Raw genomic sequence first — 115,343 nt, forward strand, 5'->3', positions numbered from 1 at the left:
CTATGCCTATCACCTGGGCAGCTTCGAGCCCTTGGCGATGCAGACGCACGATGGCCAATCAAAGCAAATTTACTTCTATCAAACCGACCCGAACGGCGCTCCAATACGCTTGCGCGATGCGAACGGCGAGATCGTATGGGAAGTACACTACGGTGTGACCGGCGGCGTCGACCAAGTCGAGACGCAACGCATCGAGCAACCGATTCGCTTGCAAGGTCAATACGAGGACGAAGAGAGCGGGCTGAGATACAACCGGTACAGATACTTTGATCCGGATACCGGCAATTTCGCAAGTCAAGACCCGATTGGCCTGATCGGAGGTGTTAATCCGTATCGATTTGCGCCTAATATGTTCGGGTGGGCTGATCCGCTGGGTCTCAGATCTTGTAATGAGCATTTTGACACGCGGCAAGAAGCTTTGGATGCCGCATACAAAAAAGCCAGAATTTCAAAGAGTATGCAGCCCGATGCAGTGTGGGAAGTAGGAGATGACGTGATGAGACGAGGTACGTCAGGCTATCTTTATACGCAAGACAAAGGAACGCATGGACGATATATGCAGTTCGAAACGGATCGTGGATCTATTGTAATTTCGGAGCATCTCAATGACGGCGATCCGCATTTTCATGCGGGTCAGCCCAAGGGCGACTCAACACGGAATTACGTTGATTTCGGTTGGGGAGGAAGTGTTAATTCAGCGGAACGGTATTCGCAAATTGGCGGTGGGCATCATCTGTACTATCCGGGGGAAGAGTGAGAGTCGAGATCGTTTCGCGTTTGCAGGCGTACTTCCGAGAGCGCCCCATGGTTTCTTTCTCGGGGACTTTCAGTGACGTACCTAACCTGACGCCTGGCCAGGCGTGGGCATATGTGGCGCGCGTCGCAGCGCAACCATCAATCGTATTTTCTGGTGATCGTATCGAAGATGCGTCGACTTGCTGGTGGACAATCGTCGAGTCTTTCCTATCAACTTCAGATGCAGAGTCCTCCATTCGCTGCCTGATTTCAATCGGCGAGTTGGGGGCGTTGCCGTGGGCGCTCATTGACATTCCATTAGGAACTTCCGTTCTTGAAACCTTGGCGATCAACGAAGGGTGCCCGGAATTCATCATCACCAATACTTCCGGTAATGTATTTCTGGCTGTTAGCAGTGAAGAAGATGAAATCTGGATTTATCTTGTTGAGAATAACGATTCCAGCCTGACGACCAGGGTATTGAATTCTACGTAACAATGCCTAAAAGATGAGTGCTCGTCTCGGTGGTGGCTCTTGTGTCCAGAATTTTGCCTCTGTATCAGAGCGTCGTAGAAGCTACTCCGGCATGTAGCCCGAAGCGGGGGCGCAACGGCGAAGCGCGCTTCTTTAAGAGTCATCAGCGGCAATTTGATCGCGGCAGGCCGGTTGGCTATCCGGCAAAGTGGCGCCCATGACGTTCTGCGTCTCGAATGGGATGCATTAGCGCGCGCCTGAGTTTCGCAAGCTGTGGTTCAAGAGGGCGCAGCGTACTCGCGGCCTGCGCTGCGACGATGGAAGGGGAAGGCAAATGTGTCAGGGTAAGTGAGATCGCGTACCTGAACACAACGTCCTTGTGCGAGTCCATGCCCCGATTCTCCGTTTCCACATGGAGGTGGTCTGAAGCCTCGGTAAGGGCATAACCAGCCCGCAATCCAAGCGGCCAGCCCGATGGCAGTTCACCGAGTTCCGACCATTGAAGCTCCGCCTCCAACACCCCGACCCGTCCCCCCTTAAGTCCCACTTAAGACTCGCCCCTTACGGTAGCGGGCTCCTTCGCCCGCCTCCGTCGCTACCTCCATGCCGCCGCACTCGCCATCGCATCCCCGTCTGACGCGCAGCTGAACGCGTCATGACCCGATTCCATCTGCTCTTCCTCATCTTTCTGTTCGCGAGTCTCGTGCCGCTCATCGCGCACGCGAAGCGCGCCATGTCGAAACCGCTCGTGCAGGCACGCGCCGCGATCGCCGTCGATCTCGCGACCGGGCGCACGCTCTACGCGCGCCACGCCGACCAGCGCCTGCCCATCGCCTCGCTGACCAAGCTGCTCACGGCCATGGTCGTGCTCGACTCGAAGCGTTCCCTGATCAAGCCCGCGCGCATCACCGACGCCGATGTCGACCGCCTCAAGTGGTCGCGCTCGCGCCTGCCCGTGGGCTCGCTGCTGCTGCGCCGGACGATGCTGCATATCGCGTTGATGTCGTCGGAGAACCGGGCGGCGTTCGCGCTGAGCCGCGACTATGCCGGAGGGCGCCCCGGCTTCGTACGCGCGATGAACCGCACCGCGAAGCGCCTGCACATGCAGCGCAGCCATTTCGTCGATCCGACCGGCCTCTCGCCGCACAACGTCTCGACGGCGCGCGACCTCACGAAGCTGGCCCGCGCGGCGTATCGCTATTCAACGATCCGCGACTATGCGACCTCGCATCACAAGCTCGTGCTCGGCGGCGCGGGTCCGCTGATGTATCGCAACACGGATCCGCTGGTGTACAACGCGGCATGGCGCGTCGGCTTGCAGAAGACCGGCTTCACGAACGAGGCCGGGCATTGCCTCATCGTGATTGCGCCGGTGCACGGGCGGCAGGTCGTCTTCGTGATTCTCGGCGCACCCGACGCGCACGCGCACGTCCAGGATGCCGTGAACCTGCGCAGCTGGCTCATGAAGCGCTAGGGCATTCAAGTTGCACCACCCGGAGAGCAGGCGATGACAACGCGGCATCTCGTATCGATGATCGGCTTGTGCATGGTGATCGCGGCGTGCTCGCGGCACGACAGCGTGTTCGCGCGCTCGCCGGTGTTCAGGGAACGCACGGCGGCGAACGTGTCGGAAGTGGCCGAGTGCATCGCCGGGCGCTGGAAGAACGGCACGCGCGAATTCAGCCGCGTGAAGCACGACGGCGCGGTCCGGCTGCGCGGCGAGACCTACTTCAAGGGCGTGACCATCGGCGTGAGTGTGAGGAAAGAGGCGGGCTCGACGCTCGTCGAATACTTCGAGCGGCGCGTCGCCGATCCGCTCTACGCGACGATGGTGCGCGGTTGCCTGAATCCTTCCTGACTCAATACGCTCACGCCGTGACGAGCGAGTCTCCGGTGAGCGGATGGTCGTCGATCGGAAAGTGCAGCAGCGCCGCAACCAGGCCTGCGACAGCGGTGGCGCCCCAGATCAGCGAGTAGGAACCGGTGGTATCGAACACATAGCCGCCGAGCCATGCGCCGAGGAACGAGCCCAATTGATGGCTCAGGAACACCACGCCGAACAGCGTGCCGAGATGGCGCGTGCCGAACACCTTCGCGATCAGGCCATTGGTGAGCGGCACGGTGCCGAGCCAGGTCAGGCCCATGACGGCGGCGAACAGCACCACGGACACACTCGTGGTCGGCAACAGCACGAACAGTGCAATGGTGCCGCCGCGGATCAGGTAGAGCCAGGCCAGTATGTGATGTTGGCGCCAGCGTCCGCCGAGCCAGCCGCATCCCCAGCTGCCGATCATGTTGAAGAAGCCGATGAGCGCAAGCGCCGTCGCGCCGAGTCCCACCGGCATGTGACAGAGCAGCAGATAGCCGGGCAGGTGCGTCGCGATGAACGCGAGCTGGAAGCCGCAAGTAAAGAACCCGAGCGTCAGCAGCCGGTAGCCGCGATGGCGCGCCGCATATGCGAGCGTCTCGCGCAGCGGCAACGACGCGGGCTGAGCCTGAGCCTTTTCTTGAGCCTGCACCTTGCGCCTTCGACTGGCACGATCCAGCACGATGCCCAGCGGCGCGATCAGCAGCAGCACGAAGGCGAGTGCATACAGCGATGCCGGCACACCCGCGTGCACGCGCACGGCCTGGGCGAACGGCACCATCAGCACTTGCCCGAGCGAGCCGCCCGCGCTGGCGAGACCCATCGCGAGGCTGCGGGTTTCCGGCGACGCGACGCGTCCCACCGTCGCGAGCACGACGCCGAAGCTCGTGCAACTGATCCCGATGCCGACCAGCAGGCCGAGCCCGAGCATCAGCATCCATCCCGACGTGGCCGCGCCCGCGATGGCGAGTCCGCAGGCGAAGGTCGCGGCGCCGAAAGCGACCACGGGTGCGGCGCCGTAGCGGTCGGCGGCGGCGCCCGCGAACGGCTGCGCAAAGCCCCAGACGAGATTGTGCAGCGCAATGGCAAAGGCGATCAGCGTGACCGGCAGGCCGCGATCGAAGGAAAACGGGCCGATGAACAGCCCGAAAGTCTGCCGCACGCCCATGGCGGCGCTCAGGATCAGCCCGGCCGCGCCGATCAGCGCCCAGGCCGCGACGCGCGAGCGGTTTCCATCGAACGAAAGTGACGACATGGACGGTGTTCCTCCTTGCCGCGCATCGTCGCAGGCGACCAGGCGTGCTGACAAACGAAAAGTTTTCGCGGGCGGATGAACGCAGTTCAACCGCAGTTCAACCACGCGGCTCGCTCACGTCGAACCCGGCCGCCTGCTCGATCAGCCACGCCTTGAACGCGGCGAGATCGGCGCGTTCACGGGCCTGCGGCGTGTCGCACAACCAGTAGGCGGTTTGCGTTTCGACCACCGTCGCCGATGCCTGCACCAGCGTGCCCTGCGCCAGTTCGCGCTCGGCCAGCGGCAGCCGGCCGATCACCACGCCGAGTCCGGCCGCGGCCGCCTCGAAGCCCAGTTGCACGGTGTCGAAGCGCAGGCCGCCGCGCAGATCGAGTCCCGCCATGCCCGCGCCGTCCAGCCATGCCTGCCAGTCCTGGCTGGCGGTATCGACGTGGATCAGCGTCGCGCGCGTGAGATCCGGTGCCTCGCCGCCCATGGCGAGCGTCGCGCGGCAGGCAGGGCTGCACAGCGGCACAAGCCGCTCACCGAACAGCCGCAGCCACGCGGCGCCGTCCACCGGGCCGCGGCTCAGGCGCAGGCCGAAATCGAAGCCATCGACGGGAAAGCCCGCCTGCCGCCGCGACGTATCGATGCTCACGTCGATATCCGGCCAGCGCGCGCGGAAGTCCGCGAGACGCGGCACCAGCCAGCGGGCCGCGAGCGTCGGCGCGCAGGTGACGGAGATGGAGCGGCGGTTGCGCCGGTCGGGCAGCGAACGGGTGCCGATGGCGATCAGCGAAAACGCCTCGGCGATGTAGGGCAGATAAAGCTCGCCGGCCGCGCTGAGCGACAGGCCGCGCGGCTCGCGCACGAACAACTCGACGCCGAGCATGTCCTCCAGGGCGCCGATGCCGTGACTCACGGCGCCCGGCGTGACGTTCAGTTCAGCCGCGGCGAGTTTGAAGCTGCGATGGCGCGCGGCGCATTCGAACAGGCGCAGCGCATTGAGCGGAGGAAGGCGAACGGGCATGGAGGACCGGGAGCGACGGCGTTGCTGCCTAGTGTGCCATCGCTCCGTCAGCGCCGCCCGACGATGCCGTGCTTACGCCGCCAGCGCTTCGTCGTCGGTTTCGAGGTTGGCGAGCGAGTCCGCGTGCTCGCGGATCAGCCGGTACACGGTTTCGCCTGGCACGGTCTCCTCGTCGAGCAATTGCTCGGCGATCGACCGCAGGACCGGCGCGTTCGCCTGCAACAGCGCGAAGCAGGCTGCGCTGAGGTCGTGCAGCAGCGCGTTCGCGTGCTCGATGGAGTCCTTCAGTTGCAGCCCCGCGTACTGCTGCGGCAGCGCCGCGAGACTGAAGAGGTTGCCGTCGGCGTTGAAGCCGTGCTTCGACACCATGTCGAGCCCGATGCGCGACGCTTCCTGCAAGTCGTGCGCGGCGCCGCTCGATGCTTCGTTGAACATCAGCAGTTCGGCATTGCGTCCGCCGAGCAGCACCTGGATCTCGTTGCGCAGTTCGGTCTCGCGATACAGATGCTTGTCCTGCATCTTCGTGATCAGCGCGACGCCGAGCGCGCCGCCGCGCGGCAGGATCGTGACTTCCTCCAGAACGCCGGTGCCGAGCAGCGCCGCCACGAGTCCATGACCCGCCTCGTGTACCGCGATGCGCGTACGTTCGTCGTCGGAGAGCGCGCGTTCCGCGCCGTTGATGTCGCCGATCCGCGCGATCTTGATCGCTTCCAGGAAGTGCGCGGCCGCGACTTCCCGCGTGCCGGCCTTGCGCGCGACAAGGCCCGCCTGGTTGACGATCATCGAGAGCGACGCCGGCGAAAGGCCCGTGGTGAGCCGCGCGAGCTGTTCGAAGTCGATGTCGTCGCTCTTGTGCTTCAGGTTATCCGCGTAGAAGCGCAGGATCTCGGAACGGTCTTCGAGGCTCGGCAGGCGCACCTGCACCGTGCGGTCGAAGCGGCCGGGACGGCGCAGCGCTTCGTCGAGATTGTCCGGATGATTGGTCGCCGCGACGATGATCACGCCTTCATTCGACGCGAAACCGTCCATCTCCGCGAGCAGCTGGTTGATGATGCGGTTGCTTTCGGCTTCGACCGGGCCGCCGCCCGTGTCGGTGCGCTTGCCGAGGCCGTCGGCTTCGTCGATGAAGATGACGGTCGGCGCATTCTTGCGCGCCAGTTCGAACAGATGCTTGACCTTCTGGATGCCGACGCCGTAGTACTTCGCGCTGAAGTAGCTACCCGTGATGGCGATGAAGTTCGCGCCGCATTCGCCCGCCAGCGCCTGCGCAAGGCGCGTCTTGCCGACGCCCGGACCGCCCGTCATCAGGATGCCGCACGGCGCGCGCACGCCCATGCCGCTGAACTGCGCAGGCTCGGAAAGAAAGGCGCGGACGTCGGTGAGCGCGGCTTTCGCTTCGCCGGCGCCGATCACGTCGTCGAAACGCAGCGTCGGCGACTTGCCGAGCAACTGCGCGCCACCGCGCATCTCGCGGCGCATGAACCACAGCAGGCCGCCGATCATCAGCAGCGGCAGCAGCAGGCTGAGTGCATCGCGCGAACGGTCGAACAGTTCGCCCCAGCGCGCCGTGCCGGTGCGCACGTCGGCGTCCGGCAGCCAGACCAGTTGATACGGCGTGGCGCTGCCGGGCTTCAGCTCGCCGAGCAGCAGGGAATTCGAGAAGGCGCCGTTGTGATCGGCGACATAGTATTTGGCGCCGTTCAGTGTCGAGACGAGGATCGCCTCGCGGCTTACGCCAATGGCCTTGACCTGGCCGGCGCGGATATCGGCCAGCATGGCGGACGCATCCTTCTCCTGATGCGACCACGCCGACGCGTCATGCCGCATCTGATGCGCGACGCCGGTCAGGGCAGCGCCCGAGGGCGCTGCGAGGCGCTGTTCGTGCCGCCAGTGGACAAAGCCGACGGCGGCCACGAGCGCGACGACGAGCACGCCGCACGCGACAAGGCGGCCGACGCGCGACCGCAGCGAATTCCTTACCGATTTCATCAATTCGTTCCTAATGGGGCCGCGATGGCGCCGCACTCAAAGCTTTCGTCGGGGACTCAGACATCCGGGCGTGCCGGACTCGTGCTCACGGTGGCGGGATGCCTGCCGTGCGCGCCGCGAATCGTGTGGCGCTTAGATGGCAAGGCGATCGACCTTGAACCGCAGATCGTCAACCATGCGGGCATGGCCCTGTTCGGGAGGCTCCGCTGGAATGGTGCCCGTATTGCATGACCATTCAATAACGCGGAACGGCACGAGGGACGGGAGCGGGCCCGCGCCTTGTCGATTTAACGTCCTGTTTTTATTTAACGGCAGACGGTCCGCGTAATTTAACGGCCGTTCGCAGGCGGGCGCTCCACGCTCGCAAATCGATGCAGGTTCGATGGCGTACGCAAGGGCGGAGGCAAGGATAGCACGGCAAAACTGTCCGCTCCATCCGGTAAGGAATACTGCTTGCTTGTCCACGTTTTGCTGACAGGCACGTTCCGTGCGACAGGCGAAGCGCGGAACATTCGATAACCCCCGGGAGATACCGTCATGCTCTACTACGCGCTGGTCTTCTTCATCATCGCGATCATCGCCGCCGCGCTCGGCTTCGGTGGCATTGCCGCGGGAGCGGCAAGCATCGCGAAGATCCTGTTCTTCATCTTCCTCGTGATCTTCCTCGTCACGCTGGTGATGGGCCTGATGAGGCGATGACGCTTCTGTTGGCCAGCGTCGTGTCCGCACCACGCGGCACGACGCGTTGTGTTGTCTGAGTTCCCCTGTCTTTCATTTCACCCACCGTTCGCTTCGACGGGCCTTCCAATAGCGACGCGCGCGTCTCGCATAGTCCGCAAACGGCGGATTGATGAACAGCACCCATGCGCCCAGCGTCAATGCGCCGCACACGAGAAACGTGCCGCGATAGCCCAGCGCCGCGACCAGCACACCCGACAGCACACCCGACAGGATCGAGCCGACGCGCGATGCATTGAAGAACAATGCCGTCGCGGCGCCCGGGCTGCGCGGCATCAGGTCCTGCATGTAGGTCATGCCGAGGCACGACGTCACTGAAACCACGAAGGCGCTGAAGGCTTGCATCGGAATCAGGATGTGAATGCCGGGCGACGCCGCGACCGCGACGAAGTACACCATGTGCACGGCGGCGCTGGCGGCGAGCCAGCGCTGTTTGTCGAGGCGCGAGCCGCGTGCGCCGAGCGCCAGCATCATCGGGATTTCAAGGAAGGCGCCGAGACCCAGCATGATGGACACGTCGATGCGCGTACCGTGCATGCCATGTACGACATAGAGCGGCAGCACGATCATGGTCGCGCTGGCGGCGAGACCGATGAGCGTCAGCGCCACCGTGGCGCGCCAGATGTCCGCGCGCGGATGCGAGAGGCCGGCGTGCGGCGGCGCGAGCGTGTCGGTGTCGGGCGCGGTGACTTCCAGCAGCGACGCAGGGTCGCCGGCGTAATGGGCGGGCGCGCTATGCGGGTCGCCCTTCGGTGAGTCGTGCATGCGCCAGACGATCACGCCGCATGCCGCGAAGCAGGCCGCCGCGAACAGGAAGAGGCCGTAGAAGCCCGCTCCGGCCAGCACGAGGGCGCCCACCGACGGACCGAACACCCATGCCATGGAAAGCATCGTGCGCAACGTGGCGAGCGCGAATGCGCGCTGGGCTGCGTCTTCGATGGGCAGCGCGGCGCGTGCGAAGGAGAACACCAGCGACATGGCCGCGCCGCCCGCGCCGAGGAATGCGATGCCGATGCTCATCAGCCCCGCGTAGTTGCGCACCAGGCACAGCAGCAGGAAGCCGAGCGCCGAGGCAATCAAGGCCGCCAGCAACAACTCGCGATGATGCCCGCGACGATCCGTCCATTTGCCCGCGAAGGCGCTCGCCACGACGCCGCTCGCTGCGATCATCGTCATGAAAAGGCCGAGTTGCAGCGGTGTCATGCCGGCTTGCTCGACGCTGAACAACGACAGGTACGGCGCGGTGAACGACATGGCGATGCCCAGCATCAGTGTCGCGGCGGACAGCGGCAGGAAGAACGGAATGCGGGCGAGGCTGAGCAGGCGGGCGTTCATCGGGCGGGGAAGGGTGGGCCGTGGCGTTCGAAACGTGCAAGGCCCGCAAGCGGTGTTCCGCGCACTTCACAAGACAAAGCACAAGGCAAGGACACACGGGCCAGTGCGCAGTGTGCCTATCGTTGGATGGTTTTGCTGTAACAAAAGTATTCGCACGCTTCGCCGCTGCGGTCACTGCTTCGTGTGATCCACGGATGAAAGCCCGCTCCGCAGACTCCATCGGGCGATTTGCGGCTTCATTGGACAGCGCCTATAGTGAATAACGCTTGAATCAACGCGGCCATGCCGCATCGTCGTTGCTCTGTTGCATGGCCCACTCCCCGGAACCGCAAGCAGACTGATGGAGGTGCTTCCATGGAACGCGAGACCCGGCTTCAATCGTCGTTGCATGCGCGGCTGCAGACCCGGACGTCCTATTTCGTCACGCTGGGCGGCGTTGGCCATGCCACGCTCGCCTTCGATCTCGCCACGGTCGACATGACGCCCGAACAGGACGCCATCGTGCGCAAGCTGTTCAGCCAGAACCCTGTCGCGGTCGCCGCCGATGGCGAACACGTGGCCGCACGCGAAGCAGGCCAGGAAGGCCCTGCGAGCAAGCATTTGACGCCCGCCGAGTTCGAGAGCATCCGCAAGCTCGGCGTGCGCCTCGGTACGCAAGGCGTGCTGTCCGCCACCGCGTGCGATTTCTGTCTGCATTGCGTGAAGCTGGAGGCCTTGCCGAATGCGGGCGCCGGGCTCAACACGTGACGCCTGCGATACCTGCGGCGACGGTGTCCGCACCGGACGTCGATGAGATCGCGCAACGCAGCGCCGACCGTCTCATCCTGAGCGGAGCCGGCATCGATGAACGGCTGGCGTTCCTGACGACACTGCCGTCCGCGTCTTCTGCGCGCCTCTATGGCGCCATGCTGTACGAGGACGTGGACCGGTCCCGGCCACCGGCCATCGCCCTGCCGCTCACACCGCTCGCACCGCTCGCACCGCATGCGTACATGGCCGCGCGATTGACCGCGCGCGGGTGGGTTCTGGCGCACCCGGTCCACGAATGCATGTATGCACTCGCTCGTGCTGTCGCGACGGCGTCGGCGCTCGACGTGATGCGCTGGCGTATCGTACTCGGAGCGATGTCGGCCGAGCGTGACTGGACAAGCGCCAGCGCGCGACTATTGCAGCAGAGCAGACGCGCGTGGCTCATGCTCATGCGGCTGTCCGATGACGAACGTCTTCTCCATGAGAGGCGGGTGCTCAGCGCGCTTCGGGCCGGTGCATGACATCGTGCCTGCCCGCTGACGCGATCGCGCAACGCCTGTTGCTGGGCCTCGGATGGATCAGCCAGAACCTCGATCAATTCGCGGTCACGAACCCGCAGGAGGGCGAGCGCGCGTTTTCGAAAAGCAGTGTCGCGCGTCTGAAGCCGATCTCGGAGCTCGCACTGACGCTTGCCATGCTCAAGCGATGCAGCCTGCGCGTGCCGTTTCTCGACAGCGCCGCGGACTGGGTATGGCGCGAATGCCGTCAGGGCCGCGAACTGACCCGCTTGCTGCTTGCCCGGAACGACTTCCTGCCCGCCTGCGCGCTCTACGTGCCGCTCCATCAACTCGGCTACCGGTGCGCGGCGCTCGATGCGGTGCTGCGGATGCTCGCCCGGTCGGACATGGCGCGCGCGCTGCCCCTGGCGCCGTGGTCGATGCTGGCGATGCGCTACAACCTGTGGCAGCTCGGACTGGCGACGTGGCCGTGCGGGCGCGCGCTGGATCTGTACATCGAAGCGCGGCCGGAGCCGTGGGTCGTGTCGGGCGAAGTAGCCTACGCGATCACCCATGAAGTGTTCTATCTGACCGACTTCGGATTCCGTCCGCTGGAGAACCCGGAGGTCGATGACTATCTGCGGGTATGGACGCCGTATTGGGCAGAGCGATTCTTCGCAGACGGCGACGACGACCTGACCGCCGAGTTCGCGATGGTGTCCGCCTGTCTGCACCGCAACGACGCAGCGGACGCTGCGACGCGTCTGCTGTCTGCGGTGCTGGCGCATCAGATGCCGGACGGCTCGGTGGCGGGGCCGGAGGGCGCGGGAAGCTTCCTGCACGCCGCGGACGATACGCCCGCCCGGCGTCGTTTCCTGAGCCGCTATCACACGACGCTCGTCGTGCTGATGGCGGCCGCGCTGACGTTGAGGCCTCGCATCGAGTCAGGCGCGCCGGGAGCGGGTCTTGCGCAGGGCGGCGAGCGAAGCGGGACGCCATGACGATGCACCGCCCTCCACGGCATCGGGCCTGGCCAGCTGCCGATGATGCGCGTCATCCTCGCGGTCACCGTAGAGCATCGTGACGTTGATGCGGTGATGCTCGTAGCCGGGGCGGAAATTCACCTGCGCGGTGGCGTGAAACAGATCGGAGTTGAAAATGACTGCGCGGTTCTGTCGATACGGAATGGTGACCGCGGCCGACTGCTGTCGCCGCAGGAATGGCGTGATCCGGTCCGAGCCGTTGTAGGTATCGAAATCCCAGTGCATGGGCGCATCCACGTCGTACACGACCAGGCCGCCCGAAGCAGGGTCCAGGTTGGACTCGTCCGGCGTGATCCAGAAGTTCACGTTGACGGCGGCGAAGTCCGCGTGCGTCGTGACGCCGGCAGGAAGCGGCTGCGTATTCTTGAAGCCCCAGATCTGGCGAAGCGGATAGCGGCTGCCGATCACGTGCGGCAACGCATCGCGAAGCTCTTCCGCGATCTGCAGCAGAAGCGGGCAGTTGAAGCCGTCCTGGAAGAACGCGCCCAGCCGGCCATGCGCATAGCGGTTGTGAAACCAGATCGTGGATTCGAGGCAGAACCTGCGCAATCCGTCGAGTGCCTCGGGGGACAGAAAGTCGTCCACGACCGCCATGCCCGGCCGCTGATCGAGATACTGGCGTTCAGCGGTCCGGCTGTCCCAGCTGCCGGACAGCGCCCGCGTCACGCGGCCGGCCGGACACAGGTGAACCAGGCGATTGTACGAGTCGCGCAGGGCGTCATGCTCCTCGCCGTCGATGGGCACGCGCAGGTCTTCGCCGCGTGTCGCCATGCCTTCGACGACGCGACGATAGGCGTCGATCGTCTGAATGAAGTCGTCTTTCAGCCAACCCTGGTTGCGCAAGTACTCGAATTGCTCGATGTCGTGACGCAGTTTCGGAATGGAGAGGGGAATAGGCGGTAAAGTCGGGACCGGTACGCCATCCTGCATTGCGGTCCCCGAGCGGCCCCAGCGCAGTTCGGCCGCGATCGCCGCATAGCGGCCCGCCAGCGTGAGGTCGCGCGAGCACAGCGCCTCCTTGACCCGTTGCGCAAGCGAGGCCAGGCCTTCCTTGCTGTGGGCTTCGGCCCGCCAGAGCGGCAGGCTCTCTTCTTCACGGCCCAACTGGACGAGCAGCACGGCAAGTTGCTGTCTTGTTCTGGCGAGTGAAGGGTCCACGGCAAGCGCCGCCTGAAAGTGCCGCACGGCGTCCTCGTGCCTGCCTTGCATCTCGCGCAGCCTGCCCAGGTAATGCAGGAGCAGCGGATGACAGGCATCGAGCGCCAGCGCCATGGTCAGATGTGCTTCGGCATCGGCATGACGCTGACGCTCGAACGATCTGCGAGCCAGTTGCAGCAGCCGCGCGACTTCCGCCGAGGTTGCCGGCCCCTGCCCCGACACTTCTTGCAATGCATCCATGCCACCCTCCCGTGAACGGGCGTCTTCGACCGTGCCGCGCTGACTGGTGCAATCAGGGGCGTTGCCGTTGCGCAGGCTCCGCAAACGACACATCGAGCGCGCCGCTGTTGCGGAGTCCGGCTGCATACTGCGCGAGTTCATCGAGCGTCACCATCACGTAACGCGGTGCGAACTCTCTGGCTTGTTCCGCCGAGAAACGGTCATCCACCTGCATCTGAGGATGCGTGATGAGGTAGGTCTTCCAGGTGATCGCCGTCAAGGTGCTGCCGGTCCCGCCGTCCCCGGTGCCGCCGTCACCTCCGTCACCGCCATCGCCGCCGTCACCGCCGGCGACTTCAGCCAGTGCACGGAGATTGATGAAGAAATGCAGCAGATCTTCGTCGAAGCGAACCAGGGCATTGCCTTCCAGCGAACTCCGCAGCAGCGCGAAGATGGCATGACGACTGCCGTTTTCCGCTATGGCCTCGGCAAGATCGCGCATGAATTGCGGCCCGGATGGAACCTCGTCACGATGCTCGTCGGCATAGCCGTGCAACCAGGCGAGCAACTGACGATCGGACAGAACCGCGTAGATCAGCTGGTTGCTGGCCGAGCTGCTGTCGGCGGGCGGCTCGCTGCCAAAGACATATTCATGCAGCACCTGCGAGGGATTGGTGATGAACTGCTGCCGCAGCAGGAAATCATTCGACATCGCCTGAAACAGGGCATCAGTCCGTCGCACCGTCGCGACACGTCTGAGAACTGGCGATTCATGTTGGCTGTTCATCGAATTCTCCATGGAAGAAAGCGTGCAATGGTTAAGCGCAACGAAGATCTGATCGCGGATGAAAACGTCGAGCGCAAGCGTCAGCGATCAGGGCCAGCGCCACCGCCACCGCTCGAATCAGCCGGGCCTGACAGGCTGAATGCATACAGCGCGCCGTCATAGCCGGGCAACGCGCAGCGCGTGCCCGACATGGCCGGCGTGACGCGAAACGCGCCTTGCGCGTGATATTCCCAGCGGCGGCGGCCGGATGAAACGTCCAGGCAATAGATGCTGCCGCGGTCGCTCGCGCACACGCAGCTGCGGCCTTCGGGGTCGATGCCGACGCCGGTGACACGGCCGTCGGCGGGCGCCATCCAGGTGATCGAGCCGTCTGCCTGGGACAGCGAACACACGTGCTGCGTGCTGGACACGAAGACTTGACCGCGGACCGTTGCAGGATGCACGAGCAGCCAGTTCGCCAGTTTCCTGCGCCACAGCGTCTTGCCGGTCATTGCGTCCAGCGCATGCAGGCACCCGTCGAAACAACCGGCAAAACACGTCGGACCGTCGACGTTGATCCAGCCCTTGACCTGCGCGGGCAATTTGACCTCCCAGCGAACCGAGCCGTCCGCGCGCGACAGGCTCCGCACTACGCCATCGTTGGCCGCGACGATGACATGATCGGGCTCGCACAGGGCGGGGCGAGCATAGCTTTCCGCGGCCGCTGGTGTTGTCCAGATCACGGCACCGTGCGCGAGATCGATTGCCGCCACGTCGCTGCGGCGATTGCCGTGATTCACGGCCACGAAAGCGACGCCGCGTGTCATGTCGATGACCGGCGATGCACCGATGAAAGCGCCGAGGCAGGTGGCCCAGCGTAGTGCGCCGGTGTGCCGGTCGACGCAATAGAAGAAGCCGTCATAGCCGCAGAACAGAATGCTGTCTTCACAATGCAGCAGCGCGGTGCGCACGCCCTTCACGTGCTCGCGGATACGAATGCGCCAGCGCTCGTTCCCCAAGCTGTCCAGTGCGACCACATAACCGGTATCGCTGGCCGCGACGATGCCTGCCTCGTCCATGAATGGCGTGGAATGCGGAGCCGTGTAGTCCCCTTGATTCAATGGACCGAACACGAAAAGCGGCTGAGCCGGCGGCGCCGGCGCTGCCTGCAAGCCGAGATCGGCCAGCGTGAAGAGGCTGCTTCGCGCGACCGTGTGATGCACCCGGCTGCCGAACGCGGGATTGCAGAAGTCCACCACGGCGGCGGCTCCGATCACGGCGGCGTTGAACGGTTGCAGTGCCGACATGACATCAGCGACGGTCTGGCCGCCGTCGAACAGGTCATCCACGATGACGACGCGTGAGTGGCGCGCAGGTTGCATGCCTTCGACCTGACGCCGCCGGCCGTAAGCCTTCGGTTTTCTGCGCACTGAAAAGCCGTTGACGTCGCGTCCTTCCGCGAGCGCTGCATGCAGGATCCCAAGTGTCACCGGTTCGGCGGACAGCGTCATGCCCCCGATGAAGTCGGGATCCAGTTGACGGATCCGATCCCAGAGAAGACGGCCAATCAGAGCGCTGAAAACGGGCCGGTACAGCAGCTCTCTCAGATCGATGCACCAGTCGAGCAGCCTTCCATCACGGGTGAAACTCTCGCTGAACTTGATGCAGTGTCGAAGGATCGCAGCACGCACTTGCTCCAGCGCCAGCTCCAGCGTGCTGTCACCGAGCGAAGGGGGAGCGTGCGAGGAAGTTGCGCATTCGACATCGTCCATGAGGACCCCTCGCACTCATCCAGTACGAATTGATGCCGGCGTGAAGATTCGGGTCGGGATACCCTTTACGCCTGGGTTACGGCTTCTGAAGTATTGGTACACAACCCGTCATTAGTCAACCCGATACGAAGCGTGCATCGGGGGCGCTATCGTCACGGCTTACTCCTCGATCGCATGCACCTTGCCGATGAAATCCAGCTTGCGGACATCGACCCCATTGGCCCGCAAGATGGCATAAGCCATCGCGACGTGGAAGTACACGTTCGGAATCACGATCTGCAACAGGTAGGTCTCGCCCGACAGTTGACCCGGCACCCACGATACCTTCACGATCCGGCTCGCCGCGTCATCGTATTGACTTGCCGTCACGCTCTCGACGAACGCGAGTGTCTTGCGGATGCGTTCGCGTGCTTCGGCAAGCGTCTGTTCGTTGTCTTCATGCCGTGGAGGCTGCTGTCCCGACAGATAAGCGGCGCCGCCCTTGAGATAATCGCAGGCGCTCTGGATCTGATACAGCAATCCCGCCATGTCGGGCGCGAGCCGTGTCGAGAGCAACACGGCGACATCGAACTTCTTCTCGCTTGCGAAGCGTTCGGCTCGGTCGAGATAACTTTCCATCGTCCTGACTGCTTCCGCGCACTGCGCGATAGCCTGTGCATACATTGCGGTTCTCCCGTAACAGAGGGTCGCGACGAGCCTGACCCGCCCACTTCCCCTACAATACCGCGACCCCATTCCTGTGAGCCGATGCGGTGGACCGACTCGAAGCCATGCAGATGCTGGTGACCGCCGTGGACGGAGGCAGTCTCTCGGCGGCGGCACGTGAACTGAAAATTCCCGTCAGCACGCTGACACGCAAGGTCGCCGATCTCGAAGAACTGCTCGGCACCCGGCTGCTGATCCGCACCACGCGCAAGCTCACGCTGACCGACGCCGGCACGGACTATGTCGCCGCCGCCCGCCGCATCCTCGAACTGGTGCGGGAACAGGAGCACGAAGCCACCGGCGAGTTCGCGACCGCACGCGGTGAACTCGTCGTCACGGCGCCCGTGCAACTGGGCCGCCTGCACGTCTTGCCGGTCATCAACCGGTTTCTCGCGCAGTATCCGGATATCACGGTGCGGCTGCTGCTCTCCGACCGCAACGTCGATCTCATCGACGCCCACGCCGACCTCGCGGTGCGCATCGGCGAATTGCCGGACAGCAACATGATCGCGACGCGCATTGGTTCATTGCGGCCGGTGGTGTGCGCGAGTCCGCGTTTTCTGGCCCGCATTGCGCCGCCCGCCGAACCCGACGAACTCGTGAAGCATGCGTGCATCGTCTTCAACAGCCCTTATCTGTCGCCATGGCGCTTTCGGCTGCCGTCGACGGACAAGGTCTACATGCTGGACGTCAAGGCGCGGCTCGAAGTGACGTCGCCGGATGCGGCCGTCAGCGCCGCCGCCGATGACGCGGGCATCACTTTCGTCTTCGAGCACGACGCTGACGAAGCGCTGCGCAGCGGACAACTCGAAGTCCTCCTGCCGCAGTTCGAGATAGAACCCGTGCCGGTGCATCTGGTGCATGTGTCGAGAAACCTGATGGCAATCAAGCTGCGGCATTTCATCGACTTCGCCGCGCCGAAGCTGCGGGAGTCGCTGTCGCGCTTCGGCAAGCAGCAGCGGGGCTGAGCGTCAGCCTTCTTCTTCAGGATCGCCGAGCACGCGCTCATTGCGGTTGTCGATGACTGCCCGCGTCTTTTTCGTCGCGCCGGGACCGGCCGCGAAGCGCACGTCCCGATAACCCAGCGAACATCCGTCCGGCCCGCGCACTTCCAGCGGCTCGACCGGCTTGCCGCTCGCATGTTCGACCAGTGCGATAGGCGGCTTGCCGTTCGGCCGCAGCCATTTGTCGCCCCATTGCATCAGCGCGACGAGCACCGGATACAAGTCCTCGCCCTTTGAAGTCAGGCGGTAGCCGAAGGTATTCGCGCGTTCCGCAACCGGGAAGCGTTCGAGAATCTCCAGTTCGGTCAGGCGTTCGAGCCGGGCCGTCAATACATTCCGGGCGATGCCCAGCCCGCTCTGGAACTCGTCGAAGCGCCGGCTGCCCTGCGTGCACTCGCGCACGATCAGCAGCGTCCACCACTCGCCGACCTCATCGAGGGCGCGCGCGATCGAGCAATCCATTCCGTCGAAGCGTTTTCTATACATGATGCGCACATCCTATCTCAAGTTTCATCACGCAACTTAACCATTCTACGGGGAACAGCTTCCCGGTTTCAGCCCGTACCGTGGGCCGGTTGCCTTGCCTATAGTTGCGTCACGAAACTTTGTGGACAACCAGCCAAGGATAGCCATGGAAAACCAGATTGATCCGGTCGAAGCGGGCGTTGCCGCTCCAGACGTCACAGCGAACCCGAAGCCGCCTTCGGTCAGATGGATCGGCAAGGGCGTGGCGGGCCTGGTGGTCGTCGCGGTGGCTGCGACGGCGTTTCAGCTGCACCGCTCCGGCGCGGCGCCGGTCACGGTGGCGCCGCCGCCCTCGGTGACGATCAGCACGCCGTTGCAGCGCGACATAGAAGGCCGGCTCGGCTTTCTCGGGCAGTTCTCGGCGGTGAATCGGGTCGAACTGCGCGCGCAGGTGGGCGGCACGCTGACGCGCATCCTCTTCAAGGACGGCGAGGTCGTGCATCAGGGCGACCTGCTGTTCGAGATCGATCCTGAACCGTATCAGATCAAGCTCGCGGAGGCGTCCGCCGAACTCGGCGCCGCGAATGCGCGGCTGGCGCTGGCGACCCGCGAACTGGCCCGCGCGCAGGAACTGCAACGCGCGGAAGCGGGCACCGCACAGAACGTCGATCAGAAAGTGGCCGAGCAACGCGCCGCGCAGGCCGCCGTGGACGGCGCGAACGCGCGGGTCCGCGATGCCCGCTTCGATCTGGACCGCTGCCGGATCGTGGCGCCGTTCACGGGGCGCATGGGCACGCATCTCGTCTCGACGGGCAATCTGGTGTCCGGCAGCCGCGCCGGCAGCGGCCCGACGACGCTGCTCGCGACGCTCGTATCACTCGACCCGGTCTATCTGGACTTCGATATCAGCGAGAACGACTACGCGGCGTTCCAGCGGGCGCGCGGCAACCTGCAAGGGCCGCTGTCGGACACCGTGAGCCTCTCGCCCACCGGCGACAGCGGCTTCACGCGCACCGGCAAGCTCGACTTCATCGACAACGCGCTCGACCGTTCGAGCGGCACCATCCATGCACGCGCGACGATCCCGAATCGCGATCTCGCGCTGACGCCCGGTGGTTTCGCGCGGGTCCGGCTGGCGACGACCGCGCCGCAGCCGGCCTTGCTCGTGCCTGATGCCGCCGTGCTCGACGACCAGACCGATCACATGGTGTACGTGGTTGGCGCGGACGACGTGGCGACGCCCAGAAAAGTGCAGGTCGGCGACCTGCGCGGCGGCTTGCGCGTGATCCGTTCCGGGCTGGCGCCGACCGACCGTGTCGTGATCGACGGCATTCCGTCCGTTCACCCCGGTTCGAAGATCAACCCGCGCGCGGGAAGTATCCAGTTCTCGGCCGAGCCGCATGCCGATGGAGCGAAATCATGAAACTGACGCACTTTTTCATCGAGCATCCGCGCTTTGCAGCGGTACTCAATATTTTCGTCGTGCTCGTCGGCCTCGCGACGATGTTCAAGCTGCCGGTCGCGCAGTATCCGAACATCGTGCCCACGACGATTCAGATCACGACCTCGTATCCCGGCGCATCGGCGGATACGATTGCGCGCACGGTCGCCACGCCGCTCGAACAGTCGATCAACGGCGTCGAGAACATGGACTACATCGCGAGCCAGTCGACCAGCAACGGGCAACTGACGATCACGGTGATCTTCAAGGTGGGCACGAACCCGGACACGGCGCTGCTGCTCACGCGCAGCCGCGTGGAGGACACGCTGTCGCGCCTGCCCGCCGACGTGCAATTGCAAGGCGTCCAGGTCAAGAAGACGATCCAGGCGCTGCTGCTCGGGGTCCATGTCTATTCGCCCGATGGTTCGCGCAGCCCGGAGTATCTGTCGAACTACATGCTCAAGGTGCGCGATCAGATTGCGAGACTGCCGGGCGTGTCGGACTTTCAGTTGTTCGGCGAGCGGCAGTACGCGATGCGCATCTGGATCGATCCGGACAAGGCCGCTTCATACCGGATCAGCGCGGGTGAGATTCTTGCCGCGCTGCGTGCGCAGAATGCCGCGGTGTCCGCGGGCGTGCTGAACCAGCCGCCCGTGTCGAACCAGGGCACAGGTGCGTATCAGATCAACGTTGAAGCGCTGGGCCGCCTGAGCACGGCCGAGCAGTTCGGCGATGTGGTGGTGAAGTCGGATGCGCAGGGACGTGTCACGCGGATTCGCGACATCGGCCGGGTCGAGTTGGGTTCGGTGGACTACGGTTCGAAAGCCTATGCCGACCGCTATGCGTCCACGCCGTGGTTCGTGATCGCAACGCCCGATGCGAATGTCGTGCAAGTGGAACACGATGTCTGGGCGAAGATGGCCGAGCTGAAGAAGAGCTTTCCTCCTGGCGTCGACTACATCCGGATCTATGACCCGACGACCTTCGTGTCCCAGTCCATTCACGAAGTGGCGGTGACGATCGGCATAGCCATTTTGCTCGTCGTGGGCGTCGTCTATCTGTTCCTGCAGAACTGGCGCGCCACGCTGATCCCGGTGGTCGCCATTCCGGTGTCGCTCGTGGGCACCTTCACCGTGCTGTCCCTGTTCGGAGCGTCGATCAATAACCTGTCGCTGTTCGGACTGGTGCTGGCGGTGGGCATCGTCGTGGATGATGCCATCGTGGTGGTCGAGAACGTCGAGCGCAACATGGCGCTCGGCATGAACCCGCGCGAAGCCGCGCATCAGACGATGAAGGAAGTATCGACGGCGATCATCGCCATCGCGCTGACGTTGTGCGCGGTGTTCGGACCGACCGCGCTGATGTCGGGCATCTCGGGCCTGTTCTTCAAACAGTTCGCGATCACCATCGCGGCCTCCACGGTCATCTCGTGCTTCGTCTCGCTGACGCTGAGCCCGGCGCTCTGTGCCGTGCTGCTCAAGCCGCACGAGATGGAGAAGACACACGGCGGCGCCACGGCGCTGGGCCGTCTGCATCATGCCGTGTTCGGCCGTTTCAACGCATCGTTCGAATGGCTTTCCTCGAAGTACGGAAAGATGACCAGCCGCGCCGTGCGCGCGACTACCGTGATGCTGGTGGTTTATGCCGGCCTGATCGCGGCAACCGGCCTGCAGATGTCGAGAATGCCGACAGGCTTCATCCCGGAGCAGGACATCGGCTATCAGGCGGTCATTGCCTTCCTGCCGCCGGGCGCGAGTCTCGAACGCACCGACAAGGTGATTCGCGAGATCAACGACATCGTGCTTGATACGCCCGGACTCAAGGGTGTCACGCACACCTCACCGGTATCCGGTTTCGATGTGACGACCGGCACCATCGCGCCGAACGTAGGGACGCTGTTCTACGGTCTGCCTTCGCTGTATGGCAAGCATGTGCCGGGCGTCAATGCCGCCTCGATGCTGGTCGAGTTGCGCAAGCGCGTGGCTGGTGTGAAGGACGCAGTGGTCGTGGTCGTGAACCCGCCGCCGGTGCAGGGCCTGGGCGCGGCGGGCGGCTTCAAGCTGATGCTGGAAGACCGTGGCGGCCTCGGTCCGCAAGCGCTCGCGGAAGCGGCGCATGCACTGGTGGCGGCGGCGAACAAGGACAAGACCTTCGGCGGCGTGTTCACGCTGTTCGATGCAGGCGCGCCTTCGGTCTATGCCGATGTCGACCGTCTCAAGGCACAGAAGATCGGACTGACGCCGACCGACGTGTTCTCGACGATGGAGCTCTATCTCGGCTCGCAGTACGTGAACGACTTCAACTTCATGGGCCGCACGTATCAGGTGCGCGTGCAGGGCGACGAGGCTTTCCGCCGGACGCCGGAAGACATCGGCAGGCTCAAGGTGCGCAACGCCAGTGGCGACATGGTTCCGATCAGCAGCGTGGCCACCTTCCAGCGCGACACGCAGCCGTATCGCGTGCCGCGCTACAACATGTATCCCGCAGCGGAAATCATGGGTGCGGCGGGTCCGGGGCTGTCATCGGGCGATGCCATCGAACGCATGGAACAACTCGCCCAGCAGGTGCTGCCGAACGGCATCACGTATGAATGGACCGACCTCGCTCACCAGCAGAAAGAGCAGACCATGTCGCCGCTGGTGATCTTCGCCGCGTCCGCGCTGTTCGTGTTCCTCGTGCTGGCCGCGCAATACGAAAGCTGGAAGACGCCGCTTGCGATCGTGCTGATCGTGCCGATGTGTCTGCTCGCGGCGGCGATCGGTCTGAACATGCGCGGCATGCCGATCGACATCCTCGCGCAGATCGGCTTCGTCGTGCTCGTGGGGCTCGCGGCGAAGAACGCAATTCTCATCGTCGAGTTCGCGCGGCAACGCCAGGAAGAAGACGGTCTCAATGCGGAAGACGCCGCCACGCAGGCCGCCCGCGTGCGCCTGAGGCCGATCCTGATGACGTCGTTTGCGTTCATCGCCGGAGTGGCGCCGCTCGCCATCGCTCACGGTGCGGGCGCGGAGATGCGCCAGTCGCTCGGGACGACGGTGTTCTTCGGCATGCTCGGCGTCACGCTCTTCGGTCTTGCCTTCACGCCCGCGTTCTATGCCTTCGTGCGCAAGGTGGGCGTACACGACGTGCATGCGCTGTCGCGCAAACTCAGCAGTGGAGAAACGAAATGAACAGCTTCTGGTTGAGAACGTCAAAGGCGATTGCGAGCAGCCTGTTCGTCAGCGCGTTTCTGGCGGCTTGCGCGGTGGGTCCGGATTATGTCGCGCCGGACACGCACATGGAGCCGTTTCATAACGCACAGCGTGTCGCTGAACGGCAGACCACGCTGCCCGCGCCGAGCCTCGACAGCTGGTGGACCGGCTTCAACGATCCGGAGCTCGTCACGGTGGTGCAGCGCGCGCTGGCCCAGAACCTCAGTATCCAGGCCGCGATGGCGCGCGTCGCGCAGTCGCGGGCGGCGGCGCAGGCGGCAGGGGCGCAGTTGCTGCCGACCGTCGATCTGAACGCGTCGTACACGGCGGAGCATCAAAGCGTACAGAGTCCGCTTGGCACGCTTGCCAGCGCATTTCCGAACTACAGCCGCGATCAGAAGCAATATGTCGCGGGCGCTACCGCGAGTTGGGAAATCGATCTCGCGGGCGGTCTGCGACGTGCTCATACGGCCGCCACGGACGAAGAGCAGGCCGCCGAAGCGGCGCAGCTCGGCACCCGCGTCACGGTCGCCGCCGACGCGGCCGACGCCTATCTGCAGATTCGCGGTTTGCAGGCGCAACTGACGGTCACGCAGGATCAGGTGGACACGGATGCACGCTTGCTCGATTTGGTGAAGGCGCGCAGGCAGGCCGGCGCATCCGACGAACGCGAAGTGGCGCAGGCGGAAGCGCTGCTGCGGCAGGCGCGTGCGAGCGTGCCGAGCCTGCGGATTGCGCTCGAAGCGCAATTGAACCGGCTCGATGTGCTGCTGGGCGCGCAGCCCGGCACCTACGCGGCGGAACTCGGCGCGCATGCCGGCGCGATTCCTGATGTCCCGGCCGTCGGCAGCAACGATGCCCCGCTCGACGTGCTGCGGCGCCGTCCCGACATCATCGCGGCCGAGCGGCACCTGGCGGCGTCGAACGAAGGCATTGGCGTCGCGCTCGCCGAGTATTACCCGAAGGTCTCGCTGGCCGGCGCGCTGGGTTTCGACAGCATCTCGGCCGGTCACTTCCTCAGCGCGAAGGCGTTCCAGCCGGTGGGCACGGGCGCGCTGCGCTGGCGTCTGTTCGACTTCGGCAAGGTGGACGCCGAAGTGAAGGGCGCGCGCGGTGCGTATGCGGAAGCGCTGGCGCAGTACCGGGAAGCGGCGCTGAAGGCGACCGAAGACGTCGAGGACGCGTTCATGACGCTCTCGCAAACCGGCCTTCGCGCGCAGGAGGTGCAACAGGAAGTCGATGCCCTGACACGGGCTCGCGATCTCTCGGAGAAGGCGTATCGCGCGGGTTCGATCACGCTCACCGACGTGCTCGACGCCGACCGGCAACTGCTCGTCGCGCGCGACGATCTCGATGCGACACGGGCCGACGTGGCACGCGCCGCCGTGAGGACGTTCCGTGCGCTGGGCGGCGGCTGGGACGCGTCGGGAGAGAAGGTGGCCGCACAGGACTGATTGCCCGCACTTCACCGCTTCATGGGGAACAGCTTCCCACTTCAGGGCGGTAGTGCGGGTCAGTCGACTCTCCTATAGTTTCGTCACGCAACGCAATGCATTCAAAAGCCGCTTCTCCAGGGCTTCACTTCCTTCGGGAGACATCGAAATGGATCGTCGTCTACTTACGCTCGCGCTCGGCATGTTCGCGCTCGGCACGGACAGCTTCGTCTTCGCGGGCATCCTGCCTGAGATTGCCCGTTCGTTTGACGTGAGCATCGGCGGGGCGGGGCAGCTCATCAGCGTCTACGCCCTCAGCTATGCACTGCTGGGACCGACCATCGCCGCACTGGCTGCGAACGTCAGCCGCAAGCGTCTGCTTCTGGGCGGCATTGGCCTCTTCGTCGTGGCCAACCTTGGCACCATCGTCGCGCCGAACCTGGGGCTGGCACTGGCCACGCGGGCGCTGGCGGGGCTCGGCGCGGCGATGTTCTCGCCGACTGCCAGCGGCACCGCCGCAGCACTGGTGCCGCCGGAGCGGCGCGGCCATGCACTGTCGATCATCGTGGCGGGCCTGACCACGGCGACCGCACTCGGCTCGCCCATCGGCGCTGTCATCGGCGGTCTGGCGGGCTGGCACTGGACGATGGTGCTGGTCGCGGCACTCGGTGCAGGCGCATTCGTGGGCATTCTCGCGTTCATGCCCGACGTGCCGCTGCCGCCGGCGATCTCGCTGCGTCAACGACTGTCGCCGCTGACCGATGCGCGCGTCGGACTGACGCTCGCCACCACGGTACTGGCGCAGATCGGCACCTTCATCATCTTCAGCTACTTCGCGGTGGTGTTCGACCGTGCGACCGGCCATAGCCCGCTGGTGCTGGGCGGGCTGCTGGTGTTGTGGGGCCTGGCCGGAACGGTGTCGAACCTGCTGACCGGGCGCGTGCTGGACCGGATCGGCTCGCACAAGGTGGTGGTGATCAAGCTGACGATCGTCGCGCTGGTCATCTTCACGCTGCCGTTCACCAGCGCGCATCTGTGGAGCTCGGCGCTCGCGGTGGTGGTGTGGGGCGCCTGTGCGTGGGGCGTGCTGGTACCGCAGCAATTCCGCCTCGCGAGCCTCAATCCGCCGATGACTGCCGTGCTGGTCGGCCTCAACACGTCGGCGACGTATGTGGGCGTGTCGATTGCCGGCACGCTGGGCGCCGCCGTGATCCCGCTGACGGGAAGCCACAGCCTGGGTTATCTCGCGGCGGTTCCGGTGGTGATCGCGATCCTGGTTTCCGGGCTGGCGACGCGCCGCATCGCATCGTTCGCAGGATCGAAGTGCACGGCGGCGGCCTGAATCCGGCCACCGCTTTCATGCAGGTTCTTTGCATTCAAGATTCAATCAGGTTCTTTGCATTCAACATTCAAAATTCACTTCTGAGGAAACAGTCATGTCCAAGGTAGAGACGTTTCGCAGCCTGCACGGTCAATCGACGCCGCTTCTGTTGCCGAACGCATGGGACGCGGGCAGTGCGCGGCTTATCGAGGCTCAAGGGGCATCGGCGATTGCGACGACCAGCGCGGGATTTGCATGGGCGCTCGGTTATCCCGATGGCCGCATGCTGCCGTTCGATGAAGTCCTCGCGTCCGTTCGACGGATCATGCGCGTGCTTGCCGTGCCGTTGTCGGTGGATGTCGAACACGGCTATTCCGACGATCCGAAGACCGTCGCGGAGCAGGTGCTAAGGCTGGCCGATCTGGGGATCGCCGGCATCAACATCGAAGACGGACCGGACCCGGCGTCGCTGCTGGCCGCGAAGATCGAGGCGATCAAGGCGGCCGTGACGAACGCCGGTCTGGACCTCTTCGTCAACGCACGCAGCGACGTGTTTCTTGCGAGCCTCGTCGAACCGCCGAAGCAGCCGCAGGAGGCGATTGCGCGCGGCGGGCTGTATGCATCGGCGGGTGCGGACGGCCTGTTTGTTCCGGCGCTGACGCGGCCGTCCGACATCGAGACGATTGTCCGGGACATCCGGCTGCCGTTGAACGTGATGGCGCTGCCGGGCCTGCCCGACGCCGCGACGCTCGGAACACTCGGCGTGCGACGGCTCAGCGCGGGCAGCGGTATCGCGCAGGTGGTGCTCGGCAGGACCAAGGCGCTGGCCGTGGACTTCCTTGCACATGGCCGTTCCGAAGCACTCGACGATGCACCGCTGCCGTACGGCGAGATTCAAGGATTGTTCAACTGATGGATCGGTATGGGCGGAACCACGCCCTTCGCGATGTTGTATTCAATAAACCACTCTGGAGAAGGACATGATGATGCTCGAAGGAAAACGCGCTCTGGTGACCGGCGCAAGTCGCGGTATCGGCGCTTCGATTGCCAAGGCATTGGCGGCTGCCGGCGCGGACGTTGCGATCACGTATGAGAAGTCGGCGGAACAGGCCGCACAGGTCGTGCAGGCGATCGAGGCGGAAGGCCGCCGTGGCGTCGCGATCCAGGCGAACAGCGCGGATGCGGCGGCGATCCACGCATCCGTGCAGAAGACGGTCGAGGCGCTGGGTGGGCTCGATATCCTGGTCAATAACGCCGGCATTTTGCGCATGGGCGATGTGAAGGACATTTCGCTCGAGGATATCGACGCCACGCTGAACGTGAACGTGCGCGCGCCGATTCTCGCTGCGAAGGCGGCGATTCCGCACCTGAAGGCGGGTGGCCGCGTGATTTCGATTGGCAGTTACTTCGCGGACCGGGTGCCCGCTTCGTTGCTTGGCGTCTATTCCGCATCCAAGTCCGCGCTCGTGGCATTTACGCAGGGCTTGGCAAGAGAACTCGGCCCGCAGCGGATCACCGCGAATCTCGTGCAGCCCGGCTCCATCAATACGGACATGAACCCGGTGGAAGGTCCGTTCGGACCCACGCTGAAAGCGCTGACGGCCACCGGCGACTACGGCACGGGCGAGGATATCGCGCAGGCCGTGGTGTTTCTGGCAAGCGCGAACGCCGGCTATATCACCGGCGCGACGCTCACGGTGGATGGCGGCGCGAACGCCTGAATACGAGAGGTGTGTTTTGTACGCCGGCCCGCTGTGATGCTGCACGACGGCGGCGCCGGCTTGGACATCGAGACAACTAGGCGACAGCGCTTTCGTCCTCCCGCGCCGGTTTCATGTATGAACTCGCGCAGGCTTTCAACCTGTCGGAAAGTTCGAAAATGGCATCCAGATTCTCCAGATGCACACGGTCCTCTTCCTTCTTGTCGTCGAACACGCCGATAACAAGCCTGCTTTCATTCTTGAACCGCAATCTGCAGATGGGTTTGCGATTGTTATCGTCGAAAAGAATCGCGCAATAGCTTGCCGCGCCGCGTATCGCCACCATCCCTGGCGATATGACAGGCCGCAGGATTGCCCGGATAATCTGGAATGCCTCGACCTCGATGGCAGTCGGCTCGGATGCATCGCCGGGCGCCGTGTCGCTCCCTGTCTGTGGCGCCGATGGAAGCAACGCCGGTTCCGGCGTCATTGCTCCCTTAAGACGACCATTGATCTTGTCAGCCACCAGCTGCTGAAAAGCGTGTTTCGTGATCTGCGTGAACTGATCCTTCACTGTGGTCCTGAAATGCTTGCCTGCCAGGAATTCCGCCGACACGAGCCGGACGAATTCCTCGGGAGGCTCAGCCATCCATTCGCTAAGGGTATTCTTGATTGCACGCGTATATTTGAGGTGGTTTGCCGTGGTCAGGATGTTTTCGAGGTCAAACGCAGCCTTGGCGAACTTCTTCAGTTCATCGACATCCTGATCGCGGAAGTCAACGATATTGAATTCGAAGAACGGCTTCTCGTCCATCTTGTTCGGCTGTTCAAGGTCAGTAAAGAACCGATAGACGAGACCATTCGTCAACACCCCGAATCGCGCTTCCGTGACGTGGAAATAGCGGAAAAGCTGGCTTGCATGATTGATGTTCAGATCGCCGCCGGATTTCTTGCACTCGAACAGCATGATGGGTTTGCCGTCTTTCAGGATCGCATAGTCCACCTTCTCGCCTTTCTTCGTGCCAACATCGGCGATCAGTTCGGGTGTCACCTCGAGAGGATCAAAGACGTTATATCCCAGCAGATGGATGAACGGCATCACCATGGCATTCTTGGTTGCCTCTTCGGTTTGCACCCTATCTTTCGCTGTTGCGATGCGTGCTGCCAAAGTCTTCACTTCATCAATGAAATCCATTTTCTTTTCTTCTCCGTTTTTGTAGGAATCGCTCCCGCGCGAGAGTCCCACGATCCGGCCTTTGTGAACGTCAAAGAATGTCAAGCTTGGTAAGGGCGCAACGAAGCTTCAGAAATCGAATTTTTCTGATTGCGTCACAGCTTGATTGCGGCAGTAGGGCTGTGCGCGGCACGTACCCGTTCAAGCGGCCGGCTAACAGCGCGAGGATTATCCGAAGACGGCACGCCCTGCCAACCTTAGTGAACCCAGGGACAGCGGGATTAACCCAAGGCCCTGGGTTTGTCGATGAATCTTGCTCCAGTGCACCGGCAGAACCTGGTGCACTGCCTTGCTGAGCGACCTACCAGCCGATCGCCACGCCGTCGCTGCGCGGATCGTGGCCGCCTTCGAAGCAGCCGTTCGGGTAGCGGATGATGGCCCCGGCGTGGCCCATGGTTTCATCGTAGGGCAGCAGGACATCGACTTCATGGCCGAGTTGGCGCAGCGGGGCGACGGTTGCATCGCCGAAGCGCGCTTCCAGCTTGAGCGAGTCACTTGCCTGTCCCCATGTGCGCCCGAGCAGCCAGCGCGGCGCGTCGATAGCCGATTGCGGATTCCAGCCATACCGCGCAATACGCGTGAACACCGCGCTCTGCGATTGCGGCTGGCCGTCGCCGCCCATGTTGCCGTAGACCATGACGCGTCCATCGGCGAAGCGCGCGAGTGCGGGATTCAGCGTGTGGAACGGACGCCGGCCCGGCGTCAGCGGATTGAGCGAGGCAGCGTCGAGCGAGAAGCTGCAGCCGCGGTTCTGCCAGTTCACGCCCGTACCCGGCAGGACGATGCCGCTGCCGAACTCGTGATAAATGCTCTGGATGAAGCTCACGGCGACGCCGTCGCCATCGACGACGCCGAGCCATACGGTATCGGCGGGACCGCGTCCGTTGCCCCACGGCGCGGCCTGCGTGAAGGAGATCTGCGCGGCGAGTGCGTCGAGGCGGGCGGGATCGAGCAGGGTCTGCGGATCGACGTCCATGTGATCGGGATCGGTGATGTGCGCATCGCGAATCCGGAAGGCGAGCTTGGTCGCTTCGACGCACGCATGCACGTACTCGGGACCGAGCGGGTCCATGTCATCGCGCAACCCGCGGTCCAGCAGGCAGACGATAAGCAGTGACACGAGGCCTTGTGTCGGCGGCGGCATGTTGTAGACCGTGCCGAGCGAATGCGTGAGCGCGAGCGGAGTCACGAGGCGCGCGCGATGCCGCTCGAAGTCTTCCAGCGCAAGCGGGCTGCCGAGTGCGCCGAGTTCCTGCGCGAGCGTGCGCGCGAGATCGCCGCGATAGAAGTCGTCGAGACCGTTGTGGACGAGCTGCGCGAGCGTCGCGGCCATGCGCGGCTGCGTGAAGCGAGCGCCGGCGCGTGGCGGGGCGCCATCGAGTGCGTCGGGCATGAAGGTTTCGGCGAAGCCGGGCACCTCTTCCAGTTCGCTGCGCTTGGCGGCGACGCAGCGCGCCTGGCTGTCGGTGACGGGCACGCCGTGGGTGGCGTAGGCAATGGCGTCGTCGAGCAGGCGCGAGACCGGCAGGCGGCCGCCGAGCGTGTTCGCGGACCAGTCGAACGCGGCCTGCCAGCCCGATACGGTGCCGGCCATCGTGTTCGCTGCAAGCGCGCCGCGATGCGGAATGCGATCGAACCCGAGCGCGCGATACCGTTCGATGCTGGCGGCCGAGGCGGCGGACCCGCATGCCTCGATGCCGACGGGCGGCTCGCCGGGACGCGAGATCAGCCAGAAGCCGTCCCCGCCGATACCGTTCATGTGCGGATACACCACCGCGATGGTGGCGGCGGCGGAGATCATCGCTTCGACCGCATTGCCGCCTTCGCGCAACACGGCGAGGGCGCTTTGCGTTGCGAGCGAATGCGGCGCGACGACCATGCCGCGTGTGCCGCGCGAGGGGTTGGAGTGCTGGAAGGTCATGAAGGCGCGTTCGGAATGAGCGGAAGGCAGATGCGCGAGCTTATGGCGCGGGTTCGCTCATTGTCGGTGGCCGAAATGATCGCGTCCAATGAATCCGCGGCATGGAGGGATTTCAGCCGCTGTTGCTCGGACACGGTGACGGGCCCTGTCTCCCAGGCACGGCGAATTGAAAGATTCGCTCGGGCGACTGCACTGTCACGCTCAGCGCCTGCTTTCCTGTTTCTTTGAGGTGCCGCTGGTACTCGACTGTCTCGAAGCCATGTGACGGCGCACTTTTGAGCGCGCGCTTACGAGACTGATCCGCTCGTCGCGTGTTTTTTGCGAAACGCGTTCAGCTTTTTATCGGAATTGGTTGCTCAGGTTTTTGTCGTGAAGGAAGCGCGCCTCGTGAGAGCCGTTGGAGGCGTGCCGGTAAATGCAGGAGAAGAACGGCGTCGGCATGCGTGCGTGTGCCCGACTACGACGGCTCACTTATAAGCCATGCGTTGTTCCGGAAAAATGCGGAACCGTTCGTTTTGAAAAAAAGCGGCCTTGTGCGGTGAAAGAACCACTACAGAAGCCGCTATCCGGTTCCAAAAAAAGCGCAGAAGGGAAGACGACCGGCGCGCCGCCGGCCATCGCCGAACGTCCTTACTTCTCGATCTGCTGATTCCAGCGCTGATCCCACTGCGCGCGGTTCGCATTGATGGTGTCCCAGTCCACCACCGTCACCTTCTTCACGAGCGAATTCAGGTCGCCGAGATTCTTCTCCATGTCCGGCGTCATCTTTGCGTGCGAGTTCGTGGGAATCTGCTTGCCGGCTTCGGCCGCCTTCGTCTGCGCGGGCGCCGACAGCAGATACTGCGCAAGCTTCTGCGCAAGCGCCGGATCGGGATTGTTCTTCACGACGCACAGATCGACCAGCAACAGCACCGCGCCTTCCTTGGGCGCGACGTAGGCAACCGGCAGGCCCTTGTCCTTCAGGTCGCCGATGGCGGTCGGCGTGAGCGGAAACAGTCCGGCTTCGCCCGTGGTAATCATCTCGGAGAGCTTCGCGGAATTCGGAATGTATTCGACGACGTTCGGGCCCACCGTCGTCGCCCATTTGCTGAAACCCGGCTCGACGTTCTTCTCGCTTCCGCCGAGCAGACGGTTGATCGCGAGGAAGCCGTGCAGGCCGAAGGTACTGCTGGACGCCGACTGGAACACGACCTTGCCCTTGTACTTCGGATCGGCGAAGTCCATCCACGAAGTCGGCGGCGCCCAGCCCTTTTCCTTGAACAGCTTGGTGTTGTAGCCGATGCCCGTCATGCCGAGCTGCACGCCCGCGCCCATGTCGTCCTTCAGGCGCGCGAACGGATAAAGCTCCTTGAGCACGGGCGCGTCATCGAGCTTCTGGCAGACGCCCATGCTGACCGCGCGCGCCATTACGCCGTCGTCGAGGAACGCAGCGTGGATCTGCGGACTGTTGCGGTTCGCGAGCAGCTTCGCGAGCACGTCCGACGACGTGCCGGGCACCACCACAACCTTGACGTTGTTGGCTTTCTCGAAGTCGGGCAGCACCTGGCTGGTGTAGGCCTTCTCCATCGGTCCGCCGTTCATGCCGATGTAGATCGTCTTGCTTTGCGACCAGGCTGGCGACGTGACGCCGAACGCGACGAGCGCGGCAACGGAGGCGAGTGTGCGGGGCAGGTTCATCGTGATTGTCCTTGTTATGGCGATTGCGTTTGAGGTTAGTGAGCAGCGGAGAGCGGCATCCGGCTGAAGCGTTGTATCGAGAACGCGTCGATCGGCGTGCGGGTCTCGCCTTGCGTGACGAGTTCGGCGAGCACTTCGCCGACGCCGGGCGCAAGCAAGAAGCCTCCGCCCGAAAAACCGAATGCATGCAGCAGACGCGGCGTGGTGCGGCTCAGGCCGATGACCGGATTGCTGTCCGGCGTTTCGCCTTCCACGCCGCTCCAGGTGCGGATCAACAGCGCATCGCGCAGCGCGGGCAGAAGGGCGCAGGCATCGCGCATCACGGCGCGAGTGGTGGCGGTGGAGGGCTGGGCATACTCGCCGTCGCCATGACCGCGGCCGCCACCGATCACGCAATTGCCGCGCTCCACCTGCCGCGCATACACGCCGCCGCCCACCACGCCGAGACTGTGGCCAATAAAGCGCGGCAGCGGCTCGGTGACCCACATGTTCGGATAGATGGGCTTCATCGGCACGGTCTCGCCGAAGCTGCCCGCGATGCGGTTGGCCCACGCGCCCGCGCTGTTGACGAGCCAGTCCGAGCTGATGCGGCGGTCGCCCGCGCGCATCTGGAAGCGCGTGCCGTCGAAGACGATATCCGTGAGCTCGGTCTGCTCGCGCACGTCGACGCCTGCACGACGTGCCGCATGCGCGAAGCCCGGCGAGACGAGACGCGGATTCGCATGACCATCGCTCGGACAGAGCGACCCGCCGATCGCCGCCGCGCCCAGCCACGGGTAGCGCTTGCGAAACGCCGCGCCGCGCAGCACCTGCGATTCGACGCCGTGCTCGCGCGCCATCGCCGACCATTGGTCGAGCACATCGAGATCGGCTTCGCGGCGCGCGAGCCGCAGATGACCCGACACCACCAGCTCACCGTCGATGCCGATCAGCTCGGGCAAGCGGGCATAGACGCGTCGCGCGCGCACCGCGAGCGGCATCTGCTCGGGACTGCGGCCTTGCGTGCGCACGCCGCCATAGTTCACGCCGCTCGCCTGCGCGCCACAGAAGCGTCGTTCGATCAGCGCGACCCGCAGGCCTTGCAATGCCAGCGCCAGCGCCGTGGATGACCCCACGAGGCCGCCGCCCGCGATGACGACATCGTAGTGACGTGCATCACTCATCGTGGGCCTCTTCGGGCTGGACCTGCACGCCGTCGTCGTAGAGCATCGGCGTGATGGGAATGGGTTTGATGGGCGCCTGGCTGCGCAGTCTGCCCACTTCGGAAGCCTGTTTGCCGGTTTCAGCGGCGAGCAGCGCAATGGCCGCCTCGCCGCACATGCGCCCCTGGCAGCGGCCCATGCCGATGCGCGTAAGCGCCTTCAGCCGGTTCACTTCGGTAGCGAGGCCGCTGCGCACGCACGCGCGCAGCGTGCCCGCAGTGACTTCCTCGCAGCGGCAGATCACGAGATCATCGGGCCAGGTTTGCGCGGCATGATCGGGCGGTGCGAACGCCTGCTCGATACCGACGCGAAACGCGCCGATGCGCGCGAGTTGCTGTTCGAGCCGCGCGGCATCGGGCTGGCCATGACGATGCATCATGATGCCGAGGTCTTCGATCAGCGCGAGCGCCGCACGTTGGCCCGCGAGTTCGGCGGCGTCCGCCCCGGCGATGCCTGCGCCGTCGCCCGCGAGATACACGTTGCGCACCGAACTGCGGCCGGCCGCATCGCGTTCCGGAATCCAGCAGCGATTGAGCGCATCGAAACGGAAGCGGCAACCGGCGAGATCGGCGAGTTGAGTCTCCGGACGCAGACCGAAACTGATGCCGACTGCATCGCAGTCCAGCGTGCGCGCCTCGCCGCGAGGTGTGCGCCACCGTATCGCACGCACCGCGTCTTCGCCTTCGATGGCATCGAGCGTCACGCCGCGCTCGATGCGCACGCCGCGCGCCTGCAACCATGCAACGTAATAGAGTCCCTTCGCGAAGGTCGCGGGCTGGCTCAGCATGCGCGGCGCAGCGGCGGCCTGCCGTGCGAGCGGACTGGTGTCGAGCACCGCGGCGATCCGTGCGCCGGCCTTCACGTATTGATAGGCGACGAGATAGAGCAACGGCCCCGTCCCCGCCAGCACGATGCGCGCGCCGATCGCACAACCCTGCGACTTCAGCGCGACCTGCGCGCCGCCGAGCGTGTAGACGCCCGCGAGGGTCCAGCCGGGGAGCGGCATGACGCGATCGGTCGCGCCGCTCGCGATGATCAGATGCGTGTACGGCACGCTGGCTTCGCGACCCGCGTGGAGCGTGTCCAGCCGGTTCGCTTCGCATGACCAGACCAGTGTGCCAGGACGATAGTCGATCTCGGGCAGCAGCGCGGCAAACGCGCGATGGACGGCATCGGCCTTGCGCGCCTCGAAGCCATAGAGCGTGGACTTCGCGCGCGTGAAGCCCGCGTCCGCCGGCGGCTGGCGATAAATCTGTCCGCCCCAGCGCGGATTTTCATCGATAACCACGGGTCGCACACCGGCGCCCACCAGCGTCTGCGCCGCGCGAATCCCCGCTGGGCCCGCGCCGACGATCACCACACGGCGCTCGTCGCTCATTGCGCATCCTCCGGGTTCAAGGTGCGTTGCGCCTGCGTGACGATACGCATGCCCGCCTCGATGCGTGTGGAGCATGCGCGCATGCGGGTGCCGTCCTCGCCGCGCACCCAGCAGTCCTGACACGCGCCGATCAGGCAGAAGCCCGCACGCGGCGCGCCGCTGAATTCGCTGTGGCGCACGTGACGTTGCTGCACAAGAATTGCGGTCAGCAGCGTATCGCCCGCGAGGGCTTGTGCTGGCATGCCGTCGAGAATGAAGGGAACGGGCGCGCGTCCGCTTTCCGCGAGTCGGACGAATTGCGGGGCGCAACGGGACGTCGGGGTAGTCATGAGATGTCGTTCAGTGCTGGCCGATCAGGATGCGGTTGAGCCCATACACGCGATCGAGGATCAGCATGGCCCCGGCGGTGATGAAGATCACCAGCGCGGACACGGAGGCCATCATGGGATCGATCGATTCGGTCGCGTACATGTACATGCGCACCGGCAACGTGATGGTCTGGGGCGAGGTGACGAAGACGGACATGGTCAGCTCGTCGAAGCTGTTGATGAACGCCAGCAGCCAGCCGCCCGTGATGCCGGGCAGGATCATCGGCCAGGTGACGCGACGGAAGGTGGTCCACGCGCCCGCGCCCAGTGACGCCGCCGCATGCTCGACGCTGCGGTCCATGCCGCTCACCGAAGCCAGCACGAGCCGCATGACGAACGGCGTGATGACGATCATGTGCGCGAGGATCAGCCACGCGAACGAACCGGTTGCGCCGATCATCGCGAAGAAACGCAGCATGGCGATGCCGAGCACGAGGCCGGGAATCACGAGCGGAGAAAGCAACAGTGCGTTCAGGAAATTTCTGCCCGGAAAGCGCGCGCGGCCAATTGCGAGTCCGGCCGGCAATGCGATCACCAGCGAAAGCGTGGCCGATGCAAAAGCGAGCTTGACGCTGTTGAAAAAAGCCGAAATGAAATCCGGATAATCGAGGATCGCGCGGAACCAGCGCAGCGACAGCGCATGCGTGGGCAGCGTGAGCGTCTCTTCGGGCGTGAACGCGACGAGCACGACGACGGCGAGCGGCGCGAGCACGAAAAGAATGACGAGGGTGTGGAACGCCAGGGCGATGGGACCGTTTTTACGCATGATGATTCGTCTCGCTCAGCCCATGCTGCGCGCATAGCGCCGCTCGAGCACACGGTAATAAGTGAGCATCACGACCAGATTGGCGATCAGCAGCAGCACCGCGATGGTCGCGCCGAGCGGCCAGTTCATCGAACTGAGGAACTGGTCGTAGACGGTGGTCGCGGCAACCTTCAGTCGCCGTCCGCCCAGCAGGCCTGGAATCGCGAACGCGCTTGCCGAGAGGCCGAACACCATCAGGCTGCCCGACAAGATGCCCGGCACCAGTTGCGGCAACACGATGCGTCGCAGGGTGACGGCGGGCGAGGCCATCAGCGAGAGCGCAGCGTTCTCGGTTTGCGGATCGATCCGTTGCAGCGCGGTCCAGACCGGAATCACCATGAACGGCAGCATCACGTGCACGAGCGCGATGACGATGGCGAAGGTCGTGTAGAGCAGCTTGTATGGCCCCATGCCGAACACGCCGAGCAACTGGTTCACCAGACCGTTCACGTTGAGCAGCATGCTCCAGCCGAAGGCGCGCACGACCACTGAAACGAGCAGCGGCGCGAGGATCACCAGCAGGAAGAGGGAGCGCCAGGGATCGCCCATGCGCGACAGGATGTAGGCCTCGGGCGTGCCGATCGCGATGCACAGCACCGTCACGAGCGCGGCGATGCCGAAGGTGCGCAGGAAGATCGTATGGAAGTACGACGAGCCGAGCACCTCGGCGTAGTTATGGAGATCGAATGCCGCGACCGGGCCGAGCGACGGATCGAATCGATAGAACGTCAGCGCGAGCGTCATGCCAAGCGGCACGATGACCAGCACGCAGAACAGCAGCAGGGCGGGCGCGCTCATCAGCCACAGGGGCAGGTAGGCGTGCCAGGGCGCACGTCGCGTGGTCTGCGAGTCGGGCGTCGCGGCTGGGTTCGAGGAGCGCAGCGTGCTATCCACGGGCAGCCTCCTGCTGGATGAAGCGAATCGATTCCGTGTTCCAGTCGATGCCGACCTGCGCGCCTTCCTCGAGCGGGTCGTCCCCATGGTTCTGGCAGCACACGAGCATTTCGCCGGCGCGACTGTCGAGACGGTAGAGCCACTGGCTGCCAAGGAAGAAGCGGCTGGTCACGCGGCCCGGCAATCGTCCGCTGCCTGCCGCGCCGAGCCGAAGTTTTTCCGGACGGATGCAGACCGTTACCGCGGCGCCGACGCCGATGCCGCGCTCGCGTTCCGGTAATTGCGAGGTCGTGCCGGATTCCGCGAGGTCGTGACCGAGATCGATGCGGATGGCATCGCCATCGCGCGCGACGATCTTTCCATGCAGCATGTTCGCCTTGCCGATGAACTGCGACACGAAGCTCGTCTCGGGGCGCTCATAGGCGCGATAGGGCGAATCCACCTGCGTGATGCGGCCCGCTTCCATCACCACCACCCGATCGCTGATGGACAAGGCCTCGGACTGGTCGTGCGTGACCATGATGGTCGTCGTGCCGATCTTGCGCTGGATGCCGCGCAGTTCGAACTGCATGTCCTCGCGCAGCTTGGCGTCGAGGTTCGACATGGGTTCGTCGAGCAGCAGCACCGGCGGCGCGATGACGATGGCGCGCGCAATCGCCACACGCTGACGCTGGCCACCGGACAGTTCGCGGGGAAAGCGGTGCGTGAAGGCATCGAGCCGCACGAGCGAAAGCGCTTCTTTCACGCGATCACGGCGCTCGGTACGGTCGATACCGCGCATCTCCAGGCCGAAGCTGACGTTCTGTTCGACGCTCATGTGCGGGAACAGCGCATAACTCTGGAACACGATGCCGAGACCGCGCCGGTTCGGCCGCATGTGGGTGATGTCGCGGCCATCGAGCATGATGCGTCCGCGCGTGGCCTCGATGAAGCCGGCGATCATTTGCAGCGTCGTGGTCTTGCCGCAGCCCGACGGTCCGAGCAGCGAAACGAATTCGCCTTTCTCGACCGACAGGTTGACGTCGGCGACGGCGTTCAGATCGCCGAACGACTTCGACAGATCCGTCAAGGTGAGAAACGACACGGCGAGCCCCTTCGGTGTGCCTGCGCGGCGACATCCGTTTGATTGCGATGGAGCGACTCTAGCCAACCAAATTTCGCCCGGTCAATTTAAAATTCCATCCATCGATCGAAATCTGCGTTTGGATTTCGATTGATGAAATAATCAGTCCGACGTTCCGAAAAAAATTTCGCTGAGCGGTATATGGGTAATCCCGGAGCGCCGCTACAGGATTGGTTGTCCGCCTACATCGGGGCACTTGATGCGCGGCGGGGGGTATTCCGTTTAATGGAATAGGAGAGGCAAGAATGCAGGTATCGGACGACGAAAACGGAACACCTGGTGTGGGCATGCTGCAGCGGGCATTCGCCGTGATCCGGGCGCTAGGCAACGATCAGGTGGAGGGAAGTCGCGTCACGGCGCTTGCGAAAGCAGTCGGACTCACGCAGGCCACCGTGCACCGGATTCTTCATGCGCTGATTGCCGAGGGGGTCGTCGAGCAGGACGAGGGCAGCAAGCGCTATCGGTTGAGCGTCGATTTTTTCTCGCTCGCGGCGCAGGCAGGCAACCCAAGCCGCATGCGCGCGCTGTGCCGGCCCGCACTGTTGAGGCTGTGTTCAGGACTCGGCGAAACCATCTTCCTGCTGGTGAAGAGCAGCTTCGATGCAGTGTGCCTCGACATCTGCGAAGGTCCGTTTCCTATTCGCTCCTTCACGGGCGACGTGGGCGGACGCGTGGCCCTGGGCGTAGGACAGGGCAGCCTCGCGATACTGGCATTCCAGCCCGAGGCGGAGCGTGAAGAGATCATTCGCTTCAATGTGCCGCGTCTGCACAGCTATGGCGTGTTCGACGAAGTCTATTTGCGCACCGAGATCGAGCGAGTGCGGACGCAAGGCTACGCGGGACGCAACAGTGGCTTGATCGACGGCATGGCGGGCGTCGCGGTGCCGATTCTCGACCGCTCGGGCCTGGCGATCGGCGCATTGAGCGTCGGCACCTTGTCCACGCGGTTGGGCGAAGACCGTCTGCCGATGGTGGTCGAACTGCTGCGACGCCAGGCCCAGGCGCTCGGCCAGCAGATCAATCCGTTCGATGTCGCCGTGCGGCGGCCGGTACACGGCCTGACTCGCGCAATGGCGACGAAGCCGCTATCCGGATCGGGAGAGTGAGCCTGTGAGCGTGGATTGGCGCTGCCGGCTAGGCGGCGAACCATGAGGAGACGAGCGTATCGTTGGCTCGCATCCAAGCACGCGCGGCTTCCAGCGGCGTTTTTTTCTGAACGTTCACCAGCCAGTCCATGTGCGTCACGCCGTCGATGCCCAGCCGGATGCGTGAAAGCACGCTCACCGTTCGCGCCGGAAGCGTCTGCAAGCGCGCTTGCGGCGCCACCAGCGAGCCCCGATTCTCGCCGCCCAGCACGTGCAGCGGATCGTCGAGCGGCCGCAAGCTGCCACCCTTGTTGAGGTACTGCGGCGTCCACGTCGGGAAGATGAAGCGTTGACGCTGGGCGAGCGCGGTGTCGTGAGCAGCGATCCATTCGCCTTGGGTACCGGGCTGGAAACGATACCCCAGTTCCTCGAGGTCGTACTCGTCCATGGCGATTTCCGAGAGTCTCGTGATCGCCGCGCCGGCGCCGATGCCCTGGATTGACAGGTTCATGTTTTTCATCACGTCCGGCTTGGCCAGATCGGCGATGGAGCGTATCTCCGTCGCTGGAACATAGTCCGGCACAGCCCAGAAAAAGCGCGCGCCCTGATACAGCTCCGCGACTTCCTGCGCGTTCCGGCCGTACTCGGTCCAGTATTCGTTGTGTCCTTCCGGCAGCCAGACTGCCGCCATCAGGTCGATAGCGCCTGCGTCGAGCAGGGGAAACATGCGTTCGTGCGGACCTTCCCGAACCACGACGGTGTGACCCAGCCGCTCCAGCACTTCCTGCACCACGCCGCCGCTCACTGCGTAGAAGCTGAGCGATATCTGTCCGAGCGTGATGGTCTGGAGCTTCTTCGTCTGCGTCTGCGCCGCGACGCGCGTGAACATCGATCCTGCCGCGGCGATCATCAGCGCGCGCCGGCCATGGTTCAGAGGCGCGTGTTCACCATGAAGCCGGTTCCGAGGGTTTTCGTGCTGATGTTCCATCCGACGCTCCTCCGCTTCGATGCGCAAGAACGCGCGATCCATGGCAAGCGCGGCAGAAGCCCGACGCCTTCGTGCAGGCTAGCGTGCTTCATGCTGCGAGCCGCGGGCTCCGTGCGTTCTCGCAAGGCTTCAGAAAAGAGCTTCCGGGCATTCCGCTTTTCAAAGAGACGTTCTGTTCCGAAAAAAACCGGAATGGAAGAGTGATAAAAAAACGGCCAGCTAGGCGGGAAGATTCCATCGCCGCATGTGCCGAAATCAAGAAGCCACATCGCTCCGACGCGCTGGCTTCACGGCCGCAAGCAGCACGATGCCGCTCAGCAGGAGCAGCGGGGCGAGGATGTAGATGGCGTCATCGAGGCTGCCGGTTCTGCTGCGGACGATACCCAGCGCCCACGGATTGACGATGCCGCTCGTAATCCCGATGCTGCTGACGAGCGCGATGCCTGCCGCCGTGTCGCGTGCCGCGAAATGGGTAGGCGGGACGGCCCAGAATACCGGTAACGCTCCGTAGATCGACACGCATGCCACGGTGAGCAACCCCAGCAAGATCACGAGACTGTGCGGATGCAGGGTCAGCGCGCCGAGTGCGACCGCGCCGCCAGCCGTGCAGAGCAGGAAATGCCAGCGGCGTTCGCGGCTATGGTCCGAATGCCTTGCGATGATGATCAGGCCGACGACGCCGATCGCATTCGGGATGACGGAATACAGGCTGACGAGCGCGACGTCATTGACGCCGAAGTCACGAATCATCAGCGGCAGCCAGAAGTTGAGCGTGAGCGATGCGCAGGTCAGCGTGAAATAGACGAACGCGAACAGGTACACCATCGGATTCGCGGCAATAGAGCGTGTAACACGTGTACCGTCCGTTCGCGCGGCTGACGCCGGCACGGCAAGCATCGCGTCCAGACGCGTCTTCTCGGTCTCCGAGAGCCACTTTGCCTCAGCCGGCGAATCAGCCAGGCACACCCGTGCAACAAGGCCGAGCGCCACCGCCGGCAAGCCTTCGAGCGCAAACATCCATTGCCAGCCGAAGAGCCCGAGCATGCCGTTCATGTCGCGCATGATCCATCCCGAGAACAATCCGCCGAGCATGCCGGCGGTCGCGACACCCGCAATGAACACGGACATGATGCCGGCGCGCCGATGCGGCGGAAACCAGTACGTCATGTACAGGATGATGCCCGGAAAAAATCCGGCCTCGAACACGCCGAGCATGAAACGCAACGCGAAATAGGCCGACGGCGTGGAGGCCAGCATCGTGCACATTGCCGTGATTCCGGAAAACAGCATGATGCGCGAGAAGGTCTTGCGCGCGCCGTAGCGTGCAAGCAGCATGTTGCTCGGCACTTCGCAGATCACATAGCCCAGATAGAAGACGCCGGCCGCGAGTCCGTACATGGCGTCGGTGAAGCCGAGGTCGTGCTTCATCTGAAGCTGCGCGAAGCCCACGTTGATCCGTTCCAGAAACAACACGACAAAGCAGGCGAACAGGAACGGCACGATGCGCCAGGTGATCTTGCGATCGAGCACACGGTCTTCGTCAGGCGGATGCGTTCCGGAAACACCGTTCGTCAGCAAAGACTTGATCATGTTCGGGATCGAAGAGTGGGCCGCCGCCGAAGCGTACCGCGCGCGGCGCTTTCTGGGTGGAACGCCATTTTCCGTTTTTTTCCTGAATGGACGGCGTGCGGAACGGCTTTACTTTTGCGAGAAAGCTAGTCTATAACCGGAACATCCTTGAAAAATAATCAACGATGAAAGTCACGCTCGACGAGCTTCAGACCTTTGCCGCCGTGGTCGACACGGGATCCATCACCGCCGCCGCGGAGCAGCTGGATCAGACCGTCTCCGGCGCCAGTCGCACGCTAGGCCGGCTCGAAGAAAAACTTCAGACCACGCTTCTGCGGCGAACCACGCGCCGGCTGGAACTGACGGACGAAGGCAAGAGTTTTCTTCAGAATGCACGTGAAATTATCGATGCGGTCGAGCGCGCGGAGGAGCAGATCGCCGCGCGACGCGAGCGGCCCTCCGGTCTGTTGCGCGTCGATGCCGCGACGCCGTTCATGCTTCATGTCATCGTTCCGCTGCTCGCGGACTATCGTGAACGCTATCCGCACGTGGAGCTCGAACTGAACAGCAATGAAGGCGTGATCGACCTGCTCGAACGCCGCACCGACGTGGCGATCCGCATCGGCAGGCTGAAGGATTCGACGCTGCACAGCCGACCGATCGGCAGCAGCCGGCTGCGTGTGCTCGCGTCGCCCCGCTATCTGGAAGCGCATGGGCATCCGAAGCGCGTCGACGAACTGGCGGATCATGCGCTGCTCGGCTTCACCCAGCCCGAGTCGCTCAATGTGTGGCCGCTTTCGGCGCAAGACAGCGAGCCGTATCGGATCACGCCCGCTATCGCGTCGTCGAGCGGCGAGACGCTGCGGCATCTCGCGCTGGAAGGTCAGGGCATCGTGTGCCTGTCGGACTTCATGACCTTGCTTGACCGGCGCGAAGGCAGGCTCGTGCAGATCCTCGCGCGGCACACACAGGAAGTGCGGCAGCCCATCAACGCGGTCTACTACCGCAACACGGCGATCTCCGCACGAATCGCCTCGTTCGTCGATTATCTGGCCGAAGCCGTCACAACGACGGAGTTCGCGCTCACGGGGCCGCGTCGCGCATCCTGAAGACGCCTTAGCGGCTGCTCAGGAGCGTATCGAAGTCCCGGTCGAGCTTGTTCAGCGAGGTATCGATCCGCGCACGCTTCTCCTTGATCCACTGATCCTGCTGCGCGAGCCTTGCCTTCGCCTCCATGAGCATGCGTTCCATCTCGGCCGGTTGAGGACCGCCCACGGTTCGCCGGTTATTGACGATGGCCACCGGATCGAGCGTCGAACGGAATTCCGCCTCGCTCATTGGCAGCACGCCATTGCCATAGCCGTGCGTGGTGTCCGCATAGATCTTCTGTGCCTGGTCATAGGGGAAGTCGCTGGGCTTGATGTCGTGCGCTCTCGCATATTCCACGACATCCGAAGCAAAGTGATGCCCCAGCCTGAACGGCAGCTTGTATTTACGCATCAGCACGTCGGCGACTTCCTGCGATGCGGTCCAGTCGCTGTTCAATTCTTCCAGTGCCCGGCCCTGGTCGATCACCAGGGCATTGAGGATCGCATTCCACTTTCGCAAGACCGTGATCGCGCCGTTCACCATCTCCTTGTTGTCGCGGACTTCCTTCGCGTCGGGCATGCCCGGCGGCAGATTGTGAGCACGCATCACGGGTCCCATGGCGAGCGTGATGGCGGTGGAGGCATCGGCGCGGGTCGAGTTCAACAAGCCCGGATTGCGCTTCTGCGGCATCGCGCTGGACACATAGGTATTGTTGCCGCCCTCCTGCAACAGGATCCATGGACGCGGCTGCGCATACTGCGTCATCACATCCTCGATGAAACTGCCCGCATGAAGCGCGATGCTCGTGACGATCGCGCCGGCTTCGACAGGATGATCGACCGCGGCGATCTGATGGGCATCGTAGGCGTTATCGACGATGCCGGCGAATCCCAGATACTCCGCCATGCGCGTGCGATCCAGCGGCCAGCTCGTGCCGTTCAGGACCGTGGTTCCCATCGGAGAGAGATCGATGCGTGCGTACGCTTCACGAATGCGTTGCGCGTCGCGATCGAGCGCGGCAGCGTAGCCGAGCAGATAGTGACCGTAGCTGTTCGGCTGTGCCGCGACACCGTTCGTGTAATTCGGCACGATGGTGTGTTCGTGCTTCTGCGCGAGCGCCACGAGCGTCGTGGAGGTCTGGTTCAACTGAGCGGCGAGACGCAGCATGTCGTCGCGCAGGATCGCGGCGCGATAGGTCGCGTGCATGTCCTGGCTCGAACGTCCCGCGTGCAGGAGCGTCACGTCCATGCCGGCCGCCTGGATCATCAGCGGCTCGAAGGTGATGACCGTGGACGGGCGCTTGCCGCCGGGTTGATCGCCATCGTGAAGCACCTTGGCGAGGCCCGCCGCGATGCCGGGCGCGAGAGACTTGTCCAGCAGTCCCTCTTGCGTATTGATGACCGCGCTGGCCTTGTTGATCTCGCCGAGCCAGTAGAACTCGTCGCGGTTCGGGGTTTGCTGTGCCGCTGCGGGCAACGCATGGAAAAGAATCGTGAAAGCGAGCGGTAAGACTTTTTTTCGGAACATGGTCTCGATTTTTTTTGGTCGCTTCGATGGGCATTACGGCTTCCCTGCGTCGTCGCGGCGCGTCGTCAAGACAGCGATTCTAATCGCGTACGCCGCGCCGTGGCGAAGCCGCTATTCGTCCTTTCTCCATCCCCCGCCCAGCGCCGTATAAAGCGTGACCATGTTCGACTGCTGCGCCGCGCGGTCCGTGATCATCTGCGTCTGCGCGGCATAGAGCGTGCGCTGTGCGGTCAGCAGCGTCAGGAAACTGTCCAGCCCGCCGCGATAACGCGCATTCGCGATGTCATAGTAGCGCTGCGCGGCATCGACGTACTGCGCATCCGCTGCCGTCTGATCGATGTAGGTCGAGCGTGCGGCCAGCGCATTCGCCACTTCCTTGAACGCCGTCTGAATCGTGCCTTCGTATGCCGCAACCTGAATGTTCTTCGCGATTTGAGCGGCATCGAGCGTGGCATGCAGACTGCCGGATTCGAAGATCGGCACCGTAATCGACGGCGCAAATGACCACGCGCCGCTCCCTGCTTTGAAGAGCGAAGACAGCGAAGCACTGGCCGTACCGCCGGCGGCTGTCAGCGATACGCTCGGGAAGAATGCCGCGCGCGCCGCGCCGACATAAGCGTTCGCAGCCTTCAACGTGTGTTCCGCTTCGACGATATCGGGACGCTGCGTAAGCAAGGACGACGGCAAATCTTCCGGCACCGCCGCAAACAGCGGCGATTCCGGCAGCGAGCGTGTGTCGGCAAAATCCGCAGGCAGGGGACACCCGATCACCGCAATCAGGTTGTTGCGATCCTGCTCCACCGCACGCGTGTACGACGCGACGCTTGCCATCGCACTCGTGAGCGAGGTGCGCGCCGATTGCACGTCTTCCATCGAACCGCCGCCGAGTTGCGCGGCGCGCAGTGTCGTTTCGTAGGTATCGCGATACGACTGAACCGTGCGTTCGGTGTTCGCCAGCAACGCGCGATCGCCGAGCCATGTCAGGTAGTCCGTTGCGGTGGTCGAGATGAGACTGAGCTGAGTGCTGCGCCGGGCCGCATCGGTGGAGAGGTATTGTTCGAGCGCCTGATCCTTCAGGCTGCGAATGCGCCCGAAGAAGTCGATCTCCCACGCGCTCGCGCCGAGTTCCAGGCTCGCTGCATGGGTCGTCACGCCCGCTGTATGCGACGCGCTCTGCGTGCCCGCCACGGTGATCGAAGGCCCGAGCTCCGCGCGTACGATGCGGTACTGCGCCTCATATTGCGCGACCTGCAACGCAGCCTGGCGCAGATCGCGATTGTTGTTCAGCGCCAGTTCGACCAGCGTGCGCAGTTGATCGTCCTGCACGAAAAGATGCCAGTCAGTGAGGATGTCCGTGGATGCCTGTGTGGCATCGGGCGTGCCGTAATGGGGGTAGGTTGACGGCACCGGCGCCTGGGGGCGCTCATAATGCGGTTCGAGCGTGCATGCGCTCAAGAGGCACAGGGCAAGGCCTGTAATGACGGTGAGGAGCTTATTCATCGCGACCGATCCCCTTCACCAGCACGAAGAACACGGGCACGAAGACGATTGCCAGCAGCGTTGCCGCGATCACACCGCCGAGCACGCCGGTGCCGAGGCTCTCACGACTCGCCGCGCCCGCGCCGCTGGCGAGCGCCATCGGCAGCACGCCGAAGCCGAACGCCAGGGACGTCATCACGATAGGCCGCAAGCGAAGATGCGCCGCCTCGATAGCCGCTTGCCGCAAGCCATAACCGCGCTCCAACAGGGACTTCGCATACTCGACGATCAGAATCGCGTTCTTCGCCGCCAGGCCGATGGTCGTCAGGAGCCCGACCTTGAAGTAGATATCGTCGCTGAAGCCGCGTACATGTGCGGCGATCAACGCGCCCACGATGCCCAGCGGCACCACGAGTATCACGGAGAACGGCACGGACCAGCTTTCGTAGAGACCTGCAAGGCACAGGAACACGACGATAAGGGACAGCGCGTACAGGTAAGTGGCCTGCGCGCCCGCGAGTTGCTGCTGATAGGACTCGCCCGTCCATTCCATTGCGATACCCTGCGGCAACTTCGCCACGAGCGTTTCGATGGCTTTCATCGTGTCGCCGCTGCTGATGCCTTCGGGGCTCTGTGCGGTCATTTCCATCGAGAGGCTGCGGTTGTAGCGCTCGACCTGCGGCGCACCGGTGGTCCAGTGTCCGCTCGCGAAGGCGGAGAAGGGCACCATCTGGCCGTCGTAGCCCGTGGTCGCTGTCGTCGCCGTTGTCGTCGTGGTGCTCGTGGCCGATGCCGCATTGGCCGACGTCACGAACCACTTGCCGATATCCGCAGGCATCATCCGGTACTGTGGCAATGCCTGCACATAGACCTTTTGAATACGGCCCGAGTCCACGTAGTTGTTCACGTAGGAAGAGCCGAACGCGGTCTGCAGCGTGTTGTCGATGTTCTGCGCGCTCACGCCGAGCGCCGCTGCCTTGAGATAGTCGATGTCCACTTCGTATTGCGGTTCGTCGGCCATGCCGGCGGCCCGCATGCCCTCGATGTTCCGGTCCTTCGATGCCGTTGCGATCAACTTCTGCTTCGCCGCCGTCAATGCGGCGTGACCGAGGCCCGCCATGTCCTTCAGTTCGAAGTCCACGCCGCTATAAGTACCGAGTCCATGCACGGCGGGCGGGTTCATTGCGAAGACCTGTGCGGTGTGGATGCCCGCAAAATGCCGGTTGGCCGCCGCGATGATCTCCGCTGCCGTGTGTCCCTGGCCGGTACGCTGGCTCCAGTCCTTGAGGCGCACCATGGCCATCGCCATGTTCTGGCCTTCGCCGGAGAAGCTGAAACCGTCGAGCATGATGATGTCCTCCACATCCGGAAGAGACGTGTAATACGACTCGACCTGTTTCTCGACGCCGTTGGTCTGCACGCTCGAACTTCCTGCGGGCAGGGTGATGAGCGTCATCAGCGTGCCCTGGTCTTCATCCGGCAGAAATGATGACGGCAGATTCCAGTACAGCAGCGCGGCAATGCCGCATATCAGCGCAAAGGGAAGCATCGAACGCAACGGCCGGGCCACGAGCTTCGTGACCCAACGTTCATAGCGGCGCGTGCCTTTCTCGAACGTCCGCTCGAACCATGCGAAGAAACCGCGCCGCTGATGCTCGGGATCGACCGGGCGCAGCAACGTGGCGCACAGCGCAGGCGTGAGCGTCAACGCAAGCAACACCGACAGCAGCATCGCTGAAGTGATCGTCAGCGAGAACTGTCGATAGATCTCGCCAGTGGATCCCGACATGAAGGCCATCGGAATGAACACGGCCGTCAGCACCGCCGTCACGCCGACCAGCGCGCCGCCGATCTCGCGCATCGCCTGCACGGTGGCGTCGAGCGGCGTCGAGCCTGCGCTCAGCAGACGCTCGACGTTCTCCACGACGACAATCGCATCGTCCACCAGCAAGCCGATGGCGAGCACCAGCGCGAACAGCGAGAGCACGTTGATCGTGAAGCCCACCACAGCCATCAGCGCGAAGGTGCCGAGCAGCGCGACGGGCACCACGATGGTGGGTATCAGCGTCGCGCGCAGATTGCCGAGGAACAGATACATCACGAGAAAGACCAGCACGACCGCCTCGATCAGCGTCTTCACCACTTCGGAGATGGAGGCTGAAATGAAGGGCGTCGTGTCGTGCGCGACGGTGATCTTCACGCCGCCGGGCATCTGCTTCTGCAACACGGCGAGTTCCGCCTTCACGGCCTTCGCAACGGTCAACGCATTCGCGCCGCTGGCGAGTTGAATGCCCATCGATGCAGCGGGCTTGCCGTTCAGGCGCGAAGTCATGCCGTACGAATCGCCGCCGACTTCGACGCGGCCCACGTCCTTCAGGTACACCCGCGAGCCGTCGCTGTTCACGCGCAGCAGCACATTGCCGAACTCGTCGCTCGTCTTGAGGAAGCCTTTCGTGACGATGGTCGCGTTGATCGCCTGCGTATCGGTCTGCGGCGCGCCGCCAATCTGCCCGACCGACAACTGCGCGTTCTGATAGCCAATGGCGGTCGTCACATCGCTCGGCATCAGGCCGACACTGCGCAGCTTGACCGGGTCGAGCCAGACGCGCATCGCGTGTTGCGCATTGAAGAGCATGACCTGGCCCACGCCGCTGATCTGCGTGAGCGGATCTTCCACGCGAGTCGCGAGCAGGTTGCAGAGATCGATCGCGTTCATGCGGCCATCGGTGGAGGTCAGCGAGATCACCATCAGAATGTCGGCGGACGTCTTCGTGATCTGAATGCCTTCTTCCTGCACGACAGTCGGCAGCGAGGCATTCGCTTCCTGCACCTTGTTCTGCACCTGCATCGCAGCGACATCCGCGTTCGTGCCGGACTTGAAGGTCAGCGTGATGGTGGCCGTGCCCGCCGAACTGCTCGACGAGGACATGTAGTCCAGGTTGTCGATGCCCACCATGTCCTGCTCGATGACCTGCGTGACGGTGGTCGCGAGCGTATCGGCGGAGGCGCCGGGATAGGTTGCGCTGATGCGGATGGTCGGCGGGGCGATGTTCGGATACTGCTCGACCGGCAGCGTGCGCAAGGACAATGCGCCGATCATCATCACGACGATGGCGATGACCCACGCCAGCACGGGCCGATGAATAAAGAAGCGGGAGAGCATGTTCGGTCACGCTCCCTTTGCAGCGGTCTCGACGGGCGTCACCTTCATGCCCGCGCTGATCGATTGCAGGTTATCCGTGACGATACGGTCGCCCGCGCGCAAGCCACGCGTCACGATCCAGTCCGTTCCGTGCGCCTGTTCCGCCTCGACGTCGCGGCTCTCGACCACGTTCGCGGCATTCACGACGAGGACGGTTGCCGTGCCGCCTGCGCCGCGATTCACGAGCGCCTGCGGCACGAGCAGCGCGTCCTGTTCGCCTTCATCGAGGCGCGCCTGCACGAACATGCCGGGCATCAGTTCATGCTCCGGATTGGGGATCAGCGCGCGCAAGGTGATGGACCCCGTGGTGGCGTCCACCGTGACATCGGAGAACAGCAGCTTGCCGGGATGCGCATAGGCGGCGCCATCTTCGGTCTGCACATTGACCTGCGCCGCGCCGGCCTGCAAGGCGCCCGCGGCCAGCGCCTTGCGCAGGCGCAGCGCTTCCGTGCTCGAGCGCGTGACGTCGAGATAGAGCGCGTCCATCGACTGGATGGTGGCAAGCGCCGTGGTCTGGTCGGCCGTGACGAGCGCGCCTGCCGTGACTGCGGACTTGCCGATCTTGCCATTGATCGGCGCGACGATGCGTGTGCGCGCGAGATTGACGCGCGCCGTTTCCAGCGTGCCGCGATCGGTGACGATATCGGCGCGGGCTTCATCGGCGGCGGCGAGGTTGTTCTCGACATCCTGTTCGCTCACGCCCTTGATCTTCAACAGGTCCTGATAACGCCGTGCCGTGATGTCGGCGGCCTTCGAGGTGGCCATGGCCTTCTGCAAGGTGCCGCGCGCCGTGTCGTACGCGGCCTGGTAGCTGGCCGCATCGAGTTGATAGAGCGGCTCGCCCGCCTTGACCGTCGCGCCTTCGGTGAACAGGCGGCGCTGCACGATGCCATCCACTTGCGGACGCACGTCGGCGACTTCGACGGAGGACAGACGGCCCGACAGGTCATCGACGATATCGATGCGTTGCACAGCCAGCGTCGTGACGCTGACGCGCGGCGCGTCGGATTGCGCGGGCGTGGGCGTTGCGGCGGAGGCGGAAGCGGATGGGTCGTGGCAGGCGGACAGTGCGAGACAGGCGAATGAAGCGAGGGCGATGAAATAAATATTGCGAGTTCTGGGCATGAGATGCAATGACGGAGGCAACGCGCCGATTCAAGGTTGATGGCACGTATCGTTGCCGAAGGCCCAAAGATAGCCCCGAAGCCGTCAAACATCAAATAAGTTATTGATTAATATAGACATTCACATATTGTGTCTGGATTGACATGAAGCGCGGGCGCATTCTGGTGGACAATCCCATGGTTTGCCTTACCACCCCGACCGGCCCTCCATCGACGTGACCGATACCCGCCTCCTGCTCGTCGAAGACGATCCCGACATCAGCGCATCGCTGGCGGACTTCCTGTGCGGCAAGGGTCTAAGCGTGCAGGTCGCGCAGAGCGCGGAAGCGGGACACGAGATGCTCGCGCACGGCGCTTTCGACCTGATCCTGCTCGACGTCATGCTGCCTGGCGAAGACGGTCTGAGTTTCTGCCGGCGTGTGCGCGCGTCAGGTGGTCCGCCCATCATCATGTTGACCGCGCTGTCCGAACCGACCGACAAGGTCGTGGGTCTCGAACTCGGCGCCGACGACTACGTGACGAAGCCGTTCGACCTGCGCGAACTGCTCGCACGCATTCGTGCCGTGTTGCGGCGCGGGCAAACGACGCCTGGCGAAACCGCATCGGCCCGGCAGCCGGCTACGGAACTCGTGATGACGTTCTCCGGCTTCACGTTCTATCCGTACCGTCGTTTTCTACGCTCGCCCAAAGGCCTGCGCGTGCCGCTCACCGGCGCTGAAACCGACCTCTTGCTGGTGTTCTGCCAGCATGCGCGCGAGGTGCTGTCGCGCGAGGCACTCATCGGCCTCACGCGTGGCAAGGACTTTCCAATTGCAGCGCGTTCCGTCGATCTGCTCGTCAGCCGTCTGCGCCGCAAGCTGCAAGGCGACGATCCGCTCGACGATCCCATCCGCACCATGCGCGCCGATGGCTATGCGTTCCAGCCCGAAGTGAAGACCGTCTGATGCCGCGTTTTTTTTCAACCACGCTCGGGCAGATTCTCGCCATCGTTGCGTGTTCGTCGGTGGCGACGTTCCTGCTGTTCATCGCGCTGCTGTTCTATCCGGGTGCGCCGCCGAATCCGCCGTGGCCGTGGCAGACCACCTATCGCATCAGCGCGCTGGTCGGCATTCTGAGGGCGACGCCCGCTGCGGAGCAGGGCCGGGTGCTGGCCGCGTCGGGGATGCCGGCGACATGGACGGATGCACCCGTGCCCTGCGGCAAGACCACACTGGATACGCACGATCTCGAAGCCGCGCTGAAATCCGAACTGCACGATGCAGAAAAACTCACGGTGCGCGCGTGCGATGCCGGCCATCCCGAACGCGACGTGCAAGTGCTGATTCCACTCGGCACGCGCACGCTCGAAATCCACACCGACCGCAGCGAGCGCGAACCGGAACGCTTCACCATTCCGTTTTTTGGCGCGCTGGCATTCCTGTGCGTGGGTGTCGCGGCGTTGTCGGCGTGGGCAGTGTCGCGCGTGATCCGGCCGTTGCGGCGCCTGTCGAGGCAGGCCGATGCGTTTGGCCGCGATATCGCGCTTGCGCCGATCGAAGAAGAAGGGCCGCTGGAAATCCGCCGCGCCGCGCACGCGTTCAATGCCATGCAGGAGCGCATCACGCGCCACATGCAGAGCCGCACGCGCATGCTTGCCGCCATCAGCCACGACCTGCGCACGCCGCTTACGCGCATGCGTCTGCAAGTGGACCGCGAGGACAAGGAACTCGATCGCGCGAAGCTGCAACGCGACATCACACTGATGCAGACGATGGTCAGTTCCGCGCTCGCCTTCCTGACCACCGACACGAGCGCGGAAAAGAAGGAATGGCTGGATGTGGGCGCGCTGCTGGAAACCTTGTGCGACGAGTATGCCGAGTCCGGGGCTGTGATCCGTTACGAAAATCCGGAACGCATTCCGTTTTTTTGTAGACCGGATGCGTTTCAGCGCGTGCTGACGAATCTCATCGAGAACGCCATTCACTTCGGTTCGCTGGTTGTCGTGGTGGCGAGCGTGCGGGGCGGCGAGATCGTCATCGACGTATCGGATGACGGGCCGGGCATTCCGCCCGAGCGTCTGGGCGATGTCGTCGAGCCGTTCGTGCGCCTGGATCCCGCACGTGCGAAGCGGCCCGGCAGCGTGGGGCTGGGCTTGTCGATCGTCGATGAAATCGTGCGCGCGCATGGCGGCACGCTGACCCTCAGCAATCGGGCGCCGACGGGATTGCTGGCGCGGGTGTGCCTGCCCGTGAGCGAGGCAGGCGGCCCGGATTAGGGCGTGTGCTGCACGCCTTCATGTTCGCTTTCGCAAGCACAGGCATAGCCCGGCTTGCCCCAGTTGAACACGCGTGACGTCTTGCCGATGCCCGGATTGAACGAGTTGGTCGGGTCGAGTTGTTCGTAGAACTCGCGCAACGAAGCCTTCGCCTCGTACAGATGCCCGACGTTATGCTCGGCCGGATACTCGGCGCCGCGCGCGGCGAGCAGCGCGAGAATGGCGTCCTTGATGCGCTCGCAGTCCACGCCCTTCTTCACCAGATACTCCTGATGCAGCACGTGGCAGAAGAAGTGGCCGCAGTACATCGTGAACGCGATGTCCTTCGTGATTTCGGGCGGCAGGCGCTCGAACCAGTCGGTGCTATTGCGCGGCAGGGCGATGTCGAGCGCCACGATGTCTTCCACGGTGCGCGGATGCACCGCGCGATAACGGACCATCGCGCCGCCGATTGCGAAGCGGTTGAGAAATGCCGCCTTGCCTTCCTCGTCGGTGCATTCGAAGTAGTCGCCATGCTGCGTCGGAAAGCGCGCTTGCAGATAGGCGCGCGCTTCCTGCACGCCGTCATTGCCCATCTTCAGCAGCAGGTGATGCTCGAAGCGATCGCGGTATTCGATCAGCCTGCGCGGCAGATGCTCGGGCAAAAGCCGGCTCGCGGCCTGCAACAGCCGGTCGCTGATCGTGCCGCCCAGGCCGGCTTTCTCGGTGAAGCCATCGAAACGGCTCTTCGCCGCAAATGCATGCGGCACCTTGTCCGTGCCGAACTTGCGGATATACAGGAACATGTCCTTGCCGTAGCGGCGGGCGATGTCGAACGCGCCGCGATGCATGTATTCACCCGCGATCGGCAAGCTCTCGAAGTCCGCAAGGATGTCGCGGCGGATCGTCTCGAGTTCGGCCGGATCGTTGCTGCCGATATAGAACACCTGCGTGTGTTCGTCCGCCGGGAAGGTGTCGAGCCGCAGCGCGAACACCGCCAGATGTCCCGCCGAGCCGGACGCTTCATAGAGCCTGCGCGGGTCCGCGTTGTAGCGCGCGGGCGTGGCGGCCGAGATATCGCGCACATGCGTGCTGTATTCATGGTCTGACGCCAGCAGCCCGGCGGCAGCCGGAATGTCGTCGGGCAATTCGCCTGCATCGAGACGCGCGAGAATGGCTTCGGCCGCATCGCCCAGATCGATGCCCAAGTGATTGACGAGCTTCAGTTCGCCGTCCGCCGTGATGCGCGCATGGATCGATAACTGCGTGAACGCGGGACCGCGGCGGATCAGCGAGCCGCCCGAGTTATTGCAGATGCCGCCCGTCACCGAAGCGCCGATGCAGCTCGAACCGATCACCGAATGCGGTTCGCGCCGGAGCGGCTGCAAGCGCTTTTCCAGTTGATCGAGCGTCACGCCGGGCTGGCAGATGACCTGCTCGCCATGCCGGATCAGATCGAGCCGGCGCAGCCGCATGCCGTTGATGATGACGACCGGGCGGTCATAGCCTTCGTCCGCCGGCGTCGATCCGCCCGTCAGCCCGGTATTGGCCGCCTGGCAGATGACAATGACGTTGGCCTGGTGACAGGCCTGCAACGCGCGCCACATTTCGACCAGCGTACCGGGCTGCACAGCGGCCAGCACCGCGCCGCCGCCGTAGCGGTAGCCCTGCCGGAAGCGGCGCGTTTCTGTCGCGCCGGTGAAGACGAACTTGCTGCCGACAATGTCGCCGAGCGACTGGATGAGTGCTTGCATGTTGAACGATTCGATTAGGGCACGGGGTTACGTCGCGCTGTCGTCGCCGTGCTGGCTCGCACGGATGTACGACTCCTCGGTGCTGCGTATATGCGTGCGCAGCTCTGTACATGCCTTGCGCACGTTGCCCGCGCGGATCAGCTGCATGATCTCCGAATGCGTGTCGTGGCATGAATCCACACGCTTGTCGTCGGCGGCGAGGCGTGCGCGCAGCGCCTGGATCTTGTCGGCAACGAGTTGATACGCGGCTTGCAGATACGCATTGCCGCAGCGTTCCAGTATCGCGCCATGAAAGCTTGCGTCCTGCAGGCGATGGCGCATGTCGTCGTCGACATCGCCGTCATACCCGAGCTTCAGCGCCGCCGTCAGGCCTTGCGCGAGTCCTTCGGGATCGCCGCGCATCGCCAGTTCGAGCGCCGACAGTTCGATGATCTCGCGAAACCGGCAGATCTCGCGAACCTGATCTTCGGTCGGCTTGAAGACCAGCGTGCCGGATTGCGGCAGCACATCGACGAGACCCTCCAGCTTGAGTTGCAGCAGGGCTTCGCGCACGGGCGTCTTGCTGAAGCCGAACTGGAGCGCCAGCGCGCTCTCCGAGAGCTGGCTGCCGAACGGAAGCTCGCCCTCGACGATGGCATTGCGGATCAGGTCTTTTGCGATGGCCGTCAGCGACTTGGGACGCTCGGCCAGCTTTTCACTCTTCATGTTCATGGGGGCATCGACGATTGCTCGTATGAGCGGAACGGCGCACTCGTTTTGCATGCACCGATTGTCTGTGTGGATATTAGCACGCGCCGCTTGCACGTCTCGAAATTGATATCTAAGATATCAGTTCGCAATTGCGACGGCCTCGAAGGCCGACCACGACGAAGAAAAAACCGGAACGGAGGAGACTCAATGATGCGAAGCATTCGCAGGCTCGGACTCGCCCTGGCGAGCGCGATGATCATCTCGAACGGCGCGGCATTCGCGGCGGCGTCATCGAATGCCATGCCGCATGTCGAAGTCGTGGCGGAGTGGAACCGGCTGCCGTATGACCTCGGCGACGCCCAGGCTGAACAGGCCTACCAAAGCAATCAGACGTACAAGAAAGTGCTGTTGCAGGGCGTGAAGGTTGACTCGCACGGCACGATGTATGTCAGCACCGCGCGCTGGGGTGGACCGGACGTGCCCGCCACGCTGTCGAAGCTCGTGCGCAAGAACGGTCAATGGGAACTGCAACCGTTCCCGAGCGTGGCCATGAACAAGGTGGGCGACCGTCAGGCCTTGCAGTCCGTGCTCGGCTTCGAGATCGATCGCAATGACGTGATGTGGATTCTCGATCAGGGACACATTGCGGGGCAGCCGTCAGCAGCCGGTGCGGAGAAGCTGATTTTGTGGGACCTCAAGACCGACCGCGAGATTCAACGCTACGAATTCAGCGACGCCGATTCCGATAAAAAATGCTCGTTCCTCAACGATGTCGTCGTCGATAACGACCGGGGCGTCGCCTACATCACGGACTCGGGCATCTTCTGCGATCACCTGCACGGCGGGCTCATCGTGTATGACCAGAAGAGCAATCGCGCACGCCGCGTGCTCGACCAGACCGTCTTCACGACCGACGAAGCCGGTTTCAATTTCCGCATCGACAACGAACCGGTGCTCAGCAAGACGCCGATGCGCACCGGCGCGGACGGCATCGCGCTGTCGGGCGACAAGCGCACGCTGTACTGGACCAATCTCTCGGGCCACACGCTCTATTCGCTGGATACCGCGCTGCTGCGCAACTTCGAGACGAGCGAAGCGGCGCTGCGCACGGCCGTGAAGCGCGTGGCCACCTTGCCGTCGAATACCGACGGCATGATCGCCGATCGCAGCGGCAACCTCTACATGACCGCGCTCGAAATGAACGGCATCAATTTCCGCGATGCGAAGACGGGCGCGATCTCGACCTATGTGATTCATCCGGAGATGGTGTGGCCTGACACGCTGAGCTGGAGTCCGGACGGATCGCTGTACGTGGTGTCGGGCCATTTGAACAAATGGGTCGACAACCAGATGGACTTCGATCATCCCGCCGTGCCGAACTTCCGCATCTGGAAGATCGAGGCTCACGGCAAGAGCTATACGACGAAGTAGGTTCGGAGCGATGCAGCCCACCGGGCCTGCATCGTTACTGTAATGATTAGTGATACTACCAATGAAAGGAGCAGTGAATGGAACTGGCAACGTTGATCAAGGGTTTCGAGACTGTCGCGACGGCGAGCGTGGCCGACGCAGTGGATCAGATTGCCGGCGTGCGCGGTTACATGGACGAGTCGATCAAGCCGCGCATCAACGACAAGAAGATCGTCGGGCCGGCAGTGACGATTCTCGAAGCGCCGACGCATGAGAAAGTGCCGCCGCAGCACGCGCTCGACGCCATCGACGAATCGCCGGCCGGCAGCGTGATCGTGATCGGCATCTTCGGCGAGACCAACGTGGCCGTGTGGGGCGGCCTGATGACGGCGGGCGCGGTGGCGAACGAGCACGTCGGCGCGATCCTCGACGGCGGCGTGCGCGATCTCACCGAGATCCGCCGCGACTACGACTTCCCGATCTATTCGCGCTCCGTGTCGCCGGGCACCACGGTGGGCCGCTTCACGACGCTCGCGGCCAACGTGCCGGTGGACTGCGGCGGCGTGAAGGTGCATCCGGGCGACATCATCGTGGCCGATATCGACGGCGTCATCGTCGTGCCGCGCGACCATGCTGAGGCCGTGCTGAAGCTGTCGCAGGAAATCGACGAGCGCGAACTGGAACAGGCGCGTCTCATCATCGGCGAAAAATCCTTGCGCAAGGGGCTGGCGAAGTATGGCCGCATCTGACATGGCAGCGGAGATCGTCGCCATCGGCGAGCCGATGATCGAGTTCAACCAGACCGAGGCCAACGCGCGCGACTACTTGCAGGGCTTCGGCGGCGATACGTCGAACTTTTGCGTCGCGGTGGCGCGGCAAGGCGGGCGCGTGGGCTATGTCACGCGGCTCGGCGACGATACCTTCGGCCGCAGTTTCCTCGACCTCTGGAAGCGTGAAGGCGTCGATACGAGCGGCGTCGCGACGGATCATGAAGCGCATACCGCCGTGTACTTCGTCACGCATGACGAACGCGGCCATGCGTTCAGCTATCTGCGGCGAGGCTCGGCGGCGAGCCGTCTGGCGCCCGCCAATCTGCCGCTCGACGTGATCGGCGGCGCGCGTTATCTGCATGTGTCGGGCATCAGCCAGGCGATCAGCGAGAGCGCCTGCGATGCCGTGCTCGCGGCGGTGGAGCATGCGAAGCGTTCGGGCGTGGCGGTGACGTTCGATCCGAACGTGCGCCTCAAACTGTGGCCGCTCACGCGGGCACGCGCGATCATCGACGCCACCGCGCGTCTATCCGACATCATGTTGCCGAGCTTCGAGGACGCGCAGACGCTGACCGGTCTCGACGATCCGGAAGCGATCGTCCAGCACTATCTGGCGCTGGGTCCGCACACGGTGTGTCTGAAGCTGGGTGGCGACGGCGTGCTCGTCGCGCAAGGTGCGTCGCGCGTGCGCATTGCGGGCCACAAGGTCGATGTCGTCGATGCCACCGGCGCGGGCGACTGCTTCGACGGCGCCTTCGTCACGCGGCTCGCGGCAGGCGATTCCGCCGAAGCGGCCGCGCGTTATGCGAACGCCGCTGCGGCACTCTCGACGCAAGGCTATGGCGCGGTTGCACCGATACCGCGTCCCGCTGACGTGCGGGCCATGCTGGCCGCGCATTGAAATCTTCCAGACGGCCGCAACGGCCGTTTCATCGCTCATCGAATCATTACCGAACAAGGCAGGCGAGGAGACAGGTCATGCATGACCATCACGACAATCCGGCGCTCGAACAGCGCACCATGAAAAAGGTGACGCGACGGCTCTTGCCGTTTCTGATCCTTCTGTATTTTTTTGCATTCCTGGACCGCGTCAACGTCGGTTTTGCCGCGTTGACGATGAACCGGGACATCGGCCTGTCGTCGTATGCCTATGGCTGGGCGGCGGGCATCTTCTTCATCGGCTATTTCATCTTCGAGGTGCCGAGCAACCTGGCGCTCGCGAAGACCGGTGCGCGCATCTGGCTCGCGCGCATTCTCATCAGTTGGGGCGTGATCTCCGCATGCGGCGCCTTCGTGCAAGGCCCGACGAGTTTCATGATCCTGCGCTTCGTGCTCGGTGCGGCCGAGGCCGGCTTCTTCCCCGGCGTGATCCTGTATCTCACGTTCTGGTTTCCCGCACGTTATCGCGCGCAGGTCGTCGGACTCTTCATGCTGGCCAATCCGGTGTCGACCGCGCTCGGTTCGCTCGTGTCGAGCTTCATTCTGCGCATGGACGGGTTGCTCGGCATCGCCGGGTGGCAGTGGCTGTTCGTGATAGAAGGCCTGCCTGCGGTGCGGCTCGGATTCGTGACGCTGCGCTATCCCGTGGATTCGCCGCGTGAGGCCACGTGGCTCGCCGCCGACGAACGCGACTGGCTCCAGGCGCGCATCAGCGGCGAAGCGGCCGAACGCGAGCGTCATCACAAGGCGAGCGTGCTGCAAACGCTCGCGAACCCGCGCGTACTGTTGCTGGGCGCGATCTACTTCCTGATCGTCACCGCGAACAACGGTCTGGTGCTGTGGCAACCGCAGATCATGAAGATGCTTGGTGTCGCTGATGAATGGATCGGCACCGTGAACGCCGTGCCCTTCGTCATCGGCGCCTTGACGATGGTCGTCTGGTCGCGCGCCGCCGACCGGCGCGGCAGGTATCGGCTGGACCTCGCCTGTGCGTGCGTCGTCGCGGCGGCGGGGCTGGCGTTTGCCGCCACCTCGTCCTCGCTGCCGATGATCCTCGTCGGCCTGACCATTGCCGCCATCGGCGGATACGGCGCGCTGCCTTCGTTCTGGGCGCTGCCGACCACTTTCCTCGGCGGCACGGCAGCGGCGGCCGGCATCGCGATGGCGAACTCCATCGGCAATCTCGGCGGCTTTGCAGGTCCGTATCTGCTGGGCTACGTGCGCTCCACCACGTCCGGCTATGCGGCGGGCCTCGGCATCCTGGCGGGCGCGGCCTTGCTCGCCGCCATCGCGAGCATGTTGTCGGGCGGTTCCGGACGACACGGCGAACCTTCGTCCCGCGCGACGAACGGCGTCCAAGGCCGGCGCGCCAACTCACCATGACAAGAGGACACGACATGCAACCTGACGTCATGACCCGGCGCCAGTCCGTGCCGCGCCGCCGCTGGTGGATCGGCATCTTCGTCGGCATCGGCATCCTGGTCAATTACATCGACCGCGTAACGCTCTCGGTCGCCGCGCCGCAACTGAGCGAAGCCTTCAACCTGACGCCCGGCGACATCGGTATTCTGTTCAGCGCGTTTTCATGGGCCTATGCGCTGTTGCAGATTCCGGCCGGCGTCGTGCTCGATCGCTACGGCGTCACGCGCGTAGGCCGCTGGGGCGCTTTCCTGTGGGCGGTGTCGTCGGTCATCACGGCGCTTGCGAGCGGCTTCGGCGGACTCGTGGCCGCGCGCTTCCTGCTCGGCGTGGCCGAGGCGCCCGGGCTCGCCGCGAGTTCGAAGGCCACCGGCTACTGGTTTCCACGCGCCGAGCGCGCGCTCGCCACCTCGATCTTCGATGCCTCCGCGAAGTTTGCCAACGTGATCGGCGTGCCGCTCATTGCGTTCGTCGTGGTGACGTTCGGCTGGCGCTGGGGCTTCTGGATGTCGGCGGCGCTGAGCCTCGTGTACTTCGCGGGCTTCTGCATCGTCTATCGCGACCCGTCGCAGGATGCGCGGCTCTCGCGCGATGAACTCGCCTACATCCAGCAGGGCGGCGCGACGCCGGAAGGACAGTCAGCCACCGGCACCGCCGGCATGCTCGGCTATCTGCTGACCAACAAGAAGGTCTGGGGGCTGACGATCGGCTATTCCGCGTACGACTACGCGTTCTATCTGTTCCTGACCTGGCTGCCCAGCTATCTCGTCACGACGATGCACATGAGCGTGCTGCACTCGGCCGGCTACGCGATGATTCCCTGGGCTTGGGCCACCTTCACCGACGTGTTCATCGGCGGCTGGATCGTCGATCACCTGATCGCGAAAGGCCACGACGAAAGCGGCGTGCGCAAGGCGGTGCTCGTGTTCGGCATGATCTGCGCGCTCGCGATTCTCGGCGTGATCGGTACGAGCGATCCGCGTTGGGCCATTGCATGGATCTCGGTGTCGCTCGGCGGGCTCGCTATCGCGGGCGCAGTGTCGTGGTCGATTCCTTCGCTCATTGCGCCCCAGGGTGGCGTCGGCACGGTGTCGGGGATCATGAACTGCGTCGGCAATGTCATGGGCGCCGTGGCGCCCGCGCTGACCGGCTTCATCGTCAGCGCGACGCATTCGTTCGAGAACGCGTTCTGGGTCGCGGGTGTCGTGATCTTCGCGGGCATTCTGTCGATCGTGTTCGTGCTCGGCAAGATTGAACCCATTCCAGGCCCAAGCGGCGAACAAAGGCGCACGGCTGACGCGGCAAGGTCGATATAAATGAGAAGTCAGGGAATACCCTAGCCTTGACCGTCATCGAAGGCACACCGGATAATTGTCCATATCGTGATTTGCGTGTCCGCATTGTGGACGTACGACACGCAGATCACCCGTATCGGACTTCAAAACGAGATATCCATGCCCACGATCGTCGAAACCAATCCGATGACGCCTTACCAGTTGCCTTTCCCGAAGGAAGCGCAGAAGGAAGTCGTCGTTCCGTTCGCCATTCCCACCGATGAACGCGTGTGGGTGCCGCAGGCCGAGAACGTGTCGTTCCGTCCGCTGTGCCTGAATGCGTCGCAAGGTTACTGGATGAACCTGCTGCGCGTGCGCAAGTCGGGCGTGCTGAGCCGTCACCGCCATCCGCAAGGCGTGCACGGCATGGTGCTGAAGGGCCGCTGGAAGTACTTGGAACACGAATGGACCGCCACCGAAGGCAGCTATGTCTACGAGCCGCCGGGCGAGACCCATACGCTGTACGTGCCTGAGGATGTGGAAGAGATGATCACGTACTTCCAGGTCAACGGCGTGATGTTCTATTGCGATCCGTACGGCAACTACACCGGCTACGAAGACGTCTTCACGAAGATCGACATGTGCCGCAAGCACTATGCGCAGGTTGGTCTGGGCGAAGACTACGTCGATCAGTTCATCCGATGAGCACGCCTCCCGCCCGCGCCGCCCTCGCGACCTATGACTTCGCGGGACGCGTGGCTGTCGTGACGGGTGCGACCGGCGGCATCGGCCGCGCGGTCTGCGACTCGCTGGCATCGCAGGGCGCGACCGTCGTCAACTGGGATCTCGCCCCCGGCCCTGACGACGCCACGCCCGCCGCTTCGCAATGCCAGGTGAACATCGCCGATCCCGCATCGATCCAGCGCGCACTCGACGCCACGCTGGCGCGTCATGGCCGCATCGACTTTCTGGTCAACAACGCTGGCTTCGCGGGTTCGACCGCGCCGCTCGACGACTACGATCCCGCCGAGTGGCAACGCATCGTCGAGATCAATCTGATCGGCACGTTTCATGTGAGCCGCTTCGTCGTGCCGGAGATGCGTCGCGCGGGGCAGGGCCGCATCGTCAATATCGCGTCGCTTGCAGGCAAGGAAGGCACGCCCAACGCGTCCGCATACAGCGCGGCCAAGGCGGGCGTGATCGCGATGACGAAGTCGCTCGGCAAGGAACTCGCGAAGACGGGTGTGCTCGTCAACGGCATCGCGCCAGCTGCGGTGGAAACGCCGCTGCTCGGCCAGATGTCGCCGGCCCACGTGCAGACGATGATCGACAAGAGCCCGATGGGCCGTCTTGGCACCGTGGACGAAGTCGCGCAACTGGCGCTCTGGCTCTGCTCCGATTCATGCACCTTCAGCGCGGGCGCGATCTTCGATCTCTCGGGCGGCCGCGCCACATACTGATACCGGCCAGCGGGCGTCCGCCGGACGGCCCGTCTCGCATGCCGGACCTGACCTGAACCACGCTGGACATCACAACGCAAGTCGAGGGGACACTCATGCTTCAGAAATCGAAGCGCCTGAAACGCACGCAGGTCATCGCGGTCGTTTTTCTGACGATCGCAGGCATCGTCAATTATCTGGACCGCACCACGCTGTCTATCGCGAATCACTCGGTCAGTGAGGAATTGCATCTGAGCGGCGCGCAGATCGGTCTGCTGCTGTCGGCTTTCTCGCTGGCCTATGCGTTCGCGCAACTGCCGGTCGGCGCGATGCTCGACCGCTTCGGTTCGCGCGCCATGCTCGGGCTTGGCATGCTGGTGTGGTCGGTCGCGCAGATGGCGGGCGGCTTCATCCAGTCGCTCAATCACTTCCTGTTCGCTCGCACGATTCTCGGCATTGCCGAGGCGCCGCTGTTTCCGGCGGGCGCGAAGGTGGTCAACGAATGGTTCGCCGTGCACGAGCGTGGCGGGCCGACCGGCACCTTCATCGCGTCCTCGACCATCGCGCCGATGATCGCACCGCCGCTGCTCACCGTGCTGATGCTGTCGTTCGGCTGGCGCACGATGTTCGTCATCATGGGCGTGCTCGGCGTGCTGGTCTCGGTGGGCTGGTACATGTGGTATCGCAACCGCGATGAAGTCACGCTCACACAGGACGAGACCGAATGGCTCGACCAGAACGCGAAGACCGAAGCGCGTCCGCACAAGGGGCTGAGCTTCAAGGAGTGGGGCGCGCTGTTCAAGCTGCGCAACACGTGGGGCATGATCTTCGGCTTCATGGGCGTCATCTACATGGTGTGGCTGTATCTCACCTGGCTGCCTGGCTATCTCGAACATGAGCGTCACCTGAGCATTGCGAAGACCGGCTGGCTCGTGTCGATTCCGTATATTTTCGGCACGCTTGGCATGGGCGGCAGCGGCTATATCGCGGACTACCTGCTGCGGCGTGGCATGGCGCCGATCCGCAGCCGCAAGTGGCCGGTGTGCATCGGGCTGATCGGCGCGGCGGCGTTCACTGTGCCGGCCGCCTACACGCCGAGCACGGCCATGGCGATCGCCTATGTCTCGCTCGCGATGTTCTTCGTGAATCTCGCCAGCGGCAGCGCATGGGCGCTGGTGACCGTGGCAGCGCCGCGTCATCTCGTGGCTTCGCTCGGCAGCATGCAGAATTTTGGCGGCTATCTCGGTGGGTCATTCGCGCCGGTCATCACGGGCATCGTGGTGGATCAGACGCATTCGTTCGTCAATGCACTGCTCATCAGCGCAGCGGTCGCGTTCGCTGCGGCGCTCGTGTATCTGTTCGTCGTGCGTGAGGTGGCGCCGCAACCGGCCAATACGCACGTTCCCTCGGTTTCATAAGCAAGGCATCGATCATGACATTCTCCAATAACCTCTTCGCAGGCAAGACCGCGCTCGTGACGGGCGGATTCTCGGGCATCGGCGCCGCGATCGCAAACCGGCTTGCCGAAATGGGCGCGAGCGTCGTGGCGGCGGGCCTGCCGCCCCCGGGCGACGTGCCCGACGTATTGGCGCCCGTCGTGCGCAAGGCCACGCTCAATGTGCGTTCGAACGACGAAATCGTCGCGTTGATCGGCTCGTTCGAGCGGCTCGATATCGTCGTGAATTGCGCGGGCGTGATCAGCCGCATCGAAGAGCATCAACCGGAGGTGTTCGAGCGCGTGCTCGACATCAACCTGAACGGCACGATGCGCATTTGCGCGGCGGCGCGCGAACTGCTGAAGGCATCGTCGGGCTGCATCGTGAACACGGCTTCGATGCTGAGCTTCTTCGGCGGCGGGCTGGTGCCGGGCTACAGCGCGAGCAAGGGCGCGGTGGCACAGTTGACGAAGTCGCTTGCCATCGCGTATGCGGCGGACGGCATTCGTGTGAACGCGATCGCGCCGGGCTGGATCGCGACGCCGCTCACGCAGGCATTGCAGAACGACGATGGCCGCTCGCAAGCCATTCTCGAACGCACGCCGATGAAGCGCTGGGGCTTGCCGGAAGAAGTCGCGCAAGTGGCGGCGTTTTTGTGCACGCCGGCAGCTTCGTTCATGACCGGCGCGATCGTGCCGGTGGATGGGGGGTATCTCGTTTCGTGATGCGATGAGCGCATGGGCGGACGGCGATCGTCCGCGCATGCGTTCCGATTTTTTTCGGAACACCTGATCGAAAAGTATCACCTGGGAGGGCCTGGCCGGTCTCCCGGTTCCCCGCGCTTCTGACAAACCGAGCTGGCAGCCCTGTCTGCGAGCGCTCGACATCCTTCCGCAAGTCTGCTGAAAGAAACTTCCGCTGAGGAAACTCCCCGCTTGACCGCCGCGAAATGATTGCGCTAACATCGGCGCCACAATGTTTGCGCTGCCAATTTCGCTCCGGCATCCAATGCCGGCTCACGGTCCAGCCATAAAAAATCGTCCGCGCGCACCCCGCGCCCCGGACGAACAACAGGAGACGTTATGTACGTAACCAGCAATGGCGCCGCGGCCTCGGCTGCGCCTGGCGCCCTCAGAAGCTTTCTGCGATCGCGGGAGGCCGGCGTTCTAGCCGCGGTCATCTGCCTCTGCGTGGTGTTTTCTTTATCGAGCCCGGTCTTCCTCACCAGCACCAATCTGCTGAACCTGATGCGGCAGATCTCGCTCCTCGGCGTGCTCGCCATCGGCGCGACCTATGTCCTGATCATCTCGGAGGTCGATCTCTCGGTCGGCTCGCTGTACGGCTTCTCCGGCATGGCTGCGGGCATGATGCTGGTACACGGCGTGCCCGAAACCGTCACGATCGCCGCGACGCTCGTGCTCGGCCTCGTGTTCGGCGCGCTCAACGGCACCATCACGGTCGTCGGCCGCATTCCGTCGTTCATCACCACGCTCGGGACGCTCTATCTGATTCGCGGCGCCACGCTCGTCATGAGCAACGGCATGTCCGTCTCGCTGCCGCAGGACCAGTCCATCGCGCCGCTCATCACGGCGCTCGCTCAGGGAAGCCTGTTCGGCCGTCTGTCGAATCAGGTCCTGGTGCTGGTCGTCGTCGCCGTGATCGGCTACTTCCTGCTGCACAAGACCACCTTCGGCTTCCATATCTTCGCGGTCGGCGGCAACGCGCGGGCGGCGAAGATCGTCGGCGTGCCGGTCGCGCGTACCAAGATTCTCGCCTTCGCGCTGGCCGGCGTGCTCGCCGCCTTCGCCGGCACCATCAACCTGGGCTTTCTGGAGAACGTGCAGGCCGTCACCGGCTCGGGCCTCGAACTCGACGTGATCGCCGCCGTGATCATCGGCGGGACGCGGCTGGGCGGCGGCGAAGGATCGGTCGTCGGCACGCTGCTCGGCGTGCTGCTCATCGGCGTGGTGCGCGACGGTCTCATCCTGCTCGGCGTGACGCCGTTCTGGCAGACGACGCTCATCGGCGTTGTGGTGCTCGTCGCCGCATTGATCGGCGGAATGACTTCCTCGAAGAAGTAACCCATCAGAACTCAAAGTCAGGAGACAACATGCGCACCATGTCGAAACTTTTCGCCGCGCTGACGGCCGTCACCGCCCTCACGGCGATCGCATCCGGAGCCGCGCAGGCCGCGTCGGCCACGGCGCCGTTCCAGCTAAGCCCCACCATCAAGGCGCAAGCCGATGCCAAAACCAAGCCGACCTTCGTGATCTCCTATCACGATCCGGCCTTGTCGGTGGCGACGCCGATGCGCCGTGGCGTAGAACTCGCGGCGAAGGAGCAGAACGTCAACGCGGTCTTCACGGGGCCCGTGGGCGGCGGCGCGGAGAAACAGGTATCTGACCTCGAGAACTGGATCACCAAGGGCGTCTCGGGCATCGCCGTGTCGTCTTCGTCCACCGACGCGCTCGCGCCCGTCATCAACAAGGCGATCGCCGCCGGCATTCCGGTGGTGACCTTCAACACCGACAATCCGGCATCGCACCGGCTGACCTTCGTCGGACAGGACCTTTCGTATTCGGGCGTGGTGATGGGCGATACGCTCGTCAAGACGATGGGTCAGAAGGGCAAGGTGCTGGTCTTTACCGTCGATGCCGCGGCGCAATGGTCGAAGGACCGCGAGAACGGCTTGCGCAAGTCGCTCGGCAAGTATCCGGGCATCGCAATCGTCGGGCTGGTGAACACGACCAACGAGCCGCAGCAGATCTATGCGGCCATCGAGAACGCGATGCTCGCGCATCCGGACGTGACCGGTATCGTATCGCTGGACTGCTGCAGCTTCCCGGCGATCGGCCAGTATCTGCGCCGCAACGCCCTTGCCGGAAAGATTCCCGTCGTCGGCTCGGACCTCCTGCCGCAAACCAAGGAACTGATCCAGTCCGGCGCGCTGACCGCGACGATCTCGCAGAATCCGCAGCGTCAGGGACATGACGCGGTCGTGGTACTGAACCAGATCTATGCACAGGGCAAGCTGCCGCCGTCGCATACCGACACCGGCGTCCAGGTGATCGACAAATCCAATGTGGCCCAGCATGCAGCCGAGTGACGCGCAAGCCGCCCACACGCCCGCGCTACGGCTCGACGCGCTTGGCAAGTGCTTCGGCACGTTCTGGGCGCTGCGCGACGTGAGCATCGATTTCCGCGCGGGCGAAGTGCATGCGCTGCTCGGCGAAAACGGCGCGGGCAAATCAACGCTCATCAAGCTGGTGGCGGGCGTGCATCCGCCGAGCGAAGGCAGCATCAAGTCGGGCGACGGCGCGACGCTCGCGCTCACGACACCGCGCGATGCCTTGCGGGCGGGCATCGGCGTCGTGCATCAGGAACTCGATTTGTTCGACAACCTCACGGTCGCGGAGAACATTGCGCTGGGGATCGAGGATGCTGGTTTCGTCAAGCCGTCGGCGCGGGAGATGGCGGCGCGCGCATCGAAGGCACTGGCCGGACTGGGCGTCACGTCGATCTCGCCCGGCACGAAGGTCGGCCGCCTGTCGACCTCCGACAAGCAACTGGTCGCCATCGCCAAGGTGCTGACCTGGAACGCGCGCATCATCATTTTCGATGAGCCGACGTCCGCGCTGAACGCGGGCGAGGCCGCACGCCTGCTCGACATGGTCCGCCACCTGAAGGCGTCCGGCGTGGCCGTGATCTACGTGTCGCACAAGCTGGCGGAGATCTTCGCCATTGCCGACCGCATCTCGGTGATCCGCGACGGCAAGCTGGTGGCAAGCGGTCCCGCCGCCGACCACACGCACGACACCGTGGTGGCGGCGATGCTCGGGCGCAATCCGGCGGAACTGTTTCCCGCGCGGCCGGGCAAGCGGGCGAGCGAGGAGATCCAGCTCGACATCCGGGCGCTCGCGGGCACGCGGCTCGATGGCGTGACGCTCAAGGCCTGCAAGGGCGAGATCGTCGCGCTCGCAGGTCTGCCCGACGCCGGCCCGTCCGACCTGTTGCAGCAGATCTTCGGTCTGGCCGGGCGCTCGGGCGGCTCGATCGAGGTCTGCGGCCGCGCGGCCACGCGTCTGTCGCCGCGCCGCGCGATCCGCCAGGGCATCGGCTATCTGCCCGCTGATCGCCTGCTCGACGGCATCCTGCCGCTCACCAGCGTGCTCGGCAACGCGGAGGCGACGCACCGTGCGATGCACGTGTCGAACCGCTCGGACGGGCGCGCGAGCGCGGCCGATAGCGTGCGCCGGCTGGCAGTGCGCGCGTCGTCGATGCTCAACCCCATCACGTCGCTGTCAGGCGGAAATCAGCAGAAGACGTTGATTGCGCGCTGGCTCGTGATGAAGCCGCGCGTCCTGTTGCTGGACGACCCGACACGCGGCGTCGATATCGGCGCGAAGGCCGAGATCTACCGCATCCTTCGCCAGATTGCCGACGCGGGATCGCTGGTCATGTTCACGTCCTCGGACTCCCTCGAACTCGCCAATCTCGCGGACCGGGTCGTCCTGTTCAAGAACGGCCGCATCGTGCGCGAATACACCGAACCGGTCGCGCATGCCGAACTCGATCGCGAAATCGCGTCGACACCACACGGAGCCTCCTCATGAAACGCAGCGGCATTCTCAATCAGCAGCTTTCCGAAGCCATCGCCTCGATGGGCCACGGCCAGATCATGATGATCGTGGACGCGGGCTTTCCCATTCCGCGCGATGCCTGGCGTATCGATCTCGCCATCGGCGCCAACCTGCCCACGCTGGAGCAGCTCTACGCGCTGATCGCGCCCGAACTGATCGTGGAAAAGGTGATGTTCGCGTCCGAGGTGAAGGAGCATAACCATCCGCTGTATGCGTCGCTGACGCGCTGGTTCGACGAGCGCGACTTCAGTCCCGTGAGCTACGAAGAGACGGTCGGTCCGCTCGCGCACAGTGCAAAGGTGATCGTGCGTTCGGGCGCGCTGGATCCGTGGGGCAATATCGCGCTGGTGGCGGGCGTCGACTACAACCGTTATTTCGACGACGAGCGTGTCTCCGTGCCCGACAAGTTCCGCACGCTGATGGATCGCAAGCCGTTCACGCCGGGAGGCGCGCGATGAGCCAGGCGCAAGCGGAGAAGCTTCGCGTCGGCGTGATCGGCGCGGGATCGTGGTGTGTCGCCAATCATCTGCCGGTGCTCAAGGCGCGCCCCGACGTGGAACTGGTGGGCGTCGTGCGGCCCGGCGCCGCCGAACTCGAGCAGGTCAAAGGCGCGTTCGGCTTCCAGCACGGCTTCGAGCAGTTCGAAGCGCTGCTGGACCTGCCCGGACTCGATGCGGTGATCGTCTCGTCGCCGCATCGGCTGCATGCGCAGCAGGCGATGGCCGCCTTGCGTCGCGGCTGTCACGTGATGGTCGAAAAGCCGATGGCCACCTCCACGCGCGAAGCGCGCGAACTCCTGAACGTGGCGCACGAGGCGCAGCGGGAAATCCTTGTGCCGTATGGCTGGAACTTCCAGCCGTACTTCAGGCGCGCGCACGAACTGGTGAGCGCGGGACGTATCGGCGCGATCCGCCATGTGGTCGCGCAGATGGCCACGCCGATCGAGGACCTGATGTCCGGCGGCCAGTTGCAGGGCACCGAGAACGAGATGTTCCGGCCCGAATCGGCCACATGGACCGCGAAGGGGAGCGGCGGTTATGGCTGGGGCCAGCTCGTGCATCTGCTGGGCGGCATGTTCTACGTGACCGGGCTCGATCCGCGCGAAGTCTTCGCCAACGTGGGGCTGTCGGGCATCGGCACCGATCTGTACAACGCGCTGTCCGTGCGCTTTACGTCCGGTGCGACCGGCGCGATATCAGGCGCGGCGTCCTTGCCGCCCGGCTCGCCGTTCCAGATCGACATCCGGCTGTTCGGCACGGAAGGCTGCCTGCTGCTCGATACCGAACGCGAGCGTCTGTCGCTGCGGCGTCTCGATGGCGACGATCAGGACATGGATATCGCGCCCGGTGCGGGAGCTTATACGTGCTCTGCGCCGGTCGAAGCCTTCGTCGATCTCTGCCTCGGCAAGCCGGTCGAGAACTGCGGGACGGGCATGGTCGGACTGCGCTCGGTGCAGGTGGTCGAAGCCATGCTGGAGTCGGCCGGTTCACGGCGAATCGTCTTGCTAGACTAGCGGATTATGCGTTCGCAAGCCCTCGACATGAAGACAAGCAAAAGCCGGAAGGACAGCCGCTCGGCCGGCACCGTCACGATGAACGACGTGGCCGAACACGCCGGGGTGTCGGCGCAGACGGTTTCCCGCGTGGTGTCCAATTCGCCGCTTGTCACGGAGAAGACGCGCCGCCGCGTGCAGGAAGTCATCAAGAACCTGCGCTACATCCCGAACGACGCCGCGCGCAGTCTCGCGTCGGCGACCAGCCGGGTGGTCGCGGTCGTCATTCCCACTTTGTCGAGTTCCGCGTTCTCGGCGGAAATCAAGAGCGTCATCGACACGCTGGAGGCGCAGCGCATCTCCGTCATTATCGGCAACACGGAGTATTCACAGGAACGCGAGGAGGCGATCGTCCAGAGCCTGCTCGAACGCCGGCCCATGGGCGTCATCCTCACCGGCCTGCAACACAGCGCGCACGTCAGGTCGCTGTTGCAGCAGAGCGGCGTGCCGGTGATCGAAACCTGGGACACGGACGGCGATCCCATTGACATGGCCGTGGGCTTTTCCAATCTCACGGCGGGCTATGACGTCGGCAAGCTGCTGTGCGCGCGAGGGGCTAAGCGCATCGCCTTTGTCGGCGGCGCGCGTGAACAGGACTCGCGCGCGCAGAGCCGCTATCTCGGGCTGTGCCGGGCCGTGGAGGAAGCGGGCCTGCCGGACGCGCTGCGCGTCGAACTGCAAATGCCGATGAGCGCCTCGGACGGCGTCAAGGGGCTCGACCTGGTGTTGCAGCAGGAACCCATGACCGACGCCATCTTCTTCTCGGCCGACACCATGGCGATCCCTGCCATTCTCGAATGCAACCGGCGCGGCATCCGCGTGCCGGAGCAGCTTGCCATTTGCGGTTTCGGCGACTATGAACTGGCCGGCCTTGTGACGCCCTCGCTCACCACGGTCCGCACCAAGCCCGACGAAATGGGCACGGCGGCGGCCCGCATGCTGCTGGCGCGGCTCAATGGTGAGGAAGAGACGTCGAACAAGATCGTGCTCACGCATCAGCTCGTGAGACGCGGCAGCGCATAAAGCGGCCGTCGCTTCATTCAAAACAGTACAAACCCCTACACATGCGGCTTTGACGACTGCCGATGGCAGCGCTAACATGTGAACGCAAACAATCGAGGGTATTCATGGTGCAAGATTCGACGAAGGAAAGCAAAGCGGTTCTGTCGGGTTACAAGGTCGTGGACTGCACGATTGCGATGGCGGGGCCGTTCGCCACGCAGCGTCTGGGCGATCTCGGCGCGGACGTCATCAAGGTGGAGCCGCTCGACGGCGAATGGCAACGGCATACGCCGGCAGGTGGAGCGAAGGGCAAGCAGGTGAACGCGTCCTTCCTCTCGCTGAATCGCAACAAGCGTTCGCTGGCGGTGGATCTGAAGAACGACGCCGGCCGCGCCGTGTTGTTCGATCTGGTCCGCAGCGCCGATGTGTTCGTGCAGAACTATCGTCCGGGCGTGGCGAAGCGTCTCGGCGTGGATTACGCATCGCTCGCCGCGATCAACCCGTCGCTGGTGTACGTTTCGATGTCGGGCTATGGCGAGGACGGTCCGTATGCGCACCGGCCGGGACAGGATCTGTTGCTGCAGGGCATGTCGGGCGCGATGCTCTCGACGGGCCGCGCCGGCGAGCCGCCGTCGCCTGCGGGACAGTATCTGGTCGATGCCGTCGCCGCAGCGACTGCGTTCGAAGCCGTGCTGGCGGCGCTGCTGCATCGCGAACGCACGGGCGAGGGCCAGCTTGTTAGCGTCAACATGCTCGACGCGATCACCACCTTGCAGATGCAGGAGCTCTCGGTGTACATGCAGGGCGGACTGCCGCAGAAGCGTTCGGCGGAACCGCATGCGCACGTATATATTCGCGCGCCCTATGGCGCGTTCGCGACCTCGGATGGCTATGTGATCGTCGCGATGCCTTCGCTCAAGACCTTCGGTGGGGTGATCGGCGAACCGTCCTTTCTGGAGATGAACGACACAACCGACCCCTGGACGTATCGCGACGAGATCTTCGCCCGCACGCGTGACCGTCTGGCCGTGAAGACGTCAGCGGAATGGCTTGCGCTGTTCGACCAGAACGGCATCTGGGCGGGTCCGGTGTATGGCTACGAAGATCTGCTGAACGATCCGCAGATCAGGCACAACGGCACCTTCGTCGAATACGATCACCGCACGGAAGGGCGCGTGAAAGCGCCGGGCTTTCCCTACAAGTTCTCGAAGACGCCCGCCTCGGTGCGCTATGGCGCGCCGCTGGTCGGCGAACATTCGCGCGCGGTGCTGGCGGAACTCGGCTATGACGACGCAGCCGTCGAGGCGCTGCTGCGCGACCGCGTCATCAACGAAACGGCAGGCTGAGCGATGGCCGCTGCGATCAACGGTCTCACTTGGGATCATCCGCGCGGCTTCGACGCCCTCGATGCCGCTTCGAAGCTTCCTGAAGCGCTGCCGCTCGGCCTGACGTGGAGCAGGCAGCCGCTGGAAGGCTTCGAATCGCATCCGATCGCGGAGCTGTGCGCAAAGTACGATCTCGTCGTGCTCGATCATCCTCACGTGGGTGAAGCGGTGGAGGCGGGCTGTGTCTGGGCGCTGGACGATCTCTTCTCGCCCGGCGAACTGCGCGACTGGGCGAGTCAATCGGTGGGCGCGAGCTACGCGTCGTACACGTGGCAGGGCCAACAGTGGGCCTTGCCGCTCGATGCCGCAACGCAGGTTGCCGCCGCGCGCCGCGATCTGATCGAGGGAACACTGCCTGCCACCTGGGCCGATGTCGTGCGGCTGTCGGAACAGGGCGGGGTGTCGCTTTGTGTGGCGGGACCGCACGCGATGCTCGGCTTCTGCTCGATGATGGCGGCGTGGGGCAAGCCGCCGATGGTCGATGGATCGGCAGGCCGTTTCGTCGACGACGCCACCGCGCTGGAGGTGCTCGACGTGATGGCGAGTTTGTATGGCCGGACCTCGCGCAAGACACTGGGACTGAACCCTATCGGCACGCTCGAATACATGGCGCGTGAGCACGACGTGCGCTACTGCCCGCTGATCTACGGTTACGTGAACTACGCTGCGCCGCGTGGCGAGCGCGCGCCGATTACGTTCCTCGATGTGCCAGTCACCGGGCCAGGAGGCCGCTACGGCTCCACGCTTGGAGGAACCGGCATTGCGCTGAGCCGGCGTTCGCGGCCATCGCCCGCGCTGCTCGATCATCTGCGTTTTCTGATGGGACGGCAGGCTCAGGCGCAGTTCATTCCATCGCACGCGGGCCAGCCCAGTCATCGTGATGCATGGACCGATGCAGACGTGAACGCGACGTCCGGCGACTTCTATCGCAACACGCTTGCGACCATCGAGGAGGCGTACGTGCGTCCGCGCTATGCGGGCTATATCGCGTTCCAGACCGCAGCATCGGAAGCGATTCGCGCGGCGTTCGAACAGGGCACGCCGCATCGACAGTTGCTCGACGAATTGAACGCCGAATTCTTGAGGACCGTGGACGACTAGGCACGAAGCCACGCGTTCAGCAGACATTCACTACACAGATCGGGTCCGCCGCCGGACGATACAGCGCCGCGCGGACACCAGAAGGTCGGGAGGAGACAATGAATCAACGAGTCGGGGCGCTTCAGGAGAGCGCGCAGACGTATCAGGATCACGCGGCAGCCGACAGTGACAGCGTGCAGCGCAAGAGCTTGCGCAACGCGACCGTTTCCGCAGTGATCGGCACGGCGCTCGAATGGTACGACTTCTATATCTACGCCACCGCCGCGGCGTTGATCTTCAACAAGCTGTTCTTCCCGGCCTTGTCGCCGGTGACGGGCACGCTGGCCGCGTTCGGCACTTATGCAGTCGGGTTTCTCGCGCGACCGGTCGGCGGCGTGCTGTTCGGCCGGGCAGGCGATCTCTACGGACGCAAGACCGTGCTCGTCATCACGCTGGTCCTGATGGGCGGCGCCACCATGGCCGTGGGCTTCCTGCCGACCTACGAGACCATCGGCATGGCCGCGCCCGTCTGCCTGATCGTGCTGCGGATCCTTCAAGGGCTCGCCGCCGGAGCCGAATACGGCGGCGCCGTCACGCTGGCTGCCGAGTGCGCGCCCGAAGGCAAGCGCGGCTTCTACGCAAGCCTGCCGACGCTGGGCGTGTGTCTCGGCACGCTGCTCTCGGCTGGCGCGTTCTTCATCGTCAACAACTCGATGAGCGAGAGCAGCTTCAACAGCTACGGCTGGCGCATTCCCTTCATCCTCAGCGTCTTCGCGATTCTCTCCGGCGCCTATATCCGCCGCCAGGTCAACGAATCGCCGGTATTCGAGGAACTGAAAAAGCAGGAGAAGGTGACCAAGGAACCGTTGAAGGAGATGTTCCGCGAGTCGGGTTCGCGCTTCTGGGTCGCCTTCGCCGCGCGCTTCGCCGAGAACATGTCGGGCTACTTCCTGCAAATCTGGTCGCTTGCCTACATCACGAAGCAGCTGCTGGTGTCGCGCAACGTCGGGCTCGCAGGCGTGTTTCTTGGCGCGGCGATGGGCATCGTGACCATTCCGATGTTCGGCTGGCTGTCGGACCGCATCGGCCGCAAGCCCATCTACCTGTTCGGCTCGCTGCTGTTCGGTCTCGGCATCTTCCCGTTCTTCTGGCTGCTCAACACGAAGAACGAAGTGCTCATCATCGCGACCATCGCCGTCTCGATCGGCTTCGCCAACTACGCGATGCTCTCCGTACAGGGCGCGTACTTCAACGAGCTGTTCGGGGCGCGCACCCGCTTCACCGCGATCTCCACGGTCCGCGAAGTCTCGGCGGTGTTCGCGGGCGGCATTGCGCCGTTCATCTGCACGGCGTTGCTCGAAGCCGGCGGCGGCAGCTATGTGCCGGTTGCAATCTACGCCATCGTCATGGCCGCGATCACCACCGCGGGTCTCGTCATCGGGCCCGAGACGCGCGGCCGCAACCTGTCTGAATGATTTCCCATGCACACTACGACACTCAATAAATTCGGCGATCTCGAAGAAGGCGATTCGTTCAGGACGCCAGGCATCACCATCACGGATTCGCAGATCCTGGCCTTCGCGGGACTGACCGGCGATTTCATGCCGCACCATACCGACGAACAGTTCGCCAAAAACCTCGGCTTTCGCGGACGGCTCGCGCATGGCTTGCTCGTGCAAAGCCTCGTCGATGGCCTGAAGAACCGCTCGATGGTGCATTTCGATGTGGTGGCCGCGCTGAACTGGGAAGCATGGCGTTTCAGCGGGCCGGTGTATGCGGGCGACCGCATCGATGCGCAGATCACCATCGCCGGCAAGCGTCTCACGAAGTCGGGCACGAAGGGCATTGTCACGCTGGACATCAAGGTGATGAACCAGCACGGCGAAGTGGTCCAGGAAGGACGCAATCAATTGATGATCGCCGCGTGACCGGCACTCACGTTATCGAGGACATGATGGCTCAAGATGATTTTGCATTCGTCGATGCGCACCACCATCTCTGGGACCTGAAGGCGCTGCATTACGCATGGCTCAGCGACCAGCCGTTCGAAGGGCATCCTTCCGGCGACTATTCGGCGATCATGCGCAACTACGTTGCGCAGGACCTGATCGAGGCGGGCAAGCCCGTCAATCTCGTCAAGTCGGTGCATATCGAAACGGCGGACGGCGAAACCGATCCGGTGCGTGAAACCGCGTGGCTGCAGAGCGTGTCGGAAGAATTCGGCTTGCCCAACGCGATCATCGCGCGCGGCGAATTGATGGACGACGCGAACGAACGTCAGCTCGACCGCCACATGGAGCACGCGAATTTTCGCGGCGTGCGCATGCTGACGTTCCACGGCCCGGACATTCTCGCGGACGCGGCCTTCCTGCGCGGCTTCGACGCCCTGCGCAAGCGCGACCTGATCTTCGACATGGATGCCGACATCGCGCATACCGCGAAGGTGCTGGATCTGGCGGCCCGCTTTCCCGATGTGCGGATCATCCTCGGTCATTGCGGCTTTCCGAAGCAGCGCAGCGTCGAATATTTCCATGCGTGGTGCAAAGGAATGAAGGCGATCGCGCAGGCGCCGAACATCGCGTGCAAGCTGTCCGGGCTGCTGATGGTCGATCACGACTGGACGGTCGGGTCCATCACGCCATGGATCGAGCAATGCATCGCGTTCTTCGGCGTGGAGCGCTGCATGTTCGGCACCAACTGGCCGCTCGACGGACTGTACGCGGACTACGCAACGCTCGTGAACGCGTATCGCGAAGTGGTGGCGGACTATTCGGCCGATGAACAGCGCGCGCTGTTCCAGCGGTCCGCCGAGCACTGGTATCGCATCTGACATGGACATCCTGGTTGCGGAACAGATCGAGAAGCGCTTCGGTCCGGTGCGGGCGCTGAACCACGCGCGGCTCCGGCTGCGCGCGGGCGAGATTCATGCGCTCGTCGGCGTCAATGGCGCGGGCAAGTCGACGCTGTCCAAGATCATCAGCGGTCACTATCAGAAGACCAGCGGCAATCTGATCTATCAAGGCGAACAGACTACCTTCGCCTCGCCGCGCGATGCGATGCAACGCGGCGTATCGATCGTGCTTCAGGAAACCAGCATCGCGCCGGACCTGAGCGTGCTGGAAAACCTGATGCTGCCGAGTTTTGCTTCAGGTGGCCGGCTCGACTGGCGGCAACTCAGGACCGATGCCGCCCGCGCGCTCGCGGAACTCGAAGCCACGCATCTGCGGCTCGATGACCGCGCCGGCGCGCTCTCGATGGCCAACCGGCAGCTCGTCGAGATTGCGCGCGCCATGCTGCAACAGTCGCGCGTGCTGATCCTCGACGAACCGACGGCATCGCTCTCGCCGGGCGAGGTGCAGCATCTCTTCAGGATCATGCGCAAGCTGCGGGCGGACGGACACGCGCTGGTGTTCGTGTCGCATCGGCTGGAGGAACTGTTCGAGATCTCCGACTGTTTCACGATCATGCGTGAAGGCGCCACGGCGGAAAGCGACTTGCCGGCGTCCGCGACGAATCCCGGCGATCTCGTCGAGCGGATGGTCGGGCGCAAGGTTGAATCGCTGTACGCGGGAAACCGTGCGCCGGCGCGCCGCGTGTCCGGCGAGGCGTTGCTGTCGGTCCGAAACCTGGCCGCCGATGAAGCCGTGCGCGATGTGTCGTTCACACTCGAACGCGGCCAGATTCTGGGCCTGGGCGGTCTGGTCGGTGCGGGCAGGACGGAGACGCTGGAAGCGATCTTCGGGTTGAGAAAGCCGCGCGGCGGCGATATCCGCGTGCAAGGCGAACGCTTCAATCCGCGTCATCCGCGCGATGCCGTTTCACGTGGCATGGCCTTGCTCACGGAAGATCGCAGAGGACAGGGCCTCATACCGGATCTGTCGCTGCGCGAGAACCTGACCTTGCCTTTGCTGGGTCAACCGGGCAGCCGTCTCCGGAATGCGTCGGCGCCCGACGCCCTTGCGCGCTTTCTCGCCGACTTCGACATGCCGAGGCATGTCATCGGCACAGCCGTCACCGGACTGAGCGGCGGCCAGCAACAGAAGATGCTGCTCGCGCGCTGGCTCATGACGAAGCCGCAGATCCTCTTGCTGGACGAACCGACGCGCGGCATCGACATCGGCACGCGCAACCATATCTATTCGATCATCCGCCAGTGCGCGAGCGAGGGCGTGGGCGTGGTCGTGGTGTCGTCGGATTTCGAGGAACTGCTGGGCCTGTGCGACGACATCGTGGTGCTGAGCGACGGTCATTCCATCACAACAGCGCCCAGCACGATTTTCGATGCCCGCACGCTGACGATGTTCGCCGCGCCGAGGTCATCGTCGCGCGCATTGCATGGCGTGCTCGAAGACCTGAGCGAGACGGGGAACACTGCCGCGTACTGGATCGACGTGACGGGCGGACGCGTCTTCTGCTTCGATCTGGTCAGCCCGGCCGGGCTGGACACGGGACTGTCGCGGTCCGCGTTTCCGCGTGTGGAAGAAACGCGCATCCCGCATGCATTGACGTGCCTGTCGAACACGGCGTGTGCGACCGACGCGGCCGGGCGTTCCATCCTGTTCGAACTCTCGAACGAAACGGGTCACTCCTTCGGCTGGCTGGGTATCACCTATGCCGGGGCCGAAGCGCCCGATGCGGCGACAGTCGAAGCCCGGCTGCTGAGCGCACTGGATTCACACGGCATACGACATCTGAAAGTGAGCAGGGGACACGAACATGCGTGAAGGAAAAATCGACGCGGGCAGCGCGCATCAGAGCCCGCGCCAACGCGAATCCACGCGGCGCCGCGTGCGGCTTCCCGCCGATATCCGCATCATCTGCGTCGCGGTGGCGATCTTCCTCGCGCTGTCGTTCGCCAGTCCACGGTTCCTCACCACGGGAAACATCTACAACCTGCTGGATCAATCGGTCGTGGTGGGGATTGCGGCGATCGGACAGACCTTCGTCATTCTGGTCGCCGGCATCGATCTGTCGGTGGGCGCCGTTACCGGACTGGCCGGCATTCTCTTCGGCCTCTCGATGACACGGCTCGGTCTGCCGCTGTATGTCGCGATGCCGGGCGTGGTCGTCGCAGGCGCGTTGCTGGGCTTTTTGAACGGCATGCTGGTGAACTTCGGCCGGATCGCGCCGTTCATCGTGACGCTCGGCACCATGTCCATCTGCCGCTCGGCGGCGTATCTGGTCAGCGACGGCAATTCCATTTCCAACCTGCCCGACGATCTGTCGATGCTGAGCATCGCGGACATCGCCGGCGTGCCGTTCAACTTCCTGTTCCTGCTGGCGCTCTTCGCGCTGGCGTGGTGGTACCTGCAACGGACCAAGGGCGGCCGCACGATTTACGCGATCGGCTCGAACCGCGATGCCGCCGTCGCGGCCGGCCTGCGCACGACGCGTTACGCCAATGTCGCCTATGCGGTGTCGGGCGCGTCGGCGGGGCTGGCTGCCGTGTTCCTCGGATCGCGATTGATGTCGATCGATCCGCTTGCCGGCAACGGCCTCGAACTCGACGCGATCGCCGCCGTGGTCATCGGCGGGGCCAGCCTGTTCGGCGGACGCGGCTCCATGCTCGGCAGCCTGTTCGGCGTCTTCATCATGGTGCTCATCCGCAACGGACTGAATCTGCTTGGCGTCGGTCCTTACTGGCAAGGCACGGCGATCGGCACCATCATTCTCGTCGCCGTGCTGATCGAACGCATGACGAGCGGTTCGAAACACTAGTTAAGCGATCATCAGAAGACAACAGGAGGAGAACGTGCATCGATATCTGAAACCAGTCGGGCGGTGGGCCCAGGGCATGGCGCTCGCGTGCGGCGTGATTTGTACGCTCGCCGCGCCGGCACAGGCACAGGCAGCGGATGGCGCAAGCAAGCACTATGTGTACATCGCGCCCGCGCTCGACCTGCCGTTCTGGCGCGTGGTCGGGCAAGGCGTGGCGGCGAGCGTCAAGGCGCAGGGCGGCACGATCGGCTACCTGGATTCGCACAACGACGCGGCCACCCAACTGAAAAACGCCCAGGACGCGATCGCACAGGGCGCGGCGGGCATCGTGCTGTCGCCGACCGATTCCACCACGGCGCCCAGCGTCCTTGCGCTCGCGAAGCAACGCGGCATACCGGTCAGCATTGCGGGCATTGGCACGACGTCCGGCGACTTCAACACTTATGTCGGTTCGGAGGACGAGAAGGGCGCTTACGCGGTCGGCAAGGAACTGGCGCGCGTGATGACCGAACGTAACTGGAAGAGCGGCGGCTACGGCATCGTGACCATCTCGCTCGGGCGCGAGAACGGCAAGCTGAGAACCCAGGGCTTTCGCAAGGCGATGTCGGAAGCGGGCATCAAGGAAGTCGCGCTCAACCAGATGCAGAAGTACACGCCGGATGAAACCTTCAGCTTCGTGCAGGACATGATGACGGCGCATCCCGACATGCACGCGGTGTTCATCGAAACCGACACGCCCACGCTCGGCGCGGCGCGCGCGATCCGCATCGCGCATCGCGACAAGGACGTGGCGCTGGTGGCCTTCGACGGCATTCCCGAGTTCATCGACATGCTCAAGCAAGGCCGGCTACTCGCGTCCGGCATGCAGCAGCCGTTCCTGATGGGCAAGGAAGCGGCCGATGCACTGCGCGATCCGGCGGGCGGCAAGAAGGCGGTGTCGGTGCCGGTGCTGCTGGTGACGCCCGCCAATCTCGCCAGTCAGATGAAGGTGATCGACGCCACCGTCATGCCGAAGGCCGCGCCCTGAGGCCGGAGCCAGTTCAGAACCGGTACGCGACCGTCACCTGCGCCGATAACGGCGGGCTCGGCATCAACGTGTAGTTGAAGGTCGCCGCCGAACCGCCGGTGTAGTACTTGCGGTTGAACAGGTTGAAGACGTTCAGTTGCGTCTTCCACCGGCCTTGTTCGTACGACGCCATGGCATCGGCGCGTACATAGCTGCCGAGCCTGAACGTGTTGGGCAAGGTCGCTTCCCGGGCACCGACGTAATACACGCCGGCGCCAAGCTGCAAGCCCGGCAGCGACTCCAGCCGGTACACGGTCCAGAGACTCGCGCTATGGCGCGGGACATTGCTCAGGACATCGCCGACGGGATAGGTCGTGTCGCTCGTGACGGTCGCGAACGTGTACGCATAGGTGAGGATCGCCTTCCAGCGCGGCGTGATGTTGCCCGCCACATCAAGCTCGATACCCCGGCTCCGCTGCTTGCCCGTCAGCACTTCCAGCAACGGGTTCGTGGGATCGGTGGTGAGGATGTGATTCCGCTCGATGTCGAACAGCGCCAGACTGGCGCTTAGCCGGTCCTTGATGACATCGTGCTTCACGCCCACTTCGAACTGTTCGGCCACTTCCGCGTCGTAGGTCACGTTGCTGCCGCTATGCCCGACGTTCGGCGCATGGCTACGGCTCCAGTCGGCGAACCACGACGTGTTTTCAGTCGCTTGCCACACCAGTCCGATACGCGGCGAGAACGCCGTCTGCTGGCCGTAGCCGGTGGGTTGGCCGGCTTCACCGGCCTGGTTGATGAAGCGGTCGGCCCGCAAGGCGGCCTGGAGCCTGACCGCGCGCGTCAACTCGACCAGATCCTGCACGTACACGCCGTAGTCCTTGCCTTGTCCCTGATGACCGGGCAGCGGATCGCCCGGTGTCAGTCCGGACAGATAGGCCGGATTGAACAGGTCGAGCGACATCGTCGAAACCTGCGAGCCGCCGCTGCCGATCTTCAGATAGCTGTAGTCGACGCCCGCCAGCAGCGCGTGCTTCACGCTCCCGGTGAAGAACTTGCCTGCCAGTTCGGCACGGGCCGAGTACTGGCGGGAGAACTCGTTTGCGCCGCTGTAGACGGAGTAATCGAGCAGATTGCTGGTGGGCGTCGTGCTGTCGGGGAAGGACTGGGTCGAGAGCTGGCGCGCATAGGCGTATTGCCCGGACAGGCGCAGTGTCCAGTTGCTCGACAACGCGTGTTCGAACAATACGGTCTCGGCGAAGGTGTCGTTGCGGCCATAGTCGCCGTCGATGCCCGGATACATGCCGCTGCGCAGCCCGTAGTAGCGGGTGCGAGACAGCGACTGATAGTCGGGCACTGCGGGCACGCCAAAATCGAAGCCATCGCGGTTCAGGTGGTTGTACTCGGTGAGCAGCGTCACCGAGGTGCCGCTGTGGTTGTCCCACGTGATGGCCGGCGCAAAGGACCAGGAGCGATAGCCCGCGTTGTCGCGAAAGGTCGAGTTGCTCTCCGCAGATGCATTCAGGCGCACGCTCAGGTCGTCGTTCAATACGCGGTTCACGTCCACGGTCGAGCGCGCGAGGCCATGCGTTCCCGCCGTCACTCCGATCTCGCCGAAGTTGTCTTGCTCGGGCCGCTTGGAAACGGTGTCGATATAGCCGCCCACCGCGCCGATGCCGCCGTACAGGGCCCCCGCCGGTCCCTTGAAGATCTCCACACGATCGATGTTCTGAACATCGCGGAAGGCGTAATAGCCGTAGTTGCGGAAGCCGTCGCGCAGGCCATTGCTTTCGCTGAAGCCGCGGATGTTGAAGAAGGTGGCGCCATTGCCGCCGTAGCTCGCTTCCGCATGTACGCCGCTGACGTTGTCGGCGATCTGATCGATGCGGGTAACGCCGCGCTCCTGCAGGATCTCCGACGGCACCACCTGGACGGATGCCGGGTAGTCCTTCAAGGGCGTGCCGGTGCGCAGGAGGTTGTCGGCGGTGTCGGGCGCATAGGCGGGCGCGAGCGTATCGCTGACGTGGACGGCGGGCAGGGCGGCGGTATCGTCAACGGATGGCGATGTATCCGCGGCACGCGCCTCGGGTACGCCGACAAGTCCCGCGCACATCATGGCGGCGGCAATTCCGGAGCGGGATGCAATGGACGTGCGCAGGTCCGCGACGCCCGCGTACCGCGGTCGTGGTTCGATGTTCATGGATTCGATTCAGCAAAAGGAATAGTCGGGCTTGCGCGACGCCAGGGGCGCGCGCAGCGAGAAGATTCGATATCAGCTGAACAGAGGAGGCGCCCGCGACATCGGGCGAAGATGGGGTGACGCATGCGTGGGCCGGTGCGTCGGAAGGATGCGCCACCGTTGCGTGACACGCGTCAGCGCAAACAGCACGATCGCGAGCGTCACGCTCACGCAGGCGACGAACAGCGCGGCGCTGAAGGGACACAGGCCGTCGTCCGATGCCATCGGAGCCTGCATCGGTGCGCCGCCGGTTGCGGACATGTGCATGTCGCCGTGCATCATGTCCTCGTCGGACATGTTCATCATTGCGTGGGCGTCGGGCGCGAACATCGGACCGTGCCCGGAACAGATGACAAGCGCGAAATCACCCTGCGCCGCCGATACCGGATCGAGCATCACCGCGCCCGGCAACAGGGCGCGCGCAAGGAGCACGGCGAAAGCGGCCAGCACACTCAGCCGGCTCGCGATTCCGCCCCGCAGGAGGAACCGGCGAAGGGCATTCATGGCGCGCATTTTAACCGGCTGTCTCAAAATTGAGGCGATCGCGCTTCAATAGCGTCAGGGTGCGGCGTCATGCCATACGGGTTGAGTTCAGTGTGAGGCGATAGCGGGCGTCATCAATCGACACGTGCGCATGCCAGGACGCCTTCGCTCTCGCGAATCAACTCATACACATACTCGCCCGGAATCGTCTCCGAGCGGATCAGTGCGTCCGCAACATCGTCCAGAATCGCCTGATGCTGCTTGAGCAACGCGAAGCAGCGCGTATCCATCTCGTTCAGCAACGCGTTGGCCTGAGCGATTGCGCCGTCAAGCTGACGCCCGGCGCTCTCGCGCGGCAGCGCCGCGAGGCTGAACAGATTGCCCTCGCTGCCGAAGCCAAGCCGCGAGACCATTTCCAGACTGATGCGCGACGCCTCCTGCAAATCCTGCGCCGCGCCGCTCGACGCCTCGCCGAATACCAGCAATTCCGCATTGCGCCCGCCGAGCAGCACCATCAATTCCTTTTCGAGTTCGCTGCGGCGGTACAGATGCTTCTCCTGCGGCTTCGTGATGAGCGCCATGCCCAGCGCGCCGCCGCGCGGCAGCACCGTCAGCTCCTCCAGCACGCCCGTGCCCAGCAGCGCCGCGACCACGCCATGCCCCGCCTCGTGCACGCCGACGCGGCGCACCTCGTCGGCATCGAGCGCCTTCTGCGCGCCGCTCACGTCGCCGATACGCACCACCTTGACCGCCTCGCGCAGATGCGCCGCGCCCACCGTGCCCGCGCCCTCCCTGCGCGCGATAAGCCCGGCCTGATTGACGATCATCGCCAGCGAGGCCGGCGACAAGCCGACCGTCAGCCGCGCAAGCTGGGCGCAGTCGATATCCGTCGCACGCGCGGGCATCTTGTCCAGGTAATACTCGAAAATCTTCACGCGATCCGCGACATCCGGCAGACGCACCGGCACGATGCGGTCGAAGCGGCCGGGTCGGCGCAGCGCTTCGTCGATGCTCTCGGGAAAGTTGGTCGCCGCGACGACGATCACGCCGTCGTTCTTGTCGAAGCCGTCCATCTCCGCGAGCAGCTGGTTGATGATGCGGTTGCTCTCGGCATCGGCGGAATCGGACGCGCCGGTCGTGCGGGCGGCGAGGCCATCGGCTTCATCGATGAAGATGATGGCCGGCCCATGCTTGCGCGCCATCTTGAAGAGTTGCTTGACCTTCTGGATGCCGACGCCGTAATACTTCGCGCTGAAATAACTTCCCGTGATGGCGATGAACTGCGCGCCGCATTCGCCCGCGAGCGCCTGCGCCAGCCGCGTCTTGCCGACGCCCGGACCGCCCGTCATCAGCACGCCGCACGGCGGACGAACGCCCAGCTTCGCGAACGAGGCCGGATCGCGCAGATAGGCCCGAATATCTTCGAGCGCGGCCTTGGCCTCGGCGGCGCCGATCACGTCGTCGAAGCTCAGGTGAGTCGGTTCGGTGATGAGCGTGGCATCGCCCTTCATCTCGCGACGCATGTAGCGAACGATCAGGAACAGCAGCAGCACGGACACCAGCATGCTGGCCGAATCGCGGAACACGGCGAGCAGCGTGGCGAAGCCCGCATGCGTGCCGATCGACACATTCGGCAGCCACGCAATCCGGTAGTCCGGCGCGCGGCCGTCCTTCGCCGGATTGAGCAGCAGCGACTGCGAGAACACGGCGAAGCGGTCGGTGACGAAGTAGCGCGCGCCGTCTTTCGTGGAGACGAGAATGGCGTCCACCGTCACGCCGATGGCCGCCACGCGCTGCTCGCGAATGTCCGCGAGCATGCGCGATGCATCCTGTTCGGTGCGCGCCCACGGCAACGGGTCGTCACGCATCGCGCGGACAATGCTCGATGCCTGCAGCGGATCGTCATGCGGCTGCGCGGCGCGGTGCCGCAGCACGGCGCCGCCGATCGCGATCAGCACGGCGATGAACACGGCGACGGCGAAGCGCATCCGCCGTCGGCCCCACCGGGTCCACGGTCCGTTCTTTCCCGGTTTCATCAGCGGTCTTCCTCGATTTCGTATGCGTGCGTCCCTCTCGGGCGGGGACGTGGCGCTCATGCGGCGACGCATGAGCATGGCTGACTCATGGTGTACGCATCGCGCTGGGCTGTCCGTGCGGGTTACCGCTTTGGTTACGCATGGGCGACGTCCAGTAGACTGACGGCCGGGAATCGTTCGTGCTGGCGTCTGGAACAGTTCGACCGCATGAAAACGCATACTGACTCGCAGGCAAAGGCGTTCGAGTTGTTCTCAAACGTTCGCCATTCAACCCTCCTTCACCGATGTCCACCGAAGCAATCGAATCCAACGCAAGCACTCTTTCACTGAACCAGCGCCGGCGCGTGTTCGCGGGCCTCATCCTCGCGATGATCCTGGCGGCGCTCGACCAGAGCATCGTCGCGACCGCGCTGCCCGTCATCGCCGGCGAACTCGGCGGCCTCAATCACCTCACGTGGGTGGTGACGGCGTTCATGCTGACCTCCACCGTCAGCGCGCCGCTCTACGGCAAGCTCTCCGACATGTACGGCCGCAAGCCGTTCTTCGCGCTCAGCATCGGCATCTTCCTCGCGGCTTCGGCGCTGTGCGGCGCCGCACAGTCGATGAACACGCTGATCCTGTTCCGCGCGTTGCAGGGACTGGGCGCGGGCGGTCTGATGACGATGTCGCAGACGCTCGTGGGCAGCATCGTGCCGATGCGCGAGCGCGGCCGCTATCAGGGACTCTTCACCGGCGCGTTCGCCGTGAGCAGCGTGGCGGGACCGCTGCTCGGCGGCTTCATCACGAGCCACGCGTCATGGCGATGGGTGTTCTACATCAACCCGCCCATCGGCGCGCTGTCGCTGGCGCTGGTGCTGATGTCGCTGCCGAAGGTCGAGCGCGGCGGACAGCACGCCGTCGATTACGCGGGCGCGGTGCTGGTCTGCATCGGCACGTCGGCGCTGTTGCTGGTGTTCAACTCGGCGTCGGCGTCGTTCATGTCCGGGCTGCGCCTGCCGCTGGCCTGCGTGCTGGCGCTTGCGTGCTTCGCCGCGCTCTTCGTCGTCGAGCGGCGCGCGCAAGAGCCGATCATCGACCTGAAGCTGTTCGGCAACGTGCCATACGCCACTTGCGTGGCCGCGTCCGGCATCATGGCCTTCGCGATGATGGGCTCGCTCGTGTTCATGCCGCTGTATTTCCAGCTCGTGCTGGGCGAGACGCCTGAGCAATCCGGCGCGATGATGCTGCCGCAAGTCGCGCTGATGCTCATTACTTCCGTGGCGGGCGGGCGCTTTTCTGTCGGCAGCCTGAAGCGCATTGCAACGCTGCTGTCGATCGGCGTGTTCCTGGAATGCCTCGGGCTGGCATCGCTCGCGCTGCTGGCCCATCGCGGCGCCAGCGTGCCGCTGTTTCTCTGCGCGATGGCGGTGCTCGGCGCAGGCATGGGCATCGGCATGCCGAACGCGACCGTCATCGTGCAGAACTCGGTGCCCGAACGCGTGCTCGGCGCAGCAACCGCGACGATGGGTTTCGTGCGCTCGCTCGGGGCGTCGCTGGGGGTGGCGTTGTCGGGCGGCATCATGAGCTTCGTGCTCAAGCGCGAACTCGGCGATCTGCCCGTGACATTCGACACGCAAGCGCTGCTCGATCACGGCTTGGGCGCGATCGCACAGATGAGCGTGGCGCAGCAGGCGCAAGTCGTGGCGGTTTATCGCGGCGCGATTGGCGCGAGTCTGATTGCGGGCGGCATCGTGATGTTCATCGGTTTTTTGCTGGTGCTGAGGCTCGCGCGCAGCAGGCTGCCGCAGCGTTAGCGCCTCCGGCCACGCGCACGCTCACTTGCCCGCGAACTGCTGCGGCGTAGTCCCGAACGCACGCCGGAACATCACCGAAAACGTGCGCGAATCCGCATAGCCCAGATCCTGCGCCACCTGCGCGACCGGCCGCCCAATGGCCAGGCGCGACATCGCTTCCGCCAGCCGCAACTGTTCGCGCCATTGTCCGAAGCTCATGCCCGTTTCCTGACGGAACAGCCGCGCCACGGTGCGCGCACTCGCGCCGATCTGCTCGGCCCAGCGTTCGAGCGTGTCGATGCTCGCGGGCTCCGCGATCAGACGCTCGCAGACCCGGCGCAGCCGCGCGTGCGACGGCAGCGGCAGGCGCACGTTGGGTTTCGCGTCGTCGGCGTCGCCGCGTTCGACGAGCTGCAGAATCAACGGCACCAGCAGCGTCTGGCGGGTGTCGCGGTCGTCGTCGAGCGTGGGGTCGAACTTGAAATAGGCCACATGGAAGCAGCCAAAAATGACCGCATCAGTACGCCTTCAGTCCTGAAGCGAAGCGCGATACATACCGGCAGCTCTTTTCCGTCGTGTTCAGCGATTTTTATCTGTTCGATACATTGCACGGCTTGCGGACCGAACGCATCGACGATGAAGCACGCGCGCTGCTCGACGCGCTTCAGCTCGGGCACAAGGTGAGGATCGAGCACGGCGCGTTTTCGACCCTGGATCTTTCGCAAGGTCAGCGCAGGCGGCTCGCGTTGCTCGTTGCGTATCTCGAAGACCGGCCGTTCTATCTCTTCGACGAATGGGCCGCCGACCAGGACCCGCTGTTCAAGGACGTGTTTTATCGGCAACTGTTGCCGGCCTTGAAGGCGAGGGGGAAGACAGTGGTCGTCATCACGCATGACGACCGGTATTTCCATCTCGCCGATCGAAGCATCAAGCTTGAATCCGGCCGGATTGCGGAAGAGGACTCAGGCTGATCTATCAAGCCATTTCCTCAATCCGCTTTAACTAAAAACAGGAAACCGTAAGCGTTTTTCAGCAGTTAAAACACTCGCGTAAATTTTAAGTGTTTCTAAATCGAACAAAGAATGAACAGCATCATTTCATGTACGGCATTTGTTCATCTTGTTAAAAAACCCGCTAGCTTATATTTTTCTTATAGGCCCGATGTCAATGAATTCGAGGCTCGATTGCTTGAAGAGATCAGTTAGACGTTTATCCTCGCCCGCCCGGGCCATGGGAGCACGACGTGATCAAATACCTTGCAATGTTCCTGGTTTGCGTCGCGTCGATCATCGCGGGGTGCGGCGGTGACGATAACAATTCAGGCAGTACGCATCTCAGGATTCTGCACGCGTCCCCGGATGCACCCAATGTCGATGTTTATATCGACAACGGCCTGGTCCTGTCGAATGTTCCGTATCCCACAGCGTCGAATTACCTGACGATTGTCGCAGGCGCGCATAACATCAAGATCAATGCGGCGGGCACTTCGACTACCGTCATCAACGTTTCGCCCTCGCTTGCAAGGGACAACTTCTACACCGCCATTGCCGCGAATTTCGTAGCAAGCATTCAACCGCTTCTCGCGACCGATGACGCATCGGCACCGCCCGCCGGACAAGCGCGCTTGCGAGTGATTCATGCTGCACCCGACGCGGGCCCGGTGGATGTGCTCGTTAACAATCAGGTTGTGTTGTCGAACGTGCCGTTTGCCGCGATCAGCAACTACCTTTCCGTGGCAGCGGGTACTTACGATGTCAAGGTCAACGTTGCAGGGACCTCGACGACCGCCATCGAAGCCAATCTCGATGTGGCCGCAGGCACGAACTACACCGCAGTGGCGATCGGGTCGGTGAAAACTGCCGCGACGAACCCGCTCGCGCTCAAGGTGCTGGTCGATGGGAAGTGAGCATGCTTTTGCAATACAGGCTCAGGTAAAAAGTATCAACACGCATAACCCCGAGCCGTCTTGCCGGGCAAATAAATACGAAAGCGCCTGTTTCGCCTCTCGCCCTGACTGGACCGCTGTATGAGATTCGTGTCGAACTGCATGGCGATGGCGCTTGCCGAGAACGTGCGCGAGATTGACGCCCCCAGGCGCGCTGACGAGGAAGCAGGGTGTTCCCGGCAAGACGCTGAGCGGCGAGCCATTCGTTCGACGGTGATCACGTACGGCGCATGCACGACGGCTTCCGGTTCTAACTCCCTTAGCAAGTCCGCCCCGCCGCGAATGGCTCTTTGCCACTCGCGGCGTCAGTAAGCGTAAACCCAGACCTCCACACCCTTGACGCGTGAAAAAGCCAGTCCTACTATCCTGTCAAATCATCTAGATTATTTAAGGAATTCAGCCGGGTGTGCGTGGCGAGGAGACATTCAAGCCACCCTGCGGGACGGGCGCCCTGTCGGTCGGGTGGCCATCCATCCATGCATTGCGAACTGACGACAGATCCACCACATAAGGACGGAGCGATGGAGACAGAAGCCGGATCGACAGCGGGACAGAACTTCCTCAAGCCGCAAGACGAGGTGGACACGAGCATCTATCGCAAGGTCGCATGGCGGCTCGTTCCTTTGCTGTTCGTCTGCTACATCGTTTCATACCTGGACCGGATCAATATCGGTGTCGCGAAGCTCCAGATGGCCGGCGACCTGAAGTTCAGCAATGCCATCTACGCATTCGGCGCGAGCATCTTTTTCTGGGGCTATGTCGTTTTCGAAGTGCCCAGTAACTTGCTCTTGCAAAGGATCGGGGCGCGCGTGTGGATCGCCCGGATCATGATTACCTGGGGGTTCTTCTCGGCCGCAGTGGCCTTCGTCGAGCCTATTGCTCATGCGCTCGGGATCGCGCCCGCCACAGCGTTCTACATCCTGCGCTTTCTCCTTGGCGCCTGCGAAGCCGGTTTCTTCCCGGGCGTCGTGCTGTACCTGAGCTACTGGTATTCACCCCGGCGCCAGAGCGAAGTCATCGCCGGCTTCCTGCTGGCACTGCCGCTTGCCACGGTACTGGGCGCTCCGTTCTCGGGCTGGATCCTCGAAGTCTTCAATGGCACATTGGCCTACAAGGGCTGGCAGTGGATGTTCGTGATCGAAGGCGTGCCCGCAATGATCCTGGGCTTCGTCGTGCTCGCTTTCCTCAGCGATATCCCCGAAAGGGTCGACTGGCTTTCCACCTCTGAAAAGCAGCATATCCGGATGCAGGTGACCAACCGCGTCGCTGAGGAGAGGCATCGCTTCAGGGACGCCATTGTCGATGTCCGCATCTGGATCATGTGCGCCATTTATATCCTGTATGGAACGGGCTTTTACGGACTGGCCTTCTGGCTGCCGACGATCATCCACGCATCCGGCGTCGAGAGCACGCTCCGGGTCGGGCTTCTGACAGCCATCCCTTATGCCGTGTCCGCGATCTATATGCTCTGGCATGCGACACATGCACGCAAGACAGGCGAGCGGCGCTTTCACACCGGACTTCCCGTCTTGGTCGGGGGTATTGCGCTGGTGCTGAGTGCATTCTTCTCATCGAACCTGGTCGTTTCGCTGGTGTTTATTTCCATCGCGGTATCGGGGCTCATTGCCGTGATGACCGTCTTCTGGACACTGCCTGCGGGTTTTCTGTCAGGCACGGCCGCGGCGGCGGGGATTGCCATTGTTTCTTCCATTGGCAGCCTGTCGGGAATCCTGGGATCGTTTGTCTCCAGCGTCGCCCTCGACATCACCGGGACCATGAAAAGCGGCACCTACGTGATGGGCGTCTTGATGGTGTTGTCGGGTCTCATCGCACTGGCCGCACCGCGAAGTCTGTATGGCGCAGCCCGCACCGATAGTGCGCTTTCAGCCGAGACCTCTGCACGCGCTGAGCGCCGCACCGTCTGAGGTCTGTCCTTCTGCGCAGCATGGGTAGAAACTGTTGGCGTTTACCCTCTGCGCTCGAAGGTTGACTTTAAGCGGACGCTTCAATAGCATCGAATAAATGATCTAAATGAATTAAATTCTGCTGGCACTCGCTTTGAAGGACTGTGCAACAACCAGCAAGAGCAAGTGCCCCGGCATCCATCGAGACGATCAGGAGACGTATTCATGCGGATGACAGCCGCCGTGATGTACGAACAGGGTTTGCCGATGCCCTACGTTGAAAGTCAGCCGTTCCGGATAGAGGAAGTCGAGTTGCGAAGCCCTGAAGAGGGCGAGGTGCTCGTGGAAGTTCGCGGTGCGGGCCTGTGTCATTCGGACCTCTCTCAGGTTGCCGGCTTGCGCAAGCGGAAGTTGCCCGTGGTGGGCGGCCACGAAGGCGCAGGCATCGTGCGGGAAATCGGGCGCGGCGTGTCGGGGCTCAAGCCGGGCGACCACGTCGTCATGACGAGCGTCGCCGATTGCGGACACTGTCCAGCCTGCGCGCGCAAGCGCCTGGTGCTGTGCGAAAGCGTGGGCATGGCGCGCTCGCAGGGATTTCTTTCGAATGGCCAACTGAGGCTCGCAAGCCTCGATGGCCAGCCGGTCTATCACTACAGCGGGATCTCGTCGTTTGCCCAGTTTGCAATCACGATGCCGAGTTCGCTCATCAAGATCGATCCATCGATTCCGCTCGACGTAGCCGCCATGTTCGGCTGCGCTGTCGTGACGGGTGCAGGCTCGGTGTTCAACTCGGCAAAGGTTGGGCCGGGTGATTACATCGCTGTGTTCGGGCTGGGCGGCGTGGGCCTGAATGCGGTGATGGCGGCCCGGATCGCGGGCGCCTCGATGATCATCGGCATCGATATCAACGAAGGCAAGTTTGGCCTGGCGCGCGAACTCGGATGCACTCATACGTTTTCGGCGAGAGATGAACATCTCGTCGAATCGGTGAGGGAGTTGACGAAGGGCGGTGTCGACTTTGCATTCGAGGTCTCCGGCAATAAAACCGCGATGACCGCAGCCTACGATGTCACCCGCAAGGGCGGAGAGGTCGTGGCTGTCGGTCTCGGCGCAACGGGTGCGATGCACGACTATCCGCATACCGCGCTGGTATCGGAAGAGAAGGTCATTCGCGGATCGTTCATGGGAAGTTGCATTCCTGCCCGCGATATTCCGCTCTACCTGAGGCTCTATCAGGAGGGCAAGCTTCCCGTCGACCGGCTCAGGAGCGGCACCATCAGTTTCGCGCAATTGAACCGCAATCTGGATCTGCTGGAGCACGGCGAAGTCGTGCGGCAGATCCTGCTTCCGAACGGATAGCAGAGAGCAAGACCATTCGGCTCAACTCTTGAAACCACACTGGTTGGAGAATTCGCATGCAGGCAGCTCCGGACGCAGGTCTGACGGTAGGCAAGCTGGGCGCATATATCGACGGAGAACGTCGCAAGTCCAGTGAGTATCAGGACGTGCGTGATCCGTTTCGTGGCGATGTCGTAGGCTCCGTTCCCGTATCGACGATGACCGACTGCGACCACGCTCTCGATGCCGCGCGCAAGGCACGCGGCGCCATGGCATCGATGCCGGGCTACGAGCGCGCGGCCATCCTGCGCCGTGCCGCCGATGCAGCGAGCGCGCGCGCCACGGAGATCGCCAACACGATGTCGCGTGAAAGCGGCAAGGCGTATCGGGACGCGCTCATGGAAACCCTGCGTTCAGCAGACACGCTGCGTCTGTGCGCGGAAGAAGCGGTGCGCATCGAAGGCGAACATGTGCCGATGGATGCCACGGCCATCGGTGCAGGCAAGATGGCCATGACGATGCGCTTTCCGGTGGGCGTCGTCGCCGGGATCACGCCGTTCAATGCGCCGGTCAATCTCGCCGCGCACAAGGTGGGCTCCGCGATTGCCGCGGGCAACACCATCGTCCTGAAGCCATCGCCGAAAGCGCCGCTGGCTGCGTCGCTTTTCATCGATGCATTCCTGGATGCCGGCCTGCCTGCCGGCGCCGTCAACATGATCTACGGCGACTCGATCGCGCCCGCACTGGTCCGCGATTCGCGCGTCGATTTCGTCAGTTTCACCGGATCGATTCCTGTCGGCAAGATCATTCGTGATTCCATCGGCATGAAGCGGCTCGCGCTGGAACTCGGCGGTGTCGGTCCGACCTTCGTTCACGCGGATGCGAATCTGCGCGCGGCCGCGCAGGCGTGCGCGCGCAACGCGGTGCTGCTCGCAGGCCAGAGTTGCATCTCGGTGCAGAACGTCTATGTGCACAGAGAGGTCCACAGCACGTTCGTCGAGCTCGTATGCGAGGAGATGGACGCGATTCGTTTCGGCGACCCGCTCGACCCCGCTACCGAAGTCGGCACGCTGATCGATGAGCACGCTGCAGTGCGCGTGGCGGACGTGATCGACAAATCCGTCGCGGCAGGGGCGAAACGTCTCCGGGGCGGCGAGCGAAAGGGGGCACAGCTCCCGGGCACCATTCTTTCGTCGGTTGACGCGTCGATGCCGATCGTCTGCGAGGAGATCTTCGGGCCGGCCATGACCATCCAGCCGTACGACGACATCGAGCCGATCTTTCATGCGATCAGCGAAAGTCCGTTCGGCCTGCAATGCGGCATCTTCACGAACTCGCTCGATCTTGCGTTATCGGCCTATCGCAAGGTACGCACGGGCGGCGTGATCGTGAACGGTACATCGCGCTGGCGTTCGGACCAGATGCCTTACGGCGGCGTCAAGGAGAGCGGCATGGGACGAGAAGGCCCGAAATACGCGATCCGCGACATGACCGAAGAGCGCCTGTTCGTGCTCAATGCCTGAGCGGAGGGACAATTGTGAACCACGTGACGCCGCCCGCTTTCACTGGTAACCGGATCCGTTCGACGGAAGCGCTGAAGCACTGGCATGCAGGCGCCCAAGCCGAGACCGCGCTCGAACCGGAGCTGCCTATCGTCGATGCGCATCATCATCTTTACGGCGCGGGCACGGATACCTACCGCTATCTGCTCGATGATCTCGCGGCCGATATCGGAGGCGGCCATCGCGTGGTGGGCACGGTGTATGTCGAGGCCTACAAGGCGGGCTGGCGCATGGATGCATCGCCCGAGCTTCAGTCACTCGGCGAGGTCGAGCGTATCGCGGCCCTGAGCGCTGCGCCGCTTGCCACGGCGACGGGTCCATGTCAGGTGGCTGCGGCGATCGTGTCCCACATCGATCTCGCTGCCGGCGACAAGGTGGAAGCGATCATCGAGGCTCATGCAGAAGCGGCGCGCGGCAGACTTCGCGGTGTGCGTCTGCAAGCCACGTTCGCGACGGGCAGAGTGGGACAAGGCATGCTGAGCGCTGGACGCGAGGGCTTTCTGCGCGATCCGGCATTCCGTTCCGGGTATAGGCTGCTGGGAAAGCACGGGCTGGCGTTCGATGCGCTCGTATTTCATACGCAACTCGACGACGTAGCGGACCTTGCCGATGCCTTTCCCGACATACCCATCGTCCTCAATCATGTCGGCATCGCGATCGGCGTCGAGGAGTATCGACATGATCGCCGTGCCGTATTCGCGACGTGGCGAGAAGGCATGCGAAAGCTCGCCGAACGGCCCAACGTAGTGGCGAAGATCGGCGGCATGGGTATGCCGGTCTTCGGCTTCGGTTTCGAGCAGCAATCGCAGCCGGCGAATTCGGAGGCGCTCGCTGAAGCGTGGTCTCCGTATATGCAAACGTGCGTGGAATTTTTTGGATCGGACCGCTGCATGCTCGAGAGCAATTTCCCGGTCGACAAACAATCCTGCTCGTATGTGGCCCTGTGGAACGCGTTCAAACGGGCGACCCGTTCCTTGTCCGCAACAGAGCGGGCAGACCTGTTCCACGGCACGGCATGCCGCGCCTATGGCATCGCCACGCTGCCCGGGCTGAAGTAAAGCCGTCGATCAGACAGACTCGTATGGAAGGGAGACAACGATGACGTCCCACGTGTTGCACGGCGATGGTGCCGCGCTCGAACGAAGCACCGTGACGCGTCTGCGAAGGAATGCAGTCGTTTGCACGATCGTCGGCAATTCGCTCGAATGGTTCGACTTCGCCAGCTACGCCTATCTGGCGACCGTCATCTCGAGCCAGTTCTTTTCCAGCGCGGACCGTGCAACCGCCTTGATTGCTGCGTTCGCGGTGTTCGGCATCGGTTTCATCTCCCGGCCGCTGGGAGCGGTGGTGATTGGCCGGATCGGCGATGTCAAAGGCCGCAAGTTCGCGCTGATGGTCACCATGCCGATGATGGGTCTCGGGACGCTGGTGATCGGGCTGCTGCCCACGTACTGGCAGATCGGTGTGACCGCGCCGCTCTTGCTGGTCTGCTGCCGACTGATCCAGGGATTCTCCGCCGGCGGGGACTCGGGTAACGTGACGACTTACCTGATGGAGTGGGCGCCGTCGAACCGGCGCGGCGTGTACAGCAGCCTGTCGAACATCACGGCTGTCGGCGGCACGGTGGTCGGATCGGGTCTCGCCGCGGCGCTCTCGACCTTGCTGTCACCGGACGCCTTGCAGAGCTGGGGATGGCGCGTACCGTTTCTCATCGGCGGATTGATCATTGCCCCGCTGAGCTACTACCTCAGAACGAAGGTCGACGAGACGCCGGACTTTCTGATCGAGCAGCGAAACGAAGGGACGACCAAGGCGGACGAAGGCGATCGCGCCAGCGTGTGGATCGGCGGACTTCAAACCCTGGGCATCTCCGGATGCTGGTTTGTCACGCACTATGTCTTCCTGGTCTATGCACCCGCATTCATCATCCTGCATGGCCGCATTCACGGTGCCGCGCCGCTCTGGTTTGCGACAGGCGGGCTCTTCATGCTGATGGTCGGTGCGTTCATAGCGGCGAGGCTGTCAGACAGTCTCGGCCGCAAGCCGCTGATCCTGGCCGGCGCAATCGGCTTCATGGTGTTTGCGTATCCGTCGTTCGTGATCTTCCGCAACAGCGACTCGTACTGGCTGGTGGGACTGACATTGTTCACCGACGGAAGCCTCGTCGGCATCTTCGCGGGCGTCTGCACGGCGGCGATGGCCGAGTTGTTTCCAACACGTCTTCGCACGACCGGTGTGTCGATCGGATACGGCCTTTCCGTGGCAATTTTCGGCGGCTTTGCCTCGGTTATCGCGGAGTATCTGATCCGGCTGACCGGATACGAACTCGCACCGAGCTTCTACGTGATCGGCGCGGCGGTGCTCAGCTTCCTGACGACGCTCACGCTCAAGGAAACGGCGCACCTGCCGCTCAAACGATGATGCAGGCCACTTCCAGGTCTTCAACGTCCGCTGTGACGATCACGCACGGTCGTGGGCTTCTTGAGCAGATGCTTGTAGTGATCGCGCACGAGATGCTCCAGTGCGCCGACATGCTCGGACATCGCCTCCGCGGCCGCGCCGGCATCGCGCCCCCGGCACGCTGCAAGGATGCGTTCATGCGCGGCGATCACGTGCCGCCGGTTGCCGAACGTATAGCGAACGCCATGATGCTCGCCGTGGGCAAGCAGGCTGATGGTTCCCCAGAAGGTTTCGAGCACCTTGTTGCCGCTCGCCCGGGCGATCACGCTATGGAACGTTCGGTTCTCAGTAACGAATTCCTCTTGTTGCTCGCAGCCGGTTTTCATCCGGTCGATGGACGCCTCGAGTGCGTCGAAGTCTTCGTCGGTGCCGTGTTGTGCTGCTTCGGCGGCAAGCGCCGGCTCAATCACTTCGCGCGCTTTCAGGACGGCAAGAAACGGCACGCCGTTGAAGCGCAGATAAATGGACAGATACTCGGCGAGCATGTCGAGGCTGGGACGCCGCACGACAAGTCCGCCGCCGGGGCCGGGGCGCTGTTCCAGCACGCCTTGCGCTTCGAGAATACGCACGCTCTCGCGAAGCGTGGGACGGCTCACGTCGTACTGGCTGAGAAGATCGGCTTCAGTCGCGAACGTCTGGCCAGGTTCCAGATTGGACTCGGCAATCTTCGCAAGAAGCTCTTGCGCGATGGTTTGCGATTTGCCGAGGTAAGAGGCGGACGGACGCGTGCTCATATCATGGGTACGGTCGAAGCGTGCACGAGGCGTGCTTGCGATCCGTTAAATAATCTAAATAGTTTGATGATAGTGGGCGGTGCGAAGCCGTGTCAACTCGGAGAGAATTCCGCCGACACCGCCGCCATCGCAGGGAGATCGACATGCAGGATGTGAACGTGCAATTCGATGCTGTCAGCACCGAGGATCTCGGCGAGATCTTCGCGCGTTTCGCCTGTGAACTGGAGTTCGCGTCGTTGAGCGCTGAAGTCGTCGCTCATGCAAAGAACAATGTCTTCGACACGCTGGTGTGCGCGGTAGCCGGGTCCACCGCCCGCGGCATTGCCGATCTGAGAGCGCTCGCGGTGGAGTGGGCGGGCACCTCCCAGGCCAGCACTTTTGTCTTCGGCGACCGCATCCCTGCGCATCATGCGGCCTGGGTGAATGGCGCGATGGCTCACGCGCGCGACTATGACGACACGCACGATGGCGCCGTGCTGCACGCCGGCGTCTCGGTGGTTCCGGCGGCACTGGCTGCGGCGGAACTCGTCGCCGACGTGTCGGGAAAAGAGTTCCTCACCGCAGTCGTCGCGGGCCTCGAAACCATCTGCCGCCTGGGTGTGGCGACAACCATCGGCATCGTGGAAAGCGGGTATATGTACACGTCGCTGTTTGGCTACTTCGCGGCCACGATAGCGGCTGGCCGCGTCATGGGTCTGACCCGGGTCGAGATGATCAATGCACTCGGGATCGTCTATTCGCAAGTGGCGGGCAATCATCAGGTCACGCGCGACGGCGCCCTCACGAAACGCATGCAACCGGGCTTCGCGGCCAAGGCGGCGGTCGTGTCCGTACAGATGGCGAAGCGCGGCATTCGCGGCACCCACGCGACCTTCGACGGTCTCGATGGATTCTTGCGCGTCTACTTGCGTGACCGCTTCGATCGCGACGTTGCCTGCGATGCATTGGGCCAGCGCTTCGAAATGAGCCGGCTGAGTTACAAGCCTTATCCGTGCTGCCGCTTCAATCACACGCCGATCGAAGCAGCCCTGACGCTGCGTGCATCCAGCGGACTCGACTGGCGGCAGATCAGGCGCATCCGCGTGGGCGTGACGCGGCAGGCGTTCGAAGCGGTCTGCACGCCCATCGACGTGCGCAGGCGTCCCGTGACGCTGGTTCATGCGCAGTTCAGCATTCCATACACGGTCGCGGCGGCATGGGTGGATGGCCGCGTCGGACTCGGGCATTTCACGGATGAAGCGATCGTGCGCGACGATATCCTGAGCCTGGCCAACAAGGTCGAGCCCTACGTGGATGAGGCGATCGAGCGGGAATGGAGCCGCAACATTTCTCCGGCGGCGCTGGAGGTCGAATCGATGGACGGCCTCAAGTTGAGTGAGCGCGTCAACGTGCCGCTCGGTCATCCGGATCGACCCATGACCGACGCCGTCATCGCAGCCAAGGCGACCGATTGTTTCGCCGCTTCAGCGTTGCAGTCTGGCGAGCAGGCCGCGCAGGATCTGCGCAATGCGGTCCACCAACTCGATCACGCGAGCGATGTCCGCAATCTCGTGCGAGCCATCGTGATGGACGACTGAGAAGTCTTGACAGCATGAGGCCGGCTCAATACGATCGAAATAAATGATCTAAATGAATTATCGAGCAAGCGACAAAAGAGAACGCAGGCATGCAATGCATCGCCTCCATGTGACCATCAAGATCGGAAGAACGACGCGATGACCCGAACCGTTGCACTTGACCAGTTGCACTACGCTGACTTCCTGCGCCCGCACGACGTCGTAGGTTGGCCGCAGGGGCCCGGCGAGCCGCTCGCGCTGACACGGAGACTCATCGAGCAGCGAGACGGGCTGGTGCGTCCGACGCTTCTGTTCGGCATGACGACCTCTGATACCTTGCGTCCCGAACTGGCTTCGCACTTCGGGCTTCGCGCGCTGAACGGCGCGGGCAACAACCGCCGGGTCACGCATCTGGCCGAGATCGTTCCGTGTCACATCAGCTCGATCCCGGGCCTGTTCGACGAGCGTCTGCTCAAGATCGACGTCGCGCTGGTTCAAGTGCGTCCGATGCCGGACGGCCGCTATACGTTCGGTGTGATCTCCGATTTTCCGGAGGCAATGGTGCGCGCCGCGCGCGTCGTGATCGCGCTCCTGAATCCGTCGTTACCCGCGACGAGCGGCGACGCCTGCATCGATGCGGAACATATCGATCTGCTGGTGGACAGCGACGATGCCATGATCGACATGCCTGACCCGGTGCCTACCGCAACGGAGCGCGCGGTCGCGCAACGGGTCGCGAGCCTCATCCCCGACCGTGCGACGGTGCAACTCGGCATCGGCACCATGCCCACGGCGGTCGCGCATGCGCTCGATCAGCATCGCGAGCTTGGCGTACATAGCGGGGTGGTGTCGGATTCGCTCGTCGAACTCGTCGAGCGGGGCGTCGTGACCAATGCATACAAGACGCTGGATGCCGGACGGTGCGTCACGGGTGGGCTGTTCGGCACCCGACGCCTGCGCGACTTCGCTCACGCAAGCGGTCTCGTATCGATGCGCAACGCGCGCTACACACACGACCTGACGGTGACGTCGAAGCTCGCGAATTACTACACGATCAATGCAGCCGTCGAAGTCGATCTCAGTGGACAAGTGAACGCCGAGGTGGCGGGAAGCCGCTATCTCGGCGCGGTCGGCGGACAGGTCGACTTCGTGCGGGCGGGCGTGGCATCGCGCGGCGGACGGTCGATCATGGCGTTCCCTTCCGTGACGCCAGACGGCGCCCATTCGCGGATCACGGCTTCGCTGCGCGGTCATCCGGTCACGACGGCACGCAGCGATGTCGACATGGTCGTGACGGAATTCGGCATGGCCGAATTGCGCGGCGGCTCGCTCAACGAACGCGCACGGCGTCTCATCGCGATTGCCCATCCGGACCATCAGGAGCGGCTCGAGCGCGAGTTCGCGGAGGGCAACGGGCAGCGCACGGTGAAGCGCGAAACGCAAGTGACAGGCTGAAGAACAGGAGACGGCAGATCATGGAAAGCAGCGTGATTCTCACCGAGATCGAACCGGGATTATTCGAAATCCGTTTCGATCGCGCAGAGCGAATGAATGCGTTGAGTGTCGCGATGGTCAACGAGCTGAAGCACGCAGTCGACGAAGTAACACGGCGAAGCGGCCGTGTGCTGCTCATTCGCGGTTCGGGACGGGCCTTCTGCGCAGGCGCCGATCTGAAAGAGCGCAAGGGCATGGACCTCGAAGCACGGATGGCCCACAACGCGGGCATTCGCGAGGCGCTGCTCGCTATCGAGAACGCGCGCTTCGTGACGATCGCCGTGTTGAATGGAACGGCACTCGGCGGCGGCCTCGAACTCGCTCTTGCGTGCGATCTGCGCATTGCATCGACGGGCGTATCGGTCGGGCTGACCGAGAGCCGGGTAGGGGCGTTTCCGGGCGCGGGCGGGACACAACGTCTGCCACGCATCGTAGGACGCAGCCGTGCCTTGCACATGATGCTGCTGGGCGAACCGGTGACGAGCGAGTACGCCTTGTCCATCGGTCTCGTCAACGAGTTGACGGCTCCCGAAGAACTCGACGCACGCGCGCGCGAGATGGGCGCTCTGTTGCTGACGCGCTCGGCGCCCGCGCTGGCCGAGATCAAGCGTCTCGTGGCGCAAGGCATGGAGATGCCGCTGGACGACGCACTGATGCTGGAAACCGCGGCGCTGCCGGCCATCCTGGCTTCCGCCGATTATGCCGAGGGGCTCGCCGCCTTCGAGCAGAAGCGTGCGCCGCGATTCGTGGAGCCGGCCTGATGAACACACGCAACGCTGCCTATCGAGGCAAATCGCAAGTCATCGCGCTGGACATCCTGCATCGGATTGCGGAGTCATCGCTTGCGCCGGGCGCCACATTCGCCACGGAGAGCGATCTGCTCGAAGACTATGCAGTCAGCCGGCCCACGCTGAGAGAGAGCCTGCGCATTCTCGAATCGCAGGGCGTGCTCATGCAGAAACCCGGTCCGGGCGGCGGCCTGATGGTGCAGAAGCCCACGCTCGACACCTTCGCGCGCAACCTGTCGATCTTCCTGCGCTTTCACGAAGTGCCGTTCGTCGATGTGCTTCACGCGCGCGAAGCCATCGAGCCGGCGCTCGCGGCACAAGCCGCGGCTCATGGATGCAAAGCCGACTTCGACGCGCTGGCCCAGTCGATCGAACGGATGCGATCCGGTTGCACGAGCAACCAGGCATTCGTCGCAGAAAACCGCTTGTTTCATGGGGCGATCGCGCATGCCAGCGGCGATACCGTGCTGGAGACCTTCTGGGGTGCAATCAGCCTGCTCGCGGATGGCGAACTGCACGGCGTGCGTTACACCGAGGCCAATCGCGAGCATGTGATCGTCGCCCACACGGCGATCCTGGACGCGTTGCGCGAGCGCGATGCGGCCCGCGCCGCCGCCGCGATGTCGGAGCATGTGGGCGAACTCGAACACCTGGTGCGCCACCACTACGAGCACATGTTCAAGGGCGTCACACGCCTGCATCACCAGGGCTTTCGACGTATCGAACCCGCCTAGCCGGATCGTCACACCTTCAACGGCCGCATGAGCGGCTTCCAACAGGAAAGATTGTATGAGCGATATGAAACTCCAACTCTCCGCCGAGCAGCGCGCGCTTGTCGGCACCGTTCGAGAACTGGCCAGAGATCGTTTTCGCGGTCGCGCGAGCCGCTGGCTGGATGGCACTTTTCCGTGGGAGAACCTTCGTGAACTCGCGGAGATCGGCGTGCTCGGCATGTCGATTCCGGAGGAATACGGCGGCTCCGATCTCTCCGTGTTCGACACGGCGCTCGTGCTCGAGGAAGTATCGAAGGTCTGCTACTCGACGGCGATGGCATTGATGGGCGAGGTGGGCGTGCAGGTGCGCGTCATCTCGACCTACGCGCCTGAACACATGAAGCGCGACATTCTTCCCAAGGTCTGTTCGGGCGATGCCATGCTGGCTGTCTGCATGACCGAGCCGCATGCAGGAACGGATGTGCCGAACTATCGCACCAATACGACCATCAAGGGCGACCGGGCCATCGTGAAGGGCACCAAGACGCTCATCAGCCGGGCCGACGAGGCCGAGTGGTTCGTGGTCTTCAGCCGCATCAACGGAACGCAGGGGCGGGAGGGCATCGGATGCGTGCTCGTCAACCGCAACACGAAGGGCTTCAGCGTGACGGCCCGCTATCACACGATGGGCGGTGAGAATCTCGCCGAGATCCAGTTTGACGAATGCGAAGTCCCGGTCGAGAACGTCATTCTGGGAGAGGGCGGTTTCAAGAAACTGCTCTCTGCGTTCAACACGCAGCGTTGCCTCAACCCGAGCGTATCGCTCGGTCTTGCGGAAGGCGCATTCGAGGAAGCGATCAAGTACGTGCGCGACCGGACCATCTTCGGCAAGACCGTTGGGGAGTTCCAGGGGATTCGCTGGAAGCTCGCCGAGATGTATCGCGACATCGAGGCAGGTCGAAGCCTGTTGTATCGCGCGTGCCTGACGGCCAATCCGTTTCCCGATCCGCACGAAGCGGCCATCGCGAAGATGTTCGTCAACGAGATGGCGATCCGCGTAACGAGCGAGGCGCTCCAGGTGCACGGCGGCTATGGCTTCACCGACGAATATCCGGTTTCGCGCTTCTATCGTGGGGCCCGCTACGGCACGCTCGGCGGCGGCGCGACCGAAACGCTCAAGGATCTTGTCGGCAAGAAACTGCTCGCCGATTTCGATCCGGTCGACGGTTTTCTCGGCCTGGGTACGTTCTAGCAAGCGGGGACGCCGTCCACCTATCGCAGCAAGGAGAGCACGTCATGCGGTCATTTCTTTTCGTACCGGGGCACGACAGCCGCAAGCTGCTGAAAGCGCTCGACAGCGGGGCGGATGCGTTGATTCTCGATCTGGAAGACGCCGTGCCCGAACATGAAAAAGCCGGGGCGCGTGCGTTGTGCGCCGAGTTCGTCCGCGAGTATCGTGAACGATTGCCCCTGTTCGTGCGCGTCAACGCGCTGGACAGTGGCCTTCTTCCCGGCGACATGGCGGCAGTCGTGCAAGCGCGACCGTTCGGGCTCGTCGTGCCGAAGTGCGAGGACAACGGCATGCTGGAGCGCGTTGGTCACTATCTGACGGCGCTGGAAGCGCGCGACGGTCTGCTGCCGGGAGAAGTCAGGCTCTTGCCGATCGTGACCGAGACCGCCGCTTCCATGACCGGCATCGCAAGCTACGCGCAAGCGCGGCACGAGCGGCTCTTCGGCATGTTGTGGGGCGCGGAAGATTTGTCGGCGGACACTGGGGCACGCGCGAGCCGTCGTCACGATGGCGCCTATGCCGCGCCCTTCGAACTGGCCCGAAGCCTTTGTCTGTTCGGAGCGGTGGCGGCGAAGGCCAATCCCATCGATGCAGTGTTCACCGATTTCCGCGACCATGAGGGTCTGGCGCGCGAATGCGAGCACGCCGCGCGCGATGGCTTCACCGGCAAGGCCGCGATTCACCCGGCGCAGATCGAAGTCATCAACCAGTGGTTCACGCCATCCGTCGACGAGGTCGAGCGCGCGCAACGCATCGTCGAGGCGTTCCGGCAGGCGCCGCAAGCGGGCGCGATCTCGCTCGACGGCAAGATGCTCGATCGCCCGCATCTGCGCGGCGCGGAGCGTCTGCTTGCGCGTGCAGGCCGGAGCGAATGACACAGCGGCCGTCGCTGCCATGACAATCGGGAACGGACCTCGAATCAGGAGACACCATGAGTACCCAGATGCATGCCGGATATCCGCTGTCGGGTATCACCGTGATCGACCTTTCGCACGTGTACAACGGCCCTTACGCGACCTTCCTGATGGCCATGGCCGGCGCGACCGTGATCAAGGTCGAGCCGTTCACCGGCGAACATCTTCGCAGCCGGGGCGACATGGGCGGTTCGGCGTTGCCGTTCGCGATGCTCAATTCCAACAAGAAGCCCGTGACCCTCAACCTGAAGTCCGAGCAGGGCAAGGACCTGCTCAGGGAGATGGTTTCGCGTGCCGATATCCTCATCGAAAATTTCGCGCCGGGCGTGATGGACCGGCTCGGTGTCGGCGCTAAGGCGTTGCATGAAGTCAATCCCCGGCTGATTTATGGGTCCAGCTCGGGCTACGGCAAGACCGGGCCATACAAGGACTTCCCGGCGATGGATCTCGTCATGCAGGCCATGTGCGGGGTGATTGATTCGACGGGTCATCCCGATCAGCCGCCGGTCAAGGCCGGCGCCGCCATCTGCGATTTCATGGCGGGCATTCATCTCTATGCTGCCGTCATGACCGCGCTTTACGAGCGCGAGAGAACCGGGACGGGACGCGTCGTCGAAGTCTCGATGCAGGATGCGACCTATGCGTCGCTCGCGTCCAACCTCGGCATGCTGCACGCGCGGGGCGATCAGGCGCCTGCGCGAACCGGCAACCGGCACGGCGGACTCGGCATCTCGCCCTATAACGTGTATGCGACCACGGACGGCTATGTCGTGCTCAACGCGCCGGGCGATCATCATTTTCGCGCGATCCTCGATGTGATGGGCAAGGGCAACCTGAAGGACGATCCCCGTTTCCTCACGCGTTCGAGCCGCGTGGAGAACTTTGCCGCTGTCGATGAACTCATCGAAACGTGGACGGCTACGCTCAGCAAGGAAGAGATCGCTACGCGCATGCTGGAGGCGAAGGTGCCGTGCGCGCCGGTTCGATCGCTCAAGGAAGTCATGCAGGATCGCAACATGCACGAACGCGGCAGTCTGCAATGGGTCGATCATCCGCATCTCGGCCGTGTCGTGCTTCCGCATTCGCCATTGGTCTTCGAAGGTGTCGAGCGGCTCGCTATCGAACCGAGCTTGCCGCTCGGCGGCAGCAACGAAGAAGTCTTCGGCGCATGGCTAGGGCATTCCGACGCGGAGCTCAGGGAATTCGAATCTTCAGGGATCATCGGACCCCGGCCCGATCCGACGCCCTGACGCGTTCTCAGCCATTCGAGGAGACTCTGGTGAGCGATCAGTCTTTCCGTTACATCAGTCCGGAGCTGCGCGTTTATCAAGGCGACACCGTGTTCGCGAATCTGCGGACGGAGCTGAATCGCGCGGGCTGCCGTCGGGCGTTTTTGATTCATTCGAGGTCGATCGGCGAATCGGCGGCGTTCGGCCGGCTCCGTCATGAACTGGGCGACTTGCTGTGCGGCGCGTCCGCTGCGGTAAAGGCTGGAAGTCCAGTCGATTCCGTAATGACGATGGCCGAGCATTTGCGGGAAGCCTCCGCCGATGGCGTCATCGCCATAGGCGGAGGCTCGGCGATCGTCACGGCACGTGCGGCGAGCGTTGTTCTGGCCGAAGGGCAGCACCCCGAGGTGTTGAGCACGAAGCGCGCGCCGGATGGAACACTGACCAGTCCGCGGCTACGCGCACACAAGCTGCCCCAGTTCGTCATTCCAACGGTTCCTACGACGGCGATTGCGCGGGCGGGCAGCGCGCTTCATGAGCCATCGACGCGGCGACGACTGGCCTTGTTCGATCCGCAGACGCGCGCGCGCGCCATCTTCGTTCATCCCGAGCTTCTGGCGACGGCGCCCGCTGCACTCGTCTTCAACGCAGCGTTGCATGCGTTCTGTTCCGGGATCGAGACGCTCGAGTCGCCCGCCATCGATCCTTATTCGGAAGCGTGGCTCCTGCATGGAACGAGATTGCTGAGTGCCCAGTTACGGGCGATGAAAGCGGGCAGGAAGGCTCCAGACCGGGCGGCGCTCGTGACCGGGGCGATCCTGACGGGACGAGGCGCGGACGCGACAGGAGGCGGTCTGCTCTCGGCGCTCACGCATGCGATCTGCAGCCGCTTCGATGAGCCGAACGGCTGGGTGGCCGCGACGCTGCTGCCTGACTGCATGCGTTTCAATGAAGCGTTCACCGTCAGCCGCAGCGACGCCATGCACGCCGTCCTTTCCCCGGACACCACAAATGGCGATGCCCGCCGTCCGGCGGACCTGGCGGAACAATTTCTCGATCGGCTGGGCGTATCTGATCGACCGCGAATCGCTCAAATGAATGAAGAACAGATCAGGGAGGTCGCTGATCTCGCCTTGATCGACTGGTTCAGCAAAATCAATCCGCGACCGGTCAATGAGCCTGCGCCGGTGATCGAACTTCTGCACAACCTCATGGGGAGACAGTCTTGAGCGATAAACACGGTACGTTGCTGATAGCAGGTGCGACGGGCGTCGCCGCGCAGGAACTCATCGACATCGTCGAGAGGACGCCCGGCTGGAATGCCTATGGTCTTTCGCGAAATCCGCCTTCAGGCACGACCGGCGCGGCCGGGAAGACGCAATACCTCAAGGCGGACATGCTCGATCTCCACGCTTGCCGCGACGCAGTGCGCGATCTGGAGATCACGCATATCGTTTATGCGGCGCGCGCACCGCATACGCTCTACACCGCGATGCTGCCAGGGGAGAAGGTCGGGATCGAAAGCGTCGGGCCAAACCTCGACATGCTGCGCAACATCACCATGGCCTGCCAGAACCCGGCACTTCGCCACGTTCACGCCGTGCAGGGGACGAAGTGGTATGGGCTGCACATCGGACCGTTTCCGACGCCCGCGCGCGAGGATCATCCGGGTCATGTCCCGCCCAACTACTATTTCGATCAGCGCAAGTTTCTCGTCGAGGGCGCGGCAAAGCACGGATGGACCTGGTCCGTGAGCCTGCCTGGCGTGATAAACGGCAGGCGTGTGGGCACAGGCCCGAACCTGTTGTCGACGATCGGCGCCTATGCCGCGATCTGCCGCAAGCTGGGGCGTCCGCTGGATTTTCCCGGCAAGCCAGGCGCCTATACCGCGCTGATGGAACTGTCCGATGCAAGCCATCTCGCTGAGTCCATTTTCTGGATGTGCGGCGACGCGGCGGCTCGCAACCAGGCGTTCAACGTCGTCAACGGCGATCTGTTCCGATGGCAGGCCATATGGCCGAGAATCGCCGAGTACTTCGATATGCCCGCGGGCAGCGTTCGTCATATGCCGCTGGTTCAATGGATGTCCGACAAGGCAGGCATCTGGGACGAGATCGTGGAGGAACACGGACTTCAGCGTCGGCCGCTGGGACGCGTGGCGTCCTGGGGCTTTGCTGACTTCGTGTTCAGCTATGACTATGACGTGATCTCGTCGACGACCAAGATCCGCAAGGCGGGGTTCAGTCCGATGGTCGATACGGAGGAGATGATCTTCAGTCAGCTGGATCATTACCGGGGGAAGAGGTTGATTCCTTGAGTCAGATGGGAGGGAGTGGTCGGCGCGACCGATCACTCAATTGGTTTAATCGTTCAGCATTTAACATAAACTTAATGATCGATATTTTGTGAAGTACTTAAAAGTCGTGCTCGGCCTATCTTGCTGCAGCAATCAGCGGCAATCCGATGTGCTCACAGGGCAGCAAGCGTCTTTTCGGCGCGAGGTAGACTCTCATCTCAAGCGTCTACCCGGCGGAACAGGTTTCCGAGCGGTCCTCCGGGGAAGACCGCATCCGGCTGACAATAGACACCCGCGTTGTCGTCGAACTAAATTTAGTCTATATTCAGTCCTTATTGACATCATCGATACGGAGGTAGGATGCACCTCGCGGACCATGTGAAACCCATCAGCTATCTCAAAAGCGAGGCGGCCCAGATTGTCAAAGACCTGGCCGACTCGGGTGAGCCGCTCATCATCACTCAGAACGGCGAAGCGAAGCTCGTCGTTCAGGATGTTCGGAGCTACGAAGCCACGCAACAGACGCTCGCGCTGCTGAAACTTCTCGCGCTTGGTCAGAAGCAGATTGACCAAGGCGACCATGTCGACGGGGAGGATTTCTTCTCGGAACTCGACGAGCTTGACCGGCAGCAGAAAATCCGCTGATGCAAATCCCGCCGTTGAAGTACCGTGTCCTGCCGACGGCGCGGATTGGTATTGATGAATTGAGAAGCTACATCGTCCGCACATTCGGTTGGGAGACGTGGCATCAGACTTCGGCGCATCTCCAAGAAACCATCGCGCATATCCGCCAATTTCCTGAGAGTGGTCACGTTCCTCCGGAGCTCGACGGGTTCGCCGACGAGACTTTCCGGCAGGTGCTTTCCGGTAAGAACCGGATCATTTATCAGGTGCGCGCCGATGTTCTATATGTTCATCTCGTCTGCGACACCCGGCGTGATTTACAGGCGCTTCTACAGCGAATTGTCGTTCGCCTGATGTAGCGAATCGTATCGCTCGGATACGGCAGCAGCAACCTTGCGCGAACGACGCTTCCTTAGCCGTGGCGCAGCCGATGCGCGCTGAGCGATTTGGATCGCTGGTATTTCGCTCGCACGACCGCGGCTTCGGATCCGAAGGCGTGGCCGGGCCCGTGTGACGGCATTTATTTCGAGCGCTTCCATTCGCCATCGTCGGCGTACCAGTCCACCATCTTGCCGCTCGTATTTGCCGTAATGGCGCGTGGAAGGAGGTCGTTGCGCGCGTCCAAACGGTGCCAATCAGCTCAGCCGCGGCATCGCACCCATCCGTGGGTATGTTGGGTTGCTCAATACACACCGGGCTCTTCTCCTGCATCTCCGGCCAACAATCAACCGCTACTCAACCGACCGAACCGAATGTTTGTCAATCGGTAGCAGCTGAATGGGCCCTGACGTTCATTGCATGCGCGTTCGAGCTCTACTGGAGGTTCGTCGAACGGCGGCACCCGACCCTGTTGAGACGTTGGAGCCATCGAATCGAACGACCGCATTCCAGGCCTGTGCGGTCGTTCGTTTGCGCCGCGACTTCCCACTGGAGCTTCTTCGTCTCTTGAAGGACGTGACGAACGCTTTAAAACTCTTCGTGCGCCCTAGCTCGTCGGATCACGATGCAGATCGCCGCCTCCGTCTGCCAATGCATCAGCCCGCTCGAAGATGGCGCCGCGAGGCGTCGGAGGATCAGCGATCGGCGCGTAGGCAAGTTTTCGCGCCTCCTTCGCTCCAATTCCGAAAGCCCGCATGAGCGCGTACATCGACTGCTCCGCGTAGTCCACAGGCGCGTCGTCGGATAGCAGCGTGTCGATGCCGTACATGATCGAGCCAAGCGCAATATCGCGCGCGACGACCACGTCCGTTGCGTCGAATCGACCCGCATCCAGAGCCATCTGCAGATCTCGAATGAGGTACTCGTCGAGCAAGCGGCCTCGCGAACCCCGTTTCGTGCCCACGCGCGTGATGAACGCGCCCCACATCGGATAGCGCGCCGCCATGCCCATATAGAGGCGCGAACCCACCACCACGCGCTGCGCCGGATCGTCGATTGCGCGCACGAGCGGATCGATGACCGCGAGCACTTCGTCGCTGCTTTCGCCGGCTACCGCCGACAGCAGTTCCGCCGTCGTGCGGAAGTAGTTGTAGAACGTCCCACGCGCCACGCCCGCCGACGCGATGAAATCGTCGATCGTCGGCGCGTCGGCGCCCTTCTCCGCAAAAACGCCCAGCGCGCTTTCGATCAGACGAATGCGTGTCTTCTCGCGTCGCAATGCGCCCACGCGGGTTCGATGATTTTCGATCGAATCTATCGCTTCCATTGACTATCCCTTTGATCTGGCTTGATTTTAGCAGTGCATGCCGACTGCGGGTTTGTCCTATGCCAATTCATATTGACGCTATTGTCATTTTGCTTAGAATTGAAAATGACACATTCGTCAATTCGAAAATCATTCGACCTTGAGGCAGCGCGCCTCGGGTGACCAGGAGGCAATATGCGGTTCGTCAGTTTCGAAAAGAATGGCAAGGCAACCCTCGGCGTTCGCGATGGAGATCATGTGCGCGTCATCGGCGACGAGCCGCTGGAGTCGTTGCTCGCTCGCGGCATGCGTCTCGATGAGTACGCGAAGACCCACGCGACGGAGGACAAAGTGCCGGCCGCTGGCCTGAAGTTTCTTCCGCCGCTGCAAAAGCCGCCGAAGATCGTCTGCGTGGGTCTGAACTACGCCGATCACACTAAGGAGAGCAAGTACGAACAGCCCGATTACCCGACGCTTTTCCTGCGCGTCAACACCAGTCTCATCGCACACGAGCAGCCGATGATTCGCCCGGGCGTGACCGATTGCGAAGGGCTCGACTACGAAGGCGAAGTCGCGGTCGTGCTGGGTACAGGCGGCCGCCACATCTCGAAAGAAGACGCGCTCTCGCACGTCGCAGGCTATGCGCTCTTCAACGATGGCTCCGTGCGCGAGTATCAGTTCAAGACGCCGCAATGGACCGTCGGCAAGAATTTCGATGGCACGGGTGCGTTCGGCCCCGACCTCGTGACCGCCGACGAATTACCCGCGGGCGCGAAAGGCCTGCTGCTGGAAACACGCGTGAACGGCGAAGTGGTTCAGTCGGCCAGCACCAGCGACATGGTCTTCGACGTCGCGACGCTCATCAGCGTGATCAGCGAAGCCATCACGCTCGAACCGGGCGACGTGATCGTGTCCGGCACGCCATCGGGCATCGGTTGGGCGCGCACGCCGCGGCTCCTGATGAAAGCGGGCGACGTGTGCGAAGTGTCGGTCGAGAAGATCGGCACCCTGCGCAACGTCGTCGCCGACGAAGCAGCGCGCTGATTCCTTATCCGCGAAGCCGGTCGCAGAGCCGGCGCTCATTCAACATGGCGAACATGGAGACACGGTCATGAGCGACCCTGCCGTAGCATCCGCATGCGCGAGTGTTCACTCGATCGATCACTTTGCGCTCAACGTTCCCTCACTCGCCGATGCCGAGCGCTTCTTCAGCGCGTTCGGTCTCGATGTGGCGGCGACCGCTGCGGAACTCGAATTGCGCGCAGCCGATGGCCATCGCTGGGCGCGCATCCTTCCCGCATCGGGAAAGTCACTCGCGTATCTCAGTTTCAACTGCTTCGAAGAAGATCTCGCGGCGATCCGCAATCAGGTGGTGGCGGCGGGTGCGGAACTGGTTGCATCGCCCGATCGCGGCTTCTGGTTCCGCGATCCGGACGGCAACCTGATCCAGGTGAAGATCGGACCGAAGACGACGCCATTCGACAAGAAGCCGTGCGTCGTCGCATCGAGCCACGCGGATGAGCGCGGCGCGCACATGCGCTCGGAAGCGCAGACCGTGCGTCCGCGACGTCTGTCTCACGTGCTGCTGTTCTCGCCCGACGTCCTCGGCGCGCTCGACTTTTACGGCAATGCGCTCGGCCTGCGCCTGTCGGACAAGTCGCTCGACATCATCGCGTTCACGCATGCGCCGCACGGCAGCGACCATCATCTGGTCGCGTTCGCCAAGAGCAGCGCGCGCGGCTGGCATCACGCGGCGTGGGACGTCGACAACGTGAATCTCGTGGGCCAGGGCGCGTTGCAGATGGCCGCTGCTGGCTTTACAAAGGGCTGGGGCACAGGCAGACACGTGCTGGGCTCGAACTACTTCCACTACGTGCAAGACCCGTGGGGCTCGTTCTGCGAGTACTCCGCCGACATCGATTTCGTGTCCGCAGGCACGACGTGGCCCGCCGGGGACTTCGCGCCAGAAGACTCGCTCTATCTATGGGGCCCGCCGGTCCCCGACGACTTCATCCATAACACCGAAGCCAGCGTCGCTTTAAAAGACTGACCGCTTCAACCCCTTGCATCGATTCGATGACTGCCGGTTCATCCGGCGTCAGGGCACAACTCGCTCTAATTTTCCGCAGGTAAACTGAAATGACAGATCAAAACATTCTCGACGTCGCGATTGTCGGATACGGACCGGTCGGGCAATCTCTTTCGATATTGCTTGGCGAACGCGGCTATGACGTCGCGGTCTTCGATCGCTGGCCTTCGCTGTATCCGCTTCCGCGCGCTGTCTTTCATGACCACGAGATCCGCCGCATCTTTCATGCGATGGATATCGGAGAGGATGTCGAGCGCATCTCGCAGCCGTCGTCCAAATATCAGTGGTTCAACGCGGAATGGAAGACGCTCGTCGAAATCGACTGGTCAGCGGAATCGATCAGCGATGGCCCAGTGGGCTATCTCTTCAATCAGCCGTCACTCGAAGCGTTGCTCGACAAGAAGGCGAAGTCTCTGCCGAATGTCTCGGTGCAGCAAGGCTGGGAAGCCACCACCTTGCGGCAGTTGTCCGACTGCTGCGAACTGACGCTGCGTCGTGGCGTCATGAACGGCGCGAAATGGGAGCCGACCGGCGAGACCCAGACCGTGCGCGCCCGCTATATCGTCGGGGCCGATGGCGCGAACAGCTTCGTGCGCAAGTCGCAGCACATCGAGTTCGACGATCTGGGCTTTCAGGAAGACTGGCTCGTCATCGATCTGAAGCCCAACCATGGCGTGAAGCTCGACGTGCCCGACATCGGCCAGTGGTGCAACCCTGCCCGCCCGACGACGATGGTGCCGGGCGGCCCCGGCTACCGTCGCTGGGAATTCATGCGCCTGCCGCACGAATCGATTGAGAACCTGCAAAAGCCTGAGAAAGTGTGGGAACTGCTGTCGCCGTGGGTCACGCCGGAGAACGCGACGCTCGTGCGACATGCCGTCTACAAGTTTCGCTCGCTGATCGCGAGAGACTGGCATAAAGGGCGCGTGGTGCTCGCGGGCGACGCGGCCCATCAGATGCCGCCGTTCATGGGCCAGGGCATGTGCTCCGGCATCCGCGACGCATGGAATCTCGCCTGGCGTTTCGACCTGATCCTGAAGGGCATTTCATCGGACGGTCTGCTCGAAAGCTATACGCCCGAGCGTCGCCCGCAAGTGCGCGCGGTGATCGACGCATCCATCGCGATGGGGCAGGTCGTGTGCATCTCCGACAAGGAAGAGGCCGCTCGACGCGACGAAGCGTATCTCGCCGGCGAAGTGCCAGCGCTTGCGCCGTTCCCGGGCCTCGCCGAAGGCCTGATCTGCACGAACCCCGCGTTCGCCTGCGAGAGCGTGGCCGGTCTGCTGAGCGTGCACGGCCAGGTCAGGAACCTCGGCGAGGCATCGCGCTACGACGAGGCCGTGCCCAACGGCTTTCACGTTATCGCGCTCGACGCGCACCCGAATCAATTTCTCGATGCGCAGTGCAAGGCGGCGCTCGCTGCTATCGGAGCGCGTTCGATCGGCATCACGACCGACCCGGACAAAGCCGTCAAGGATCGCGTGCTGCTCGACGTCAGCGGCAAGTACAGGCAGTTCTTCGATGAGCACGGCGTCAAAGCCATCAGCGTGCGGCCCGACTTCTACATCTTCGGCGGAGGGAAGACGCGTCAGGATCTGCCGTCGCTGCTGAGCGATCTCGTATCGCGGCTGCCGCTTGCCGAATCCATCGAAACGGCCGTTTCCTGAACTCGAACGATAAAAATCGCTGGAGGAAACATGAGGAAGACACACCTGGCGCTGGTCGCGGCCTGCGCCTTCGCCACGCACGCTCACGCGCAAAGCAGCGTGACGCTGTTCGGCATTCTCGACGTGGGCGTGAGCTATGTGAGCAACGAAAACGGCAGCCACAACTTCAAAGCCGACGACTCGATCTGGACGCCGAGCATCTGGGGCATGCGTGGCATCGAAGACCTGGGCGGCGGCTACAAGACCCTGTTCGAACTCGCGTCGCAGTTCTCGGTGGACAGCGGCGCGGGCATCCCGGGACCGGGCGCCGATTTCAACCGACAGGCGTTCGTCGGATTGTCGAAGGACGGTGTCGGGCGCATCACGTTCGGCCAGCAATACAACCTGATGGCCGACTTCCTCTTCTTCCCGCCCGCGAAACTGGATGGCGCGTTCAGCTATGGCGGCCTTTACAACATGCGCCAGGGACCGTTCGCCGCGCTCGGCATTCCTCAGAATCCGACCGGCTCGTTCGACTTCGATCAAACCGGCGGCACCTCGCGCGTGTCGAATTCGGTCAAGGTCGTATCGGCCACTTTCGCAGGTTTGCGACTCGGCGCCTTGTACGGTTTCGGCAATACGCCCGGTTCGTTCTCCGCGAACAACACGATCGGCTTCGGCGTGAACTATGCGATCGGCGGTTTCGGCATCGCGGCGGCTTACAACGAAACGAAGTACGCCGCGTTGAACGACGGCCACGACGGCATCCGCAATTTTGGCGGCGGCGTCAGTCAGACTATCGGCGACGTGTTTCTCAACGCGCTCTATACCAACACGCGCAATACGCTGACGGGAGGCGTCGTGCAGGCGCTTCAGGTCGGCGGGCTGTACACGTTCATGCCGGACATCCGGTTCGGTGCGAACTATCAGTACATGTCGGGCAACGCGCAGCTCAGCCACAACAGGGCGCAGCAGGTCACGGGCGCAGCGCAGTATCTGCTCTCCAAGCGCACGACGCTCTATGCCGAAGCGGTCTATCAGTGGACCGGCGGCGATGTCGAAGGCGGACACAACGCCTGGATCAATAGTGCGGCTCAATCGAGCACGACGCATCAGGTCATCGGCCGCCTCGGCCTGCAGACATCTTTCTGACACGTATTTCCTTCTTGACGCCTGCGCGAATCCCTCGTGCACGTTAGATCGTCGCGTCTCACGACGCCGCTCTTCGACTGGAGCTTGCATACATGAAAGACAACACCGGATTCAGATGGGATGCAGCTTATGAATGGAAAGCCGTCGCCTTGCTGTCCCTCGGCTTCGGACTGGTCGGCATCGATCGGTTCATGATCATGCCGCTCTTTCCCGTCATGATGGCGGACCTGCATCTGGACTATCAGGACCTCGGGCACATCACCGGAGCACTCGCCGTCGCATGGGGCATCTCCGCGATGTTCATGGGCAACCTCTCCGACCGCATCGGTCACCGCAAGGTGATCATTCCGGCGATCGTCGTGTTCTCGCTGCTGGCGGGTTTGAGTGGTCTTGCTACCGGCGTCGGCTCGCTGATCCTGATCCGCGCGGTGATGGGCTTTGCCGAAGGTGCGTACACGCCTGCGAGCATCGTCGCAACCCTCGATGCCTCCAGGCCGACGCGACACGGGCGCAACATCGGCATTCAGCAGATGGCGCTGCCGCTTTTTGGCCTGGGCATTGCGCCGATCCTCGTGACGCAATTGCTCAAGGTGTTGCCGTGGCACTGGATTTTCGCGGTCGTGTCGATTCCGGGTCTACTGGTGGCTTACCTGATGTTCAGGGTGCTGCGCAATACTCGATCGACGGCTGCCACATTGCACACGGCGACGCAGGATCTTGCCGCCCACAAATGGACCGATGTCTTCCGCTACTGCAACATACCGTTGAACATCGTCGGCATGCTGTGCTGGCTGACGTGCCTCGTCGTACTGAGCGCACTGTTTCCGAGCTACCTGATTGACTATCTGCACCTGAGCATGCAGCAGATGGGCTACGTGCTGTCGGCGATCGGCTTCGGCGGCACGCTTGGCACACTCGTGCTGCCCGGGCTTTCCGACCGGCTGGGCAGAAAACCGGTGATGATCTTCTCGGTGATCGGAGCGGCCGTCTTCCTGTTCCTTCTCATGCGAACCGGTGCGAATCCGACGACGCTCTTCATCTACCTCACGCTCACGCTTCTTTTCGTGTTCAGCATGATCACGCTGACGGTGGGACCGTTGAGCGCGGAATCGGTGCCGGCGAAGCTGATGTCGACGGCTTCGGGTCTGGTGGTCGGTATCGGCGAAGTCTTCGGTGGGGGGGTCGCACCGGCGATCGCGGGTTACATCGCCAAGCACTTCGGCATTCAATACATCATGCATCTCGGGTTGGCTGCGCTCGCGATCGGCTTGGTCGTTACGCTCAGTCTGAAGGAAACGGCACCCTCCCGGGCGCGCGTGCAAACGCCTGCCGTTGCCTTGGACTGATGGTGCGACGCGTAGAGCCTTGATGGTGATGGAGCCCGAGCGATCCTCGCCGCGTGGTCCGCTCGGAGCTCTTCTGTCGCGCCGCGCCACGGTCCGATGCGCTTCAGGCAGAACAGGTGGCGGCTATATTTCACACAACGGCCATTTCGTGCGGAGAAGTGAGTGTCGCTTCATGGCCGACATCGGAAGTCACGTTCATTGCCGGCGGCCCCCTCCTCCACAGCCCCCACGGCCCAGCTTATCGGCGCCCAATTCTCTTCCATGGCATGTGAAGTTACATAGACATCCAATCAGAGCCGCCGCAACGGCAACGTCCAGGCGATGGCAGCGTTCAGCGCAGCGAAAGCCGCTAGAACCAGGAAAGCAGTCGTGAAGCCGCTGGCGATATGAGCCGTCGTGATCGCGCGCGCTGTGTCAGGTAGCGACCTCAAGATGGTTGGACCGTGCTGTACCGCTGCAGCAAAGGCCGCAGATGTGCCATCGCTTCGAGCCAGTGTCGCGAACAGCGCACCGAGCGCAATTGTCACGCCGATCGCCGAGCCGACCGAACGCGATAGCTGAACCGATGCGGATGCCGCACCTAGCATCGCCGGCAGCGCTTGGGATTGCATCGTGATTTGCGCCACCGGCATCGCTGTTCCTTGAAACACAACCACGACAGCCAGCATGATGGGCAGCCCCCATGGGCCAAAAGTGGCGTTCACAGGCGCGGCCCCAAACGCGACGACCACCAGGCAGCACGCCGCTACCGTCTGTCCTACCGCAGGAA

Annotated in this window: 99 protein-coding genes and 1 pseudogene (1 of these 100 cut by a window edge); 67 read left to right on the forward strand and 33 right to left on the reverse strand. The window is 63.5% G+C overall.

Annotation, left to right across the window (positions count from 1 at the left end; genetic code table 11):
- The 4 genes from QCE88_RS26205 to QCE88_RS26220 all read left to right on the forward strand — a co-directional run.
- The coding region (locus tag QCE88_RS26205) for an RHS repeat-associated core domain-containing protein (RefSeq protein ID WP_309907791.1) at positions 1–757 on the forward strand (757 nt) is incomplete at its 5' end.
- A 47-nt stretch (positions 758–804) separates the two neighbouring features.
- Positions 805–1,230: a hypothetical protein gene (locus QCE88_RS26210; RefSeq protein ID WP_309907792.1), complete on the forward strand. Its 426-nt coding sequence runs from the start codon at positions 805–807 to the stop codon at positions 1,228–1,230.
- Between the two features lie 634 nt (positions 1,231–1,864).
- On the forward strand, positions 1,865–2,683 hold the full coding sequence (locus tag QCE88_RS26215; RefSeq protein ID WP_309907793.1) for a serine hydrolase: 819 nt from the start codon (positions 1,865–1,867) through the stop codon (positions 2,681–2,683).
- A 33-nt stretch (positions 2,684–2,716) separates the two neighbouring features.
- Positions 2,717–3,067: a hypothetical protein gene (locus tag QCE88_RS26220; RefSeq protein WP_309907794.1), complete on the forward strand. Its 351-nt coding sequence runs from the start codon at positions 2,717–2,719 to the stop codon at positions 3,065–3,067.
- A gap of 10 nt (positions 3,068–3,077) precedes the next feature.
- Here QCE88_RS26220 and QCE88_RS26225 read toward each other — a convergent pair whose 3' ends face one another.
- The 3 genes from QCE88_RS26225 to QCE88_RS26235 all read right to left on the reverse strand — a co-directional run bounded on the left by QCE88_RS26225 (position 3,078) and on the right by QCE88_RS26235 (position 7,329).
- The gene (locus tag QCE88_RS26225; RefSeq protein WP_309907795.1) at positions 3,078–4,331 is read right to left on the reverse strand and encodes an MFS transporter; all 1,254 of its coding nucleotides are present in this window, start codon (positions 4,329–4,331) and stop codon (positions 3,078–3,080) included.
- 97 nt (positions 4,332–4,428) lie between these two features.
- The gene (locus QCE88_RS26230; RefSeq protein ID WP_309907796.1) at positions 4,429–5,340 is read right to left on the reverse strand and encodes a LysR substrate-binding domain-containing protein; all 912 of its coding nucleotides are present in this window, start codon (positions 5,338–5,340) and stop codon (positions 4,429–4,431) included.
- Between the two features lie 72 nt (positions 5,341–5,412).
- Positions 5,413–7,329 carry an AAA family ATPase gene (locus QCE88_RS26235; protein ID WP_309907797.1) on the reverse strand — a complete coding sequence of 639 codons (1,917 nt, stop codon included), beginning with the start codon at positions 7,327–7,329 and terminating at the stop codon, positions 5,413–5,415.
- A 537-nt stretch (positions 7,330–7,866) separates the two neighbouring features.
- Here QCE88_RS26235 and QCE88_RS26240 point away from each other — a divergent pair.
- A complete protein-coding gene (locus QCE88_RS26240) occupies positions 7,867–8,028 on the forward strand; it encodes a DUF1328 family protein (RefSeq protein ID WP_035508907.1) in 162 nt (53 codons plus the stop codon).
- A 72-nt stretch (positions 8,029–8,100) separates the two neighbouring features.
- On the opposite strand, the gene QCE88_RS26245 is transcribed toward QCE88_RS26240, so the two are convergent.
- Positions 8,101–9,402: a sugar efflux transporter gene (locus QCE88_RS26245; RefSeq protein ID WP_309907798.1), complete on the reverse strand. Its 1,302-nt coding sequence runs from the start codon at positions 9,400–9,402 to the stop codon at positions 8,101–8,103.
- Positions 9,403–9,756: 354 nt separating this feature from the next.
- Here QCE88_RS26245 and QCE88_RS26250 point away from each other — a divergent pair, with 354 nt between their 5' ends.
- Genes QCE88_RS26250 through QCE88_RS26260 form a run of 3 tightly spaced genes read left to right on the forward strand, consistent with a single transcriptional unit; the run spans position 9,757 to position 11,650 of the window.
- Positions 9,757–10,149 (forward strand): hypothetical protein, encoded by a 393-nt coding sequence (locus QCE88_RS26250; protein WP_309907799.1) that lies wholly within the window; start codon positions 9,757–9,759, stop codon positions 10,147–10,149.
- 23 nt (positions 10,150–10,172) lie between these two features.
- Entirely contained in the window at positions 10,173–10,673 is a 501-nt protein-coding gene (locus QCE88_RS26255; RefSeq protein ID WP_309907800.1) for a hypothetical protein, read from the forward strand.
- Positions 10,670–11,650, forward strand: coding sequence for a DUF6895 family protein (locus QCE88_RS26260; protein ID WP_309907801.1), 981 nt, complete (start codon positions 10,670–10,672; stop codon positions 11,648–11,650). Before QCE88_RS26255 ends, QCE88_RS26260 begins: the two co-directional genes overlap by 4 nt.
- On the opposite strand, the gene QCE88_RS26265 is transcribed toward QCE88_RS26260, so the two are convergent.
- The 4 genes from QCE88_RS26265 to QCE88_RS26280 all read right to left on the reverse strand — a co-directional run bounded on the left by QCE88_RS26265 (position 11,594) and on the right by QCE88_RS26280 (position 16,270).
- Positions 11,594–13,090, reverse strand: coding sequence for a tetratricopeptide repeat protein (locus QCE88_RS26265; RefSeq protein WP_309907802.1), 1,497 nt, complete (start codon positions 13,088–13,090; stop codon positions 11,594–11,596). The genes QCE88_RS26260 and QCE88_RS26265 overlap by 57 nt on opposite strands.
- Before the next feature lie 52 nt (positions 13,091–13,142).
- On the reverse strand, positions 13,143–13,856 hold the full coding sequence (locus QCE88_RS26270) for a hypothetical protein (RefSeq protein ID WP_309907803.1): 714 nt from the start codon (positions 13,854–13,856) through the stop codon (positions 13,143–13,145).
- A gap of 80 nt (positions 13,857–13,936) precedes the next feature.
- The gene (locus QCE88_RS26275) at positions 13,937–15,607 is read right to left on the reverse strand and encodes a PQQ-binding-like beta-propeller repeat protein (RefSeq protein WP_309907804.1); all 1,671 of its coding nucleotides are present in this window, start codon (positions 15,605–15,607) and stop codon (positions 13,937–13,939) included.
- 159 nt (positions 15,608–15,766) lie between these two features.
- Positions 15,767–16,270 carry a DUF1993 domain-containing protein gene (locus QCE88_RS26280; protein WP_309907805.1) on the reverse strand — a complete coding sequence of 168 codons (504 nt, stop codon included), beginning with the start codon at positions 16,268–16,270 and terminating at the stop codon, positions 15,767–15,769.
- An 89-nt stretch (positions 16,271–16,359) separates the two neighbouring features.
- On the opposite strand from QCE88_RS26280, the gene QCE88_RS26285 reads away from it, so the two are divergent.
- Positions 16,360–17,280 (forward strand): LysR family transcriptional regulator, encoded by a 921-nt coding sequence (locus QCE88_RS26285; RefSeq protein WP_309907806.1) that lies wholly within the window; start codon positions 16,360–16,362, stop codon positions 17,278–17,280.
- 3 nt (positions 17,281–17,283) lie between these two features.
- Here the strand turns inward: QCE88_RS26285 and QCE88_RS26290 are convergent, their stop codons facing one another.
- Positions 17,284–17,802, reverse strand: coding sequence for a helix-turn-helix domain-containing protein (locus QCE88_RS26290; protein ID WP_309907807.1), 519 nt, complete (start codon positions 17,800–17,802; stop codon positions 17,284–17,286).
- Between the two features lie 145 nt (positions 17,803–17,947).
- Here QCE88_RS26290 and QCE88_RS26295 point away from each other — a divergent pair, with 145 nt between their 5' ends.
- From QCE88_RS26295 to QCE88_RS26320, 6 genes are all read left to right on the forward strand, one after another.
- Positions 17,948–19,204 carry an efflux RND transporter periplasmic adaptor subunit gene (locus QCE88_RS26295; RefSeq protein ID WP_309907808.1) on the forward strand — a complete coding sequence of 419 codons (1,257 nt, stop codon included), beginning with the start codon at positions 17,948–17,950 and terminating at the stop codon, positions 19,202–19,204.
- The gene (locus QCE88_RS26300) at positions 19,201–22,392 is read left to right on the forward strand and encodes an efflux RND transporter permease subunit (protein ID WP_309907809.1); all 3,192 of its coding nucleotides are present in this window, start codon (positions 19,201–19,203) and stop codon (positions 22,390–22,392) included. Before QCE88_RS26295 ends, QCE88_RS26300 begins: the two co-directional genes overlap by 4 nt.
- Entirely contained in the window at positions 22,389–23,867 is a 1,479-nt protein-coding gene (locus QCE88_RS26305) for an efflux transporter outer membrane subunit (protein WP_309907810.1), read from the forward strand. The genes QCE88_RS26300 and QCE88_RS26305 overlap by 4 nt, the downstream gene beginning before the upstream one ends.
- Positions 23,868–24,015: 148 nt before the next feature.
- Positions 24,016–25,188: an MFS transporter gene (locus QCE88_RS26310; RefSeq protein WP_309907811.1), complete on the forward strand. Its 1,173-nt coding sequence runs from the start codon at positions 24,016–24,018 to the stop codon at positions 25,186–25,188.
- A gap of 94 nt (positions 25,189–25,282) precedes the next feature.
- The gene (locus QCE88_RS26315) at positions 25,283–26,080 is read left to right on the forward strand and encodes an isocitrate lyase/phosphoenolpyruvate mutase family protein (RefSeq protein ID WP_309907812.1); all 798 of its coding nucleotides are present in this window, start codon (positions 25,283–25,285) and stop codon (positions 26,078–26,080) included.
- A gap of 67 nt (positions 26,081–26,147) precedes the next feature.
- On the forward strand, positions 26,148–26,888 hold the full coding sequence (locus QCE88_RS26320; RefSeq protein WP_409018223.1) for an SDR family oxidoreductase: 741 nt from the start codon (positions 26,148–26,150) through the stop codon (positions 26,886–26,888).
- Positions 26,889–26,964: 76 nt separating this feature from the next.
- Here the strand turns inward: QCE88_RS26320 and QCE88_RS26325 are convergent, their stop codons facing one another.
- On the reverse strand, positions 26,965–28,062 hold the full coding sequence (locus QCE88_RS26325; RefSeq protein WP_309907813.1) for a type I restriction endonuclease: 1,098 nt from the start codon (positions 28,060–28,062) through the stop codon (positions 26,965–26,967).
- A 340-nt stretch (positions 28,063–28,402) separates the two neighbouring features.
- On the reverse strand, positions 28,403–30,022 hold the full coding sequence (locus tag QCE88_RS26330; RefSeq protein WP_309907814.1) for a gamma-glutamyltransferase family protein: 1,620 nt from the start codon (positions 30,020–30,022) through the stop codon (positions 28,403–28,405).
- 415 nt (positions 30,023–30,437) lie between these two features.
- Between QCE88_RS26330 and QCE88_RS26335 the strand changes: the two genes are divergently transcribed.
- Positions 30,438–30,671, forward strand: coding sequence for a hypothetical protein (locus QCE88_RS26335; protein ID WP_309907815.1), 234 nt, complete (start codon positions 30,438–30,440; stop codon positions 30,669–30,671).
- On the opposite strand, the gene QCE88_RS26340 is transcribed toward QCE88_RS26335, so the two are convergent.
- From QCE88_RS26340 to QCE88_RS26370, 7 genes are read right to left on the reverse strand one after another with little or no spacing between them, the layout of a single operon-like run.
- On the reverse strand, positions 30,653–31,699 hold the full coding sequence (locus QCE88_RS26340; protein ID WP_309907816.1) for an ABC transporter substrate-binding protein: 1,047 nt from the start codon (positions 31,697–31,699) through the stop codon (positions 30,653–30,655). The two genes, QCE88_RS26335 and QCE88_RS26340, sit on opposite strands and share 19 nt — an antisense overlap.
- Positions 31,700–31,734: 35 nt before the next feature.
- Positions 31,735–32,862: an FAD-binding oxidoreductase gene (locus tag QCE88_RS26345; protein WP_309907817.1), complete on the reverse strand. Its 1,128-nt coding sequence runs from the start codon at positions 32,860–32,862 to the stop codon at positions 31,735–31,737.
- Positions 32,855–34,279, reverse strand: a complete 1,425-nt coding sequence (locus tag QCE88_RS26350; protein WP_309907818.1) for an FAD/NAD(P)-binding oxidoreductase — start codon at positions 34,277–34,279, stop codon at positions 32,855–32,857. Before QCE88_RS26350 ends, QCE88_RS26345 begins: the two co-directional genes overlap by 8 nt.
- Positions 34,276–34,608, reverse strand: a complete 333-nt coding sequence (locus QCE88_RS26355) for a (2Fe-2S)-binding protein (protein ID WP_309907819.1) — start codon at positions 34,606–34,608, stop codon at positions 34,276–34,278. Before QCE88_RS26355 ends, QCE88_RS26350 begins: the two co-directional genes overlap by 4 nt.
- A gap of 10 nt (positions 34,609–34,618) precedes the next feature.
- The gene (locus QCE88_RS26360) at positions 34,619–35,413 is read right to left on the reverse strand and encodes an ABC transporter permease (RefSeq protein ID WP_309907820.1); all 795 of its coding nucleotides are present in this window, start codon (positions 35,411–35,413) and stop codon (positions 34,619–34,621) included.
- Between the two features lie 15 nt (positions 35,414–35,428).
- Positions 35,429–36,346, reverse strand: coding sequence for an ABC transporter permease (locus tag QCE88_RS26365; protein WP_309907821.1), 918 nt, complete (start codon positions 36,344–36,346; stop codon positions 35,429–35,431).
- Positions 36,339–37,430, reverse strand: a complete 1,092-nt coding sequence (locus QCE88_RS26370) for an ABC transporter ATP-binding protein (protein WP_309907822.1) — start codon at positions 37,428–37,430, stop codon at positions 36,339–36,341. Before QCE88_RS26370 ends, QCE88_RS26365 begins: the two co-directional genes overlap by 8 nt.
- A gap of 284 nt (positions 37,431–37,714) precedes the next feature.
- On the opposite strand from QCE88_RS26370, the gene QCE88_RS26375 reads away from it, so the two are divergent.
- Complete coding sequence (locus tag QCE88_RS26375) at positions 37,715–38,575, forward strand: IclR family transcriptional regulator (protein ID WP_309907823.1); 861 nt, start codon at positions 37,715–37,717, stop codon at positions 38,573–38,575.
- 28 nt (positions 38,576–38,603) lie between these two features.
- Here the strand turns inward: QCE88_RS26375 and QCE88_RS26380 are convergent, their stop codons facing one another.
- Both QCE88_RS26380 and QCE88_RS26385 read right to left on the reverse strand, forming a co-directional pair.
- Positions 38,604–39,542: a glycine betaine ABC transporter substrate-binding protein gene (locus QCE88_RS26380; RefSeq protein WP_309907824.1), complete on the reverse strand. Its 939-nt coding sequence runs from the start codon at positions 39,540–39,542 to the stop codon at positions 38,604–38,606.
- 255 nt (positions 39,543–39,797) lie between these two features.
- The gene (locus QCE88_RS26385) at positions 39,798–41,132 is read right to left on the reverse strand and encodes an MFS transporter (RefSeq protein ID WP_309907825.1); all 1,335 of its coding nucleotides are present in this window, start codon (positions 41,130–41,132) and stop codon (positions 39,798–39,800) included.
- 164 nt (positions 41,133–41,296) lie between these two features.
- Here QCE88_RS26385 and QCE88_RS26390 point away from each other — a divergent pair, with 164 nt between their 5' ends.
- Complete coding sequence (locus QCE88_RS26390; protein ID WP_309907826.1) at positions 41,297–42,220, forward strand: LysR family transcriptional regulator; 924 nt, start codon at positions 41,297–41,299, stop codon at positions 42,218–42,220.
- 7 nt (positions 42,221–42,227) lie between these two features.
- On the opposite strand, the gene QCE88_RS26395 is transcribed toward QCE88_RS26390, so the two are convergent.
- The 4 genes from QCE88_RS26395 to QCE88_RS26410 form a co-directional block, all read right to left on the reverse strand.
- On the reverse strand, positions 42,228–43,727 hold the full coding sequence (locus QCE88_RS26395; RefSeq protein ID WP_309907827.1) for an argininosuccinate lyase: 1,500 nt from the start codon (positions 43,725–43,727) through the stop codon (positions 42,228–42,230).
- Between the two features lie 111 nt (positions 43,728–43,838).
- Positions 43,839–45,227 (reverse strand): efflux transporter outer membrane subunit, encoded by a 1,389-nt coding sequence (locus QCE88_RS26400; protein WP_309907828.1) that lies wholly within the window; start codon positions 45,225–45,227, stop codon positions 43,839–43,841.
- The gene (locus tag QCE88_RS26405; RefSeq protein ID WP_309907829.1) at positions 45,220–48,369 is read right to left on the reverse strand and encodes an efflux RND transporter permease subunit; all 3,150 of its coding nucleotides are present in this window, start codon (positions 48,367–48,369) and stop codon (positions 45,220–45,222) included. Before QCE88_RS26405 ends, QCE88_RS26400 begins: the two co-directional genes overlap by 8 nt.
- 6 nt (positions 48,370–48,375) lie before the next feature.
- Entirely contained in the window at positions 48,376–49,533 is a 1,158-nt protein-coding gene (locus QCE88_RS26410) for an efflux RND transporter periplasmic adaptor subunit (protein ID WP_309907830.1), read from the reverse strand.
- Between the two features lie 181 nt (positions 49,534–49,714).
- Between QCE88_RS26410 and QCE88_RS26415 the strand changes: the two genes are divergently transcribed.
- Both QCE88_RS26415 and QCE88_RS26420 read left to right on the forward strand, forming a co-directional pair.
- A complete protein-coding gene (locus QCE88_RS26415; protein ID WP_309907831.1) occupies positions 49,715–50,476 on the forward strand; it encodes a response regulator transcription factor in 762 nt (253 codons plus the stop codon).
- Positions 50,476–51,786 (forward strand): ATP-binding protein, encoded by a 1,311-nt coding sequence (locus tag QCE88_RS26420; RefSeq protein ID WP_309907832.1) that lies wholly within the window; start codon positions 50,476–50,478, stop codon positions 51,784–51,786. The genes QCE88_RS26415 and QCE88_RS26420 overlap by 1 nt, the downstream gene beginning before the upstream one ends.
- On the opposite strand, the gene dld is transcribed toward QCE88_RS26420, so the two are convergent.
- Together dld and QCE88_RS26430 are read right to left on the reverse strand one after the other, a co-directional pair.
- Positions 51,783–53,519: a D-lactate dehydrogenase gene (dld, locus tag QCE88_RS26425; RefSeq protein WP_309907833.1), complete on the reverse strand. Its 1,737-nt coding sequence runs from the start codon at positions 53,517–53,519 to the stop codon at positions 51,783–51,785. The two genes, QCE88_RS26420 and dld, sit on opposite strands and share 4 nt — an antisense overlap.
- Before the next feature lie 27 nt (positions 53,520–53,546).
- Positions 53,547–54,230 carry a GntR family transcriptional regulator gene (locus tag QCE88_RS26430; protein WP_309907834.1) on the reverse strand — a complete coding sequence of 228 codons (684 nt, stop codon included), beginning with the start codon at positions 54,228–54,230 and terminating at the stop codon, positions 53,547–53,549.
- Between the two features lie 186 nt (positions 54,231–54,416).
- Here QCE88_RS26430 and QCE88_RS26435 point away from each other — a divergent pair, with 186 nt between their 5' ends.
- The 23 genes from QCE88_RS26435 (at position 54,417) to QCE88_RS26545 (ending at position 79,300) form a co-directional block, all read left to right on the forward strand.
- Positions 54,417–55,640, forward strand: a complete 1,224-nt coding sequence (locus QCE88_RS26435; RefSeq protein ID WP_309907835.1) for an L-dopachrome tautomerase-related protein — start codon at positions 54,417–54,419, stop codon at positions 55,638–55,640.
- 77 nt (positions 55,641–55,717) lie between these two features.
- On the forward strand, positions 55,718–56,368 hold the full coding sequence (locus tag QCE88_RS26440) for an RraA family protein (protein WP_309907836.1): 651 nt from the start codon (positions 55,718–55,720) through the stop codon (positions 56,366–56,368).
- Complete coding sequence (locus QCE88_RS26445) at positions 56,355–57,290, forward strand: sugar kinase (protein WP_409018226.1); 936 nt, start codon at positions 56,355–56,357, stop codon at positions 57,288–57,290. The genes QCE88_RS26440 and QCE88_RS26445 overlap by 14 nt, the downstream gene beginning before the upstream one ends.
- A 77-nt stretch (positions 57,291–57,367) precedes the next feature.
- Positions 57,368–58,711 carry an MFS transporter gene (locus QCE88_RS26450; RefSeq protein ID WP_309907837.1) on the forward strand — a complete coding sequence of 448 codons (1,344 nt, stop codon included), beginning with the start codon at positions 57,368–57,370 and terminating at the stop codon, positions 58,709–58,711.
- A gap of 14 nt (positions 58,712–58,725) precedes the next feature.
- Complete coding sequence (locus QCE88_RS26455) at positions 58,726–60,063, forward strand: MFS transporter (RefSeq protein ID WP_309907838.1); 1,338 nt, start codon at positions 58,726–58,728, stop codon at positions 60,061–60,063.
- A gap of 138 nt (positions 60,064–60,201) precedes the next feature.
- Entirely contained in the window at positions 60,202–60,726 is a 525-nt protein-coding gene (locus QCE88_RS26460; RefSeq protein ID WP_309816733.1) for a 2,4'-dihydroxyacetophenone dioxygenase family protein, read from the forward strand.
- Entirely contained in the window at positions 60,723–61,481 is a 759-nt protein-coding gene (locus tag QCE88_RS26465; protein ID WP_309907839.1) for an SDR family NAD(P)-dependent oxidoreductase, read from the forward strand. Before QCE88_RS26460 ends, QCE88_RS26465 begins: the two co-directional genes overlap by 4 nt.
- Before the next feature lie 95 nt (positions 61,482–61,576).
- Positions 61,577–62,878: an MFS transporter gene (locus QCE88_RS26470; protein ID WP_309907840.1), complete on the forward strand. Its 1,302-nt coding sequence runs from the start codon at positions 61,577–61,579 to the stop codon at positions 62,876–62,878.
- 14 nt (positions 62,879–62,892) lie between these two features.
- A complete protein-coding gene (locus QCE88_RS26475; RefSeq protein ID WP_309907841.1) occupies positions 62,893–63,621 on the forward strand; it encodes an SDR family oxidoreductase in 729 nt (242 codons plus the stop codon).
- Positions 63,622–63,978: 357 nt separating this feature from the next.
- Positions 63,979–64,977, forward strand: a complete 999-nt coding sequence (locus QCE88_RS26480) for an ABC transporter permease (RefSeq protein ID WP_309907842.1) — start codon at positions 63,979–63,981, stop codon at positions 64,975–64,977.
- 29 nt (positions 64,978–65,006) lie between these two features.
- Positions 65,007–66,002: a sugar ABC transporter substrate-binding protein gene (locus QCE88_RS26485; RefSeq protein WP_309907843.1), complete on the forward strand. Its 996-nt coding sequence runs from the start codon at positions 65,007–65,009 to the stop codon at positions 66,000–66,002.
- Positions 65,989–67,509 (forward strand): sugar ABC transporter ATP-binding protein, encoded by a 1,521-nt coding sequence (locus QCE88_RS26490; protein ID WP_309907844.1) that lies wholly within the window; start codon positions 65,989–65,991, stop codon positions 67,507–67,509. Before QCE88_RS26485 ends, QCE88_RS26490 begins: the two co-directional genes overlap by 14 nt.
- On the forward strand, positions 67,506–67,994 hold the full coding sequence (gene rbsD / locus QCE88_RS26495) for a D-ribose pyranase (RefSeq protein ID WP_309907845.1): 489 nt from the start codon (positions 67,506–67,508) through the stop codon (positions 67,992–67,994). The genes QCE88_RS26490 and rbsD overlap by 4 nt, the downstream gene beginning before the upstream one ends.
- Positions 67,991–69,049, forward strand: a complete 1,059-nt coding sequence (locus QCE88_RS26500; protein ID WP_309907846.1) for a Gfo/Idh/MocA family oxidoreductase — start codon at positions 67,991–67,993, stop codon at positions 69,047–69,049. Before rbsD ends, QCE88_RS26500 begins: the two co-directional genes overlap by 4 nt.
- A gap of 27 nt (positions 69,050–69,076) precedes the next feature.
- A complete protein-coding gene (locus QCE88_RS26505) occupies positions 69,077–70,111 on the forward strand; it encodes a LacI family DNA-binding transcriptional regulator (RefSeq protein ID WP_309907847.1) in 1,035 nt (344 codons plus the stop codon).
- 104 nt (positions 70,112–70,215) lie between these two features.
- Positions 70,216–71,436: a CoA transferase gene (locus QCE88_RS26510; RefSeq protein WP_309907848.1), complete on the forward strand. Its 1,221-nt coding sequence runs from the start codon at positions 70,216–70,218 to the stop codon at positions 71,434–71,436.
- A 3-nt stretch (positions 71,437–71,439) separates the two neighbouring features.
- Entirely contained in the window at positions 71,440–72,576 is a 1,137-nt protein-coding gene (locus QCE88_RS26515; protein ID WP_309907849.1) for a hypothetical protein, read from the forward strand.
- Positions 72,577–72,674: 98 nt separating this feature from the next.
- Positions 72,675–74,030 carry an MFS transporter gene (locus tag QCE88_RS26520; RefSeq protein ID WP_309907850.1) on the forward strand — a complete coding sequence of 452 codons (1,356 nt, stop codon included), beginning with the start codon at positions 72,675–72,677 and terminating at the stop codon, positions 74,028–74,030.
- A gap of 6 nt (positions 74,031–74,036) precedes the next feature.
- Positions 74,037–74,483, forward strand: coding sequence for a MaoC/PaaZ C-terminal domain-containing protein (locus QCE88_RS26525; protein ID WP_309907851.1), 447 nt, complete (start codon positions 74,037–74,039; stop codon positions 74,481–74,483).
- A gap of 26 nt (positions 74,484–74,509) precedes the next feature.
- Positions 74,510–75,385 (forward strand): amidohydrolase family protein, encoded by an 876-nt coding sequence (locus tag QCE88_RS26530; protein WP_309907852.1) that lies wholly within the window; start codon positions 74,510–74,512, stop codon positions 75,383–75,385.
- 1 nt (position 75,386) lies between these two features.
- The gene (locus QCE88_RS26535; protein ID WP_309907853.1) at positions 75,387–77,279 is read left to right on the forward strand and encodes a sugar ABC transporter ATP-binding protein; all 1,893 of its coding nucleotides are present in this window, start codon (positions 75,387–75,389) and stop codon (positions 77,277–77,279) included.
- On the forward strand, positions 77,272–78,273 hold the full coding sequence (locus QCE88_RS26540; protein ID WP_309907854.1) for an ABC transporter permease: 1,002 nt from the start codon (positions 77,272–77,274) through the stop codon (positions 78,271–78,273). Before QCE88_RS26535 ends, QCE88_RS26540 begins: the two co-directional genes overlap by 8 nt.
- Before the next feature lie 34 nt (positions 78,274–78,307).
- On the forward strand, positions 78,308–79,300 hold the full coding sequence (locus QCE88_RS26545) for a substrate-binding domain-containing protein (protein WP_309907855.1): 993 nt from the start codon (positions 78,308–78,310) through the stop codon (positions 79,298–79,300).
- 13 nt (positions 79,301–79,313) lie between these two features.
- On the opposite strand, the gene QCE88_RS26550 is transcribed toward QCE88_RS26545, so the two are convergent.
- The 3 genes from QCE88_RS26550 to QCE88_RS26560 all read right to left on the reverse strand — a co-directional run bounded on the left by QCE88_RS26550 (position 79,314) and on the right by QCE88_RS26560 (position 84,037).
- A complete protein-coding gene (locus QCE88_RS26550) occupies positions 79,314–81,479 on the reverse strand; it encodes a TonB-dependent siderophore receptor (RefSeq protein WP_309907856.1) in 2,166 nt (721 codons plus the stop codon).
- 72 nt (positions 81,480–81,551) lie between these two features.
- Positions 81,552–82,022, reverse strand: a complete 471-nt coding sequence (locus QCE88_RS26555) for a hypothetical protein (RefSeq protein ID WP_309907857.1) — start codon at positions 82,020–82,022, stop codon at positions 81,552–81,554.
- Positions 82,023–82,135: 113 nt separating this feature from the next.
- Positions 82,136–84,037, reverse strand: a complete 1,902-nt coding sequence (locus tag QCE88_RS26560) for an AAA family ATPase (protein ID WP_309907858.1) — start codon at positions 84,035–84,037, stop codon at positions 82,136–82,138.
- 284 nt (positions 84,038–84,321) lie between these two features.
- Here QCE88_RS26560 and QCE88_RS26565 point away from each other — a divergent pair, with 284 nt between their 5' ends.
- Complete coding sequence (locus tag QCE88_RS26565) at positions 84,322–85,830, forward strand: MDR family MFS transporter (RefSeq protein WP_309907859.1); 1,509 nt, start codon at positions 84,322–84,324, stop codon at positions 85,828–85,830.
- Between the two features lie 21 nt (positions 85,831–85,851).
- Here QCE88_RS26565 and QCE88_RS26570 read toward each other — a convergent pair whose 3' ends face one another.
- On the reverse strand, positions 85,852–86,301 hold the full coding sequence (locus tag QCE88_RS26570; RefSeq protein ID WP_309907860.1) for an AraC family transcriptional regulator: 450 nt from the start codon (positions 86,299–86,301) through the stop codon (positions 85,852–85,854).
- Between the two features lie 44 nt (positions 86,302–86,345).
- Here QCE88_RS26570 and QCE88_RS26575 point away from each other — a divergent pair.
- From QCE88_RS26575 to QCE88_RS26605, 7 genes and pseudogenes are all read left to right on the forward strand, one after another.
- Positions 86,346–86,780 (forward strand): annotated as a pseudogene (locus QCE88_RS26575) (ATP-binding cassette domain-containing protein); the annotation flags it as partial.
- A gap of 272 nt (positions 86,781–87,052) precedes the next feature.
- Positions 87,053–87,715 carry a DUF4397 domain-containing protein gene (locus QCE88_RS26580; RefSeq protein ID WP_309907861.1) on the forward strand — a complete coding sequence of 221 codons (663 nt, stop codon included), beginning with the start codon at positions 87,053–87,055 and terminating at the stop codon, positions 87,713–87,715.
- Positions 87,716–88,275: 560 nt separating this feature from the next.
- Entirely contained in the window at positions 88,276–89,679 is a 1,404-nt protein-coding gene (locus QCE88_RS26585; RefSeq protein ID WP_309907862.1) for an MFS transporter, read from the forward strand.
- Between the two features lie 204 nt (positions 89,680–89,883).
- Positions 89,884–91,017, forward strand: a complete 1,134-nt coding sequence (locus QCE88_RS26590) for a zinc-binding dehydrogenase (RefSeq protein WP_309907863.1) — start codon at positions 89,884–89,886, stop codon at positions 91,015–91,017.
- Positions 91,018–91,073: 56 nt separating this feature from the next.
- Positions 91,074–92,519, forward strand: a complete 1,446-nt coding sequence (locus QCE88_RS26595; RefSeq protein ID WP_309907864.1) for an aldehyde dehydrogenase family protein — start codon at positions 91,074–91,076, stop codon at positions 92,517–92,519.
- Positions 92,520–92,533: 14 nt separating this feature from the next.
- A complete protein-coding gene (locus QCE88_RS26600) occupies positions 92,534–93,616 on the forward strand; it encodes an amidohydrolase family protein (RefSeq protein ID WP_309907865.1) in 1,083 nt (360 codons plus the stop codon).
- 40 nt (positions 93,617–93,656) lie between these two features.
- Positions 93,657–94,979 (forward strand): MFS transporter, encoded by a 1,323-nt coding sequence (locus QCE88_RS26605; protein WP_309907866.1) that lies wholly within the window; start codon positions 93,657–93,659, stop codon positions 94,977–94,979.
- A 20-nt stretch (positions 94,980–94,999) separates the two neighbouring features.
- Here the strand turns inward: QCE88_RS26605 and QCE88_RS26610 are convergent, their stop codons facing one another.
- Positions 95,000–95,752, reverse strand: a complete 753-nt coding sequence (locus tag QCE88_RS26610) for an FCD domain-containing protein (protein ID WP_309907867.1) — start codon at positions 95,750–95,752, stop codon at positions 95,000–95,002.
- Positions 95,753–95,895: 143 nt separating this feature from the next.
- Here QCE88_RS26610 and QCE88_RS26615 point away from each other — a divergent pair, with 143 nt between their 5' ends.
- From QCE88_RS26615 to QCE88_RS26665, 11 genes are all read left to right on the forward strand, one after another.
- Positions 95,896–97,329 (forward strand): MmgE/PrpD family protein, encoded by a 1,434-nt coding sequence (locus tag QCE88_RS26615; RefSeq protein WP_309907868.1) that lies wholly within the window; start codon positions 95,896–95,898, stop codon positions 97,327–97,329.
- 138 nt (positions 97,330–97,467) lie between these two features.
- Positions 97,468–98,763 carry an acetyl-CoA hydrolase/transferase C-terminal domain-containing protein gene (locus QCE88_RS26620; protein ID WP_309907869.1) on the forward strand — a complete coding sequence of 432 codons (1,296 nt, stop codon included), beginning with the start codon at positions 97,468–97,470 and terminating at the stop codon, positions 98,761–98,763.
- A gap of 20 nt (positions 98,764–98,783) precedes the next feature.
- Entirely contained in the window at positions 98,784–99,563 is a 780-nt protein-coding gene (locus QCE88_RS26625; protein ID WP_309907870.1) for an enoyl-CoA hydratase-related protein, read from the forward strand.
- On the forward strand, positions 99,563–100,324 hold the full coding sequence (locus QCE88_RS26630; protein ID WP_309907871.1) for an FCD domain-containing protein: 762 nt from the start codon (positions 99,563–99,565) through the stop codon (positions 100,322–100,324). Before QCE88_RS26625 ends, QCE88_RS26630 begins: the two co-directional genes overlap by 1 nt.
- Positions 100,325–100,379: 55 nt before the next feature.
- Positions 100,380–101,555: an acyl-CoA dehydrogenase family protein gene (locus tag QCE88_RS26635; protein ID WP_309907872.1), complete on the forward strand. Its 1,176-nt coding sequence runs from the start codon at positions 100,380–100,382 to the stop codon at positions 101,553–101,555.
- Between the two features lie 44 nt (positions 101,556–101,599).
- The gene (locus QCE88_RS26640) at positions 101,600–102,469 is read left to right on the forward strand and encodes a CoA ester lyase (protein WP_309907873.1); all 870 of its coding nucleotides are present in this window, start codon (positions 101,600–101,602) and stop codon (positions 102,467–102,469) included.
- Positions 102,470–102,525: 56 nt separating this feature from the next.
- Positions 102,526–103,758: a CoA transferase gene (locus tag QCE88_RS26645; protein WP_309907874.1), complete on the forward strand. Its 1,233-nt coding sequence runs from the start codon at positions 102,526–102,528 to the stop codon at positions 103,756–103,758.
- A 29-nt stretch (positions 103,759–103,787) separates the two neighbouring features.
- Positions 103,788–104,966 carry an iron-containing alcohol dehydrogenase family protein gene (locus tag QCE88_RS26650; RefSeq protein ID WP_309907875.1) on the forward strand — a complete coding sequence of 393 codons (1,179 nt, stop codon included), beginning with the start codon at positions 103,788–103,790 and terminating at the stop codon, positions 104,964–104,966.
- The gene (locus QCE88_RS26655; protein ID WP_309907876.1) at positions 104,963–106,054 is read left to right on the forward strand and encodes an NAD-dependent epimerase/dehydratase family protein; all 1,092 of its coding nucleotides are present in this window, start codon (positions 104,963–104,965) and stop codon (positions 106,052–106,054) included. Before QCE88_RS26650 ends, QCE88_RS26655 begins: the two co-directional genes overlap by 4 nt.
- 339 nt (positions 106,055–106,393) lie before the next feature.
- The gene (locus QCE88_RS26660; protein ID WP_309907877.1) at positions 106,394–106,678 is read left to right on the forward strand and encodes a type II toxin-antitoxin system Phd/YefM family antitoxin; all 285 of its coding nucleotides are present in this window, start codon (positions 106,394–106,396) and stop codon (positions 106,676–106,678) included.
- A complete protein-coding gene (locus QCE88_RS26665) occupies positions 106,678–107,016 on the forward strand; it encodes a type II toxin-antitoxin system RelE/ParE family toxin (protein WP_309907878.1) in 339 nt (112 codons plus the stop codon). The genes QCE88_RS26660 and QCE88_RS26665 overlap by 1 nt, the downstream gene beginning before the upstream one ends.
- 626 nt (positions 107,017–107,642) lie before the next feature.
- Here the strand turns inward: QCE88_RS26665 and QCE88_RS26670 are convergent.
- The gene (locus tag QCE88_RS26670) at positions 107,643–108,362 is read right to left on the reverse strand and encodes a TetR/AcrR family transcriptional regulator (RefSeq protein WP_309907879.1); all 720 of its coding nucleotides are present in this window, start codon (positions 108,360–108,362) and stop codon (positions 107,643–107,645) included.
- 174 nt (positions 108,363–108,536) lie between these two features.
- Between QCE88_RS26670 and QCE88_RS26675 the strand changes: the two genes are divergently transcribed.
- From QCE88_RS26675 to QCE88_RS26695, 5 genes are all read left to right on the forward strand, one after another.
- The gene (locus tag QCE88_RS26675; RefSeq protein ID WP_309907880.1) at positions 108,537–109,385 is read left to right on the forward strand and encodes a fumarylacetoacetate hydrolase family protein; all 849 of its coding nucleotides are present in this window, start codon (positions 108,537–108,539) and stop codon (positions 109,383–109,385) included.
- A 67-nt stretch (positions 109,386–109,452) separates the two neighbouring features.
- Complete coding sequence (locus QCE88_RS26680; RefSeq protein WP_309907881.1) at positions 109,453–110,391, forward strand: VOC family protein; 939 nt, start codon at positions 109,453–109,455, stop codon at positions 110,389–110,391.
- Positions 110,392–110,480: 89 nt separating this feature from the next.
- A complete protein-coding gene (locus QCE88_RS26685) occupies positions 110,481–112,097 on the forward strand; it encodes a bifunctional 3-(3-hydroxy-phenyl)propionate/3-hydroxycinnamic acid hydroxylase (RefSeq protein ID WP_309907882.1) in 1,617 nt (538 codons plus the stop codon).
- Positions 112,098–112,127: 30 nt separating this feature from the next.
- Positions 112,128–113,228 carry a porin gene (locus QCE88_RS26690; protein ID WP_309907883.1) on the forward strand — a complete coding sequence of 367 codons (1,101 nt, stop codon included), beginning with the start codon at positions 112,128–112,130 and terminating at the stop codon, positions 113,226–113,228.
- A 92-nt stretch (positions 113,229–113,320) separates the two neighbouring features.
- Positions 113,321–114,574 (forward strand): MFS transporter, encoded by a 1,254-nt coding sequence (locus QCE88_RS26695; RefSeq protein WP_309907884.1) that lies wholly within the window; start codon positions 113,321–113,323, stop codon positions 114,572–114,574.
- 290 nt (positions 114,575–114,864) lie between these two features.
- Here QCE88_RS26695 and QCE88_RS26700 read toward each other — a convergent pair whose 3' ends face one another.
- Positions 114,865–115,343 carry the 3' portion of an MFS transporter gene (locus QCE88_RS26700; RefSeq protein WP_309907885.1) on the reverse strand. It continues 1,003 nt past the right edge of the window, so the window shows 479 of its 1,482 coding nt (coding positions 1,004–1,482); its start codon lies beyond the right edge, outside the window; its stop codon occupies positions 114,865–114,867.

Origin of the sequence: Caballeronia sp. LZ035 (assembly GCF_031451175.1) — a bacterium.
In the GTDB taxonomy this organism is placed as follows: Bacteria; Pseudomonadota; Gammaproteobacteria; order Burkholderiales; family Burkholderiaceae; genus Caballeronia.

Bases quoted from the DNA above. Each gene is read 5' to 3' on its own strand.
- QCE88_RS26450 (WP_309907837.1), top strand. From the start codon at position 57,368: ATGCATGACCATCACGACAATCCGGCGCTCGAACAGCGCACCATGAAA.
- QCE88_RS26645 (WP_309907874.1), top strand. From the start codon at position 102,526: ATGAGTACCCAGATGCATGCCGGATATCCGCTGTCGGGTATCACCGTG.
- QCE88_RS26340 (WP_309907816.1), bottom strand. From the start codon at position 31,699: ATGAACCTGCCCCGCACACTCGCCTCCGTTGCCGCGCTCGTCGCGTTC.
- QCE88_RS26440 (WP_309907836.1), top strand. From the start codon at position 55,718: ATGGAACTGGCAACGTTGATCAAGGGTTTCGAGACTGTCGCGACGGCG.
- QCE88_RS26395 (WP_309907827.1), bottom strand. From the start codon at position 43,727: ATGTTCCGAAAAAAAGTCTTACCGCTCGCTTTCACGATTCTTTTCCAT.
- dld (WP_309907833.1), bottom strand. From the start codon at position 53,519: ATGCAAGCACTCATCCAGTCGCTCGGCGACATTGTCGGCAGCAAGTTC.
- QCE88_RS26235 (WP_309907797.1), bottom strand. From the start codon at position 7,329: ATGAAATCGGTAAGGAATTCGCTGCGGTCGCGCGTCGGCCGCCTTGTC.
- QCE88_RS26410 (WP_309907830.1), bottom strand. From the start codon at position 49,533: ATGCCCAGAACTCGCAATATTTATTTCATCGCCCTCGCTTCATTCGCC.
- QCE88_RS26680 (WP_309907881.1), top strand. From the start codon at position 109,453: ATGAGCGACCCTGCCGTAGCATCCGCATGCGCGAGTGTTCACTCGATC.
- QCE88_RS26595 (WP_309907864.1), top strand. From the start codon at position 91,074: ATGCAGGCAGCTCCGGACGCAGGTCTGACGGTAGGCAAGCTGGGCGCA.
- QCE88_RS26635 (WP_309907872.1), top strand. From the start codon at position 100,380: ATGAGCGATATGAAACTCCAACTCTCCGCCGAGCAGCGCGCGCTTGTC.
- QCE88_RS26475 (WP_309907841.1), top strand. From the start codon at position 62,893: ATGACATTCTCCAATAACCTCTTCGCAGGCAAGACCGCGCTCGTGACG.
- QCE88_RS26660 (WP_309907877.1), top strand. From the start codon at position 106,394: ATGCACCTCGCGGACCATGTGAAACCCATCAGCTATCTCAAAAGCGAG.
- QCE88_RS26345 (WP_309907817.1), bottom strand. From the start codon at position 32,862: ATGAGTGATGCACGTCACTACGATGTCGTCATCGCGGGCGGCGGCCTC.
- QCE88_RS26300 (WP_309907809.1), top strand. From the start codon at position 19,201: ATGAAACTGACGCACTTTTTCATCGAGCATCCGCGCTTTGCAGCGGTA.
- QCE88_RS26510 (WP_309907848.1), top strand. From the start codon at position 70,216: ATGGTGCAAGATTCGACGAAGGAAAGCAAAGCGGTTCTGTCGGGTTAC.
- QCE88_RS26455 (WP_309907838.1), top strand. From the start codon at position 58,726: ATGCAACCTGACGTCATGACCCGGCGCCAGTCCGTGCCGCGCCGCCGC.
- QCE88_RS26515 (WP_309907849.1), top strand. From the start codon at position 71,440: ATGGCCGCTGCGATCAACGGTCTCACTTGGGATCATCCGCGCGGCTTC.
- QCE88_RS26670 (WP_309907879.1), bottom strand. From the start codon at position 108,362: ATGGAAGCGATAGATTCGATCGAAAATCATCGAACCCGCGTGGGCGCA.
- QCE88_RS26470 (WP_309907840.1), top strand. From the start codon at position 61,577: ATGCTTCAGAAATCGAAGCGCCTGAAACGCACGCAGGTCATCGCGGTC.
- QCE88_RS26335 (WP_309907815.1), top strand. From the start codon at position 30,438: ATGCAGGAGAAGAACGGCGTCGGCATGCGTGCGTGTGCCCGACTACGA.
- QCE88_RS26375 (WP_309907823.1), top strand. From the start codon at position 37,715: ATGCAGGTATCGGACGACGAAAACGGAACACCTGGTGTGGGCATGCTG.
- QCE88_RS26540 (WP_309907854.1), top strand. From the start codon at position 77,272: ATGCGTGAAGGAAAAATCGACGCGGGCAGCGCGCATCAGAGCCCGCGC.
- QCE88_RS26260 (WP_309907801.1), top strand. From the start codon at position 10,670: ATGACATCGTGCCTGCCCGCTGACGCGATCGCGCAACGCCTGTTGCTG.
- QCE88_RS26505 (WP_309907847.1), top strand. From the start codon at position 69,077: ATGAAGACAAGCAAAAGCCGGAAGGACAGCCGCTCGGCCGGCACCGTC.
- QCE88_RS26280 (WP_309907805.1), bottom strand. From the start codon at position 16,270: ATGTATGCACAGGCTATCGCGCAGTGCGCGGAAGCAGTCAGGACGATG.
- QCE88_RS26430 (WP_309907834.1), bottom strand. From the start codon at position 54,230: ATGAACATGAAGAGTGAAAAGCTGGCCGAGCGTCCCAAGTCGCTGACG.
- QCE88_RS26675 (WP_309907880.1), top strand. From the start codon at position 108,537: ATGCGGTTCGTCAGTTTCGAAAAGAATGGCAAGGCAACCCTCGGCGTT.
- QCE88_RS26665 (WP_309907878.1), top strand. From the start codon at position 106,678: ATGCAAATCCCGCCGTTGAAGTACCGTGTCCTGCCGACGGCGCGGATT.
- QCE88_RS26355 (WP_309907819.1), bottom strand. From the start codon at position 34,608: ATGACTACCCCGACGTCCCGTTGCGCCCCGCAATTCGTCCGACTCGCG.
- QCE88_RS26620 (WP_309907869.1), top strand. From the start codon at position 97,468: ATGACCCGAACCGTTGCACTTGACCAGTTGCACTACGCTGACTTCCTG.
- QCE88_RS26400 (WP_309907828.1), bottom strand. From the start codon at position 45,227: ATGAATAAGCTCCTCACCGTCATTACAGGCCTTGCCCTGTGCCTCTTG.
- QCE88_RS26465 (WP_309907839.1), top strand. From the start codon at position 60,723: ATGAGCACGCCTCCCGCCCGCGCCGCCCTCGCGACCTATGACTTCGCG.
- QCE88_RS26630 (WP_309907871.1), top strand. From the start codon at position 99,563: ATGAACACACGCAACGCTGCCTATCGAGGCAAATCGCAAGTCATCGCG.
- QCE88_RS26310 (WP_309907811.1), top strand. From the start codon at position 24,016: ATGGATCGTCGTCTACTTACGCTCGCGCTCGGCATGTTCGCGCTCGGC.
- QCE88_RS26615 (WP_309907868.1), top strand. From the start codon at position 95,896: ATGCAGGATGTGAACGTGCAATTCGATGCTGTCAGCACCGAGGATCTC.
- QCE88_RS26385 (WP_309907825.1), bottom strand. From the start codon at position 41,132: ATGATCAAGTCTTTGCTGACGAACGGTGTTTCCGGAACGCATCCGCCT.
- QCE88_RS26565 (WP_309907859.1), top strand. From the start codon at position 84,322: ATGTCCACCGAAGCAATCGAATCCAACGCAAGCACTCTTTCACTGAAC.
- QCE88_RS26555 (WP_309907857.1), bottom strand. From the start codon at position 82,022: ATGAATGCCCTTCGCCGGTTCCTCCTGCGGGGCGGAATCGCGAGCCGG.
- QCE88_RS26270 (WP_309907803.1), bottom strand. From the start codon at position 13,856: ATGAACAGCCAACATGAATCGCCAGTTCTCAGACGTGTCGCGACGGTG.
- QCE88_RS26435 (WP_309907835.1), top strand. From the start codon at position 54,417: ATGATGCGAAGCATTCGCAGGCTCGGACTCGCCCTGGCGAGCGCGATG.
- QCE88_RS26530 (WP_309907852.1), top strand. From the start codon at position 74,510: ATGGCTCAAGATGATTTTGCATTCGTCGATGCGCACCACCATCTCTGG.
- QCE88_RS26590 (WP_309907863.1), top strand. From the start codon at position 89,884: ATGCGGATGACAGCCGCCGTGATGTACGAACAGGGTTTGCCGATGCCC.
- QCE88_RS26525 (WP_309907851.1), top strand. From the start codon at position 74,037: ATGCACACTACGACACTCAATAAATTCGGCGATCTCGAAGAAGGCGAT.
- QCE88_RS26330 (WP_309907814.1), bottom strand. From the start codon at position 30,022: ATGACCTTCCAGCACTCCAACCCCTCGCGCGGCACACGCGGCATGGTC.
- QCE88_RS26695 (WP_309907884.1), top strand. From the start codon at position 113,321: ATGAAAGACAACACCGGATTCAGATGGGATGCAGCTTATGAATGGAAA.
- QCE88_RS26550 (WP_309907856.1), bottom strand. From the start codon at position 81,479: ATGAACATCGAACCACGACCGCGGTACGCGGGCGTCGCGGACCTGCGC.
- QCE88_RS26485 (WP_309907843.1), top strand. From the start codon at position 65,007: ATGCGCACCATGTCGAAACTTTTCGCCGCGCTGACGGCCGTCACCGCC.
- QCE88_RS26405 (WP_309907829.1), bottom strand. From the start codon at position 48,369: ATGCTCTCCCGCTTCTTTATTCATCGGCCCGTGCTGGCGTGGGTCATC.
- QCE88_RS26210 (WP_309907792.1), top strand. From the start codon at position 805: ATGGTTTCTTTCTCGGGGACTTTCAGTGACGTACCTAACCTGACGCCT.
- QCE88_RS26490 (WP_309907844.1), top strand. From the start codon at position 65,989: ATGCAGCCGAGTGACGCGCAAGCCGCCCACACGCCCGCGCTACGGCTC.
- QCE88_RS26245 (WP_309907798.1), bottom strand. From the start codon at position 9,402: ATGAACGCCCGCCTGCTCAGCCTCGCCCGCATTCCGTTCTTCCTGCCG.
- QCE88_RS26320 (WP_409018223.1), top strand. From the start codon at position 26,148: ATGATGATGCTCGAAGGAAAACGCGCTCTGGTGACCGGCGCAAGTCGC.
- QCE88_RS26265 (WP_309907802.1), bottom strand. From the start codon at position 13,090: ATGGATGCATTGCAAGAAGTGTCGGGGCAGGGGCCGGCAACCTCGGCG.
- QCE88_RS26500 (WP_309907846.1), top strand. From the start codon at position 67,991: ATGAGCCAGGCGCAAGCGGAGAAGCTTCGCGTCGGCGTGATCGGCGCG.
- QCE88_RS26325 (WP_309907813.1), bottom strand. From the start codon at position 28,062: ATGGATTTCATTGATGAAGTGAAGACTTTGGCAGCACGCATCGCAACA.
- QCE88_RS26605 (WP_309907866.1), top strand. From the start codon at position 93,657: ATGACGTCCCACGTGTTGCACGGCGATGGTGCCGCGCTCGAACGAAGC.
- QCE88_RS26225 (WP_309907795.1), bottom strand. From the start codon at position 4,331: ATGTCGTCACTTTCGTTCGATGGAAACCGCTCGCGCGTCGCGGCCTGG.
- QCE88_RS26315 (WP_309907812.1), top strand. From the start codon at position 25,283: ATGTCCAAGGTAGAGACGTTTCGCAGCCTGCACGGTCAATCGACGCCG.
- QCE88_RS26305 (WP_309907810.1), top strand. From the start codon at position 22,389: ATGAACAGCTTCTGGTTGAGAACGTCAAAGGCGATTGCGAGCAGCCTG.
- QCE88_RS26585 (WP_309907862.1), top strand. From the start codon at position 88,276: ATGGAGACAGAAGCCGGATCGACAGCGGGACAGAACTTCCTCAAGCCG.
- QCE88_RS26295 (WP_309907808.1), top strand. From the start codon at position 17,948: ATGGAAAACCAGATTGATCCGGTCGAAGCGGGCGTTGCCGCTCCAGAC.
- QCE88_RS26420 (WP_309907832.1), top strand. From the start codon at position 50,476: ATGCCGCGTTTTTTTTCAACCACGCTCGGGCAGATTCTCGCCATCGTT.
- QCE88_RS26610 (WP_309907867.1), bottom strand. From the start codon at position 95,752: ATGAGCACGCGTCCGTCCGCCTCTTACCTCGGCAAATCGCAAACCATC.
- QCE88_RS26480 (WP_309907842.1), top strand. From the start codon at position 63,979: ATGTACGTAACCAGCAATGGCGCCGCGGCCTCGGCTGCGCCTGGCGCC.
- QCE88_RS26220 (WP_309907794.1), top strand. From the start codon at position 2,717: ATGACAACGCGGCATCTCGTATCGATGATCGGCTTGTGCATGGTGATC.
- QCE88_RS26230 (WP_309907796.1), bottom strand. From the start codon at position 5,340: ATGCCCGTTCGCCTTCCTCCGCTCAATGCGCTGCGCCTGTTCGAATGC.
- QCE88_RS26275 (WP_309907804.1), bottom strand. From the start codon at position 15,607: ATGGACGATGTCGAATGCGCAACTTCCTCGCACGCTCCCCCTTCGCTC.
- QCE88_RS26240 (WP_035508907.1), top strand. From the start codon at position 7,867: ATGCTCTACTACGCGCTGGTCTTCTTCATCATCGCGATCATCGCCGCC.
- QCE88_RS26685 (WP_309907882.1), top strand. From the start codon at position 110,481: ATGACAGATCAAAACATTCTCGACGTCGCGATTGTCGGATACGGACCG.
- QCE88_RS26215 (WP_309907793.1), top strand. From the start codon at position 1,865: ATGACCCGATTCCATCTGCTCTTCCTCATCTTTCTGTTCGCGAGTCTC.
- QCE88_RS26380 (WP_309907824.1), bottom strand. From the start codon at position 39,542: ATGGAACATCAGCACGAAAACCCTCGGAACCGGCTTCATGGTGAACAC.
- QCE88_RS26460 (WP_309816733.1), top strand. From the start codon at position 60,202: ATGCCCACGATCGTCGAAACCAATCCGATGACGCCTTACCAGTTGCCT.
- QCE88_RS26390 (WP_309907826.1), top strand. From the start codon at position 41,297: ATGAAAGTCACGCTCGACGAGCTTCAGACCTTTGCCGCCGTGGTCGAC.
- QCE88_RS26520 (WP_309907850.1), top strand. From the start codon at position 72,675: ATGAATCAACGAGTCGGGGCGCTTCAGGAGAGCGCGCAGACGTATCAG.
- QCE88_RS26250 (WP_309907799.1), top strand. From the start codon at position 9,757: ATGGAACGCGAGACCCGGCTTCAATCGTCGTTGCATGCGCGGCTGCAG.
- QCE88_RS26690 (WP_309907883.1), top strand. From the start codon at position 112,128: ATGAGGAAGACACACCTGGCGCTGGTCGCGGCCTGCGCCTTCGCCACG.
- QCE88_RS26445 (WP_409018226.1), top strand. From the start codon at position 56,355: ATGGCCGCATCTGACATGGCAGCGGAGATCGTCGCCATCGGCGAGCCG.
- QCE88_RS26560 (WP_309907858.1), bottom strand. From the start codon at position 84,037: ATGAAACCGGGAAAGAACGGACCGTGGACCCGGTGGGGCCGACGGCGG.
- QCE88_RS26290 (WP_309907807.1), bottom strand. From the start codon at position 17,802: ATGTATAGAAAACGCTTCGACGGAATGGATTGCTCGATCGCGCGCGCC.
- QCE88_RS26535 (WP_309907853.1), top strand. From the start codon at position 75,387: ATGGACATCCTGGTTGCGGAACAGATCGAGAAGCGCTTCGGTCCGGTG.
- rbsD (WP_309907845.1), top strand. From the start codon at position 67,506: ATGAAACGCAGCGGCATTCTCAATCAGCAGCTTTCCGAAGCCATCGCC.
- QCE88_RS26640 (WP_309907873.1), top strand. From the start codon at position 101,600: ATGCGGTCATTTCTTTTCGTACCGGGGCACGACAGCCGCAAGCTGCTG.
- QCE88_RS26360 (WP_309907820.1), bottom strand. From the start codon at position 35,413: ATGCGTAAAAACGGTCCCATCGCCCTGGCGTTCCACACCCTCGTCATT.
- QCE88_RS26625 (WP_309907870.1), top strand. From the start codon at position 98,784: ATGGAAAGCAGCGTGATTCTCACCGAGATCGAACCGGGATTATTCGAA.
- QCE88_RS26350 (WP_309907818.1), bottom strand. From the start codon at position 34,279: ATGAGCGACGAGCGCCGTGTGGTGATCGTCGGCGCGGGCCCAGCGGGG.